At 71.5% G+C, this 115,343-nt stretch carries 83 protein-coding genes and 2 pseudogenes (2 of these 85 cut by a window edge); 48 read left to right on the forward strand and 37 right to left on the reverse strand.

Annotated elements, in window-relative coordinates:
• Both CLV67_RS22355 and CLV67_RS22360 read left to right on the forward strand, forming a co-directional pair.
• Window positions 1–656, forward strand: the 3' portion of a protein-coding gene (locus CLV67_RS22355; RefSeq protein WP_106321465.1) for a WD40/YVTN/BNR-like repeat-containing protein. 460 nt of this gene lie to the left of the window's left edge; 656 of the gene's 1,116 nt are visible here — the last part of the coding sequence; its start codon lies off the left edge, out of view; the stop codon is at window positions 654–656.
• Window positions 653–949 (forward strand): MoaD/ThiS family protein, encoded by a 297-nt coding sequence (locus CLV67_RS22360; protein WP_106321467.1) that lies wholly within the window; start codon window positions 653–655, stop codon window positions 947–949. The genes CLV67_RS22355 and CLV67_RS22360 overlap by 4 nt, the downstream gene beginning before the upstream one ends.
• Window positions 950–1,002: 53 nt before the next feature.
• On the opposite strand, the gene CLV67_RS52005 is transcribed toward CLV67_RS22360, so the two are convergent.
• On the reverse strand, window positions 1,003–1,848 hold the full coding sequence (locus tag CLV67_RS52005; RefSeq protein WP_170153957.1) for a hypothetical protein: 846 nt from the start codon (window positions 1,846–1,848) through the stop codon (window positions 1,003–1,005).
• Between the two features lie 182 nt (window positions 1,849–2,030).
• Here CLV67_RS52005 and CLV67_RS22375 point away from each other — a divergent pair, with 182 nt between their 5' ends.
• The gene (locus CLV67_RS22375) at window positions 2,031–2,618 is read left to right on the forward strand and encodes a TetR/AcrR family transcriptional regulator (RefSeq protein ID WP_106321469.1); all 588 of its coding nucleotides are present in this window, start codon (window positions 2,031–2,033) and stop codon (window positions 2,616–2,618) included.
• On the opposite strand, the gene CLV67_RS22380 is transcribed toward CLV67_RS22375, so the two are convergent.
• Window positions 2,572–3,579, reverse strand: a complete 1,008-nt coding sequence (locus CLV67_RS22380; protein WP_106321471.1) for an SDR family NAD(P)-dependent oxidoreductase — start codon at window positions 3,577–3,579, stop codon at window positions 2,572–2,574. The two genes, CLV67_RS22375 and CLV67_RS22380, sit on opposite strands and share 47 nt — an antisense overlap.
• Before the next feature lie 135 nt (window positions 3,580–3,714).
• Here CLV67_RS22380 and CLV67_RS22385 point away from each other — a divergent pair, with 135 nt between their 5' ends.
• Both CLV67_RS22385 and CLV67_RS22390 read left to right on the forward strand, forming a co-directional pair.
• Window positions 3,715–4,917, forward strand: coding sequence for a DUF1444 domain-containing protein (locus CLV67_RS22385; RefSeq protein WP_106321473.1), 1,203 nt, complete (start codon window positions 3,715–3,717; stop codon window positions 4,915–4,917).
• A gap of 191 nt (window positions 4,918–5,108) precedes the next feature.
• The gene (locus tag CLV67_RS22390; protein ID WP_106321475.1) at window positions 5,109–7,364 is read left to right on the forward strand and encodes an FdhF/YdeP family oxidoreductase; all 2,256 of its coding nucleotides are present in this window, start codon (window positions 5,109–5,111) and stop codon (window positions 7,362–7,364) included.
• A gap of 62 nt (window positions 7,365–7,426) precedes the next feature.
• On the opposite strand, the gene CLV67_RS22395 is transcribed toward CLV67_RS22390, so the two are convergent.
• On the reverse strand, window positions 7,427–8,386 hold the full coding sequence (locus CLV67_RS22395) for a glycosyltransferase family 2 protein (protein ID WP_170153958.1): 960 nt from the start codon (window positions 8,384–8,386) through the stop codon (window positions 7,427–7,429).
• A gap of 212 nt (window positions 8,387–8,598) precedes the next feature.
• On the opposite strand from CLV67_RS22395, the gene CLV67_RS22400 reads away from it, so the two are divergent.
• The gene (locus CLV67_RS22400) at window positions 8,599–9,162 is read left to right on the forward strand and encodes a nucleoside/nucleotide kinase family protein (protein ID WP_239166435.1); all 564 of its coding nucleotides are present in this window, start codon (window positions 8,599–8,601) and stop codon (window positions 9,160–9,162) included.
• On the opposite strand, the gene CLV67_RS22405 is transcribed toward CLV67_RS22400, so the two are convergent.
• The 5 genes from CLV67_RS22405 to CLV67_RS22425 all read right to left on the reverse strand — a co-directional run bounded on the left by CLV67_RS22405 (window position 9,163) and on the right by CLV67_RS22425 (window position 16,243).
• Complete coding sequence (locus tag CLV67_RS22405) at window positions 9,163–10,506, reverse strand: glycosyltransferase family 39 protein (protein WP_106321479.1); 1,344 nt, start codon at window positions 10,504–10,506, stop codon at window positions 9,163–9,165.
• Window positions 10,507–10,764: 258 nt separating this feature from the next.
• Window positions 10,765–12,909, reverse strand: coding sequence for an ATP-binding protein (locus CLV67_RS22410; RefSeq protein ID WP_239166436.1), 2,145 nt, complete (start codon window positions 12,907–12,909; stop codon window positions 10,765–10,767).
• A 42-nt stretch (window positions 12,910–12,951) separates the two neighbouring features.
• Complete coding sequence (locus tag CLV67_RS22415; protein WP_239166437.1) at window positions 12,952–13,362, reverse strand: response regulator transcription factor; 411 nt, start codon at window positions 13,360–13,362, stop codon at window positions 12,952–12,954.
• Between the two features lie 219 nt (window positions 13,363–13,581).
• Window positions 13,582–14,937 (reverse strand): NAD(P)/FAD-dependent oxidoreductase, encoded by a 1,356-nt coding sequence (locus tag CLV67_RS22420; protein WP_106322002.1) that lies wholly within the window; start codon window positions 14,935–14,937, stop codon window positions 13,582–13,584.
• Between the two features lie 142 nt (window positions 14,938–15,079).
• Complete coding sequence (locus tag CLV67_RS22425) at window positions 15,080–16,243, reverse strand: S8 family peptidase (RefSeq protein WP_106321483.1); 1,164 nt, start codon at window positions 16,241–16,243, stop codon at window positions 15,080–15,082.
• Between the two features lie 189 nt (window positions 16,244–16,432).
• On the opposite strand from CLV67_RS22425, the gene CLV67_RS22430 reads away from it, so the two are divergent.
• A complete protein-coding gene (locus CLV67_RS22430) occupies window positions 16,433–18,466 on the forward strand; it encodes an ATP-binding protein (RefSeq protein ID WP_239166438.1) in 2,034 nt (677 codons plus the stop codon).
• Window positions 18,467–18,476: 10 nt separating this feature from the next.
• On the opposite strand, the gene CLV67_RS22435 is transcribed toward CLV67_RS22430, so the two are convergent.
• The 4 genes from CLV67_RS22435 to CLV67_RS22450 all read right to left on the reverse strand — a co-directional run bounded on the left by CLV67_RS22435 (window position 18,477) and on the right by CLV67_RS22450 (window position 23,316).
• The gene (locus tag CLV67_RS22435) at window positions 18,477–19,049 is read right to left on the reverse strand and encodes a hypothetical protein (protein ID WP_106321487.1); all 573 of its coding nucleotides are present in this window, start codon (window positions 19,047–19,049) and stop codon (window positions 18,477–18,479) included.
• A gap of 17 nt (window positions 19,050–19,066) precedes the next feature.
• Entirely contained in the window at window positions 19,067–20,269 is a 1,203-nt protein-coding gene (locus tag CLV67_RS22440) for a GAF domain-containing sensor histidine kinase (RefSeq protein WP_239166439.1), read from the reverse strand.
• 22 nt (window positions 20,270–20,291) lie between these two features.
• Window positions 20,292–21,971 (reverse strand): sensor histidine kinase, encoded by a 1,680-nt coding sequence (locus CLV67_RS22445; RefSeq protein ID WP_106321489.1) that lies wholly within the window; start codon window positions 21,969–21,971, stop codon window positions 20,292–20,294.
• A gap of 61 nt (window positions 21,972–22,032) precedes the next feature.
• Window positions 22,033–23,316, reverse strand: coding sequence for a pyridoxal phosphate-dependent aminotransferase (locus CLV67_RS22450; protein WP_106321491.1), 1,284 nt, complete (start codon window positions 23,314–23,316; stop codon window positions 22,033–22,035).
• 171 nt (window positions 23,317–23,487) lie between these two features.
• Here CLV67_RS22450 and CLV67_RS22455 point away from each other — a divergent pair, with 171 nt between their 5' ends.
• Both CLV67_RS22455 and CLV67_RS22460 read left to right on the forward strand, forming a co-directional pair.
• On the forward strand, window positions 23,488–23,910 hold the full coding sequence (locus CLV67_RS22455) for a cupin domain-containing protein (protein ID WP_106322005.1): 423 nt from the start codon (window positions 23,488–23,490) through the stop codon (window positions 23,908–23,910).
• A gap of 43 nt (window positions 23,911–23,953) precedes the next feature.
• Window positions 23,954–25,426 carry an alpha-amylase family glycosyl hydrolase gene (locus CLV67_RS22460; RefSeq protein ID WP_106321493.1) on the forward strand — a complete coding sequence of 491 codons (1,473 nt, stop codon included), beginning with the start codon at window positions 23,954–23,956 and terminating at the stop codon, window positions 25,424–25,426.
• A gap of 29 nt (window positions 25,427–25,455) precedes the next feature.
• Here the strand turns inward: CLV67_RS22460 and CLV67_RS22465 are convergent, their stop codons facing one another.
• The gene (locus CLV67_RS22465; RefSeq protein WP_106321495.1) at window positions 25,456–26,109 is read right to left on the reverse strand and encodes a hypothetical protein; all 654 of its coding nucleotides are present in this window, start codon (window positions 26,107–26,109) and stop codon (window positions 25,456–25,458) included.
• Window positions 26,110–26,252: 143 nt separating this feature from the next.
• On the opposite strand from CLV67_RS22465, the gene CLV67_RS22470 reads away from it, so the two are divergent.
• On the forward strand, window positions 26,253–27,158 hold the full coding sequence (locus tag CLV67_RS22470; RefSeq protein WP_106321497.1) for a TAXI family TRAP transporter solute-binding subunit: 906 nt from the start codon (window positions 26,253–26,255) through the stop codon (window positions 27,156–27,158).
• On the opposite strand, the gene CLV67_RS22475 is transcribed toward CLV67_RS22470, so the two are convergent.
• Both CLV67_RS22475 and CLV67_RS22480 read right to left on the reverse strand, forming a co-directional pair.
• Window positions 27,148–28,506, reverse strand: coding sequence for a sensor histidine kinase (locus CLV67_RS22475; protein WP_106321499.1), 1,359 nt, complete (start codon window positions 28,504–28,506; stop codon window positions 27,148–27,150). The genes CLV67_RS22470 and CLV67_RS22475 overlap by 11 nt on opposite strands.
• A gap of 14 nt (window positions 28,507–28,520) precedes the next feature.
• Window positions 28,521–29,180 (reverse strand): response regulator transcription factor, encoded by a 660-nt coding sequence (locus CLV67_RS22480; RefSeq protein WP_106321501.1) that lies wholly within the window; start codon window positions 29,178–29,180, stop codon window positions 28,521–28,523.
• A gap of 1,370 nt (window positions 29,181–30,550) precedes the next feature.
• Here CLV67_RS22480 and CLV67_RS22490 point away from each other — a divergent pair.
• The 3 genes from CLV67_RS22490 to CLV67_RS22500 are packed head-to-tail and all read left to right on the forward strand — an operon-like array spanning window position 30,551 to window position 34,808.
• Window positions 30,551–32,248 carry an ABC transporter transmembrane domain-containing protein gene (locus CLV67_RS22490; RefSeq protein WP_106321503.1) on the forward strand — a complete coding sequence of 566 codons (1,698 nt, stop codon included), beginning with the start codon at window positions 30,551–30,553 and terminating at the stop codon, window positions 32,246–32,248.
• Window positions 32,245–33,981: an ABC transporter ATP-binding protein gene (locus CLV67_RS22495; RefSeq protein ID WP_106321505.1), complete on the forward strand. Its 1,737-nt coding sequence runs from the start codon at window positions 32,245–32,247 to the stop codon at window positions 33,979–33,981. The genes CLV67_RS22490 and CLV67_RS22495 overlap by 4 nt, the downstream gene beginning before the upstream one ends.
• 17 nt (window positions 33,982–33,998) lie before the next feature.
• Window positions 33,999–34,808: a siderophore-interacting protein gene (locus tag CLV67_RS22500; protein ID WP_106321507.1), complete on the forward strand. Its 810-nt coding sequence runs from the start codon at window positions 33,999–34,001 to the stop codon at window positions 34,806–34,808.
• Here the strand turns inward: CLV67_RS22500 and CLV67_RS22505 are convergent.
• Both CLV67_RS22505 and CLV67_RS22510 read right to left on the reverse strand, forming a co-directional pair.
• A complete protein-coding gene (locus CLV67_RS22505) occupies window positions 34,801–35,052 on the reverse strand; it encodes a hypothetical protein (RefSeq protein ID WP_106321509.1) in 252 nt (83 codons plus the stop codon). The two genes, CLV67_RS22500 and CLV67_RS22505, sit on opposite strands and share 8 nt — an antisense overlap.
• A 109-nt stretch (window positions 35,053–35,161) precedes the next feature.
• On the reverse strand, window positions 35,162–37,564 hold the full coding sequence (locus tag CLV67_RS22510; RefSeq protein WP_106321511.1) for an ATP-binding protein: 2,403 nt from the start codon (window positions 37,562–37,564) through the stop codon (window positions 35,162–35,164).
• 145 nt (window positions 37,565–37,709) lie between these two features.
• Between CLV67_RS22510 and CLV67_RS22515 the strand changes: the two genes are divergently transcribed.
• The 3 genes from CLV67_RS22515 (at window position 37,710) to CLV67_RS22530 (ending at window position 41,320) form a co-directional block, all read left to right on the forward strand.
• A complete protein-coding gene (locus tag CLV67_RS22515; RefSeq protein WP_106321513.1) occupies window positions 37,710–38,660 on the forward strand; it encodes an NmrA/HSCARG family protein in 951 nt (316 codons plus the stop codon).
• Between the two features lie 34 nt (window positions 38,661–38,694).
• A complete protein-coding gene (locus CLV67_RS22520) occupies window positions 38,695–39,585 on the forward strand; it encodes an ion transporter (protein WP_106321515.1) in 891 nt (296 codons plus the stop codon).
• A 1,165-nt stretch (window positions 39,586–40,750) separates the two neighbouring features.
• Window positions 40,751–41,320 carry a GNAT family N-acetyltransferase gene (locus CLV67_RS22530; protein ID WP_106321517.1) on the forward strand — a complete coding sequence of 190 codons (570 nt, stop codon included), beginning with the start codon at window positions 40,751–40,753 and terminating at the stop codon, window positions 41,318–41,320.
• A 71-nt stretch (window positions 41,321–41,391) separates the two neighbouring features.
• Here the strand turns inward: CLV67_RS22530 and CLV67_RS22535 are convergent, their stop codons facing one another.
• Window positions 41,392–42,390 (reverse strand): hypothetical protein, encoded by a 999-nt coding sequence (locus CLV67_RS22535; RefSeq protein WP_106321519.1) that lies wholly within the window; start codon window positions 42,388–42,390, stop codon window positions 41,392–41,394.
• Window positions 42,391–42,695: 305 nt separating this feature from the next.
• Here CLV67_RS22535 and CLV67_RS22540 point away from each other — a divergent pair, with 305 nt between their 5' ends.
• The 3 genes from CLV67_RS22540 to CLV67_RS22550 are packed head-to-tail and all read left to right on the forward strand — an operon-like array spanning window position 42,696 to window position 45,647.
• Entirely contained in the window at window positions 42,696–43,469 is a 774-nt protein-coding gene (locus CLV67_RS22540) for a polyphosphate polymerase domain-containing protein (protein ID WP_106321521.1), read from the forward strand.
• A complete protein-coding gene (locus CLV67_RS22545; RefSeq protein WP_106321523.1) occupies window positions 43,459–44,136 on the forward strand; it encodes a DUF4956 domain-containing protein in 678 nt (225 codons plus the stop codon). Before CLV67_RS22540 ends, CLV67_RS22545 begins: the two co-directional genes overlap by 11 nt.
• Complete coding sequence (locus tag CLV67_RS22550) at window positions 44,136–45,647, forward strand: CotH kinase family protein (protein ID WP_106321525.1); 1,512 nt, start codon at window positions 44,136–44,138, stop codon at window positions 45,645–45,647. The genes CLV67_RS22545 and CLV67_RS22550 overlap by 1 nt, the downstream gene beginning before the upstream one ends.
• Before the next feature lie 84 nt (window positions 45,648–45,731).
• Here CLV67_RS22550 and CLV67_RS22555 read toward each other — a convergent pair whose 3' ends face one another.
• On the reverse strand, window positions 45,732–48,242 hold the full coding sequence (locus CLV67_RS22555) for an HAD-IC family P-type ATPase (RefSeq protein ID WP_106321527.1): 2,511 nt from the start codon (window positions 48,240–48,242) through the stop codon (window positions 45,732–45,734).
• Window positions 48,243–48,773: 531 nt separating this feature from the next.
• Between CLV67_RS22555 and CLV67_RS22565 the strand changes: the two genes are divergently transcribed.
• Window positions 48,774–49,751 carry a glycosyltransferase family 2 protein gene (locus CLV67_RS22565; protein ID WP_106321529.1) on the forward strand — a complete coding sequence of 326 codons (978 nt, stop codon included), beginning with the start codon at window positions 48,774–48,776 and terminating at the stop codon, window positions 49,749–49,751.
• Complete coding sequence (locus tag CLV67_RS22570; RefSeq protein ID WP_106321531.1) at window positions 49,741–50,895, forward strand: glycosyltransferase; 1,155 nt, start codon at window positions 49,741–49,743, stop codon at window positions 50,893–50,895. The genes CLV67_RS22565 and CLV67_RS22570 overlap by 11 nt, the downstream gene beginning before the upstream one ends.
• Window positions 50,896–50,913: 18 nt before the next feature.
• On the opposite strand, the gene CLV67_RS22575 is transcribed toward CLV67_RS22570, so the two are convergent.
• Genes CLV67_RS22575 through CLV67_RS22585 form a run of 3 tightly spaced genes read right to left on the reverse strand, consistent with a single transcriptional unit; the run spans window position 50,914 to window position 54,052 of the window.
• Window positions 50,914–52,368 carry a hypothetical protein gene (locus CLV67_RS22575; RefSeq protein ID WP_106321533.1) on the reverse strand — a complete coding sequence of 485 codons (1,455 nt, stop codon included), beginning with the start codon at window positions 52,366–52,368 and terminating at the stop codon, window positions 50,914–50,916.
• A complete protein-coding gene (locus tag CLV67_RS22580; RefSeq protein WP_106321535.1) occupies window positions 52,365–53,180 on the reverse strand; it encodes a hypothetical protein in 816 nt (271 codons plus the stop codon). Before CLV67_RS22580 ends, CLV67_RS22575 begins: the two co-directional genes overlap by 4 nt.
• A 47-nt stretch (window positions 53,181–53,227) precedes the next feature.
• On the reverse strand, window positions 53,228–54,052 hold the full coding sequence (locus CLV67_RS22585) for an SGNH/GDSL hydrolase family protein (RefSeq protein WP_106321537.1): 825 nt from the start codon (window positions 54,050–54,052) through the stop codon (window positions 53,228–53,230).
• Window positions 54,053–54,123: 71 nt separating this feature from the next.
• On the opposite strand from CLV67_RS22585, the gene CLV67_RS22590 reads away from it, so the two are divergent.
• The 8 genes and pseudogenes from CLV67_RS22590 (at window position 54,124) to CLV67_RS22625 (ending at window position 60,735) form a co-directional block, all read left to right on the forward strand.
• A complete protein-coding gene (locus CLV67_RS22590; RefSeq protein ID WP_106321539.1) occupies window positions 54,124–54,450 on the forward strand; it encodes an Rdx family protein in 327 nt (108 codons plus the stop codon).
• Entirely contained in the window at window positions 54,450–55,526 is a 1,077-nt protein-coding gene (locus CLV67_RS22595; RefSeq protein ID WP_106321541.1) for a calcium:cation antiporter, read from the forward strand. The genes CLV67_RS22590 and CLV67_RS22595 overlap by 1 nt, the downstream gene beginning before the upstream one ends.
• 64 nt (window positions 55,527–55,590) lie before the next feature.
• Window positions 55,591–56,562, forward strand: coding sequence for a permease (locus CLV67_RS22600; RefSeq protein WP_106321543.1), 972 nt, complete (start codon window positions 55,591–55,593; stop codon window positions 56,560–56,562).
• Window positions 56,559–57,269, forward strand: coding sequence for a TIGR03943 family putative permease subunit (locus CLV67_RS22605; RefSeq protein WP_106321545.1), 711 nt, complete (start codon window positions 56,559–56,561; stop codon window positions 57,267–57,269). The genes CLV67_RS22600 and CLV67_RS22605 overlap by 4 nt, the downstream gene beginning before the upstream one ends.
• A complete protein-coding gene (locus CLV67_RS22610) occupies window positions 57,266–58,315 on the forward strand; it encodes a hypothetical protein (protein WP_106321547.1) in 1,050 nt (349 codons plus the stop codon). The genes CLV67_RS22605 and CLV67_RS22610 overlap by 4 nt, the downstream gene beginning before the upstream one ends.
• 823 nt (window positions 58,316–59,138) lie before the next feature.
• Window positions 59,139–59,330 (forward strand): annotated as a pseudogene (locus CLV67_RS22615) (Dyp-type peroxidase); the annotation flags it as partial.
• A complete protein-coding gene (locus tag CLV67_RS22620; RefSeq protein WP_106321549.1) occupies window positions 59,294–59,920 on the forward strand; it encodes a copper resistance CopC family protein in 627 nt (208 codons plus the stop codon). The pseudogene CLV67_RS22615 and the gene CLV67_RS22620, both read left to right, overlap by 37 nt.
• A gap of 95 nt (window positions 59,921–60,015) precedes the next feature.
• Entirely contained in the window at window positions 60,016–60,735 is a 720-nt protein-coding gene (locus CLV67_RS22625; protein ID WP_106321551.1) for a YcnI family copper-binding membrane protein, read from the forward strand.
• 33 nt (window positions 60,736–60,768) lie between these two features.
• Here the strand turns inward: CLV67_RS22625 and CLV67_RS22630 are convergent, their stop codons facing one another.
• Window positions 60,769–61,308 carry a class I SAM-dependent methyltransferase gene (locus CLV67_RS22630; RefSeq protein ID WP_203737190.1) on the reverse strand — a complete coding sequence of 180 codons (540 nt, stop codon included), beginning with the start codon at window positions 61,306–61,308 and terminating at the stop codon, window positions 60,769–60,771.
• A 52-nt stretch (window positions 61,309–61,360) separates the two neighbouring features.
• Here CLV67_RS22630 and CLV67_RS22635 point away from each other — a divergent pair, with 52 nt between their 5' ends.
• Window positions 61,361–61,822, forward strand: coding sequence for a MerR family transcriptional regulator (locus tag CLV67_RS22635; RefSeq protein ID WP_203737191.1), 462 nt, complete (start codon window positions 61,361–61,363; stop codon window positions 61,820–61,822).
• On the opposite strand, the gene CLV67_RS22640 is transcribed toward CLV67_RS22635, so the two are convergent.
• Window positions 61,724–62,104 carry an MmcQ/YjbR family DNA-binding protein gene (locus CLV67_RS22640; RefSeq protein WP_203737192.1) on the reverse strand — a complete coding sequence of 127 codons (381 nt, stop codon included), beginning with the start codon at window positions 62,102–62,104 and terminating at the stop codon, window positions 61,724–61,726. The two genes, CLV67_RS22635 and CLV67_RS22640, sit on opposite strands and share 99 nt — an antisense overlap.
• A 125-nt stretch (window positions 62,105–62,229) precedes the next feature.
• On the opposite strand from CLV67_RS22640, the gene CLV67_RS22645 reads away from it, so the two are divergent.
• Together CLV67_RS22645 and CLV67_RS22650 are read left to right on the forward strand one after the other, a co-directional pair.
• A complete protein-coding gene (locus CLV67_RS22645) occupies window positions 62,230–63,186 on the forward strand; it encodes a sulfite exporter TauE/SafE family protein (RefSeq protein ID WP_106321557.1) in 957 nt (318 codons plus the stop codon).
• A 30-nt stretch (window positions 63,187–63,216) separates the two neighbouring features.
• Window positions 63,217–64,296 carry a hypothetical protein gene (locus tag CLV67_RS22650; RefSeq protein WP_106321559.1) on the forward strand — a complete coding sequence of 360 codons (1,080 nt, stop codon included), beginning with the start codon at window positions 63,217–63,219 and terminating at the stop codon, window positions 64,294–64,296.
• Here the strand turns inward: CLV67_RS22650 and CLV67_RS22655 are convergent.
• The gene (locus CLV67_RS22655; protein WP_106321561.1) at window positions 64,265–65,194 is read right to left on the reverse strand and encodes a diacylglycerol/lipid kinase family protein; all 930 of its coding nucleotides are present in this window, start codon (window positions 65,192–65,194) and stop codon (window positions 64,265–64,267) included. The two genes, CLV67_RS22650 and CLV67_RS22655, sit on opposite strands and share 32 nt — an antisense overlap.
• A gap of 23 nt (window positions 65,195–65,217) precedes the next feature.
• Window positions 65,218–66,387 carry a cytochrome P450 gene (locus CLV67_RS22660; RefSeq protein WP_106321563.1) on the reverse strand — a complete coding sequence of 390 codons (1,170 nt, stop codon included), beginning with the start codon at window positions 66,385–66,387 and terminating at the stop codon, window positions 65,218–65,220.
• A 135-nt stretch (window positions 66,388–66,522) separates the two neighbouring features.
• Between CLV67_RS22660 and CLV67_RS22665 the strand changes: the two genes are divergently transcribed.
• Both CLV67_RS22665 and CLV67_RS54570 read left to right on the forward strand, forming a co-directional pair.
• On the forward strand, window positions 66,523–69,297 hold the full coding sequence (locus CLV67_RS22665; RefSeq protein ID WP_106321565.1) for an AfsR/SARP family transcriptional regulator: 2,775 nt from the start codon (window positions 66,523–66,525) through the stop codon (window positions 69,295–69,297).
• A 110-nt stretch (window positions 69,298–69,407) separates the two neighbouring features.
• Window positions 69,408–70,202, forward strand: a pseudogene (locus CLV67_RS54570) (class I SAM-dependent methyltransferase); the annotation flags it as partial.
• Window positions 70,203–70,300: 98 nt separating this feature from the next.
• Here the strand turns inward: CLV67_RS54570 and CLV67_RS22675 are convergent.
• Both CLV67_RS22675 and CLV67_RS22680 read right to left on the reverse strand, forming a co-directional pair.
• Window positions 70,301–71,554: a glycosyltransferase family 4 protein gene (locus CLV67_RS22675; protein ID WP_106321569.1), complete on the reverse strand. Its 1,254-nt coding sequence runs from the start codon at window positions 71,552–71,554 to the stop codon at window positions 70,301–70,303.
• Between the two features lie 63 nt (window positions 71,555–71,617).
• Complete coding sequence (locus CLV67_RS22680) at window positions 71,618–72,754, reverse strand: MFS transporter (protein ID WP_373873164.1); 1,137 nt, start codon at window positions 72,752–72,754, stop codon at window positions 71,618–71,620.
• 148 nt (window positions 72,755–72,902) lie between these two features.
• Here CLV67_RS22680 and CLV67_RS22685 point away from each other — a divergent pair, with 148 nt between their 5' ends.
• A complete protein-coding gene (locus CLV67_RS22685; protein WP_170153959.1) occupies window positions 72,903–73,508 on the forward strand; it encodes an alpha/beta fold hydrolase in 606 nt (201 codons plus the stop codon).
• A gap of 447 nt (window positions 73,509–73,955) precedes the next feature.
• Window positions 73,956–74,933, forward strand: a complete 978-nt coding sequence (locus tag CLV67_RS22690) for a TerC/Alx family metal homeostasis membrane protein (RefSeq protein ID WP_239166443.1) — start codon at window positions 73,956–73,958, stop codon at window positions 74,931–74,933.
• Here the strand turns inward: CLV67_RS22690 and CLV67_RS22695 are convergent.
• Window positions 74,920–77,739: a PAS domain S-box protein gene (locus CLV67_RS22695; protein WP_170153960.1), complete on the reverse strand. Its 2,820-nt coding sequence runs from the start codon at window positions 77,737–77,739 to the stop codon at window positions 74,920–74,922. The two genes, CLV67_RS22690 and CLV67_RS22695, sit on opposite strands and share 14 nt — an antisense overlap.
• A gap of 116 nt (window positions 77,740–77,855) precedes the next feature.
• Between CLV67_RS22695 and CLV67_RS22700 the strand changes: the two genes are divergently transcribed.
• From CLV67_RS22700 to CLV67_RS22720, 5 genes are read left to right on the forward strand one after another with little or no spacing between them, the layout of a single operon-like run.
• Entirely contained in the window at window positions 77,856–79,880 is a 2,025-nt protein-coding gene (locus CLV67_RS22700) for an ATP-binding response regulator (RefSeq protein ID WP_239166444.1), read from the forward strand.
• Between the two features lie 45 nt (window positions 79,881–79,925).
• Entirely contained in the window at window positions 79,926–81,683 is a 1,758-nt protein-coding gene (locus tag CLV67_RS22705; protein ID WP_239166445.1) for a VanW family protein, read from the forward strand.
• Window positions 81,684–81,721: 38 nt separating this feature from the next.
• Entirely contained in the window at window positions 81,722–82,474 is a 753-nt protein-coding gene (locus tag CLV67_RS22710; protein ID WP_106321579.1) for an MBL fold metallo-hydrolase, read from the forward strand.
• A 51-nt stretch (window positions 82,475–82,525) separates the two neighbouring features.
• Entirely contained in the window at window positions 82,526–84,847 is a 2,322-nt protein-coding gene (locus CLV67_RS22715; RefSeq protein ID WP_106321581.1) for a putative bifunctional diguanylate cyclase/phosphodiesterase, read from the forward strand.
• A complete protein-coding gene (locus CLV67_RS22720; protein WP_106321583.1) occupies window positions 84,844–89,988 on the forward strand; it encodes a diguanylate cyclase in 5,145 nt (1,714 codons plus the stop codon). The genes CLV67_RS22715 and CLV67_RS22720 overlap by 4 nt, the downstream gene beginning before the upstream one ends.
• A gap of 44 nt (window positions 89,989–90,032) precedes the next feature.
• Here the strand turns inward: CLV67_RS22720 and CLV67_RS22725 are convergent, their stop codons facing one another.
• Entirely contained in the window at window positions 90,033–90,809 is a 777-nt protein-coding gene (locus CLV67_RS22725) for a M15 family metallopeptidase (RefSeq protein ID WP_106321585.1), read from the reverse strand.
• A gap of 139 nt (window positions 90,810–90,948) precedes the next feature.
• On the opposite strand from CLV67_RS22725, the gene CLV67_RS22730 reads away from it, so the two are divergent.
• Entirely contained in the window at window positions 90,949–91,329 is a 381-nt protein-coding gene (locus tag CLV67_RS22730; protein WP_106321587.1) for a hypothetical protein, read from the forward strand.
• Window positions 91,330–91,400: 71 nt separating this feature from the next.
• Here the strand turns inward: CLV67_RS22730 and CLV67_RS22735 are convergent, their stop codons facing one another.
• The 6 genes from CLV67_RS22735 to CLV67_RS22760 all read right to left on the reverse strand — a co-directional run bounded on the left by CLV67_RS22735 (window position 91,401) and on the right by CLV67_RS22760 (window position 98,463).
• On the reverse strand, window positions 91,401–92,576 hold the full coding sequence (locus tag CLV67_RS22735) for an AI-2E family transporter (protein ID WP_106321589.1): 1,176 nt from the start codon (window positions 92,574–92,576) through the stop codon (window positions 91,401–91,403).
• Between the two features lie 61 nt (window positions 92,577–92,637).
• On the reverse strand, window positions 92,638–94,158 hold the full coding sequence (locus tag CLV67_RS22740; RefSeq protein ID WP_106321592.1) for a peroxidase family protein: 1,521 nt from the start codon (window positions 94,156–94,158) through the stop codon (window positions 92,638–92,640).
• 75 nt (window positions 94,159–94,233) lie between these two features.
• Window positions 94,234–95,484 (reverse strand): MATE family efflux transporter, encoded by a 1,251-nt coding sequence (locus CLV67_RS22745; RefSeq protein ID WP_203737193.1) that lies wholly within the window; start codon window positions 95,482–95,484, stop codon window positions 94,234–94,236.
• Entirely contained in the window at window positions 95,448–96,473 is a 1,026-nt protein-coding gene (locus CLV67_RS22750) for an NAD-dependent epimerase/dehydratase family protein (RefSeq protein WP_106321594.1), read from the reverse strand. Before CLV67_RS22750 ends, CLV67_RS22745 begins: the two co-directional genes overlap by 37 nt.
• Window positions 96,470–97,258, reverse strand: a complete 789-nt coding sequence (locus tag CLV67_RS22755) for a glycosyltransferase family 2 protein (protein ID WP_106321596.1) — start codon at window positions 97,256–97,258, stop codon at window positions 96,470–96,472. The genes CLV67_RS22750 and CLV67_RS22755 overlap by 4 nt, the downstream gene beginning before the upstream one ends.
• A complete protein-coding gene (locus CLV67_RS22760) occupies window positions 97,258–98,463 on the reverse strand; it encodes a nucleotide sugar dehydrogenase (RefSeq protein ID WP_106321598.1) in 1,206 nt (401 codons plus the stop codon). Before CLV67_RS22760 ends, CLV67_RS22755 begins: the two co-directional genes overlap by 1 nt.
• Before the next feature lie 206 nt (window positions 98,464–98,669).
• Here CLV67_RS22760 and CLV67_RS22765 point away from each other — a divergent pair, with 206 nt between their 5' ends.
• Together CLV67_RS22765 and CLV67_RS22770 are read left to right on the forward strand one after the other, a co-directional pair.
• On the forward strand, window positions 98,670–100,541 hold the full coding sequence (locus CLV67_RS22765; RefSeq protein ID WP_146169259.1) for a hypothetical protein: 1,872 nt from the start codon (window positions 98,670–98,672) through the stop codon (window positions 100,539–100,541).
• Window positions 100,541–102,328 carry an MmpA family trehalose lipid delivery protein gene (locus CLV67_RS22770; protein ID WP_239166446.1) on the forward strand — a complete coding sequence of 596 codons (1,788 nt, stop codon included), beginning with the start codon at window positions 100,541–100,543 and terminating at the stop codon, window positions 102,326–102,328. Before CLV67_RS22765 ends, CLV67_RS22770 begins: the two co-directional genes overlap by 1 nt.
• Window positions 102,329–102,481: 153 nt before the next feature.
• Here CLV67_RS22770 and CLV67_RS22775 read toward each other — a convergent pair whose 3' ends face one another.
• Entirely contained in the window at window positions 102,482–103,663 is a 1,182-nt protein-coding gene (locus CLV67_RS22775) for a glycosyltransferase family 4 protein (protein ID WP_106321602.1), read from the reverse strand.
• A 104-nt stretch (window positions 103,664–103,767) separates the two neighbouring features.
• Here CLV67_RS22775 and CLV67_RS22780 point away from each other — a divergent pair, with 104 nt between their 5' ends.
• From CLV67_RS22780 to CLV67_RS22795, 4 genes are all read left to right on the forward strand, one after another.
• On the forward strand, window positions 103,768–105,510 hold the full coding sequence (locus tag CLV67_RS22780; RefSeq protein ID WP_106321604.1) for a substrate-binding domain-containing protein: 1,743 nt from the start codon (window positions 103,768–103,770) through the stop codon (window positions 105,508–105,510).
• The gene (locus CLV67_RS22785; RefSeq protein WP_106322013.1) at window positions 105,507–110,483 is read left to right on the forward strand and encodes an alpha-(1->3)-arabinofuranosyltransferase domain-containing protein; all 4,977 of its coding nucleotides are present in this window, start codon (window positions 105,507–105,509) and stop codon (window positions 110,481–110,483) included. Before CLV67_RS22780 ends, CLV67_RS22785 begins: the two co-directional genes overlap by 4 nt.
• Before the next feature lie 67 nt (window positions 110,484–110,550).
• Window positions 110,551–111,609, forward strand: a complete 1,059-nt coding sequence (gene pgfA / locus CLV67_RS22790; protein ID WP_106321606.1) for a cell envelope lipid trafficking protein PgfA — start codon at window positions 110,551–110,553, stop codon at window positions 111,607–111,609.
• 183 nt (window positions 111,610–111,792) lie between these two features.
• A protein-coding gene (locus CLV67_RS22795) for a bifunctional nitrate reductase/sulfite reductase flavoprotein subunit alpha (RefSeq protein WP_106321608.1) crosses the window boundary here: on the forward strand, window positions 111,793–115,343 show its 5' portion. Its footprint extends 598 nt past the window's final position; the window shows 3,551 of its 4,149 coding nt (coding positions 1–3,551); its start codon is at window positions 111,793–111,795; its stop codon lies off the right edge, out of view.

Consider the following 115,343-nt stretch of genomic DNA (forward strand, 5'->3'; position numbering starts at 1 on the left):
CCGGCGCCGGGGGCATGTGCCTGCACACGATCATCCTCGACCCGGTCGACCCGGATCGGATCTTCGTGGCCATCTCCGCGGCGGGAGCGTTCCGTACCGATGACGGCGGCGTCACCTGGCAGCCGATCAACCGTGGCCTGCAGAGCGAGGGCATCCCCGATCCGGACGCCGAGGTGGGCCACTGCGTGCACCGCATCGCCCAGCATCCGTCCCGTCCGGACACCCTGTTCATGCAGAAGCACTGGGACGTCATGCGCACCGACGACGCCGGCGACAACTGGCGGGAGATCAGCGGTGACCTGCCGACCGACTTCGGCTTCCCGATCGCGGTGCACGCCCACGAGCCGGAGACGATCTACGTCGTACCGATCACCAGCGACTCGCTGCACTACGTGATGGACGGTAAGTTGCGCGTCTACCGCAGCCGTACCGGCGGCGAGCAGTGGGAGCCGCTGACCGTGGGGCTGCCGCAGGAGCACTGCTACGTCAACGTGCTGCGCGACGCCATGGCGGTGGACACGCTCGACGAGTGCGGCATCTACTTCGGCACCAGCGCCGGTCAGGTGTACGGGTCGGCGGACAGCGGCGACACCTGGAAGGCACTGGTCAGCGACCTGCCGCCGATCTGTTCGGTGGAAGCGCTGGTGCTGCCGTGATCCGCGTAGTCCTCCCACCGCACCTGCGCACGCTCGCGCACGTCACCGGCGAGGTGCGGGTCGAGGTGGCCGGGGAGGTGACCCAGCGGCACGTGCTCGACGCGGTGGAGGAACGGTTCCCGATGCTGCGCGGCACCATGCGCGACCGGGCGACCGGCAAGCGGCGGGCCCTGGTCCGCTTCTTCGCCTGCGAGGAGGACCTCTCCAACGACTCACCGGACGAGCCGCTGCCCGACCGGGTGGTCAAGGGCGAGGAGCCGTTCCTGGTGGTGGGGGCGATGGCCGGGGGCTGAGTTACGTACGGCGGCCGGGCATCGCCCGGCCGCCGCGGATCCGTCTCGTTCGATCAGAACCAGGGGTGGTGCCAGGCGCCACCGAACGGGTGGTGGACGACCGGGACCACCGGGACGGTGGGAACCACCGGAACGACCGGGACGACCGGCGCGACCGCGACGACCGAGACGTCGGTGCAGGTGGCCACCACGTCGACGCACTGCTCGTCGGCGTAGGTCTCGTCGGACATGGCGTTGACCGTCACCTGGTCCTTGACCGTCGTATGCGCCATGCCGTGTTTGGCGGGCTTGGCGGGCTTGGCGGGCTTGGCGGGCTTGGCGGGCTTCACGGCCTTGACCGCCGGCGGCGAGTCGATCGACTTGATCGCCGGGTTCCCCTTGACCGCCGGAACGGACTTGATCGCCGGGACCGACTTGATCGCCGGCGTCGACTTGATCGCCTTGACGCTCGTGACGGTCTTGTCCTTGTCGGCCGGGATCATGGCCTGGGCGTTCCCGGGCGGCTCCTCCACGACCGGCTGCTCCGCGGCCGGCGGCGGAGTGGTGGTCGGAGGCTGCTTCACCGGCTGGTCGACCGGCTTCTGGTAGTCGTAGTCATCGTCGTCCTCGTGGTGGTCCGGCTGGGTGACGACGATCGGCTGCGGAATGAGAACCGGTCTCTGGATCACCAGGGCATAGGGCGTGGCAACCCTCTGTGGCCAGTAGTCACAGTCGTAGTCGTCATCCCAGAGCACCAGGGTCGACGCGTAGGACGTACAGTCGCCGAACGAGCCGTAGTAGCCGGCCACGTGTCCGGGCGGCCACCATCCGGGCCCGGCCATCGCCGGGGTCGCGCCGAAGGCGGCTCCGGCCACGAGACCGGCGCAGACCGTGATCAATCCTCGAGTAGACTTTCGCATGTCTGACCTTTCCGAAATGTCGGCTGTGTCCCGCATAGCTGAGCACGACGTCCGGAAAGGCGGGGTGGAGTTCGCAGGAACCCGATCGAACCGGGTCTTCTCTGGCCCCTAGGGGCCACTCGAACGTGGCTGGAGTCGCCGCGCGAGGCCTGTGGGCCGCCGGGCGGCCTACGATCGGGGGCATGGTGAGGCGCAGTGGCGAGGCGACCCGCCAGGAGATTCGTGCCGCGGCCGCACGTCTGTTCCGGGAGCGAGGTTTCGCGCGGACCTCGGTTCGTGACATCGCTGCTCAAGCGGTGACGAACCCGGCATTGGTGATCCGCCACTTCGGTACCAAGGAACTGCTCTTCCTGGACACCATGCAGTTCACCATCGACGACGAGCCGCTGCTGGACGTACCGCTCGAGCGCTTCGGGGAGCGTTTCGTCGAGGTGCTGCTCTCCGACGACGACATCCGCGGCGTCTATCTGGCGCTGGTGCGCGGCAGTAACGAGGCGCAGATCCGGGCCCGGCTGCAGGCCGTCCACGAGCGCACTTTCGTCGAGCCGGTGCGGGCCCGCCTCGAAGGGCCCGATGCCGATGTACGGGCACGGATCGCGGCCGCGCTGGTCGGCGGTCTGCTCTACGCGCTCTGGGTGGTCGAGGACGAGGGCCTGGTGAAGGCGGACCGCGGCGAGCTGATCGCCCACTACGGCGCGCTGCTCCAGCAGGCCCTCGCGGGTCCTACTGGACCGACCAGCCACCGTCCGACGGCAGCACCACCCCGTTGAGGTTCACGCCGTCGTCGCTCAGCAGGAAGGTGATCGACGCGGCCAGGTGCTCGGCGAGCGCCACCCCCGGGATGAGCTGCAGGAACGGCCCGGTCCGCCCGCGCCCGAACGCCGACTGGTTCGCCGGCGCCATCCCCGTGGCGACACCGCCGGGAGCCACCGCGTTGGTACGGATGCCCTGCTGCCCGTACATGAAGGCGATGTTCTTGGTGATGCCGATGACCGCGTGCTTGGACGCGGTGTAGGCGACGCCGGCCGCGTTGCCCCGCAGCCCGGCCTCGGAGGCGATGTTCACGATCGAGCCCCGGTTTGCCGCCAGCATGGCCGGGACGACCGCGCGGGTCAGGCGGAACAGCCCGTCGACGTTGACCGCGAAGACCTTCTCCCAGACCGCGTCCGAGGTCTCGTGGATCGGGCTGAAGTCGTCGACCACCCCGGCCACGTTGGCGAGCCCGTCGATGCGGTCCCCGGCGGCGGTCACGATCCGGGCCACGTCGCCGGTGTCGGTGATGTCGGCGGTGACCGCGACGAACGATCCGCCCAGCTCGGCCGCGGCCTCCTTGAGCTTGCCGGCGGTGATGTCGACGCCGATCACCCGGCCGCCCTCGCGGACGATGCGCGAGGCGGTGGCCCGGCCGATGCCCGAGGCGGCGCCGGTGACGATCACGGTCCGGCCGTCGAAACGCCCGGCGACGATCCGCTCCCGCCACCCGCCGGTGTCCGTCTCGGCAGGGGCGACCCCGCCGTTGACCCGCAGCACCAGCTCGTCGACCACGGCCTGCGGCACCTTGCCCTGGCTGAGCTCGACCATCTGCTGCAGCGGCAGGCTCCGGATCGGCGCCAGCATCGACGGGTCCGCGCCGCCGGCGGCGAGCAGCTCGCCCAGTGCCGGGCCACCCTCGGGGTGATCCAGCCACTCGCCGATGGAGCTGGCGGCGGTCAACGGCTTGGGGTTCGCCATCTGAGATTCCCTTCGTCGGGGAGGTTCGCCGGGAGTGCGGGGACCGGAAGTGAACTTAGTTTACTTCCGGCCGTGGCGTAACCCGCCGCCTTCACCGGAGGACGCCGGGGCACCGGGGTCCGTTAGGGTCCACTGATGGGATTGCTGGACAGGTTCGCCGGCTCGCCGCGCCGCCGGTTCGCCCAGCTCGCTCTCCGGGTGGCCCGGCGCACCCCGGGCGTCGAGCGCGCCGTCTACGAACCGGACGAGTTCGCCATCGCCATCCACCGGACCGGAGCCGACGGCCCGGCCCACCTCTATCTCGCCAACGTCTTCCGCGAGACCGCCGACGCCACCCCGGCGGAACGCCGGGAACGGCTCGAGAAACTGCTGCGGCTCATGGCGCCGATGCCGGAGGACGATTGGGAGACGGTACGCCCGAAGCTGCGCCCCGTCGTGCGTCCGGTGACGTTCGGCGCGGCCGGCCCGGCGGGGATGCGCCCGCCGCTGTCCCGTCCGGCCATGCCGTTCCTGCGCGAGCTGGTCGTCATCGACGCGCCCGACGCGATGGCCTATGTCCTGCCGGACCGGGCCGACGAGTGGGGCGTCGAGGTCGACGAGGTGTTCGCGGTCGCCCGGGAGAACCTGGCCGCCATCGCTCGTGCCAGCTTCGACCGGGAGTGGCGCGACGGCGCCGCGGTGAGCATGTTCGACGACGGCGACGGCTACTACACCTCGCTGCTGCTGTCGCCCGGCTGGCTGGCCGAGGTGAGCGAACGGATGGGGGGCCCGGCCATCGCCTTCGCCCCGGACAACAACACGCTGCTGGTCGCCCCGCTCCCGGAGGGCGGCCTCGAGCAGATCTACGCGATCGTCGAGCACAGCTTCGGCGAGGCGGTCCGTTACCTGTCGCCGGTCGGTTACGTCGCCGGTCCGCAGGGGCGGGCCGTGCCGTACACCCCGCCGTCCGGCCACCCGCACCACGTCCCGGCCCGCCGCGCCGCCGCGGTCCTGGCCCTCACCGAGTACTCGAACCAGACCGAGTGGCTGTCCGCCCAGTACGCGAAGGCCGGTGTCGAAGTCCACATCGGTAACCTGATCGCCGTCGAACCCGTCGAGGGTGCTCCGGCAGAGACCATCGCCACGTGGACCGACGGGATCGAGTCGCTGCTGCCGAGGGCCGACTCGATCGCCTTCGCCCGTGCGGACTCCGGCGTCGAGTTCCGGGTGCCCTGGCAGATCGCCGAGGAGCACACCGGTCTCGTCGCGGAGCCGCTGCTCGTGCCGGTCCGCTACCGGGTCGTCGGCTGGCCGGGCCCGGAGGTTCTCGCCCTGCTCCGTGAACATCACGTCGACTGAACTTCCTCAACGTGGCGTGGGCTTCGGGCCCGGCGGCGGTCGACGAACCCGGCGGGCTCGGCCCGATGTCAGGTGGGAACCCGATGTCAGGTTGGAAAAGGTTCACCGAGTTTGCCGATACCGCGCGGTGGGGCGCACGCTCGTCAGGAGAGACTGTCCAGCGACGTACGGCCGTGACCCGGGAGGTCGGAATGGCAGCCTTCGACGAGGAGGAGGCCCACCTGCGTGTGGGGCCGCCGGCCGACCATGCGGCCGGACTGGAAGCGGTGCGCCTGAGCCTGGCGAACGCCGTACGCAAGATGGGTGTCAAGAAGACCGCCCGCAACCTGGCCGTGCTGAACCAGCACGACGGCGTCGACTGCATGAGCTGTGCCTGGCCCGACCCGTCCGGCAAACGGCACACCGCCGAGTTCTGTGAGAACGGGGCCAAGGCCGTCGCCTGGGAGGGCCAGCGCGACACCGTCGGCCCGGAGTTCTTCGCCGCCCACCCGATCGCCGACCTGGCCGGGCAGACCGACCACTGGCTGGAGAAACAGGGCCGCCTCACCCACCCGATGGTCCGGCGCGACGGCGGCACCCACTACGAACCGATCTCCTGGGACGACGCGTTCGCGCTGGTCGGCTCGTTCCTGAAAGACCTCGACAGCCCGGACGAGGCGGCCTTCTACACCTCCGGGCGGGCCAGCAACGAGGCCGCGTTCGTCTACCAGCTGCTGGCCCGGGCGTTCGGCACCAACAACCTGCCGGACTGCTCCAACATGTGCCACGAGTCGACCGGCACGGCGCTGATGCGCACCATCGGCATCGGCAAGGGCTCGGTCACCCTGGAAGACCTGCACTCCGCCGATCTGATCGTGGTCTCCGGGCAGAACCCGGGCACCAACCACCCGCGCATGCTGACCGCCCTGGAGATCGCCAAGCGGGACGGCGCCAAGATCCTGGCGATCAACCCGCTGCCGGAGGCGGGGCTGATCCGCTTCGACAACCCGCAGAACGTCCGCGGCCTGGCCGGGCGCGGCACCCCGCTGGCCGACCGCCTGCTGCGCATCCGCTCCAACGGCGACCTGGCGCTGTGGCAGGCCCTCGGGCATCTGCTGCTGGCCCGCGGCGTGGCCGACAAGGAGTTCATCGCGTCGTCCACCGTCGGGTTCGACGAGTGGGCCGAGCACGTCGCCGGCATCGACCGCGACCAGGTACTCGCTGCCACCGGCCTGAGCTGGGAGGAGATCGAGGCCGCCGCCGACATGCTGGCCTCGTCGCAACGGATCGTGCACTGCTGGGCGATGGGTATCACCCAGCACCGCAACGCCGTCGCCACGATCAAGGAGTTCGTCAACGTCGCCTTGCTCCAGGGCATGATCGGCAAGCCGGGCGCGGGCCTGTGCCCGGTGCGCGGCCACTCCAACGTGCAGGGCGACCGGAGCATGGGCATCTGGGAGAGGCCGCCGGCCGCCTTCCTGGACCGGCTGCGCGACGAGTTCGGGTTCGAGCCGCCCCGCGAGCACGGCCACGACGCGGCCGACACGGTCCGGGCCTTCCGCGACGGGCGGGCCAGGGTGTTCGTGGCGCTCGGCGGCAACTTCGTCAGTGCCATGTCCGACACCGAGGTGACCGCCGCGGCGATGCGCAACGCGGCGCTGACCGTGCAGATCTCCACCAAACTCAACCGCAGTCACGTCGAGGCCGGGCGGACCGCGCTGATCCTGCCCACCCTGGGCCGCACCGAACAGGACCTGACCGGCGGCCGGGTCCAGCGGGTCACCGTCGAGGACTCGATGTCGGCGGTGCACGCCTCCCGCGGGCGCTCCGAACCGGTGGGCCCGCTGCTGCGGTCCGAGGTCGACATCGTCTGCGGGATCGCGGCCGCTGCCCTCGGCGACACCCACGGCATCCCGTGGGCCGGGTTCGCCGGCGACTACGAGGAGATCCGGGAACGGATCGGCCGGGTCGTGCCGGGCTGCGACGACTACGCCGCGAAGATCCGGGGCGGCGGGTTCACCATGCCGCATCCGCCGCGCGACTCCCGTACGTTCCCCACACGCGAGGGCCGGGCCGTGTTCACGGTCAGCCCGCTCGAGGTGATGACCGTGCCGGAGGGGCGGCTGATCCTGCAGACCGTGCGCAGCCACGACCAGTTCAACACCACGATCTACGGGCTCGACGACCGCTACCGCGGCATTCGCTCCGGCCGCCGGGTCGTGTTCATCAGCGCGGCCGACCTGGCGGAGCTCGGCTTCGCCGACGGCGACATGGTCGACCTGGTGTCGGAGTGGACAGACGGCGTCGAGCGCCGGGCGCCGCGGTTCCGCCTGGTCGAGTACGACACGCCGAAGGGCTGCGTGGCCGCGTACTACCCGGAGACGAATCCGCTGGTGCCGCTCGACTCGCAGGCCGAGGAGAGCGGCACCCCCACCTCCAAGTGGGTCCAGATCCGCCTGGAACGCTGATTTTTCCGGCTGTGCCTCACCGCTGTCTCAGCGCCGCTGAGACAGCGGTGAGGCACAGCCGGTCACAGGGTGCCGTCGTGGGCGGTGCTCTCGAAGACCGCGGCCAGCGTCTCGACGCCGCCGCCCCAGGCGGCGGCGAGCACGGCCGCGACCACGGTCGCGGCCCGCAGCGCGTGGTAACCGCCCCGCCCGGCGCCCGCGCGGACCAGGTTGCGGGCCACCGCCCGCGGCAGGGTGCGCCGCAGGTAGTCCTTCTCCGCGCCCAGTTCCTGCTCCTTCGGCAGCAGCCCGGCCATCTGGACCTTGCCCCGGCCCTCGGCATAGCAGCGGCGCATCAGGAACCCGAACGTCGACCGCTCGGCCGGCACCTCGTGGTCGATCGTGGCGTGCGGCACGTACATCCAGCGGCCGCCGGAGGCCGAGCTCATCCGCAGGCACAGCTCGGTGTCCTCGGGACGGTTCTGATCGCCGACCTTGCCGAACCCGGTACGGAACCCGCCGACGGCGAGGAACGCGTCCCGCCGCACGATCATGTTCGCCGACCAGACGTTGCGGATCGGGGCGGTCCGCGTGGGCATGCCGGTGTACGAGACTCCGACCGCCCACAGCAGCTCGTCCGGCATCCACGTCGGCCGGATCCCGGCCCAGGCCGGGACGATGCCGCCGCCGGTGCCGACCACCGCCGGGTCGGCGAACGGCGCCAGCTGCCGGGCGAGCCAGTCCGGGCTGGCCACGGTGTCGTCGTCGAGGAACGCGATGAACGGCGTACGGGTGTGGAACGCCCCGGTGTTGCGGTTCCCCGAGGCGCCGCGTGCGTAGGCGTTCTCCAGAACGGTCACGTCCGGGAAGTCACGGCGTACCCGCTCGGCCATCTCCGGGTTGTGGTCCACCACGACCACGATCTCCGTGGCGGGGTGTGTCTGCAGACGGGCGGAGCCGATCGTACGCGTGAGCGAGTACCACCTTCGCTCACTGTGGGTAGGGATGACGATGCTGACTTCGTTGCTGACGATGGGGTCCAACCGGGTGCTCCTGGTGGCGTCGGCGCATGATGCTGTGGGGGCGCGATGTGCGGGAACGGGTGGGGTCGGCAGTGCTGTCGAACGGCATTCCGGCACGTCACGGCCCGGAGAGCGAAGCTTGGCCGAGGTTCCTGTGATTGACCTGTGCATTTCGCGAACGGGGGATCGCAACAGTGTGAGACGCCTCGCCCCCGGAACGGACAATGGCAACCATGAACGCTGAGTGGCCGCAGGAGCAGACACGGAGCGTGCTCGCCTGGGCCGCCGGCCTGCGACCGTCCGCCTGCCCGCGCCGGGTCGTCGCCGTCGAGGGCCGCTCCGGATCCGGCAAGACCACGCTGGCCCGGGCCGTCGCCACCGGTCTCGGCGCCCCGCTGCTGCACATGGACGACCTCTACGCCGGCTGGGACGGCCTGCGCGACGGGGTGACCACCCTGCACGACCGGGTGCTCCTCCCGCTGGCCGAGGGGCGTCCGGCCGTCTGGCAGCGCTGGGACTGGACGACTGGCGCCTATGCCGAGGAGCACCGGGTGCCCGACAGCGACTGGCTGCTCGTCGAGGGGGTCGGCTCGGGTGCACGCGTGCTTCGTCCGTACCTCAGCGGGGTTGTCTGGATCGAAGCCCTCGACGCGGTCCGCAAGGAGCGCGCCCTCGCCCGGGACGGTCAGACCTACGCCCCGCACTGGGCACGATGGGCGCGTCAGGAGGAGGCCTACTACGCCGCCGACCAGGTCCGCGAGGCGGCCGGTCTGATCCTCGGCAACCCCGCACGGTGATCACCGAGGTCGTCGCGGCGGGCGGCGTTCCATCAGGGTGATGTTGAGCAGGCGGTGGTTCCAGCGTTCGACGGTCCGGTAACCGGTCAGGATGCGGTCGCGCTTGGCCTCGGACATGTTCTCGACCGGGTCGGTGGCTCGGTCGGTCCGGATGATCCAGATGCGTGGTGGCGTGCCGAGACAGGTGGCGTCCGGGCATTCCACGGCCAGGAAGACACCGTCGACCCGCTGGCCGGTGACCGCCAGGACGTCGGCGGGCCGCGGCTCCGGCAGGTAGTACTGGTAGAGGTCACGGGCCGCCCAGCCGATGCTGGACGGGCCCTCGGGGAAGACGGCCGCGTCGCCGGGCCGGTAACGGGGACCGATGATCTCGGCGATCCGGGCCGAGTCCTGGCCGTGGCCGTCCGGGCGGCGGATCTCCAGCTGGGCGGGGTTGCCGAGGAACACGGCCAGCGCGACGACCACGGCGGCGTGCGGCCGGCCGGCCCGGGCCGCGCCGAGAACGGCCAGCACGACCAGCGCCGGCACCGCGATCAGTACGTAACGCGGCACCCAGATCTCGGTGAAGGCACCGGCCGTGAGCAGCAGGGCGGGCGGCGCGAGACCGGCCGCGGCGAGCGCCCGTCCCGCCCGGTCACGGCGCACCCCGGCCACCGCGAGACCGAGGACCAGACCTCCGACGACCGCCGATATGAAGAGCTGCTCGGGCAGCAGGCGCACGGTGTGCGTACCGGCCCGGCTGATCCACGAGATCTGTCCGGCCTGATCGCTCGCGTCGTGCAGCAGCAGGGCCGCGGGCACGGCGCCGAGCAGGGCGGCGGGCGGCCAGGCGCGCCACGCCCGCCAGCCGGCGAGCGCGTGTCCGGCGACCATGATCAGCGCGCTGAGCGGATGGAAGACGCCGGTGACGGCCACGGCGGCCGCGTAGGCGGCGGCGCGGACCACGGTCGGGCGTTCCAGCAGCAGGATCAGCGCGAGCAGGGCGAGGGCCGCGAAGAGCATGGCGATCGCGTACGGCCGCGCCTCCTGCCCGTAGCGGGAGGTGACCGGCAGCACCGCGAAGAGCAGTCCGGCGAGCAGTCCGGTGACATGTCCACCGGCGCGGCGGCCGATCAGCGCGACCACCGCGGCGGTCCCGGTGACCGCGATCAGAGAGGGCAGGCGGAGGGCGTGCGCATCGGTCCCGGCATGACCGGAGAAGTACTTCAGAGCCATGTAGTACGGGGTGAGCACCGCGTCCACCGTGCCACTGAGCAGCCGTAACTGCTCCCCGTCGAGCCGGACCGCGCCCCAGGTCGCCAGTTCGTCGGCCCAGAGCGACGGCCCGGTCAGCCGCCAGTTCACGAGCAGGTACGTGACCAGCGGCGGAAGGAGCCACGTCAGCGGATGCAGCCACCGGACGGTGGTCCGGGCAGGGCTCGGTGCGGTGATCGTTCTTCTCCCGTACGCGGTCTTCTCCAGCCGCCCAGCCTAGGGACGGCGTGGGGCGCGGGAGGGAACGCGGGGTGAACGTTCCGGAGCCGTCGGCGGGCCGCAGCCTGACCCGTCCGGCCAGCTCCGCTATGGCCTCGTGCCGGCCGGTGCAGACCGTGCCGGCTGACGTCAGAACATGTGCACGTTCTCGCACAGTGCGGGATCGGTCGATGCCTCGGGCACCGTGAAGACGAAGATGGTGCCGCCGCCCGGGTTCGGCCGGGCCTCGATCCGGCCGCCGTGGCGCTCCACGATCCTGCGGCAGATCGCCAGGCCGAGGCCGGTTCCGGGCATGCCGGTGCCGTTGCTCGCCCGGTGGAAACTGTCGAACACCGCGGCGTGCTCCCCGTCCGGGATGCCGATGCCCCGGTCCGCCACCTGCACCCGGACCGTCCCCGGTCCGTCCACCTTCGCCGTCACGTCGATCCGCGGCGACTGACCCGGCGGTGTGTACTTGATCGCGTTGCCCACCAGGTTGTCCAGCACCTGACGCAGCAGCACCCGGTCACCCCGGATGCGCGGCAGCGCGCCGACGAACACGTCCGGGCGTCCGGTCTCCGAGCCGGGCGCGTCGGTCCTGGTCGTCACCACGTCGTCCACCAGCTCACGCAGGCTGAGGTCGTCGATCCGCATCGTCGCGTCGCGGGCCGCCGTATAGTCCAGCAACTCGGTGATCAGTGTCTGCATGCGGTCCGCGCCGCCGATCACCTTCCGGGCGCTGCGCAGCGCGTCGGCGACCGCGTCCGGCCCGGCGTCCGGGTCGTTCAGCTCCTCGATGATCAGCTCGGCGTATCCGTGTACGGCCGCGAGCGGTGCCTTCAGGTCGTGCGCCACCACCCCGGCGAACCCGCGCAGCTCGTTCTCCACGTGCTTGCGGTCGGTGATGTCGTGGAAGACCGCCACCGCGCCGCGCTGCCCGGCCGTTGTGTCCAACGGCCGTGCCGACACGCTGATCACCAGGCCATCCGGGTGCGCCCGGTTCCGGACCGTCATTTCCACCTGGTCGCTGTCCTCGCCGTTCATGGCCCGGGTCAGCGGCAGTTCCTCCACGGGATACGGGGTCACCCCGTCGAGCCGGAACAACCCGAAGTGCTCCGGCCAGCCGTCCGGCCCCACGGCCTCACCGTCCTTCCCGAGGATCCGCCGCGCCGCCGGATTGTGCAGCAGGAACCGTCCGTCCGGGCCGACCACTCCCACCCCGTCGCTGATCCCGTCGAGTACCGCGCCCAGCAGCCGGGCCTGCCGGCGGGACGCCTCCTCACCGGCCAGCAGCTCGGCGGTGGCCTGCCGGACCCTCGCCTCGGCCCGCTCCCGCCCGTTGACCAGCACCCACACCAGGATCGTGAGTAGCAGCGTCAGGCTCAGCCCACCGGCCGCCACCGCCGACGGCAGACCGCTGGCCGCCCCGGGCAGCCGATCACCAACGGCCGCCAGGTGCAGGGTCCAGGTGCCGTCGGCGACGGCGACCTTGACCGTACGACTCCGATCGCGCTCGCCCTCGACCGCCGCGCGCAACGAGGCGACGGTGACCTCCCGCCGCTCCGGATCGTCGGCGCGCAGCGCCAGATCCAGCAGGTTCTGCCCGGCCTGCGCCAGGGTTCCGCCCATGAAGTCCTGACCGCGGACACCGAGCACGACCCAGGCCAGGAATCGCCGCTCCGGACCCTGGTACACCGGCGCGCTCAGCACGAACGAGTTCTGCCGCCGCTCCGGGGGCAACGACTGGTCGACCAGCAGCTGGTAGGTGTCCGAGACGGCCACGTCACCGCTGCGGCGCGAGGCGGCCATCGCGGCGGACGCCGCCGCGGAGCGCATCAGGTCGATGCCGGGGGTGATCGCGGTGCCGTCGAGCGGGGTGAGGAAGACCGAAAAGGCATGATCACCGCGACCGTACGGCTGCAGCGTGAGCCCCGGCAGGCCGCGCTCCCGCCAGCGCTGCTGGACCTCGCCCACCCCGTCGTCCGCCGCCGGGACGACGAACCCGATCGTGCTCGCCCCCGCCAGGTCCATCGATTTGAGTGGTGCGGTGAGAGCCGTGTACTCGCTCATGGTGAGCACATCCTGCGCCCCGGCGGCCGCTGCCGTGGTGCGCAGGATGTCGACATAACGCTGCGTCTCACTGCGCACCGAGTCGGCCGCGGCGGCGGTACGGCGATCCATCTGGACCTCGGCGTTCATGTCCTCGTGCCGTTCCAGCACGATACCGACGGCCAGCGTCATCCCGCATCCCACCGCGGCCACCAGCGCGCTGATGACCGCCCGCTTCCTCCTCACGCCTGCCCTATCGGGCGCGGAGGTGGTGCGCTGAGGTTGCGGTCAGGGGCGGCGGGGCAACAGCCAGCTCACCCGTCGCACGAGTTCACCGGTGTTCACCGGCTTGGGCAGGTATTCCTCGGCGCCGGAGACGTACGCCAGCTCGATGTCGGTCTCGGAGGCCATCCCGCTCAGCATGATCACCGGGATCTCGGCGGTGGCCGGGTCGTCGTGCAGCCGGAAGCAGACGCTCAGCCCGTCCATGCCCGGCATCGCGATGTCCAGCACCACGAGATCCGGCCGGGCCTCGGCGGCCACGGTCAGCGCCGTACAGCCGTCGGCCGCCGTCAGAGTCCGGTACCCGGCCATCTCCAGCTTGAAGGTGACCAGGTCACGCACACCCTCGTCGTCGTCGGCCACGAGCACCACCGGGCCGGTGCCGGTGGTCGGGAGAACGGGAGCGATGTCCATCATGGCCGTCATGGTGTCTCCGGTCTTCGAGGGCGGCGGTGCAGCGCCGCCGAGTTGACCGCAGACATCGGCCCGCTCGCCGCCCTCGCCACTGAAACCTCGGTTGCGTGCCGGTTGCGATCCGCCCCGGCACCCCCGCGTGGCTCGCGGGTGGGCGTAGGTCACCACGTAGTGCTGGAGTGCTGTTCGTGTGGTGAGTTGTGGCTCGCGGGTGGGCGTAGGTCACCACGTAGTGCTGGAGTGCTGTTCGTGTGGTGAGTTGTGGCTCGCGGGTGGGCGTAGGTCACCACGCTGGGTGGAGGGGAGGCCGGCCTGGCGGGCGGTGACGGCGCGTTCCGGGCGGCCGCTGCCGAGGAAGGCGACCGCCCAGCGGACCAGGGAGCTCGCCCGGTTGCGGCCCTTCGGCAGGTAGGCCCAGTGGACGCCGAGCCAGAGCAGCCAGCCGGCCAGGCCGGACAGGCGCAGCCCGCGCAGGTCGGCGACCGCCGAGAACCGGGAGACCGTGGCGATGTTGCCCTTGTCGAAGTAGTGGAACGGCTTGCCGGCGGGCCTGCCGGTGAGGCGGCGCCGGATGGTGCGGCCGGCGTACGTACCGCCCTGGATGGAGACCTGCGCGACGCCGGGCAGGCCGTCCATGCTCGCCAGGTCGCCGACCACGAAGATCTCCGGGTGGCCGGGGACCGTGAGGTCCGGTTCGACCCGGATGCGGCCGGTGCGGTCCACCGGTGCACCGGTGGCCTCGGCGATGCGCGCGGCCAGCGGGGGAGCGGCCACGCCGGCGCTCCACACCCGGGTCATCGCGTCGATGCGCTCGCCGCCGGCCAGTTCGACACCGGCCGCGTCGACGTCGGTAACGCGGGCGCCGACCCTGACCTCGACGCCGATCCTGCGCAGCCGCTCGGTGGCCGCGGCTGACGAGCCCGGTGTGAAGGTGGGCAGGATCCGGTCGACGGCGTCGATCAGGACGATGCGCGCCTGCGCGGGGTCGATGCGGCGGTACTCGCCGGGCAGGGTCCGGTGGGCGATCTCGGCGATCTGGCCGGCCAGCTCGACGCCGGTCGGGCCGGCGCCGACGATCACGAAGGTGAGCCAGCGGGCCGCGGCGGCCGGGTCGGTCTCGAGTTCGGCCATCTCGAAGGCGGTGAGGATCCGCGAGCGCAGCTCGACGGCGTCGTCGACGCTCTTCAGGCTGATGGTGTGCTCGGCGAAGCGGTCGTTGCCGAAGTACGACTGGGTGGTGCCGGCCGCGACGATGAGGGTGTCGTAGGGCACCTGGTAGGGCAGGCCGCCGGGCGCGGTCGCGGTGACCGTGCGGTTGTCGACGTCCACATCGGTCACCCAGCCGAGCAGCGTCTCGGTGTTGGGCTGGCGGCGGAACAGCTCGCGGACCGGGGTGGCCACCTCACCGGGTGAGAGGACACCGGTGGCGACCTGGTAGATCAGCGGTTCGAACACGTGGTGGTTGGTCCCGTTGACGACGGTCACGTCGGCCGGCGCCTTCCGCAGCGCCCGGGTGGCGTACTTGCCGCCGAAGCCCGCTCCGATCACGACGACCCTGTGCCGTTGCTGTCCGATCATCTCGATCACGCTCCTCGCTACGTCCAGTAGAACCCTTTTCCGGGGGCTGGAAGTCCTGTCGGGGGCGCGATGATCCGCACAGCTCCGGGCTGTCACAAAAGGCCGGGGAACCTCGTCCCCGGCCTCTCGTGACTTGCCTGAGTTACTGCACGACGAACAGGAGGCGGTTCGGGGAGCCGCTGCCCGCGCTGGTCACCACGCCGGTGGTGGCGTTGGTGGTCAGGGCCGAGGAGACCTGGGCCGGGGTGTAGCTCGGGTTGCGCGACAGGACCAGGGCGGCCGCACCGGCGACGTGCGGGGACGCCATCGAGGTGCCGCTGATCGTGTTGGTGGCGGTGCTGCTGGTGTACCAGGCCGACGTGATCGACGAGCCGGGCGCGAAGATGTCCAGGGTGCTGCCGTAGTTGGAGAAGCTGGACCGGGCGTCGGTGTTGGTGGTCGATCCGACCGTGATGGCGGTGGCGACGCGGGCCGGCGAGTAGTTCGCGGCGTTGGCGTTGGAGTTGCCGGCCGCGACCGCGTAGGTCACGCCGGACGCGATCGAGTTGCGGACCGCCGTGTCGATGGAGGTGCTGGCGCCGCCGCCGAGGCTCATGTTGGCGACCGCCGGCTTGACGGCGTTGTTGGTCACCCAGTTGACGCCGGCGATGACACCGGCCGTGGTGCCGGAGCCGGAGCAGTTGAGCACCCGGACGCCGACCAGCTTGACGGCCTTCGCGACGCCGTACGTGGAGCCGCCGACCGTGCCGGCGACGTGGGTGCCGTGGCCGTTGCAGTCGACCCCGCCGCTGCCGACCGCGTCGTAGCCGGGGGTGGCCCGGCCGCCGAACTGGCTGTGGCTGTAGAGGATGCCGGTGTCGATGATGTAGGCGGTGACGTTCGAGGCGGTCACCGGGTAGGTGTACGTGGTGCTCAACGGGCGGGCCCGCTGGTCGATGCGGTCGATGCCCCAGGTCGCGTTGGTCTGCGTCGCGGCCAGCGTGATCACCCGGTTCTGCTCGACGTACTCGACCTTCGAGTTCGCGGCGAGCCGCTTGGCCTGGGCCTCGGTCAGGGTCGCCTCGTAACCGTTGAGGGCCTTGCCGAAACTGCGCTTGACCGCGCCGCCGTAGGTCTTGGTGAGGCCGGCCTCCTGCTTGCCGGACTTGAGGACGACGATGTAGCTCCCGGGGATCGCGTCCGCCGAGCCGGCGAGCCGGATCTGGCCGGTGGCCGGGGCCGCCGCGGCCGGGGTACCCGTCGCGACCACCGCCAGTGCGAACAGACCGGCGGCAAGGATGCGGCCACCATTGCGTCGAATCGCCATGATCTTCCTCTCTCGCGCCTGCCGGCGTCGAGCACAGGGATAGATGCTCATCGCTCGGACAGCTCCGCCGTGAGCGTATGCGCGGTAGTCGTCGGACAGTAGATATCGACTTGTATATATCTTCGACTCAGGGTTTGCCTCGAGGTGCCGACAGGGGGAGAAAGGGGACGCCAGCCGACACGAGGCGGGATGATGAGAAATTCGATGGGCGTGCCGCCCGCAGCCGGGTTCGCGGTGCTCCATCTGATCGCCGTGCTGGCCGGCGCCCGGACGACGCTCGGCGACCCCGGCCTGCCGATGATCTGGCCCGCCGCCGGTGTGGCCGTGCTGTGGCTCGTGAACCGCAGGGAGTCCCGGTGGCGCTGGGTGGACATGGTCGCCATCGGCGTCATCACCTTCGGCGGGCTCGCCGCGGCCGGCGCCGGGATCGAGGTCGCACTGCTGGAGATCGCCCCGGCGATGGTCGGCCCGATGGTCTTCATCGTCGCGGCCGGGCGCTGGCTGCCCGGCCTCTGGGCCGGCCCGGACGGCGGCCGGTCCCTGGCCCGGCTGGGCGAGTTGTGGCGCCTGCTCCTCTGCGCCGCGCTGGCCTCGGTCACCGGCACCCTGCTGCACGTGGTCGGCGAGCTGGCCGCCGGCGCGGACGGCGGCTTCTCAGGCCTCGGCACGGTCACCCGTCTCGTCCGCGACACCGTGGCCGTCGTGCTCTTCGGCGTCGCTCTCCGCCGGATCGGCCACCTGCACCGCAACCGCTGGGCAGAGCTGCGCGGCCTGGGGCGTGACCGCTGGCTGGAGTGCTCCGCGATCGTCGCGGTCTCCGGTGTCGCCTACTGGTACGTGTTCAGCAGCCACGAGGATCTGCCGGTCGGTTTCCTGCTGATCCCGCTGACCGTGTGGGCCGCGCTCCGGATGCCGACCTCGGTGGCTATCGTCCACGTCGTGGTCTTCGGGTTCGTCGCCCTGCTCTACACGATCGGGGGCCACGGGCCGTACGCCAGGGTCGCGGACATCGGCACGACCGCGCTGCTGATCCAGCTCTACGTCGGCATCGTCGGCGCCGTCGGCTTCGCTCTCGCCCTCGTCCGCGACGAACGTGACAGCCTCATCCAGCGCCTGAAGGTCTCCGAGCAGGAGGCCACCGACAGGGCCACGATGATGACCACGGTGGTCGACTCGATGACCGAGGGCCTCGCCATCCTGGACCACACCGGCCGTCTCGTGCTGCGCAACCCGGCCGCCGGACGCCTGCTCGGGAGCGCCAGCTCGGTCACCGGCACCGTGGCGCTCGGCAGCGACCACGGGTTCTTCCGGCCGGACGGCACCCCGCTGACCGACGCCGAACTGCCGCACGTGCGTGCCCTGGCCGGTGAGGACGCCGCGCCCATGGACGTGCTGGTACGTAACGCCGCGGTGCCCGAGGGACGGGTGGTCCGGTTCAACGTGGCCCGGCTGGCGCTCGTCACCGGGCCGTACCACGTGGTGGTGGTCTTCCACGACGTCACCGCCGACCGGCGCCACCGCGACGAGCTGATGTCGTTCGCCGGGCGGGTCGCGCACAACCTGCTCAACCCGCTCACCACGATCGAGGGCTGGTCCGAGGTCCTGGAGCAGGAACTGGCCGGATACCAGCCGGCAGAGCGGGTGGAGCGCATTCAGCGGGCCTCCGCCCGGATGCGCACGTTCCTCAATGGGCTGCTGTCGTACACGGCGGCCCGCGACGGCAAGCTGATGCCGACCACTGTCAACCTGGCCCTGCTGGTCGGCGACATCGTCAACAGCCGCCTCGACCATGCCGAGAGCACCGGCGCGGCGCCGCCGTACTTCGAGGTGGGCCGGCTCGACCCGGTCGACGCCGACCCCGTGCTGCTGCGCCAGCTGCTGGAGAACCTGATCGACAACTCACTGCGGATGATGGCCCCGGGCGTCGGGCCGTACCTGGCGATCTCCTGCCAGCCGGCGCCGAAGAGGATGGTGCGCATCGACATCCTCGACAACAGCGTCGGCATCCCGCCCGGCAAGCGGCACGAGATCTGGACGAACTTCCACCGCGACAAGGGATCCGACTCCAACGGGCTGGAGCTGGCGATCTGCAAGCGGATCGTGGAACGGCACGGCGGGACGATCGAGGCGGTCGCCAACCCGCACGGCACCGGCAACCGCATGTCGTTCACCCTGCCGGCCGGGCGTTCCGCCTATGCCCGGGCGCTGGCCCCGACCCGCTGACGGCGACCGCTCAGGGCACCGCGCCCAGCATGTCCAGGACGCCGCCGAACAGGGCGGTCGTACCCGCCTGATCGAGATGCCGGGCCTGCCACCCGCGGTCCTGGATGCCCTGCAGGACGCCGATCACGGTGGTCCGGACCGTCCGCAGGGTGGCCGGCGACAGCAGCACCGCCGAGGTGCCGTCGGCGTACGCGGCACGGGCCCCGGAACCGAGCGCCACCATCGCGGCCGCGGCCCCGTTGAGGATCTGCGCGACGCGCAGGCGGTCGCGGTCCAGGTTGAACGCGGCCACGTGCACGGCCAGGCCGAGCGCCGTCATGAGCCGGCCCGTCTCGTCGCCGCTGAGCACCGCCGGCATGGTGTCCGCGTCGTCCTCCGGCACGGCGGCCCCGCTGCAGAAACCGTTGATCAGCTCCTCGGCGACGTCGAGGGGGACCAGGCCGATCTCGGCGGAGCGGCGGCGCAGGGTGGCCTCGATCGCGTCACGCACGATGTACGCGGGAACGACCCGTTGCTGATCAGCGAGCCGCCGGATGATCACGGCCACGACGTCGTCGACAGGCATCGCGCCGGGCTGGTCCATACCTCTCAGCCTAGGGCCTAGGCAGCCACGGGCAGGGTGACGCGAGCCGTGACCCCGGCCTGTGAGACGTCCACGGTCACCGTCCCGGCGTGCGCCTCGACGATGTTGCGGGCGATCGTCAGACCCAGGCCCACACCGGGGACGGCCTGCTCACGGGCGTACCGGCCGCGGTAGAAACGGTCGAAGACGAACGGCAGCTCGCCGGCCGGGATCCCGACCCCGGCATCGGTGATCTCCACGAACGGGCGCGGCGCCGAACCCGTGATGATCGTGATCGGACGGTCGGCCGGGGTGAACAGCAGCGCGTTGCGCAGCAGCTGCCCGATGGCGTGCGCCAGCCGGGTCAGATCGGCGCGCACCCGCACCGGAGCGTCACACCGCACGCGTACGCTCTCCGCGCGCAACGCCATCAGCGGGCGGCAGCCGTTGACCGCCGCCGCCACGACGGTGTCCAGCTCCACCGGACCGACCGGGGCGGGCAGCGGCGCCTCGTCCGGCCGGGTGCCGGCGAGCAGGTGGTCGACCATGCTGACCAGACGCTCGCCGTTACGGTGGATCGGCTCGATCAGTCTCCGGTACGGGGCCAGGTCCTCCTGATCGCCGAGGATCTCCAGATAGCCCTGGATGGACGCGACGGGCGTACGCAGCTCATGGGTGATCGTGGCGACCAGGTCGTCCTCGCGCTGCGAGGCGCGGGCCAGCTCGTCGCCCAGGTCGGCCATCCGCAGCCGGTTGCGGATCGAGGTCAGGTGCACCGCCGCCTGCCCGGCGAAGGTGACCAGGTTGCGGATCTGGGCGTCGTCGACCCGGCGCGGCCGGTCGTCGATCACGCACATGGCGCCGAGGGTGTGCCCGTCCTCGTCGACGATCGGCGCTCCGGCGTAGAACCGCACGTTCGGCTTGCCGACGACGTTGGGCAGACCGGCGAACCGGCTGTCGCGGGTCGCGTCCGGGACGATCAGCGGCTGGCCGGCCGGGACGACGTACTTGCAGAACGACACGTCGAGCGGGGTCTGCTCGTCGGCCAGGCCGTGGCTTCCGGCGAACCACTGCCGGTCCCGGTCGACCAGCGACACCGCGGCCATCGGCGTGTCGAACATCGATGCCGCCAGCCGCGTCAGATCGTCGAGCGCGGCCGGCCGGGGCCGATCGAGCACGTCGTACGACTGCAGGGCCGCCAGCCTCGCCTTTTCGTCCGGGTCCCGGGGAACGCGCTCCACACGACTGCTCTTCGGCGGCGGCTCAGTGGAGCTGAGCGGAATCGGGGACGGGTTGCCGCGTCGGCGGAACGGCGGCCGGGACCGAGAACACGAACCGCGACCCGCCGCCCGGGTTGTCGGTGGCGGTGATCGTGCCGCCGTGCCGTTCCACGATCCGCCGGCAGATGCCCAGACCGAGCCCGGTCCCCGCGTATCCCAGGGTGGAGTGGGCCCGATGGAAGTTGCCGAAGATCTCGTCGTGCTGGCCGTCCGGGATGCCGATGCCGTTGTCGGCGACGCAGACCTGGACCATGTCGCCGATGCGGGACGCGGTCACCGTCAGCGCCGGGGTGACACCCGGCGCCGTGTACTTGATCGCGTTGCCGATCAGGTTGTCCAGCAGCTGCCGGATCAGAACCGGGTCGGCCTGCACCGCCGGCAGGTCGGCCACCGTGAATCGGGGCGCCGGCAGCCCGGCCCCGATCGCCGCGTCGAGCCGGGCCACCGTCACGTCCGCCACCACCTGCCCCAGATCCACCGGCTGGGAGGTGAACGCCCCGTCCCGGGCCGTGGCGTGATCGAGCAGCCCGTCGATCAGTGACCGCATCCGGACCGCGGCCCGCTCCACCCGGTCCAGGGCGTCCAGGGCCCGGGCCGTCTCCGGCGTCCTGGCCGCCAGCTCGACCGCGTCGGTGGCCGTCTCGGCCCAGCCCTGCACCGCGGTGACCGGGTTGAGCAGGTCGTGCGCCACCACTCCGGCGAAGGCCGCCAGCTCGGCCTTCTCGGCGGCCAGTTCGGTCAGCAGCTCGGCCCGCTCGTCGCGGCCGAGCGCCAGCACCAGTCCGACGACCGCCACGATGGCGACGAACAACTGCGCCACGAACGCACGGGTGGCCGGGTCCGGGATGTTCGCGAACGGACCCTGCCCGCTCAGCGTGAAGACCACCGCTATCACGCCCACCACCAGGTCGTGGAGCACGACGAACGGGGTGGACAGCCGGGTGCCGGCCCAGACCGTCACGGCGATCAGGGTGAACGCGATCGGCAGGCCCTGCGCGTAGGCGAACCCGGCCAGGTAGGCGGCGGTCGAGCAGAGGGCCAGCGCGGTGTACTCGGTGAGCCGCTGGCGCGGTGTCGCGGCCAGCGCCCGCCCGGCGCGCCGCCACCAGCCGGACAGGTCGCCGTACCGCTCCCGGTAGGCGGCCGCGGCCTGGCCGATCAGCAAGCCGGCCGCACCGATCAGCAGGATGCTCGCGGTGTTGCGGGCCAGCCAGACGAACGTGGCCGGCCACGAGTACCGGTCGGTGAGCAGCCACATCCCGGTGGGCCCGAAGGCGGCGCCGGCAGCGGTGGAGGTGAACGCCGCGGCGAGCAGGCCCCACAGATCACGGGTGGTGCGCAGGCGATCGCCGCCCCAGCGGTCGATCAGCCGCAGGAACACCCACAGCTGGACCAGGTTGGCGACCACGAAGATCCCGGCCATCGTCATCGACGCGCCGGTCGCCGAGTTCACCCCGAGGGTGATCACGGCGAGCGCGGCGACGTCCGCCCAGCGAGCGGGGGCCTTCCGCTGGACGAGGAACCAGATCACCCCGATCCCCGCGGCGGGCCACACCATGCTCAAGTTGGTGGAGTCCATCACAGTGAGGCGTCCGGCCCAGACCGCGACGAGATACACGACGGCGAACACGCCGGTGCGTACCAGCGAACTGCGGTAGGTCATTCGTCGCTCCCCGAGCCTCCCCCTCCGCTGCCTATCGGCGGGAAGCGCGGTTCGCTGAGCGTCAGCCCACGGCGGCGCGGCGCGCGGTGTACTCGCTCCCGGTGCGGTGGTTCGGGTACTGCAGCGGCGCCTCCGGCTGGTCGTCGTACGCCCCGGTGTCGGCCCAGCGGCGGCTGGTCTCCATCCGGACGTTCTCCAGCGGGTCGCTGTCGTAGACCGAGCGGCTGTGGAAGCGCTGCGCGTAGTCGAGCATGCCGTCGACCAGCCGGTCCACGTCGGCGGCCGGTCGCACCACGAGACGCATGAACTGGCTGGTCATACCCAGTTTGTTGCCGCACTCACGGGTCATGATGCCGTGATTGGCGACCAGGTAGTCGCGCAGCGCCACACCCGACCACTCGTTCGGCAGCTTCACCAGGAAGAAGTTGCCCTGCGACGGGAAGACGGTCAGCCCCTGGATGCGCTGCAGCTCCCGGCCCATCGACCGGCGGTCCCGGCTGAGCAGGCGCAGGCTCTCCTCGTACTCCATCTCATGTTCTTGAATCATGTGGACGACCTTCTCCGCCAGGGAGTTGAGGTTCCACTTGGGCAGCATCCTCGCGATCTTGCCGGAGATCGCGGGGTTGGCCAGCATGTATCCGAACCGGATGCCGTGCAGGCCGAAGTTCTTGCCGAGGCTCTTGAGGACCACCGCGTTCGGGCGGATCACCGCGTCCGGGCCGACCGAGGGGTAGCGCTCGGCGTCGGAGAAGTCGATGAACGACTCGTCGACGACCACCAGGTCCAGGTCGCTGAGCGTGTCCATGAAGCGGATCACGTCGCGCCGCGGGATGTAGTGGCCGTCCGGGTTGTTGACGTTGCAGACCACCGCGACCCGGGACTTGCGCTCCCGGATGAACTCGACGTACTCCTCCAGATCGAGGCGGAAGCCGTCGCGCTCCTGCAGCGGGAACATGTCGACCCGCTTACCGGTCTCCATCGGCTGGTCGGTCCACCGGCCGAACGTCGGGATCGGGATCGCCACGCTCTCCTTGATGAGCAGGTGGTCGATCCAGGTGATCAGCTCCGTGGATCCGTTCGCCATGGCCACCGTCTGCGGGTGCAGCCCGAGCACGCTGGCCAGCTTCTTGGTGATGGTCGCCGAGTCGCTGGGGTAGTACTTGAGGATGCTCTTGAGGTCGCGGGTGAGCTCGTCGAACATCTCCGGTGTGGGGAAGTAAGGGTTGCACGGGATGCAGAAGTCGACGATCTCCACGCCCTCGCCCGCGGCACGCGCCACGTCGAAGTACGACGCGCTGTGCGAACCCTTGTGCAGCATCGACGTGTCGATTCCGGTCCGTGCCACAGTTGTCCTCCCGAACCCCTCGGTGATCGTGCCGCCACGCAGTACGGGGGGAGAACACAAAACGTTCGAGGCTTAAGGGACAGGAAAGGAAGAACTTCGCGGCTCCTCCCGAGTCGAAATGATCAACTAAGTCGTTCTCTCCGTCAGGTGGCCGTCACGGAGGGATGCGGAATGCGCGGTTTGATCAGGACGTTTCTGGCAAGTCTGGTGGTCTCCGGGGCGGTGATGACGGCGAGCCCGGCCCACGCGACCCCCGGACACGGGGTGACCGCCCGGGTCGTCTGGCAGTGGACCGTCGACGACACCGATTATGTGCTGCGGGAGATCACCATCGTCCCGGGCGGCAGCACCGGCTGGCACCGGCACCCCGGACTGGTCTTCGCGAACGTGCGCGAGGGCACGCTCGTCCACCGGATGGCCGACTGCACCACGACCCGGCGGTACGGCGAGGGCGAGAGCCTGATGGAGCATCCCGGTGAGCCGCTGGCCCACCTGGGCGAGAACCGGGGCAGCCGTACGGTGATCCTCGACGTTGTCTACGCGACCCCCAAGGGTGTGCCGCTCTCCACAGACGCACCCGACCCCGGCTGCTGATCTCCCGCCTAGAGTTGGGAAGACGTACTGGAGGGGGTAGTCGATGACGGGGTGGCCGACGGCGCCGGTGATCTACGAGATCGGCACGTGGCCGTGGCTGGCCGGGTTGAGCCGGCGGTATTCGCGCCCGGTGACCCTCGCGGACGTGCCCGGTGAGGTGTGGGACGAGGTCGCCGCGCCGGGCGTGAACGCGGTCTGGCTGATGGGCGTCTGGGAACGCAGCCCCGCCGGGCTCGCCGTCGCCCGGGAGAACGCGTCGCTGCAGCGGGCCTTCCGCGCCGCCCTGCCCGACCTGGCCGACAGCGACGTCGTCGGCTCGCCGTACTGCGTGCGCCAGTACCGGGTCGACGACCGCCTGGGCGGGCCGGAGGGCCTGGCCACGGCACGCGCCGAGCTGAAGCGGCGCGGGCTCCGGCTGATCCTCGACTACGTGCCCAACCACGTGGCCCCCGACCATCCGGCGACCACCGACCACCCGAACTGGTTCATTCAGGGCAGCGCCGCCGACCTGGCCGCCGACCCCGGCGGCTGGTTCGAGGCGGCCGGCCGCATCCTGGCGTTCGGCCGCGACCCCTACTTCCCGCCCTGGCCGGACGTCGCCCAGCTCAACGCGTTCGACCCCGGCCTCCGAGAGGCCACCGTCGCCACCCTGGCCTGGATCGGCGAACAGTGCGACGGCGTCCGCGTCGACATGGCGATGCTGGTCACCAACGACATCTTCGCCGGCACCTGGGGCGCGTACGCCGGTGAGGTCCCGGCCGAGGAGTTCTGGCCGCCGATCATCGAGCGGGTCAAGGCGGCACACCCCGGTCTCGTGCTGATCGCCGAGGCGTACTGGGACACCGAGTGGACGCTGCAGCGGCAGGGCTTCGACTTCTGCTACGACAAGCGCCTCTACGACCGGCTCACCCACGAGGGCGCCGAGGCGCTGCGCAAGCACCTGGTCGCCGACCGCGGGTACCAGGACGGCCTGCTGCGCTTCACCGAGAACCACGACGAGCCGCGGGCCGCCGCGAGCATGCCCGGAGGCCGCGACCGGGCCGCCGCGGTCGCCATCGCCACCCTGCCCGGAGCCACCCTCTGGCACGACGGGCAGTTCGAGGGCCGGCGTACCCATCTCTCGGTCTTCCTCGGGCGATACCCCGACGAACCGGCCGACCCCGACCTGCGCTCGTTCCACCGCAGGCTGCTGACCGTCGCGGCCGGCCTCCGCCGCGGCGAGTGGCGGCTGCTCGACGTCCGGGGCTGGCCCGACAACCCGTCCCACCGTGACGTGGTGGCCTGGTCATGGCACGAGGGCGCCACCCGGCACCTGGTCGTCGTCAACTTCGGCGACGCACCGGCGCAGGCCCGCGTGCCATTGCCGTGGCCGGGCCTGGCCGGGCGTTCGTGGGAACTCACCGACCTGCTCGACGGCCGGGTCTTCGACCGCGACGGCGACGAGCTGGCCGCCGAAGGCCTCTATGTGGATCTCCCGCCGTGGGCCACCCACGTCCTCGCCGTCGAACCGGCCTAGGTTCTGTCGCGCGAGCCGCGCGTCAGGGCCTAGACCAGCGCTCCCGTTCCCGCACGCAGCCGCAGCCGGGGCGGGGTCGCCGGCAGAGCGGCGGCCTCCTCGGCGGCGACGGTCACCACGAGACAACCCGGCCGCCGGGCCACCTCGGCGGTCACCCCGAGCAACCGTGCCGCGCGGACCAGCACCGCGGCGATCTCCTGATCGCGCAGGGTCACCCACAGCAGGTGGCCGCGCCGGCGCTGCCCGGCCGCGAGCAGAGCGGCCCGCCAGGCGGCCTGCGCCAGGGTGAGCCGCTGCACGTGCCGAGGGGAGGACGCACCGAGCTGCTCGGTGCCGAGCAGCGCCTGACGGCCCTGCCGCCAGGCCGCCGCCAGCATCCGGCTGGTTGCGAGACGCTGCGCTTCCGGTACGAGTACACGCTGCACCTCGTAGCGGCGGCGCCCGCCCCCGATCCGTACCTCGCGCGCCGCCTCACAACCGAGACCGTCCAGCAGATAGACCAGCCGGTCCGCGGCGTCCTCCCGGTCGAACTCGGCGAGCGCCTCCCCGGACCGGGGAACCGGCGCGGGGAGTGGCTGCCGCTGGGGCCGGGAGTTGTCCACGCACTCGACCAGGCACGCCGACTCGAAAGCGCCGGGCAGTGCATCGGCCAGGACGACCGGACGAATCGAAGTCGGGTCCATCGGCATCTCCCTCCCGTTATCTACGTCACGGTGACCGATGGGCCGTTCGGCCGGTACTCCGCCGGAGCAGACTTGAGGGAAACTTGCGCGGACCGGGCCGTCCCGTGTGGGGATCAGTGGTGACCCTTTTCAGCAGCCGCCGCATGGCACTAGCCGGGCTGGCCCTGCTCCTGGTCGTCACTGGCTGTACCGACGGGACTGCGGAGAAGCGCCGCGTACGGATCGCCACCGGCAGTCCCACCGCGGTGTACTACGCCATCGGCACCGCCATGGGCGCCATCATCGAGCGCGAACTCCCCGACACCGACGCCACGGTGCTCCCCACCGCCGCCTCCGCGGAGAACATGGAGCTGGTGTCCCGCGGCGCCGCCGAGATCGGGTTCGCGCAGGCCGACGTCCTCGTCCCCGGCGGCGAACCGGCCGACTCGCTGGTCGCGCTCGCCCGCGTCTACGACGACCTGCTGCACCTGGTGGTCCGCTCGGACAGCACGATCGACGACCTGACCGACCTCAACGGCAGGCGGGTCTCGGTCGGGGCCCGCGGCTCCGGCACCACCATCACCGTCGGGCGGCTGCTCTCCGTGGCCGGCATGACCGACGCCGTCCAGCGGCGTGAACTCAGCCTCGACGACTCGATCCTCGCCATGGAACGCGGCGAGATCGACGCCTTCTTCTTCTCCGGCGGGCTCCCGGTCAACGGCATCAAACAGCTCCGCACCGAGGCGGGCATCCGGATCGTCGACCTGTCCGACTGGGCCGCCGAACTGCGCGACGACTACGGCGACGTCTACGTCGTCCGGGACGTGCCGACCTCGGCGTACTCACTGCCGCCGGTCGCCACGGTCGCCGTGCCCAACCTGCTCGTGGTGTCCGCCACGATGCCCGAGGACCTCGCCTACGACCTGACCCGGCTGCTGATGGAACGGCGTGGCGAACTCGCGGCCGCCCACCCGGCCGCCGAACGCCTGGAGCTGCGAGCCGCGATCTCCACCCTGCCGGTGCCGTTGCACCCGGGAGCGGCCCGCTATTACAAATCGGTCAAGCCCTGAAGCGGATCGTCGCGTTCAGGCCGCCGGTGTCCGCGGGCGCCAGCGTGAACCGGCCACCCGACGCCTCCACCAGCACCGCCACGATGGACAGACCCAGGCCGGCGCCGTCCACGTTCTGCGCGTCCGCCGCCCGCCAGAACCGTTCGGTGGCCTGCCGGCACTGCTCCTCGGTCATTCCGGGGCCCGTGTCGCGTACCGACACCTCGGCCCCGCCGTCCGCAGACCGCAGCCGAACCACCACCCGCCCACCGGCCGGAGTGAATTTCAGCGCGTTGTCGATCAGCGCGTCCAGCGCCTGATCGAGCGCCGTGGCCACCAGGCGGGCCGGCATCGGGCCGTCCGGCAGCTCGGCCACCAGCTCCACCTCACGCCGTTCGGCCAGCGGCTGCCACGCCTTCACCCGGTCCGCGGTCAGCGCCGTCGCGTCGGCGACCTCGATCTGATGCCGGCCCCGCTCGGCCCGGGCCAGCGCGAGCAGCCCGTCCAGCACGTCGGCCAGCCGATCGGTCTCCTCCAGGGCGAACTCGTGATCGGACCGCAGGTCGTCGTCGTCGAGCCGGCTGCCCAGGTCCTCGATCCGCAGCCGCAGCACGGTCAGCGGGTTGCGCAGCTGATGGCTGGCGTGCGCGACGAACGACCGCTGCCGCTCCATCGCCTCGGCCACCGCGTCGGCCATCTCGTTGAAACTCGCCGACAGCCGCCGCAGCTCCGGCGGGCCCAGGCCCGGCACCACCCGGGCCGCGCTGTCGCCCTCGGCGATCTCATGGGCGGCCGCGTCCAGCCGGGTCACCGGACGCAGCACCCAGCTCGCCAGCCGGTCCGCGGTGGTCAGGCAGGCCGCCACCGCCAGCGCCCCGACCAGCGTCAGCACGAGCCACACGGTCAGCACGTCGCGCCGGCTGCGGTCGGTCGGCGACACGGTCAGCACCACACCCAGCACCGCGCCGCCGTCACTGATCGGCACGGCCACCATCAGCGGCTCACGTACCCACGGCCAGAGCGTCCCCGGCGAACTCACCTGATGCCCCGCCAGCGCCCCGCGAACCGCGACCGCCGGAGCAGCCGGCCGGGTGCCGAACGCGCTCAGCACCACCTGATCCTGATCGAACAGCATCACGCCGATGCCGTAGAGCTCCTGGTAGCGGCGCAACTCGTCGTTCAGCGCGTCCATGTCGCCGCTGCGCACCGCCGGGGCGGCCAGCGACGCGAACCGGGTCGCGTCGGCCAGCCGGTCCGCGACGGCGCCGTCGGTCTCCCGGCTGGCCACGGTCACGGCGAGCGGAATCTCCAGCGCGAGCAGCACCATGCAGAGCAGCAGCAGGTAGGTGATCACCAGCCGCCTGCGCACGCCGTCTCCCGTTGCTAAGTGGTGCGCAAACGGTATCCGACGCCGCGGACGGTCTCCACCAGCCCGGGATCACCCAGCTTGCCCCGCAGCGAGGCTACGTGGACCTCCAGCGTGTGCTTGCCCGACCAGGTGGTCTGCCAGACGTCGAGCATGATCCGCTCGCGGGCCATCGCCACCCCCGGCTGCCGCGCCAGCGACACGAGGATGTCGAATTCCTTGCGGGTCAGCGTCTTGGGCTCGCCCCCGACGGAGACGGTCCGCGCCGCCGGATCGATCCGGACCGGCCCCACTTCGACGACCCCGCCGGCCGCCGGCGCCTGCCGCACCGTCCGCCGCAGCAGTGCCTCGATCCGCGCCTGCAGCTCGGCCATCGAGAACGGCTTCACCACGTAGTCGTCCGCGCCGACCCGCAGCCCGGTCACCCGGTCACGCTCCTCACCACGCGCGGTGACCGCGATGATCCCCAGATGCTCGTTGCGTGAGCGAAGTTCCCGGCAGACCTCCAGCCCGTCACCGTCCGGAAGATTCAGATCGAGCAGCACGAGATCACAGGGAGCGGCCTCGAGCGCGGCCGTGGCGGTGGCGGCGTGCTCCACCGCGTAACCGCGCCGCTGCAGCATCGACGACATGACGGCCCCGACCCTGCGGTCGTCCTCCACCAGCAGTATCCGCATGGGTTCATCCGCCAATCCTCGCCCCGACCCCGAACGTTAACCGCGGTTTGTTTCCGGCGGCACCCTCCCGGACCGGCTTGGCACGGCCTATCAACGATTTCGTACGGTCTACGCTGAGTAACGTGGGTGTCCGCGCGAGGGGGCTGCACCCTCCCGCGCCCAACGCGACCGCCGGGGCTGAGGCGGTCCCCCACGCCCACCCCGCCCGCCTCACCGCTCCGGTCTCATCGCTCCGGTCTCGCCGCCTGCCTCGCCGCGCCTGCCTAGCCGCTCCGGTCTCGCCGCGCCTGCCTAGCCGCTCCGGTCTCGCCGCGCCTGCCTAGCCGCTCCGGTCTCGCCGCGCCTGCCTAGCCGCTCCGGTCTCGCCGCACTCGCCTCACCGCACTCGCCTCACCGCTTCCGTGCTGGCCGATCTTGTGAGTTTGTGGTCGCTGGAGCGGCGTAGCCGCACAAGATCGCCCGCCGCTTCGCCGCTTCGCCTTCTTGGCGGCAGATCTAGTGAGGTTCGGGTCGAGATGGCGGCCGAACCCCACAAGATCTGCCGTACCGATGAGCGACGGCGCGGCGCGGCGGCGGGGCGGCGGGGGCGGCGGGGGCGGTGCGGCGGCGGGCGGCGGGCGGCACGGCGGGTCGGCGGGTCGGGGGTGGGCGGGGCACCCGGCCACTCCGCGCCGTAACCAATCGACAGCGATCCTCACAGATCTTGTGCGCTGACCGTCGTCCGCGCTGCCTTGTCCGCCGATCTTGTGACTTTTCGGTCAGACGTCCTGCCGCAAACTCACAAGATCGAGGGGTGGGTGCGCGGCGGCTTCCGTTTGACACCGATTGACGCCAGCCTTTGTGGATCTTGCGCCCTGGTCGCCGTTCGTGCTGCTTCGCGCCTCCCCTGCTCGCAAATCTTGAGCATCAAACGTCGCTCAGGGTGACCTTGAAGGACTGTCGCCGGCTAGGCACGCATTGACGTCCAAGAATGACCGGCCGTTGAAGAAGCCGGTCCTTCATGCGTTCAGGGGGATCGCTTTCGCCCAAGATCCGCGGGCGCGGTGGCAAGGGATCCCAAGGCGGGGTGGGTGCGGATGTGCGGGGTGCCGGGGTGCGAGGTGCCGGCGGGGTGCGGCGTAGGTGTGGACGCGCGGGGTGTGGGGCGGGGTGGATGCGGACGTGCGGGGTGCGGACGGGCGAGGAGCGGACGGGGGGGTGCGGCGAGGTGCGGACGCGCGGGGCGGGGGGAGGTGCACGCGCCGGGTGCGGCGTAGGTGTGGACGCGTAGGTGTGGACGCGCGGGTGTGGGACGGCGTGGGTGCGGCGGGGACGACGGAAGCGTGATCGCCGGAGGTTAGGGTGTCCTCACTTCGGGAGGAAGCGGGTCCATGAGCGTTCTTGGACGGGCGCTGCGGCGCCAGCGGGGGCGGATCGCCGCCGGGGTGGCGCTGCTCTGTCTGCATCAGACGTCCGAGGCCCTCGTCCCCGTGGCGATCGGGCTGGTCATCGACCGGGCGGTGGCCACGTCGGACACCGGCGCACTGCTGGTCTCGCTGGCGGGGCTCGCGGTGCTGTTCACGGTGCTGGCGTTCGCCTGGCGGATGGGGTCGCGGTTCGGCAACGCGGCCGGCGAGCACGAGGCCCACCTGATGCGGGTGGAGATCGCCGGGCGGGCGCTGGATCCGCGTGGTCAGCGGTCGGGCCTGCGTGACGGCGAGTTGCTCTCGGTGACGGCGTCGGACACCGAACAGGCTTCCGAGATCGTACGGGCCGGCGCGCTCATGGTGGCCGGCTGCGTCGCGCTCATCGTGGCCGCCGTGTCGTTGCTGCTCGTGGAGCCGCTGCTCGGCATCGGGGTGCTTCTGGGCGTACCCGTCGTGGTGCTCGGTCTTCAATCTCTCGCGCCGCTGCTGACCCGCCGTAGTGAGGCCCAGCAGGCGGCCCTCGCCGCGACCACCGCCCTCGCCGTGGACCTGGTGACCGGCCTGCGGGTGTTGCGCGGTCTCGGGGCGCAGCATCACGCGGCCGGTCGTTACGCGGCGGCCAGTGGTCGCGCGCTGACCGACACGCTGCGGGCCGCCGACACGAAGGGCCTGCATCTGGGGCTGACGACGACGGTGAACGGTCTGCTGCTCGCGGTGATCACCGGGTTCGCCGGCTGGTTCGCGCTGCAGGGCCGGATCACGGTCGGTGAGCTGGTGGCGGTGGTCGGGCTGGCGCAGTTCATCGCCGAGCCGGTGCAGCTGCTCGGCTTCTGCGTGCAGATGTGGGCGTCGGCGCGTGCCTCGGCGCGACGCGTCGCCCGGGTGCTGGAGGCGGAGCCGATGGTCACGCCGGGCACTGCTGACGTCCCGGCGGCGGGCGCGGCGGGTGTTCCGGCGACGGCTCCGCCGAGGGTCAGATTCGAGGGCATCGGGTACGGCGGACTCGGTGATCTGCGGCTGCGGCTGGACGCGGGGGAGATCGTGGCGGTCCTCGCCCACGAGCCGCGGGACGCCGACGAGCTGCTGGCCCTGCTGGCCGGTACCGTGCCGCGGGACGGCTACCGGGGCTCGGTGGAGATCGACGGCGTGCCGCTGGAGAAGCTGTCGCTGGACGCCGCGCGGGGTGTGGTGCTGGTGGAGCGGCACGACGTGACCCTGTTCGAGGGCAGTCTGCGCGCCAACATCGCGGTGTCCGGTGCCCTGCCGGACGCGACGATCCTGGCGGCGGCGAGCGTGGCGGCCGCCGAGGACGTCCTGACCGGTGGCCTCGATCACGAGCTGGTGGAACGCGGGGGGAACCTGTCCGGCGGGCAGCGCCAGCGTGTCGCCCTGGCCCGGGCGCTGGCCGCGGACCCGCCGGTGCTGGTCCTGCACGACCCGACGACGGCCGTCGACGCGGTGACCGAGGCGTTGATCGCGGACCGGCTGGCCACCGCCCGGTCCGGTTCGGTACGCGCCACGCTGATCGTCACGAGCAGTCCCGCGCTGCTGCGGTCGGCACACCGGGTCGCGGTGCTGGACGGCGGCCGGATCGTCGCCGAGGGGACACACGACGAGCTCGTCGACACCGACGAGCGCTATCGGGCGGCGGTGCTGCGATGAGTGGAATCCTTCCGGTCGCCGGATCGCGGGAGACGTGGCGGGTCTTCGGCGCCGAGTTCGCGCGGCTGCCCGGCCTGAGCGTGGCCGCGGTGGCGCTGCTGGTCGGTTCGGCGGCGAGTGGGCTGGTGGCGCCGTGGGTGTTGGGCCGCCTGGTCGACGACGTGATCGCGGGCGCCGGCACGGACCGGGTGCTGACGCATGCCGGGGTGATCGCGGGGGCCGCGGTCGTCGGCGGTGTGCTGACCGCGGCCGCGGCGGCGGTGTTCGCGCGACTCGGCGAGACGGTGGTGGCCCGGCTGCGGGAGCGGGTCGTGGATCGGGCGCTACATCTGCCGTCGGCCACTCTGGAGCGGACCGGCACCGGTGACCTGGTGGCCCGGGCCGGCGACGACGTGGCGCTGGTCGCGAACGCGCTGACCGGCGGTGGGCCGGTGCTGGCCGGTGCGGTGCTGTCGGTGGTGCTGACGGTGGCCGGGCTGTTCGTGCTGGACTGGCGGCTCGGGCTGGCCGGTCTGGCCGCGGTGCCGGGGTATGCCCTGGCGATGCGCTGGTACCTGCCGCGGTCGGCGCCGTTCTACGCGCGGGAGCGGATCGTGGCGGGGGAGCGGTCGCAGGCGATGGCGGGCGCGCTGCACGGGGCGGCAACAGTCCGGGCGTACCGCATCGAATCGGACCATGTGCATCGCATCGCGGATCGTTCCGCGGCTGCCCGGGATCTGTCTCTGGAGGTCTTCAAGCTCTACACCCGGTTCAGTTCGCGGATCAACCGGGCCGAGTACTTCGGGCTGGCGGCCGTGCTGGTCGCCGGGTTCCTGCTGGTCCGCCATGATCTCGCGACGGTCGGCGCGGCGACGGCGGCGGCGCTGTACTTCCACCGGCTGTTCAACCCGATCGGTCTGCTGCTCATGGAGGCGGACACGATCCTGCAGGTCAACGCGTCGCTGGCCCGGCTGGTCGGCGTGGCGTCCCTCCCCCGCGACTCGGATGTCTCGGACGCGCGCCCGGAGGGCCGTGGGCTGAGCGTCGTGGTCCGGGAGCACCGCTACGACGACGGTCCCGTCGTGCTGTCCGACGTGACCCTGCGTCTCGCTCCGGGGGAACGGGTGGCCCTGGTCGGCGCCAGCGGAGCGGGCAAGACCACCCTCGCGGCGATCGCGGCCGGCATCATCGACCCCGCCGACGGAGAGGTACGCCTGGGCGGCACACCGCTGTCCGAGCTGGGCGAGATCCGTACCCGCCGGGAGATCGCCCTGATCAGCCAGGAGGTGCACGTCTTCGCCGGTCCGCTGGCCGAGGACCTGCGCCTGGCCCGCCCGGACGCGACCGGCGCCGAGATGGAGGCCGCGCTGGACCGGGCCGGCGCGATGGGCTGGGTGCGTGCCCTGCCGGACGGTCTGGACACCGAGGTCGGCGAGGGCGGGCACCGGCTGACCGCGGCGCAGGCGCAGCAGCTGGCACTGGCCCGGCTGGTGCTGGCCGACCCGGCGGTGGCGGTGCTCGACGAGGCGACCGCGGAGGCGGGCAGCGCGGGCGCGCGGGACCTGGACCGGGCCGCGGCCGCTGTGACGGAGGGCCGTACGACCCTGATCGTCGCCCATCGGCTCTCCCAGGCCGCGGTCGCCGACCGGATCCTGGTGCTGGATCACGGGCGGGTGGTGGAGGAGGGCACGCACGACGAGTTGCGCCGGGCCGGGGGCGGTTACGCCCGCCTATGGACCGCGTGGGGTCATTAGGTTAGGTTCACCTAACTATGGCGAACTTCAAGATCCGCAAGCCGGTCGATCCCCACGTGTTGCTGCTCGAGGTCACCAAGAGCGAACGGATCTCGCCGAACGTGGTCCGGGTGACCTTCGGCGGTGAGGGGCTCGGCAAGTTCACCCCGCTCGGGTTCGACCAGTGGTTCCGGCTCTTCCTGCCCCGCCCCGGCCAGGACTCGCTGAAGCTGCCGACCCGCACCTCCGGCCTCTGGTACGCGCAGTACCTGGCCACCGCCAAGCCGAAGCGCCCCTACGTGCGCAACTACACGGTCCGGGCGTACCGGCCGGACGGTCTCGACGTCGACTTCGTGGTGCACGTGGACGCCGGCGGGCACAGCGGCCCGGCCAGTGCGTTCGCCCTCGCCGCGAACCCGGGCGACCAGGTCGGCCTGCTCGACCAGGGTGTCGGTTACCACCCCCGGTCCGAGCACGACTGGACGCTGCTGGTCGCCGACGAGACCGGCCTGCCCGCGGTGGCGGGTGTCTGCCAGTCCCTGCCCGACGACGCCAAGGGTGTGGCGATCGTCGAGCTGCCGTCGCTCGATGACCGGCAGGAGTTCCGGGTGCCGGCCGGTGTGGACCTGCGCTGGGTGGCCCGTGAGGACCCGGCCGGCGTGCCGGGCCGGCTGGCACTGGAGACGCTGCGGGCCGCCGAACTGCCGTCGGGCTCGGTCTACGCGTACCTGGTCGGTGAGTCCGCGCTGGTCACCGGTGGCCGCCGGCACCTGGTCGAGGACCGCGGGGTGGCCAAGCAGCAGATCGACTTCATCGGCTACTGGCGCCACGGGCACGCCGCTATGTGAGCCGGATCAGCCCCGGTTGAGCAGGCGCATCGCGAGTTGACCACGCGGGGCAGACCGACCGCTCGGCGGGCACCCCGCCGACCTCCATGATCCAGCAGCCGGGGATGCCGCGTGCGGCGGCGATCAGCACGGCGTCGCCGCGCACCAGGTTGAGCGCGCCGATCGCGGCCTGGAGCAGACTGGTGACCGTCTCGTCGCGGGTATCCACGAGAACGTCGAGCGAATCGGCCTCGAAACCGGTCATGAGGGTCCACGATCCTTTTCCGTACGGCCGGGGGTGGCCGGTCGGGGAATTGTGCCGCGGCACGGGTGCGCGCGGGGTCGTACCTCGGTTGCCTGATGGTTGCGGGCCGTCACCGGGGGAGAGTGACCGTGAACCGGGTGCCGCCACCCGGCCCCGGCTCGGCCGCGATCGTGCCGCCGTGCGCCTCGACGATCGCCTTGGTGACGGCCAGCCCCAGCCCGGTCCCCTTGATCTTGCGATCCACCGCGGTGCTGGCCCGGAAGAACCTGGTGAACAGCTGCGGGTACTGCTCGGCCGGTATGCCGATGCCGGTGTCGGTCACGTCGACGATCACGGCCTCCCCGGTGGTCCGCGCGCCGACCGTGACGGTGCCGCCCGCCGGGGTGTACTTGATCGCGTTGGAGAGCAGGTTGTCCAGCACCTGGCGCAGCCGGGCCTCCTCGCCGGACACCATCGGCAGCGGTCCGATGTCGGTCGCCAGAGCGACCTGGGCGGTGATCCGGTGCTCCTCGACGGCCTGGCGCAGCAGACGGTCCAGGCGCAGCGGCCGCGGGTCGAGCAGCGTCGGCCCGGCCTCGAACCGGGCCAGGTCGAGCAGATCCTCGACCAGGTGCAGCAGGTGGGCGCTGGTGCGCTCGATGGCGGCCAGCTCGGAGCGGCCGGCGAACTCCGGTTCCTCCAGCAGCGAGTCGGTGTACGCCGCGATGATCGCGATCGGGTTGCGCATCTCGTGGCTGACGACCGCGACCAGCTCGTCCTTCATCCGGTCCAGTTCACGCAGGCGGCGTACCTGCTCCTGTTCCCGTTCCAGCAGCGCCTCGCGCCGGTCGGCCAGTTCGCGCCGTTCCGTGACGTTCGTGGCGATCCCGTCGACGTACAGCGCATCGCCCTCGAGCCGCGGGAAACCGCGGCACCAGATCCAGCGGGTGACGCCGTCGAACCCGATGAACCGGCATTCGAACTCGGCCGGCCGTCCGGCGGCCACCTCGTCGTGATAATGCTGGAACTGCGGCAGATCGTCGGGGTGGATGTGCTCCGACATCACGTTGGCGAGGGTGTCGGCGGGCGGCAGCGCGCCACCGAAGACGCCGCTCTCGCCGGGGCTGACGTACAGCATCTGCCAGCGATCGGGCGTGTCGTACCGGACGCTCCAGACACAGTCGTTGACCAGCTCGATCACCCGGTCGAAGTCGCGCCGGGCGGAGGCCAGCGCCAGGGTCAGGTCCTCGGCGCGGCGGCGCTCCACGTACCGGCCTATCTGCGCCGCTATGTCGCGCAGCACCGACAGGATGTCGTCGTCGCGGGCGACGCCGGTGTCGGAGAAGAACGCCAGTGCCCCGGCCACCCGGCTGCCCGAGTGCACCGGCATGCCGATCGCGGCCCGCAGCCCCAGCCGGTGCCCCAGCGGCAGCCGTCCCGGGTCGGTCAGGTCGCCGAGCAGGTCGTTGCTCCAGATGTCGGCGCCCCGCTCCCAGACCGCGCCGGGCACGCCCTGGCCGATGCTGAACGAGAGCGGTTCGTCGCCGGTGAAACCGGCCAGGTCGACACCGGCCCGGCTCCACGATCCGGCCCGTACCATCTGATGCCGTTCCTCGTCGACCTCCCAGTACTCGGCGCACACCCAGCCGAGTTCGGCCGCGACGGCCATTGCCGAGGCCATCGCCGCGTCCCGTGCCGAGACCGCCTCGGACAGCGCCTGCGCGACCGCGTGCCGGCAGCGGCGCAGCATCTCGGCCCGGTACGCGTCGGTGATCTCGTGCATGGCGACGACCGCCCCGAGCCGCCGCCCGTCGGGGGTGTCGATCGGCCGCGCGTTGGTCAGGAACCGGCGTGGCGGCCGGTCCTGCGCGCACACCACCGTCTCCTCGTGCTGCACCGCCTCACCGGCGTAGGCACGGGCCAGCGGTGTCACCTCCAGTTCCGCCGTGGTGCGCCCGACCATCCCGTAGATGTCGCGCATCGCGGCGTTGAACAGGGCCAGCCGCCCGTCGCCGTCGCACGCCGCGACCCCGGTGTCCAGGCTGTTGAGCAGCGCCTGCAGGAACGCCCGCTCCTGTCGCAGCTCGGTACGGGCGGTGGTGCGCGCCGTGATGTCGTGCAGGAACGCGTGGAAGATCGGCTCGCCGCGCTCGTGCTGCAGCTGCAGTGTCATCTCCACCGGGAACTCCCGGCCGTTGCGATCAATCGCGGTCAGCTCCAGCCGGCGCCCGGCCAGCTCGGAGAACCCGGTCCGGCGTACTCGCGCCATCCCGGCGTCGTGTGCGTCACGCAGCGCCGACGGGATCATCAGCTCGGTGGCGCGCCGTCCGAGCGCCTCGTCGGCCGGCCATCCGAACAGCCGTTCGGCCGCCCGGTTCCAGGCCGTGATCCGGCCGTCGCCGTCCATCGACACGAACGCGTCGTGGGCGCAGTCCAGCACCGCACGCAGCCGGGCCGCGGTACGCAGCGCCTCGTCGCGCTCGTCCCGCAGCGTCGTGTCCGGAGCCGGGATCAGGTCGTTGTGTCGCGCCATCACCGAAACCGATCGGCAACCGAGCGCCGCCGCTGAGGCGTGACCGCGGTCTCATTACATCGGGAATTATCGATCCCTGCTTCCGGTTGAGCGGATCACGAGAGGCCGGCAGGGCAACTCGGCGGAGACAGAAAGAGTGATCAGAATGAGCCAGCAGAAGATCATCGCGGTTGTCGGCGCCACCGGTGCCCAGGGCGGCGGACTCGTCAAGGCGATCCTGGCCGACCCGTCCGGCGACTACGCGGTCCGGGCACTGACCCGCGATACCACCTCGCCCCGCGCCCAGGAACTGGTGAAACTCGGCGCCGAGGTGGTGCAGGCCGACAACTACGACGAGGAGAGCCTGGTCAAGGCGTTCACCGGGGCATACGGCGCCTTCCTGGTGACGAACTTCTGGGCGCACATGTCGGCCGAGAAGGAGCTCGAGGAGGCCGGCAAACTGGCGAACGCGGCGAAGCGTACCGGCGTCAAGCATGTGATCTGGTCGACGCTGGAGGACACTCGCGACCACATCCCGGTCGCTGACGACCGCATGCCGACCCTGCAGGAGAAGTACAAGGTGCCGCACTTCGACGCCAAGGCCGAGGCGGACGGCCTGTTCACCGCGGCGGGCGTGCCGACCACGTTCCTGCGCACCACCTTCTACTGGGAGAACCTGGCCAACGGCTGGGGCGCCACCCGTGACCCCGAGGGCGTGCTCACCCTGAGCCTGCCGATGGGGGAGAGCCGGCTGGCCGGCATCGCCGTCGATGACATCGGCAGGACAGCGTACGGCCTGTTCAAGGCGGGTCCGGCAGAGTACGCCGGGCGTACCGTCCACATCGCCGGTGAGCACCTGACCGGCGAACAGATCGCGGCCGGGCTGTCCCGCGCGGTCGGCGAGCCGGTCGTTTACCGCCCGTTGACCCACGACGCCTACCGTGACCTCGGCTTCCCCGGCGCCGACGAGGCGGGCAACATGCTCCAGTACTACACCGAGTTCGAGGACTACTTCACCGGCGTCCGCGACCTGACCGAGGTCCGCAAGCTCAACCCCGAGCTGCAGACGTTCGACCAGTGGCTCGACGCGAACGGGAGCACCATCCCCACCGCATGACATATCAGGAGTAACCACCGCATAGGATGCGGCCGTGCACATCCGGGATCTCACCGCACGTTGTCTGGCCGCCGTCGGCGCCCCCTGGTTCAGCATCGCCGGATTCACGGTCATCGCGGTCAACGCGGCGTGCCTCGGCCTGGAGACCTACTCCGGGGTCGAGGCCGCCGCCGGTCCGTACCTGCGCCTGATCGAACACCTCTGCGTCGCCGGTTTCGTGCTCGAACTGCTGATCCGCTTCGGCGCCTCCCTGGACCGCCCGTCCCGCTTCTTCCGCGACGGCTGGAACCTCTTCGACATCGCGATCCTGGTGGCCCCGCTGCTCCCCGGCGTCCGCGAGAACGTCACCCTGCTCCGCCTGCTGCGCCTGGCCCGGATGGTCCGCGCGTTCCGCCTGTTCCCCAGCCTCCGGGTGATCCTCGTCGGCATCCGCCGCAGCCTCCCCGGGCTCGGCAGCTTCCTGCTGATCACCGCCCTGGTCATCTACGGCTACGCGATGGTCGGCTGGATGCTCTTCGGAACAGCCCAGCCTTTGCGGTACGGGACGGTCGGCCAGGCGATGCTCAGCCTTTTCCTGCTGCTCTCCCTCGACGACATCACCAACATCCTCGCCGACGGCCGCCAGGTCACCGCGTGGGCCGTCCCCTACTACGTCTCCTACATGGTCGCCGCCTGCTACCTGCTCACGAACCTCCTGGTCGGCCTGGTCCTGACCGCCCTGCAGGAGGCCCACGAGGCCGAGCGGGCGGCGGCCCGGGGCAAGGAGAGCGGCCGGCCCATCCCGATCGACAGCACGGCCCATGTCCAGATCACCAGGCTCCGTGAGGCGTTGGACGCGCTCGAGGCCCAGCTTCAGACCCCCGCCGGCGTCACGCCTCCCCAGATCCCGTCGCCGGCCTCCCGCTCGGCGGCACCTCTCCCTTAAGACCTCCTTCGGGTACGCCCACAGCCCACCCACCACCTCACCCGCCGTCGCCGCCCATCGCCTCACCCACCGCCGTCGACCGCCCGCCGTCGTCGACCGCCCGCCGTCGTCGACCGCCCGCCGTCGTCGACCGCCCGCCTGCCCGCAGCCCGCAGCCCGCAGCCCGCAGCGGATCTTGTGGGGTTGTGGTTGCTCCGACGGCCGAAGGTCGCAAGATTGCCGGCGGGTCCTTCTGTCTGGCACCTCTTGCGGGCCGCTGTCCGCCCGCCTGCCCTCCTGCAGCAGATCTTGCGGGGTTGTGGTTGCTCCGCTGGCTGAAGGGCGCAAGATTGCCGGCCGTCCATCCACCCAGCCGCCACCTGCTCTCCGCCGCGACTTGCCGCCCCCGCCCCGCCTGGCTCGCCCGACCCGCCCGGCCCGCCTGCTCCGCCTGCCCCGCCTGTTCCGCCTGCCCGCGTGGATCTTGTGGGGTTGTGGTTGCTCCGCTGGCTGAAGGTCGCAAGATTGCCGGCGGGTCCTTCTGTCTGGCACCTCTTGTGGGCCGCTGTCCGCCCGCCTGCCCTGCCTGCAGCGGATCTTGTGGGGTTGTGGTTGCTCCGCTGGCTGAAGGTCGCAAGATTGCCGGCCGTCCAACCACCCAGCCGCCGCCACCCCCGCCCGGCTTCCACCCGGTCGTCTGTCGGCCCACCCGCCGGCCGGCCTTGCTCGCCTGCCTGCCTGCGGCCGATCTTGCGGGGTTGTGGTTGCTCCGCTGATTGAAGGTCGCAAGATTGCCGGCCGTCCGGCCGTCCACCCACTCACACAGCCGCCACCACTACCCGCCACCACTACCCGCCACCACTACCCGCCACCTGCTCTCCGCCGTGACTTGCCGCCCACCCGGCCCGCCCGCCCGCCCGGCCCGCCCGCCCGGCCCGCCCGCCCGGCCGGCCCGCCCGGCCGGCCCGCGCACCCGGCCCGCGCACCCGGCCCGCCCACGGCCTGCCTGCCGGCCTGCCGGCCTGCGTGGATCTTGTGGGGTTGTGGTGGCGCTGACGGCTGAAGGTCACGAGATCTGTATGGAGGGCTTTGCGGAGGTGGTGGCTTTGCTGGAGGCAGCCGCCGAATGCCGAAGGCGTAGGAGGCTAGCCTCCTAGGAAAGCTAGGGGCGGTACAGTGCCTGGGCGTGACTGATACTCCCTTGATCACGGTGGCTGGGCCGGGTGATCGGCAGCGCATCGTCGACTCGCTGGTGGCGGCTTTTCCGGGTGACCCGGTTCTGCGGTTTCTCTTTCCGGATGACTATCCGCGGCAGGCTGCGGCGTTCTTCGGGTACCTCTTCGACAAGCGGGTCGGCAAGGGCACCGTCTGGACCGTCGACGGTGTTGCGGCGGCGATCTGGGAGCCGCCGTCCGGTGGTGACGACCCGGCGGACGGGATCGATCTGCCGGCGGATGCCGGTGCGCGGATGAAGGAGTACGACGATGCCGTGCACGCCGCTCTGCCTGAGGATCCGTTCTGGTATCTGGGTGTGCTCGGTACCCGTCCGGAGGCTGCCGGCCGTGGCTGGGGCAAGGCGCTGATGGCCGCTGGGCTGCGTCGCGCCGCTGAGGATGGGCTGCCTGCGTACCTGGAGACCAGCAAGCCGGCGAACGTGGATTTCTACCGCCGGGCGGGCTGGGAGGTGGCGGCCGAGTTCGACGCGCCCCTGCACACGTGGGTCATGAGACAGCGACCCGCCGCGCCTGCATCCTGAAACAGCGACCCGGCGTGCCGGGTAGGGCGAGGCGCCGTGGTGCGAGGTTGGGCGGGGCGAGGGCTGCCGGGTCAGGTGGCGGGGACCTTTTCGGTTAGGGAGACCGTTCGGGTGGCGGTCCACCAGAGGCCGGTGATGAGGAGCAGTTCGCCGATGTTGCCGCACCAGAAGGCCAGGGCTCCGAGGGCCGCCGCCACGAACATGGCCACGGCGCCGGCCAGCAGCCAGGGCTGGCGAGCGCGGACCTGCAGGGTGATGCCGATGCCGATGAGGACCAGGATGGTGATGACGGCGGGGATCGGTGCGCCGTGCGAGGCGGCGTTGGTGTAGCGGAGCGTGTCGGCGTAGTGGGTCGGCTGCAGGTCGAGGCCGATGATGTCGAGGTAGATGCCGGCGATGATCAGCGCGACGGTCAGGAGGCCGAACGCGGCCGGTGCGGTGCGGCCGGCCAGGGCCCGGACTCCGTGGCGCCGGCCGAGGCCTACGGCGACCATGATGAGCAGGGGTACGAGCAGGGCGTGTGTCACGTACCGCGGGATGGAAAGGGTTTTCAGGGTTTCGCCCTCGCCGATCGTGGAGCCGATCGCGACTGCGGTGTTGTCCCAGATCAGCGCGAGGATCACCAGGATGAGCAGGGTGAACGCCCAGTCCGGCTGCCGTCGGCGCATCGTGATCACGAGGGTGAGCAGGACGGCTTCCGTGACGGCGATCAGTCCGAACAACGTGCTGAGCATCCCGGCCCCCTGTTCCATTGAGGGAAACGACGTTCCGTAAACGTAGGTGGCGCGTCCCCGGGAGGCAAGGTTCCGGCGCAATCTACAAGAGACCGGCGACCGGCACGGAGCCGGCCGCCGGACCACATGAAGCCGCGACGCGAGAAGCCGCGACGCGAGAAGCCGCGAGTAGAGGAGAGGCGAGTAGAGGAAGAACAGCGCGGTCCGCCCACGGGTGACGCTGTACTGCGCGACCAGCCCGGCGGTGACGACGATCTGGACCGTCCGCGGGAACCGCCGCCGCCCGGCGACCGCCCCGGCGGCGATGGCGGCCGAGATCCAGTCGGTCGTGCCCATCGGCCGGTCCTTCGGCGGGCCGCGGTGCGCGAGTAGATGAACAGGGCGAATGCGAGCAGGGCGGCGGCGATCGTGGTGTCGACGGCGGTCGGGTGGCGGGCGGCGCGGGCACGTAACCCGGCCCGGCGGTTCTGCGTGATGTCGCTGGCCATGGCCCGTTCCGCGGTAGTGCGGGGGCGTCCGCGCGGCGTCGTTCATCGGCGGTAGTGAGGCCTACCGCCGAAGGAGTAGTAACCCGGTGTTCTCATGCTATTCACAGGATTCATCGAGGTTGCTCTGTCCTTGATATCCCTAGATATTGGGGCATGAGGTCCCTTCGCTCGTTCAACCGGTACGAGATCAAGTACCTGGTGCCCAGCGATCAGATCCCCGCGCTGCGGGACGAGATCGCCGCCCGGATGGATGCCGACAGTCACGGCGCCGAGGGCGGGTACGGGGTGTGGAGCACCTACTACGACACCCGTGACCTGCGGTTCTACTGGGAGAAGATCGAGGGCCTCAAGTTCCGGCGCAAGTTGCGGGTGCGTCACTACGGCGACCGTACGAACGTCGGCGACGACACCGAGGTCCACGTCGAGATCAAGCAGCGGGTCAACCGGGTCACCCAGAAGCGGCGGGTGTCCATGCCGTACCGGATGGCGCGCGAGTTGTGTGACGGTCGCCGGATGGTGGAGCGCGACCCCTCGGAGCGCGCCTTCGTCGAGGAGGTGCTCGAACTGATCTCGCTGCTCGACCTGCGGCCGGTCGCGATGACCGGCTACCAGCGGGAGGCGTTCGTCGGCCGCGACGCCGACGTCGGACTGCGCGTCACGCTCGACCACCGGGTCCGTGGCCGGGACCGGGACTTCGACTTCGCCGCCGACGCCGAGAACCGGCTGATCGTCCCGGCGCGGCTGTCGGTGGTCGAGTTCAAGGCCAACGAGCGGGTCCCGTACTGGCTCACCGATCTGGCGGCCCGGATGAACATGTCGGTCGTCCGGGTCTCCAAGTACTGCCAGAGCGTCGAGGCCTTCGGCCGGGCGCCGCGCAGCATCTTCCACATCCCTGAGAACATCGCCGAGGAGCGCCATGCCCTTTGAAGTACAGGACCTGTCCGGCACGTTCAGTGTCGGTGACATCGCCATCGCGTTGTCGCTGTCGTTCCTGCTCAGCGCGATGATCGCCTGGGTCTACCGGTTCACCCACCGCAACGTGTCGTACTCGCAGTCGTACGTCCAGACGCTCGTGATCCTCGGCATGCTGATCGCGCTGATCATGCTGGTCGTCGGCTCGAACATCGCGAGGGCGTTCGCGCTGGTCGGCGCGTTGTCGGTGGTCCGGTTCCGCAACGCCATCAAGGAGACCCGGGACGTAGGTTTCATCTTCCTGGTGATGGGTGTCGGCATGGCCGCGGGCACCCGGTTCTACACGCTCGCCATCGTCGCCGCGGTCACGATCAGCCTGATCATCGTGGTGATGTACCGCTTCAACTGGTTCGCGTCCAATGTGCAGCGGCAGGTCGTCAAGGTGCAGGTGCCGCCGGACGGCAATTACCCGCAGCACGTGCAGGACGTGCTGATCACCCTGACCAGCGAGTTCGAGCTGATCAGCATCGAGTCGATCCGGGGCGGGGCGCTCACCGAGCTGATGTACACGGTCCGGTTGAAGAAGGGCACCGAGCCGAGTGAGCTGATCGCCAAGCTGGGCGAGCGCACCGGCGGGCAGCGGGTCACCGTCCTGACCGGGTACGACCAGACGGACCTGTAGTGAGGCGCCGGTTGGTCCACCGGATCCCGGTACGGATCCGTCACTACTGGAGACTGCTCGCCACCTGCGCGGCCACCCTGGTCGCGTTCGCGGTGGTGTTCAGCACGGTCCGGGTCGCGCCGCTGGTCACCAGCGGCGGACGGGAGGACGCCGACAGGGTGACGACCGACATCGCCGGCACCGTCGACCTGTTCGACGCGTCGAAGGCGCACACCATCGGGCTCACCTTCCACGACGACGACTACCAGCGGGTGCTCGACGCCTTCTGGGACGAGAACGAGAAGGAGTATCTGGAGGCCGACCTGGTCATCGACGGGACGACCGTGCCGAGTGTCGGCATCCGGCTCAAGGGCAACTCGACGCTGGGCGGCGTCACCCGCGACGGCCAGTCCCGCCAGGGAAGCCGCGGTGGCGGACCCCCGGGCGGCGGCGGGTTCCGGGCCGGCGGCGGCATGGGCGGGCCGATGGGCGGGCGCGCGTCGCTCAAGGCCGAGGAGCCCGAGACGCTGCCCTGGCTGATCCGCTTCGACGAGTTCGTCGAGGGCCGCCGCTATCAGGGCCACCGTGAGGTCGCGGTCCGGGTCGGCGGCATGGGCGGCGGGGCCGCGGTGCTCAACGAGGCGGTCTCGCTCGACGTCCTCGCGGCGGCCGGTGAGATCACCCAGCGGTACGCGTACACGAGTTTCGCCGTCAACGGCCGGCCGGCCACCGCCCGGCTGATCGTCGAGCACCCGGACGACGAGTTCGCCGACACCGTCGCCGAGGCCACCGGTCACTCCGGGGTGCTGTACAAGAGTCTCGCCAGCAGCCAGTTCACCGATCAGGGTGACGATCCGACGGAGTACGCCGACGACTTCAAGCAGATCAACGCCAAGGGCAGCCAGGACCTGCAGCCGGTCATCGACCTGATCCGGTGGGTGAATACCGCGAGTGACGCCGAGTTCGACGCCGGCCTGGACGAGCATGTCGACGTGGACGCGTTCGCCCGCTACGTCGCCACCCAGAACCTCCTGGTCAACTTCGACGACATGGCCGGGCCGGGCCGCAACTACTACCTCTGGTACGACCTGGACGCCAAGCGGTTCACCGTGGTCGGCTGGGACTACAACCTGACCCTGTCCGGTGACGCCACCCAGGATCCGGCGGAGTCGGTGAGCATGGGCGGCGGCATGCGCGGCGGCGGCTTCCCAGCACCGGAGGGCGGCGGCTTTCAGCCGCCCGAGGGCATGGAACGGCCTCCGGGCGGCGGCTTCCGCAGCGGGCACAAGCTCAAGGAGCGTTTCCTGGCCAGCGCGGCCTGGAAGGACACCTACCGGTGGGCGTACCGGGAGCTGTACAACAAGATCTACGGCAACGCCGCGGCCCTCAACAGGATCAAGGAAATAACCGCGGTCATCGGTACGGTCCAGGGCGCGAACGCCGAGGCCACGGCCACCGAGGCGTCGAACCTGAGCACGCTGATCCTCCAGCGGACGCAGTACCTCGCCACCCACGAGATCATCACCGGGTGACCGGAATCCGGCCGGCTGCTCATGGCCCCCCAAACAGCAGCCGGCCGGGTTCCGCGCCGACCGTCGGCAGGCTCCGCCCGTACCTTAGGAGATCTTGGGTTGATCCAGCCCGAGCAGGCGGTCGAAGAGCCCGAAGCGGAACACCACCGTGAGAGTCAGGTACCAGAGGATCAGCGCCGGCAGCACCACGAGGAACACCGGCTTGGAAGGACCCATCAAACCGAAATAACTCCATAACCCGGGTACGCAGAGAACCGCGCTGAACAGCACCGACAGTCCCAGCACCAGCAGGGCCGGCCGTCTGTCGCCGGTCGGTGCGGTCCACGCCGCGAAGACCCGCGAGCGCGGTGCCAGGAACAGGATCAGCAGGAACGACGCGAAGCAGAAGAACGTCGACAGGCCGGTCTGCGCCAGGATCGTGGCCGAGGCCGTGGTGAAGTCGGCGTCCACCCCGTACCGCAGCCCGGTGTTCTTCTCGAACTCGTGGATGATCCGCCCCGGCGTGCGGCCGGAGCCGAATCCGTGCGAGATCAGGGTGTAGAGCGCCGTGTAGATGGCCGTGCCGAACGTCGCCGTCACCACCGACGCGGGCACCACGAACCGGACCAGGTTGCGCGGCATGTGCGGGTCGGGCCGGTCGGGGGTCGCCCAGAACGTGAGGAACACCGTCGGGATGCCGACCGTGAACAGGGTCAGCCCGACCTGCGTGGGCGAGTACGGGAAGCCCAGCTGCAGCATCGTGACGGCGAGGATGACCAGGCCCTGGCTGGCGACCCGCGCCAGGAAGACGTACAGCGAGATCCCGATCCCGTTGATGATCCGCCGGCCCTCGTGCTGCGCCGGTGGCAGCGCCGCGAAGTCGTCGTCGACCAGCACGATGTCCGCGACGTCGCGGGTCACCGCGCTGCCGCTGCGCATCGCGACGCCGACGTGCGCCTGCTTGAGAGCACGCGCGTCGTTCACCCCGTCACCGATCATCGCGACGTAGCGGCCCTGCCGGCGCAGTGAACGGACGATGCGTTCCTTGTGCTCCGGCGCGACCCGGCCGAAGACCGCGGTGCGGGCGACCAGCCGGTCCAGCGCCGGATCGTCCAGGTCGTCCAAGTCGGCGCCGGGCACCGGGTCGGACGCGGCCACGCCGGCGCGGGCGGCGATCGCGGCCACGGTCCGCGGATCGTCGCCGGACAGCACCTTCACCTCCACGCCGTCGGCGCGGAACCGGGCCATCGTCGCCGCGACGTCCTCGCGCAGCTCGTCGGCGAGCACGGCCAGCGCGACCGGAGTGAGCATCGGCGGCTCCGGCCGGCCCGCGGCGTCGCGCAGCCCTGCGTCTGGATCCTCGGCCCGGGCCAGCAGCAGCACCCGCATCCCACGCCCGGCCCGGTCGGCGACCTCGGCTGCCGGCACCTGCTGCCGCAGCCGGCCGGCCAGCGCGTCCGGGGCGCCGAGCACCCACGTCCCCGACTCGGTGACCATGCCCGACCAGCGCAGCGACGACGAGAACGGCACCTCGTCGCGGACCTCCCAGACCGGCCCGCCCAGCGATCCGGCGATGGCCAGCGCCGTCAGGTTCGGGGTCACGGCGTTGTGCGCGAGCCCGCCGAGGGCCTCCGCCGACTCGGCGTACTCGTGTCCGCCCAGCGGCACGATCTCCTCGAGCGTCAGCTGCCCGGTCGTCAGGGTGCCGGTCTTGTCGGTGCAGACCACGTCCACGTTGCTGATCGACTCGACGGCGTTGACCTGCTGCACCAGCGCCCCGCTGCGTGCGATCCGGACCGCGCCGGCGGTGTAGGCCAGGGCGATGAGGAAGAACAATCCATACGGTACGAGCCCCGACAGCACCGCGGTGATCTGCACGACCCGCAGCACACTGAACCCCTCGAGGAACGCCTGCGCCAGGATGCAGCCACTCATCAGCACGGTCAGCGCCATCACCAGCCGCACGATGAACTCGATGCTGCGCTGCAGCGGCGTCCGGTCGGTGGTGGCCCGCCGCGCCTCGGCTGTCAACCGGCCCGCATAACTGTGCACCCCCACGTCGCGGGCCTGCTGATGACCGTCGCCGGCCACGCAGAGGCTGCCCGAGCGCAGCTCGTCACCGGGGTGCTTGACCACCGGGTCGGACTCGCCGGTCAGCAGTGACTCGTCGGCCTCCAGCCGTCCGCCGTCGAGCAGCGGCCCGTCGACCACGATCTGGTCGCCCGGCCGGACCCGGACCACGTCGCCGCGGACCACCCGGTCGGGCGCGATCTCCACCTCGCGGCCGTCGCGGACCACCAGCACCCCGGACCGGTCCAGCAGCTGCAGCCGGTCGAGCTTGCGTTTGGCCCGGATCTCCTGGGACGCGCTGATCACCGCGTTGATCAGGCCCAGGCCGACGCTGATCAGGGCGTCGCTGTACCGGCCGAGGCTCAGCAGGGCGGCGCCGATCACGAACAGGATCAGGTTGAAGAACGAGAAGACGTTGGTCCGCAGGATCTCGGCGTACGACCGGGACCCGCCCTGCACGGCGGTGTTCGCCTCACCCCGCCGGCGCCGCGCCTCGGCTTCCGCACCGGTGAGCCCTTCGGCCGGTGCGAGCATCACCTGTTCCATCAGATCGCAGCCCCCGACCTAAAGGTACATATCGGTCAAGGGGTGGCGATCTGAATCGCCGTCATTCGTAGTGACACCGGCAGGCGATGATGGTGATCTCACCGGGTTCGACGGCGTACACCATGCGGTGCGTCATCCATCCGCCGGGACCGGAGTCCGGCGAGATTGTCGCGCAGAACCTCGGGGTCTCGTCCGGGCGCTGTTCGGGGAGGCGGAACCCGAGGGCAACCTGCCGTTCGGCGTCCCGTCATCGACGGCCGCCGCCGAGGCGGGCCGACCCGGCGTCCCGTTCGGCACCGACCGCCCGACGTTCCGTTCCGGACACGGTCTGCGCTACTGAAACCCCAGGTCGTGAGTGGATTGGAGGTGCCAGCCGCACCCGGGATCCGCCCGCACGCATTTGCTCGTCTGCGCAGCGCCGGTACGCCTTCCGGCATTAACCTGCGCGCCGCCCGCCACTCCTAGCGTCGAGTCGATCACGCCCGGCCGCGCCTGCTTCCCCGAGCGGCGCCCCTGCGTAAGCGAGTCGACATGCCTGCACAACCGGATGTCAGCGTCGTCATCCCGACGTGTGGCCGTCCACATCTGGCCGTCCGGGCGGTCGGCAGCGCCCTCGCCCAGACCCACCGCGACCTCGAGGTCGTCGTGGTCGTGGACGGCCCCGACACGGACACCACCGACGCGCTCGCCGCCATCGGCGACGACCGGCTCCGGGTCGTCGTCCTGCCTGAACAGGGCAAGGCGCCGAACGCCCGCAACGTCGGCGCACGGGAGGCCCGCGGCCGGTTCGTGGCGCTGCTCGACGACGACGACGAATGGCTGCCCGGCAAGATCGAGGTGCAGCTCGCCCTGGCCGCCGGGTCCGACGCGAAGTTCCCGATCGTCGCGACCCGGCTGATCAACCGCACACCCCGCGCCGACTCGGTCATGCCACGCCGGCTGCCCGGTCCCGGCGAGCCGCTCAGCGAGTACTTCACCGTCCGGCGCGGCCTGTTCTACGGCGACGGCTTCATCCAGACCTCCACCATCATGGTCCCGGCCGAGCTGCTGCGCCGGGTGCCGTTCACCGTCGGCCTGCGCCGCCAGCAGGAACTCGACTGGGCGCTGCGGGCCGTCCGCGAGGACGGTGTGGAACTGCTCTACGCTCCGGAGCCGCTCGTGCTCTGGCACCAGGACGAGGATCGCGACCGGATCAGCCTGCAGAACCCGTACGACGAACAGCTCGCCTGGCTGCGCGACAGCCGCCACCTGTTCACGCCACGGGCGTACGCGGCCTTCACCCTCAGCGTGATCAGCTCGATGGCCGCACCCGGCCGCCAGGGCCGGCACTTCCGCGAACTGCTCACCGAGGCCCGCCGCCACGGCCGCCCCGGCACTCTCGACTACCTCACCCACCTGCAGATCTGGGCGCTCCCGCCGACAGTGCGGGCCCGGCTGCGCGACCTGGTCGTGGGCCGCCGCACCGGCCCGGTCACCACCGACGCGCCACAGCCGGTCGATGTCGCCTGACCCGGCTTCCGCTGCCGGCCGGCAGCGGGTCGCGATCTGGCGCAGCGCGATGCTGCTCGGCTCCGAGACGTTCATCCGTGGCCAGGGCGACGCGCTGACCCGCTGGACGCCCACCTACGTCGGCGCCACCCGCATCACCTCGGCACTGTCGCGCCCGGACGACGTGATCGCCTTCCCCGACGGCCCGGCCGGCCGTCGCGAGTTCCTCGGCCTGCGGCTCGGCGGCACCTCACCCCGGCTGCGCGCCGTCCTCGGCCGGATCCGGCCCGGCCTGGTGCACGCCCACTTCGGCGGCGACGGCTGGCTGGTCAGCCGCACCGCCCAGCAGCTCGGCGTGCCGCTGATCGTCACCGTCCACGGCCACGACGTCACCCGTCAGCCGCAGAGCCCCGGCCTGCACGGTCTGCGTTACCGCCGCAACCTGCGCGCCGTCTTCGACCGGGCCGCCCTCGTCATCGCCGTCTCCGACGTCATCCGCGACCGCGCCGAGGCGTGCGGCGCCGACCCCGCCAAGATCCGTGTGCACCACACCGGCGTACCGGTGCCGGCCACCCCGCCGATCCTGCCGAAACGCTGGGACGTCGCGTTCGTCGGCCGGTTCGTCACCAAGAAGGGCGTCGACGACCTGCTCACCGCCCTGTCCCGGATCACCGCACCGAAACCGCGGGCCCTGCTCATCGGCGACGGGCCGCTGCTGACCGACATGCGGGCCCTCGCCGAGCGGCTCGGCGTCGATGCGACCTTCGTCGGAAGCCAGCCACCCGAATCGGTGCAGCGGCACCTCGCCGAGTCACGAATGCTCGCCTGCCCGTCGAAGACCGCGCCCGACGGAGACACCGAGGGCCTGCCGACCACGATCCTGGAGGCGGCCGCCCTCGGCCTGCCCGTCGTGGCGACCCGCCACAGTGGCATCCCGGAGGCGGTGCTCGACGGGCGTACCGGCCTGCTCACCCCGGAGGCCGACCCGGCGGCGCTCGCGGCGTCGATGTCCCGCCTGATCGGCGACGCCGACCTGCGCCGCCGCCTCGGTGCACAAGGCCGCGAGCACGTGACCGCCCACTTCGACCTGAACACCCAGACCCGCGCCCTGGAGGGCCTCTACGACGAGGCCCTCACCCACCACACGGCCCCGGCCCGCCGCTGATCCCCGGACCGGGGCGGGTCAGCGGAGGCGTCGGAGGGCTGCGGAGGCCAGGCGTTTCCCCCGGCGGGCGCCGGCAAGCACGGCGGTGGCGGCGCGGCCGCCCGGCGTTGCCTTCAGCACGGTAATGATCCTGTGGGCCCGGTTGAGGCCGGCCTGCAGTGTCGCGGTCCTCTGCTCGTACCAGATGAGTTGGATCCTGGCCTCTTCCAGCCGCTGCGCGAGACGGTCGTGCGCCGCGGTGAGCTCGCGCAAGGTCTGCGGCGTGGCCCGGTGCGCCGGTGCCTCCTCGCGCCCGGCCATGGCCGCCAGCAGCCGCTCGGTGTCGTCGGCGGGCCACAGATGAGACAGCCCCTCGTCGTGCAGGGCGCTCGCGAGCAGCGACAACGCGGCCGGGTCGGTGGGTGCGGCAGGCGACGCGTGCAGGGCGCCGCCGGGAGATACCACGATCCCTTCTGCGGGTACGGCTGCGTGCGCCCCCGACTGCCAGGTCGTGAGCAACGCCCGGAACGACGGCCGGTCCCCGGACCGGGCCGCGGCCAGCAGCGCGTCGTGCAGACAGTCGCCCGCCGCCACCGCGACGCCGTCGGCAAGCCAGCCGCCGGACGTCCGCAGGAGACGACCGTCCGCGACGAGACCGTCCGGAAGGGGCGACGGATGATGACCGGGCCGGGCGGCCACGACGATCCACGCCGGGGCGAGCGGGACGGCCAGCCCGTGCCGCAGCAGTCCACCCGCCAGGGGCCGCGGGTCGGCGAGCAGCGGACCCGCCGGCAGCCCGGCACGGCGCAGCGCCGACGTGAGGAACCCGTGCAGACGGGAATCGGTCAACGCCTCCTCACTGAGCAGCACCGACGGTGACTGTGGACTCGGGTACGCCGCGTAGTCCCGCAGCGGTTCGAGCCCGGCCGAACGTAATTGCTCGCGCAACGCGTCCAGCCCGGCCGGCCGGGTCGGGTCGTCACCGGCCGGCGGCCCCCACGCGGAGTCCTCCGGCGGCGTGGCCCCGGCGTAGAGGGCGTGCAGCCCGACCGGGTTCGCCACCGACAGCAGCAGCCGTCCGCCCGGCCGCAGCACCGCGAGCAGCTGGGCGAGCCCGGCCGACCACGGCAGGTCGCCGGTCTCGGTGGAGCCGGTCCGGTCCAGCCCGTCCAGCGCGACGACCGTGTCGTACGCCGGAACCGCCGCCAGTTTCTCCAGGCTGCCGCAGCACACCTGCACACCGGGCCGGTCCGCCCAGCGCGCGGCCAGTTCCTCGGCGTCGGGCACGCCGCGCACCAGCACCGTCACCTGCCGGGCCGGGATCGCCTCGATCAGTTCGGCGTCGTGCGGCCCGACCACGAGCACGTGCCCGTGCGCCGAGGCGGCGAGCTCCCGCAGCGGCACGCCGCGGACCGGCGAGCGCAGCGGCACGCCGCGGGCCGGGGAGTAGTCGGACCAGTGCGGCATCTCGCCGCCGAGCAGAAGGGCGGTCATGCCGTCGTCCAATGGAACAGGTGCCGGAGTTCGGCAGCGGACAGGGTGCGGTCGGCGCCGAGCTCGTCGGCGGCGATGTCACGTGCGGTGGCCACGTCGATGGTGGGGCCGTGCAGGTCGGCCCACTGCCGGCGGATCCTCGACCGGCCGCCGAACAGGTCCTGCTCGCCCCGCAGCTGCATCGGGTCGCCGTAGACGGCCGGTTCGCACCCGGCCAGCACGCCGTAGAAGATCGCGCTGCACAGCCGGTTCGACGCCACCCGCACATGCCTGCGCTGCTCGGCGAGCTGCCGGGACAGGAAGTCCGGGTCGAGGTCCTTCCACCAGCCGCCCCGGTAGCCGTGGCAGATCACCCGGAACCCGGCCTGCTCGTAACGGCGGCGCACCCGGACCGTCCGGTACTCCTGCCAGTAGAGACAGACGGTGACCGGTCCCGGCTCGGTGTCACGGATCTCGGCGATCAGACGGTCGTGGTCGCCCTCCACGTGCTGGCCCTCCCAGCCGTGGAACGGGTACCAGATGGTGCCCTCCCGCTGCTGCTGCGGCGTGTCCGGTTCCATTCTCGTGAGGTACGCCCACGGGGCGCCCACCACGTGCACGTCACGCCGCCCCATCGAGAAGGCCCGGCGCCGGGTGCGTTCACTCCACACGAACGTGGGCACTCCGGGGACGAACTCGTGGTCGGGGGCGAGGCCGTCGCCGATGTTCCAGCCGTGCTGCAGATAGCCCTGGATGCGGGGCGGATCGGCGTCGAACCCGCAGTAGCGGGCCAGCACGTACGAATGGCCGTAGTAGTGGTTGGCGTGGTGCACGCCCCATCCCACCCCGGGAAGGCGTACACCACGCGAACAGCAGGAGATCAGCCGGTGACGGCGAACAGGGCTTCCGCGTACGCCTTGTGACCCTCGACGGTCGGGTGGTACGACTCGGCCAGGTTGTCACGCAGCCCGTGGATCCAGGGCTCCTTGGTGCACGCGCCGTGACCCTCGAACGCCTTGCGCACGTCCACGAAGGTGAAGCCCTGCTGAGCGGCCACCCGGCCCTGGATCAGCTCCACCAGCGAGTCGGCGCCGGAGTTGAGCGCCTTGCGCCGGGCGTCGGTCAGTGACTCGCAGGACACCCCGGACGGGCCCGGCTCGGCGACCAGGTGCGGGTATCCGAGCACGAACACCTTCGCGTTCGGCGCACGGTCACGGATCATCTTGTAGAGGGCGTCCAGCTCGGCCGGCAGGTTGGTCTTCGCGGCGGCGACCGCCGTGTCGACCGAGCTCTGGCAGGTCTTGTCGTCGGTGAGCAGGCACTTCTGCAGGGTGCCGGACCAGCCCGCGTCGTTGCCACCGACGGTCAGAGTCACCCAGCCGGTGGAGTCGCTCAGGGCGGTGAGCTGCTCGAACCGTACGTCATTGATCTTCGCACCGGCGCACGTCGCGTCGGTCACCTTGCCGAGCCCGGCGGCGGTGGCGAGCTTGGCCCACAGGTGCGGGTAGCCGCCGTCCTTGCTCTGCACACAGTCCTTGCTGTCGCCGTAGTTGCCGGCGCCGAGGCCGGCCGCGTACGAGTCACCGAGCGCCACGAAATCGCGGGCGTCCACGGCCTTCGTGGCGGCATCCTCCGCGCCGCCGCAGGCGGTGAGGGCGGCCAGCGCCACCGTGGTGGTCGCGACCGAGATCCAGCGTCGCTTCACAGCAACTCCTTACCGAAGAGTAGGTCCCGTGAATAATGCATGACGCCCGCGTTCCGGCATACTGCTGACCTGTGACGTCCCGTGAGCCCCGCCTGGAGATCGAGTACTGCACACAGTGCCGCTGGCTGATGCGCGCGGCCTGGACCGCGCAGGAGCTGCTCACCACGTTCACCACCGACCTGGGCGAGGTGGCGCTGGTGCCGGGCGTCGGTGGCGTCTTCGAGGTCCGGCTGGGCGCGGAGACCATCTGGTCGCGCAAGGCCGAGGGCGGCTTCCCCGAACCGGCTCAGCTCAAGCGCCTCATCCGTGACCGGATCGCCCCGGGTCGATCGCTGGGTCACAGTGATGGTCACAAGTCCGGCACGGTGAGCGGGAGTAGGGCAGAGTCGGACGGGTGATGTCCCGCTGGACTTTGTACGTCCCCCTGCTGGCACTGTTCGCTCTCGTTCTGACCTTCGGCCGCGACCTGTCGTCGGCCGTCGTCGTAGTGGTCTCGCTGCTGCTCGCCGGTGCGGTCCTGGCCGCCGTGCACCACGCCGAGGTGGTGGCACACCGGGTGGGGGAGCCGTACGGCTCGCTCATCCTGGCCGTCGCCGTGACCGTCATCGAGGTGGCGCTGATCGTCACCCTGATGGTCAGCGGTGGCGAGAAGGCCCAGTCTCTGGCCCGGGACACCGTCTTCGCCGCCGTGATGATCACCTGCAACGGGATCCTCGGTATATCGCTGCTGGTGGGAGCCCTGCGCCGGCGGATCGCCGTCTTCAACCCGGAGGGCACCGGCGCCGCGTTCGCCACGGTCACCGCGATCGCCACGCTCAGCCTCGTGCTGCCGACGTTCACCACGAGCCGGCCCGGACCGCAGTTCAGCCCCGCCCAGCTGGCGTTCGCGGCGGTCGTGTCGCTCGGCCTGTACCTGCTGTTCGTGGCCGTGCAGACCCGGCGGCACCGCGACGACTTCGTGCCGATCACCACGGCCGGTGAGGTGATCGACAGCGAGGAGCACCTGGATCGGCCGGCCGCGCGGGCCGCCTGGCAGAGCCTCGGCCTGCTGTTCGTCGCCCTGGTCGCGGTCGTCGGCCTGGCGAAGGGCGTCTCACCGACGATCGAGTCGGCGGTCGCCGGCGCCGGCCTGCCGCAGGCGGTCGTCGGTGTGGTGATCGCGCTGCTGGTCCTGCTGCCGGAAACCATCGCGGCGGTACGGGCCGCGGCCCGCGACCGGATCCAGACCAGCCTCAACCTGGCGCTCGGCTCCGCCATGGCCAGCATCGGCCTGACCATCCCGACGATCGCGGCGGCGATGATCTGGCTGGAGGGGCCGCTGCTGCTCGGTCTCGGCGGCACCCAGATGGTGCTGCTGGCCCTCACCGTCGTGGTGGGCACGCTGACCGTGGTGCCCGGCCGCGCCAACATCCTGCAGGGCGGCCTGCACCTGTCCCTCCTGGCGGTCTACCTGTTCCTGGCCGCGAGCCCGTAGCACGGCGTGCCCGCGGCGCGGCGCGGCGAGCTCGTGATCGTCGGGTGCCGGTAGATTGCACCCGATGACCGACACCCTGGAGCGTAAGCGCACCCGATCCGTCGAGGTTGAAGCGCTGGCCGTGATCCTGGTGTTGCTCGTGATCTTCCGGGAGTCGATATCCGGGTTCATCGACGGCGCCGCGTTGCAGACCTGGATCACCGTGTTCGTCTCGGTGCTCGTGCAGGCCGTCCCGTTCCTCGTCTTCGGCGTACTGCTGTCGGCCGTCATCGCGGTCTTCGTGCCGCGCTCCTTCTGGGCGCGGGCGCTGCCGAGACACCCCGCCCTGGCCGTCCCGGCCGCCAGTGTGGCCGGCGTGGTGCTGCCCGGCTGCGAGTGCGGGGCCGTGCCGATCGCGGGCTCGCTGATCCGGCGCGGCGTGACACCGGCCGCGGCACTGGCGTTCCTTCTGGCCGCGCCCGCGATCAACCCGATCGTGCTGACCGCCACCGCCGTCGCGTTCCCCGGCAACCCGGAGATGGTCCTCGCCCGCGGCCTGGCCAGTCTGGTCGTGGCCGTGCTGATGGGCTGGCTCTGGCTGCGGCTCGGTAAGACCGAGTGGATCCGGCTGCCGCACCGCCACGACGAGGGCGCCTCCAAGGGCCGGGCGTTCTGGTCGGCGTGCCGGCACGACGTGGTCCACGCGGGCGGTTTCCTCGTGGTCGGTGCCGCGGCCGCCGCCACGATCAACGTGGTGGTTCCGGAGGCGTGGCTGCAGACACTGGCGGCTGATCCGGTGCTCTCGGTGCTGGCGCTGGCCGTACTCGCCGTGTTGTTGTCGATCTGCAGTGAGGCTGACGCCTTCGTCGCCGCTTCGCTGTCGCAGTTCTCGCTGACCTCGCGTCTGGTGTTCCTGGTGGTGGGGCCGATGGTCGACCTGAAGCTGATCTCGATGCAGGCCGGGGTGTTCGGCCGTGGGTTCGCCGTGCGTTTCGCGCCGGCGACGTTCGTGGTCGCGGTGCTCGCGGCGGTCGGCGCCGGGGCGGTGCTGCTGTGAACCGGCAGGCGCAGGCGGTCGTGCTGTTCCTCTTCGGCGGCGCGATCCTCAAGGCCTCGCTCACCGATCTCTACCTGCGTTACGTCAAGGAGGGGCTGCGGCCCTTCCTCATCGCGGCGGGCGCGGCGCTGGTCCTTTCCGCGATCATGACGATCTGGTACGACCTGCGCGCCCAGCCGTCGGACGACGGCGATGATCACGGCCACGCTCATCACGAGCCCCGGGTGGGCTGGTTCCTGATCCTGCCGGTCCTCGCCCTGCTGCTGGTGGCCCCGCCCGCACTCGGCTCCTACACCGCCGGTCAGTCCGGAACCGTGCAGATCAACGCCGAGTCCGACTATCCGCCCCTGCCCGCCGGCGACCCGGCCGTGATCGGCCTGCTCGACTACGCGTCCCGGGCGATCTACGACGACGGGCGCAGCCTCGACGGTCGCCGCGTGCGGATGACGGGCTTCGTGTCCACGGGCGACGACGGCGTGCCCATGCTGGCCCGGATCGTGGTGAGCTGCTGCGCCGCCGACGGCCGCCCGATCAAGGTCGGGCTCACCGGCGGGCCGCTGGTCGACGTGCCGGCCGGGACGTGGTTGCAGGTCACCGGCCGGTACACCGCCCAGCGTGGCAAGGACCCCGTCAACCAGGCCGACATCGCCTACGTCGAGGTGGAACAGTGGCAGCCGGTCGACCCGCCGAAGCAGCAGTACGAATGAGCGTCCGCAGCCGGATCGCGCTGGCCGCCGCGCTGCTCGCGTCCACCGCGCTGATCGCCGGCAACCTTCCCGAGCAGCCGAAGCCCGCGGCCGTGTCCGCCGCCCGGCCCACCCTCGAACAGGAGTGGCCGGGCGCCGCCCGCGCCGACCTGCGCGACCTCACCGTCGAACCGCAGCTCTTCCTCGACGCCACCACCGCCGTCGGCACCGTCACCGACGGGAACTTCGTGCGGCTGGTCGTGGAGAAGGACGGCATCGGCCGCGAGCTGCGCCGCCTGCCCGCCGCCGACGAACCCCGCTTCGAGGCGATGACCGTCTCCGGCGACGAACTCATCTGGGCCGAGTCGTCCGGCAACCGCCCCGTCGAGATCTGGGCGGTGCGGCGTGACGGCGGTGACGCGCGGCTGCTGACCGCCGACAGCGGCAACACCCTCTTCTACGGCAATCAGTACGACCTGGTCGTTGCGAACGGCCGCGTGTACTGGGTGGCCGGCGAGGGCGACGAGACCACCCAGATCCGCTCGGTGGCGCTGACCGGCGGCGCCGTCGAGGTGCGCGAGGAGAAGGGCCGCTGGGCGCAGTCGGCGTGGCCGTGGCTCACCGACGACACCGGGGCACAGTCCGGGACGGTACGGATGCGCGACCAGACCACCGGCCGCGACGTGCGGGTGCCGTTCTCCGGCGCGGAGTGGGGCATGTGCGGGCCCACCTGGTGCCGGGTGATGGTGATGAACGGCGAGGGCCTGGCCCGGGTCGACCTGATGCGCCTCGACGGCTCGGACCGCCGCCGGATCGCCGGCCCGAACACGCAGGCCGCGGTGAGCGACGTGGCGGTGCTGGACCGCTTCGAGATCCTCTCCGAGCCGGGTCCCGAGTTCGACCTGACCGGTGTGGCCGGACTGATCGTCCACGACCTGAAGACCGGCCGGACGGTGACCCTCTCCGCCGCAGCCGACCTGGCAGCCACCAAGGACGGAGTCCTGTGGTGGTCGACCGGCACCCGTGACGCCGCCGTCTGGCACACCCTCGACCTCCGAACCATCTGAGACCCGCCCCGCGCCGCCGCACCCCGCGCTCCGCATCCCGCGCTCCGCTCCCGCGCCCCGCTCCCGCGCTGCGCGACCCGGCGCCCCCGCGCCCCGCCCCGCTCCCGCGCCCCGCTCCGCCCCGCTCCCGCGCCGCCGCACCCCGCGCTCCGCATCCCGCGCTCCGCGCCCCGCTCCCGCGCCCCGCTCCCGCGCTGCGCGACCCGGCGCTCCCGCGCCCCGCTCCGCCCGGTCCGCTCCGCCCGGTCCGCCCGGTCCGCGGATCTTGTGAGGTTTGGCCGTTTGGGCTACCGCAACGTCACAAGATCGCGGAATTTGTGGTGGGTGCTGTTCTCCCTGCCCTTTCGCCTCCCCGTGCCGCGCGGATCTTGTGAGGTTTGGCCGTTTGGGCTACCGCAACGTCACAAGATCGCGGGATTTGTGGTGGGTGCTGTTCTCCCTGCCCTTTCGCCTCCCCGCGCCGCGCGGATCTTGTGAGGTTTGGCCGTTCGGGCCACCGCAACGTCACAAGATCGCGGCGGGTGGCGGGTGGCGGGTGGCGGGTGGCGGGTGGCGGGTGGCGGCGGGGTGCCCGGGCCGCGGGCGGCGGTGGGGGTGCGTGGTTGCGGGTGGCGGCGGGGTGCGCGTGCGGCGGTGGGGGTGCGTGCGGCGGTGGGGTGCGCGGGCGGCGGTGGGGTGCGCGGGCGGCGGTGGGGTGCGGTTCGGGTGGGCGGCGAAGTTTTCAGTGAAGTCCCGGGAACTTCGATCGGCGATCGGCCGACTAACGGACATCGCCGAGCCTGAGGAAGAAGAATGCCCACTCCCGCCGGGACGACCGATCCCGATCAAGATCATGCGACGGCCGTACGACCATGACGAGGCGCCGGACGCACAGGGGTGACCCGGCAGCGGGCTCGTATTCGCGTCGTACCAAGCTGGCATGGCCCGGCAATTCCCGCCCAGCCAACGGCGTCTCGCCGAGAAGGACCTGTTGAACGAATGGACCACACCGATCGGATCCGCGGTCGTCGCCTGACCCGGCCGCTGCTCGCCCTGGCCGCGCTGCTGGCCGTCCTGCTCCCGGGCGTCCCGGCCTGGGCGCACAACGCGCTGGCCGAGGCGAACCCGGCCAAGAACGCCACGCTGAAGAAGTCGCCGTCCGAGGTGAAGCTGCGGTTCCTGCAGAAGCTGGACCCCGACTACACCACGATCACGGTCAGCAACGCGGGCAAGGAAAAGGTGGGCGCCTCGGCGCCGAAGGTCGACGGCGCCACCGGCTCGGTGACCATCGACGCGCCGCTGGCCAACGGCGTCTACACGGTCGCCTACCAGGTGGTCTCCACCGACGGGCACACCGTGAAGGGCTCCTACGAGTTCACCGTCGCCAACCCCGCCCCGGCCCTCGAGCCGGGGCCGGTGGTCGAGGACTCGGAGGCGCCCGTGGAGCCGGAGGAGAGCTCGGCCGCCCCGGCCGCCGAAGCCAAGGCCAGCGCGACCGCAGCGGCCGCCCCGCCTCTCGTGGCCGAGGAGTCGTCGAACGCGACGGTCATCGGGATCATCGCCGGCGTCGTGGTGCTCCTGGCCGCCGTCGCCGCATTCCTGTTCTTCCGTCGCCGCAAGGCGTGAAGCGTGAAGACGCCGTAAGGCATGAGTCGCCGCAAGGTGTGAAGCGTGAAGACGCCGTAAGGCATGAGTCGCCGCAAGGCGTGAAAGGTTCCCCCATGAAGCAGACAGCACTGCGGCGCGCCGCCACCGTCACCGCCGTCGCGGCCGCGTTCGTGCTCGGCCTGGCCGGGCCGGCGGCCGCGCACGTGACGGTCAACCCGAGCGGCACCGCGACCCAGGGCGGCTACACCAAGGTGGCGTTCCGGGTCCCGAACGAGAGCGACACCGAGTCGACCACCAAGCTCGAGATCAACCTGCCTGCCGACAGCCCGATCGGGTCGGTGTCGGTCCGCCCGGTGCCGGGCTGGACCGCGGTCGCCGAGAAGTCGAAGCTGGCCACTCCGGTCAAGGTGCACGACAGCGAGATCAGCGAGGCGGTCACCAAGATCACCTGGACCGCGGCCGCCGGTTCGGAGATCAAGCCGGGCACCTTCCAGGAGTTCGACGTCTCGCTCGGCCCGCTGCCGCAGACCGAGCAGATGGTCTTCAAGGCGCTGCAGACGTACTCCGACGGCACGGTCGTCCGCTGGATCGACGAGCCGACCACCGACGGCACCGAGCCGGAGAACCCGGCGCCGGTCCTCAAGCTGGCCGCCGCCGGAGCGGCAGCCCCGTCCGCCGCCGCCCCGGCGCCGACCGTCGAGGCCGCAGCCGAGGAGAGCGACAGCGGCAGCGGCGCGGCCTGGGGCATCGCCGGCCTGGTCGCCGGTCTGGCCGGCCTGATCCTGGGCCTGCTCGCCTACCGCAAGGCCGCGCAGCCCGGCTCCGCGGTCTGAAATCCGGAGCGCCGGCCCGGACAGCCGGACCTCTCAGGTCGTCCGTGCGGCTGTGAGCCGCGCGTAGATCGACAGCGGGTGCAGCGCCGACCGCCGTACCTGTTCCAGCCGGGACAGGGCGGCGGTCAGCGGCCCGAGCCGCGCGAACCGGAAGTCGTAGATCATCAGCCGTCCGCCGGGCCGCAGCACCCGCGCGAACTCCGCCGCGGCGGCCTCCGGGCCGGGCCACTCGTGGGCGCTCAACGTCGACACGATCACGTCCAGGCTTGCGTCCGCCCAGGGCAGGGCGGCGACGTCGGCGACCTCGAACCCGATATCCGGTCCGGCCCGGCGTGCGAGTTCCACCATGTCGGGGGAGAGGTCGGCGCCGTGCACGGACAGGTCCGGCCGGAGCCTCGCGAGAGCCCGCGGCAGCCGGCCGGGTCCGGTGCCGACGTCCAATACGGTGGCGCCCGGCCTGGCGGCGGCTGCGACCTCGGCCGCGACCCTCCGGTAGAAGCCGTTCAGCAGACGAGTCGCGCGTCGTTCGTACGACTCGCTCGCCTGCCTGTCGAATTTGATTTTGGTTTCCACGATTCCTCCGGTGCGGTTGACAACACCGGGAACCGTGCATCTTCATGTCGACATGAAGTCAAGCCCGGCCATGCCCATCGGGGACCTGGCCGCCATGTTCGGGCTCGCCCCGCACGTCCTGCGGCACTGGGAGCACCTCGGTCTGCTCACTCCGGAGCGGTCCGCCGGTGGCCGCCGGGTCTTCGGGCCGGGTGACGTGACCCGCGTCGGCATGATCCTTCTCGCCAAGGAGGCCGGTCTCAGCCTCGATCAGGTGCGCCGACTGCTCACTGACGGTAATCGTGACATGCGCGGAGAGCTCTACCGTGAGCACGGCGAACGGCTGCGCCAGCGGATCGCGGCGGCCGAGTCCGCGCTGGCGATGATCGAGCACGCGGCCGGGTGCGACGCCGATGAGCTGACCGCCTGCCCGCACCTACAGGCGAAGGTCGCCGGGCTGGTGGGCGGCCTCGACGTCCGCGGGGGCGCGCATCCGCCAGGCGTCGGTGATCAGCTCCGTCAGCCGTTCGAATGAGGTGAGCTCCAGTCGCAGCATGACCAGCGGCAGCCCGTCGTAGCCGGGTGTGGTGAAGAACAGGTCGGGCTCGCCGAGGAGCAGCGCCTGCTTCTCCGCCTCGTCGCCGACGAACAGCACGGCGACATCGGTACGGATCACGCGCGGTTTTCCGGGTACGCGTTCCGGATACGACCAGACGAAACCCTTGCCGCTCACCCGGAAGTCGAAACCGTCGCTGTCGATCTCCTCGACCTCGGGCAGGGCGAGGGCCAGTCGTCGAACGTCATCCGCGTCACTCACGGTGGCCATTCTGCAACATGTCTGTCATCCCACGTGGTAATCGATGCCTTGCCTACTGAGTAGCTAGGCTTCTATTCTCCGATCCAAGAAATAGGAAATCCCCTCCCGTCCCTGGTGGTCGACACATGCAGAAACTCCTTCTCCTAGCTCTTGTCGGGCTCGGCGCGCAGCTGGTCGACGGCAGCCTGGGCATGGCCTACGGCGTGACGTCGACCACCCTGCTCCTGGCGATCGGCACCAACCCGGCGGCCGCCTCGGCCACCGTGCACCTCGCCGAGATCGGCACCACCCTCGTCTCCGGCATCTCGCACTGGCGGTTCGGCAACGTCGACTGGAAGGTCGTCCTCAAGATCGGTGTGCCGGGCGCGGTCGGCGCCTTCCTCGGCGCGGTCGTCCTCTCCGGCATCTCCACCGAGGTCGCGGCGCCGCTCATGGCGATCATCCTGCTGACCCTCGGCCTGTACGTCTTCCTCCGGTTCACCTTCCAGGGCCTGCCGAAGGGGCAGCTCGGCAAGCCGCTGCGCAAGCGGTTCCTCACCCCGCTCGGCCTGGTCGGCGGCTTCGTCGACGCCACCGGTGGCGGTGGCTGGGGCCCGGTCGGCACGCCCGCCATCCTGGCCAGCGGACGTCTCGAGCCCCGCAAGACCATCGGCTCGATCGACACCAGCGAGTTCCTCGTCGCGGTCGCCGCCAGCGTCGGCTTCATCCTGGGCATCGGCAGCGAGAACATCGACTACGGCTGGGTCGCGGCCCTTCTGATCGGTGGCGTCATCGCCGCGCCGATCGCTGCCTGGCTGGTCCGGCACATCCCGCCGCGCGTCCTCGGCGCCGCGGTCGGCGGTGTGATCATCCTGACCAACACCCGCTCCCTGCTCCGCAGCGACTGGATCGACGCCCCGGACAACATCCGCTACGTCTTCTACGGCTTCATCTACGTCGCCTGGGCCGCCGCGATCGTCTACTCGGTGCTGCAGTACCGCAAGAACATCGCCGAGGACAAGCGGATCATCGCCGAGGCCGACGGCATCACCGCGGCCGGCGACGCCCCCGACGACAAGGACAAGACGCCCGCCAACGCCTGAACCGGTCGGATCAAGATCTACGATGCACCGATGTGGTGGAAGCGTAAGCGCGCGTTGCCGGACTTCTGCGGTGATCTGGCGAAGGCCGTCCTGGCCCTGGACGAGCGGGCGTCGGAGGCGGCCTTCCGCGCCATCGTCGGCTCGATCGAGAAGGCCGGCCCCGAGGAGCTGACCGAGGGGGCCCGGCGGCTGCGCCCGGCGCTGGAGCAGGTGTCGATCGGCAACGGCGGCCAGCTGGCACAGGTGGCCGCCGGGCTGATCGAGGCCGGTGCGGACCCGTTCGTGCTGCTGGACGTGCTCGTGGAGCGGGTCATCGACGGCCTGGAGCACGGTGTCAGGTTCCCCGGGCTGGCCGAGAAGGACGGCGGCGAGTTCGAGGCGCCGGCCAGCCAGGCGGATGCCGACGCGCTGATCGAGCGGGTCGCACGGGCCGCCGCGCAGGCCGGGATCAGCCGCGAGGAGGGCATCCGGATCACCGAGTCGTACTTCACGGTCGAGGACTGGATCCCCAGCCTGCTGCTGCCGGCGCAGCAGAAACGGGTCCGGCAGGCTTTCCCGGAGCGCGAGCGGCTCGCTGCGGCGGCCGACGCGATGTCCGAGCACGCCGACCCGGCGCCGTGGCTGTACGGGCTGCTCCAGGTGCTCGACGACGAACCGTTTCTGGTGCTGCACCGGCCCAGCGGGCGCGGCTACCGGCTGACCGTGAGCGGTGTGGGCGACAACTTCCAGCTCCACACGCTGCTGGCCGCGGCGCTGATCGGTGACCCGGCACATGGTCTCGTCGACGGTGTCCGGCCCAAGGCGTCCTGGATCGCCGCGGCCACCGACGGGCCCGAGATGATGCCGCCCGGCGGTGTACGCGGACAGTTCGAACTGTTCGACGCCGACGGCGACCGGATCTGGGGCGAGGGCCGTCCCGCCGACATCCCCGTCCTCGACGGTCACCGGGTCGTCGTGCTTGACAAGCCGTCCTACGAGCGGGCCTGGAACACCGGTCGCGTCTATCCGCTGATGCGCCCGGAGATCACCCTCGACCGGGTCCTGCCCGAGGCGGAGTCCGCCGGGTGGCTCGCGAAGGTCAGTGGTCGGGAGTCCCCGGAGGCGCCATGATCCGCAGCGCGTTGGGATCGACGGCCACTCGCAGCGGGGTCTGCCCGCACGGCTCGCCGTCGACCTCGACGTGCGCCGGGCGGTCGGTCTCCAGCCACAGCTCGCCGACGGCGATGAACGGCTGTTCCCGTAGCGTGCGCCGGTGGCCGGTCAGGGCGTTGCGGGCGGTCTCCCGGATCAGCTCCAGCTTCGACCGGCCGCCGACCGGATAGGCGACCAGCAGACGGTCGTCGGCGTGCGCGTCGGCGGTGATCGGGCGGCCGGCGTGGAAGCCGCCGTTCGCCACGTACACCTGGTGGGTGGTGAAGACGATCTCCCGGCCGTCGGCGCGGACCGTGACCCGCAGCGACCGGTGCCGGGTCAGCAGGCCCAGCGCGGTGATCGGGTAGGCGATCCGCCCGATCACGCGTTTGAGCCGGCTCGGCACGTTGATCATGATCTCGGCGGAGAGCCCGGCGCCGACGTGGTTGGTGAACGGCATGTCCCCGGCGACACCCAGGTCCACGTCGATCACCGTGCCGTCCACCAGCGTGGCGACGGCCTTGTCGAGGTCGGGGAGGATGCCGACCGTACGCGCGAAGTTGTTGGTGGTCCCGAGGGGGAGCAGGCCGAGAGCCACGTCGCGATGGGCGAGGAACCGCCCCGCCGTGCTGATCGTGCCGTCCCCGCCACCGGCGACCAACAGGTCCGGCTTGTGCGCGAGGGCCGAGCGCAGTGAGTTCTCCAGCTCGCCGGGACGATCCACGGCGTACGCCCCGAGCAGGTCGAAGCCCGCGGCGAGCAGCCGCGCGTGCGCGTCCGCGTAGAGCTGCCGCCCGCGCCGCGACCGCGCGTTGACCACCAGCGCCGCCCGCCGCTCGCGCCGGATGTCATCGGTCAACTCCTGCTTCGTCCGCACCGGCCGACCCTATCTGCTGACGATCACCGTCGGCTCAGCCGGACCGTCGCGTATCCGCGCAGCACGAACCCCGGGCTCCGGACCGGATCGGCGGCCAGGCTGAGCCGTGGCGCGTACTTGAGCAGCGCGGCCAGGGCGGCCCGCAGCTCGATGCGGGCCAGCGGCGCACCGAGGCAGAAGTGCAGCCCCGCGCCGAAACTCAGATGCGGATTGGGCACCCGGCCGGCGTCGAAGCGGTCGGGGTCGGCGAACACCGCGGGATCCCGGTTCGCCGCACCCAGCAGGGCCGCCACCTCGGCGCCCTCCGGAACGGTCACCCCGGCCACCTCCACATCGGCGGCCGCGGTGCGCACGAACAGCTGCGACGGTGAATCGAACCGCAGCATCTCCTCCACCGCGGCGGGCAGCAGAGCACGGTCCGCCCGCACCCGCATCAGCTCGCCCGGATGCCTCAGCAGGGCCACCACCCCGTTGCCCAGTCCGTTCACCGACGCCTCGTGCCCGGCGTTGAGCAGCAGGATCGCCGACGCCACCAACTCGTCTCCGCTGAGCCGGTCACTGTTCTCCCGGACCGCGACGAGGTGGCTGATCAGATCCTCACATGGCTCGGCGGTCCGGCGGGCGGCCAGCTCGCCCAGGTACTCGGCGAACTCCTTGCACGCCGCCAGCGCCTCCGCCTCGATCTGCGGGGTGCGGCTCATCTCGTACATCCGGACCATCGCGGCCGACCACGGGCGCAGCCGGTGCCGATCGGCCGCCGGGACACCCAGCAGCTCGGCGATCACCGTCACCGCCAGCGGCTCGGCCAGCTCGGCCAGCAGGTCGAACTCCCGCCCCGCCGCCGTCAGCAGCCGGCCCGCCTCGGCCGCGACCGCCGCGCGCAGCCGCTCCACGTGCCCGCGCGCGAACGCCTTCGCCACCAGTGACCGCAGCCGGGTGTGCACCGGCGGCTCGTTCTCCATCATCTGGTTGCGGTGCAGCAGATTGAACGGCTCGAACACCTCGGCCGGCTCCTCGTCGCGCCAGAACCGCCCCAGGTGCCGGTCCCGCAGCACCGCGCCGGCGGCGGCGTGGCTCGCGGCCAGCCAGCGGCCGGTCGGCGCGTGGAAGCTCAGGGGTGCGTTCTCCCGCAGCCGGGCCAGCCCGGGATAGGGATCCGCGGCGAAGGCCGGGTCCGAGAAGTCGATACCCACACCGGCACGTTATCCATTTTTGTACGGGACAGTCCGCCCCGCGCGCGGCGATCCCCGACATCGGACGGGGTCGCATGGCCGACAGACGATGGATAACCGGGTGATCCGGGGGCGGCGGCTGGCCAGAATGACGCCGTGAGGATCAGGGTGGGCGTGCTGGGGCCGGTGGAGCTGTGCCGCGACGGTGAGGTCGTGCCGCTCGCGGGTGTGCCGCAGCGGATCGTGCTGGCCCGGCTCGCGCTCGCCGGTGGACGGGCGGTTCCGGTCGGTGACCTGATCGCGGCGCTGTGGGACGGCGAGCCGCCGGAGAACGCCCTCGGCAACCTGCACACCTACGTCTCGCGGCTGCGGCGGCACACCGGCGGTGACGTGATCCGGCGCGAACCCGGCGGATACCGGCTCGACCTGCCCGCCGACGCGGTCGACGCCGGACGCGTCGAGCGGCTCGCCGTCCAGGCGCGCGGCCAGGAACCGGGCACGGCGGCCGCGACGCTCGCCGAGGCGCTCGAGCTGTGGCGCGGCGACCCGCTCGCGGACGTGGCCGACCGGCTGGTGTTCGCTCCCGATGTCGCGCGGCTTGCGGAGCTGCGGCGGCATCTGCGCGAGGAATGGCTCGACCTGCGGATCGCCTCCGGGACGGCGGCCGGGGCCCTGCCCGAGATCGAGGCGCTCGCGGCGGCCGAGCCGCTGCGGGAGCGGGCGCACCTGCTGCTCATGCGGGCCCTGCACATCACCGGCCGGACCCCGGAGGCGCTGGCGGTCGCGCGGGCCTACCGGGACCGGCTCGCCGACGGGCACGGCGTCGACCCCTCACCGGCCATGGCCGGTCTGCAGCGGCGGATCCTGGCGGACGAGCCGGCGCTGCGCCCGCCGGAGAACCCGCCGAAGCGGGGCACGGCGTTGCGGTGGCGGGCCGACCGGTTCTTCGGACGAGAGGAAGAGCTGGCCACGGTACGGGCAGCGATCGCGGCCGGGAGGGTGACGACGCTCGTCGGCCCCGGCGGAGTGGGCAAGACCCGGCTGATGAGCGAGGTGCTGACCGGCGACGAGCTGGTGGTCGAACTGGCGGAGCGGTCCGTGCCCGCCGACGTGGCGGCCGCCGTGGCCGGGGCGCTCGGGCTGCGTACCGCGCCGCACGGCGGTGCCGCCGCGCTGGCCGAGCGCCTAGGCGCGACACCGGCGACGCTGGTGCTGGACAACTGCGAGCACCTCCTGGAACCCGTGCGTGTGCTGGTCGGGGAACTGGTGGCCCGCTGCCCGCAGCTACGCGTGCTGGCCACCTCCCGGCAGCGCCTCGACGTGGCGGGCGAGCGGGTGCTGCGGCTCGGCCCGCTTCCGGCGGAGGATCAGGTCGCGCTCTTCTGCGACCGGGCGGCGCTGCTGAGGGCCGATTTTCCTGACGATTCGCGTACGCGTGAGCTGGCGGCCGAGATCTGCGGCCTGGTCGACGGCCTGCCGCTGGCTGTCGAGCTGGCCGCCCGGCGCGAGTCGGTGTTCGGGCTGGCGCATCTGCGGGACCGCCTGGGCGCCGGGCTCAACGTGCTGGACCCGGCCCGCGGCGGCGACCGGGCGACCGCCGTGTCGGCGACCGTCGAATGGTCGTATCGCCTGCTCGACCCGTCCGCCCAGCGCCTGCTGGACAACCTGGCCGTCTGCCGTGGCGGGTTCACCCTGGACGCCCTGCCGCACTTCGCCGGCGGTGACGCCGAGCCGCTGCTCGCCGAGCTGGTCGACGCCTCGCTGGTGGTCGCCGACCCGCCGCGTTATCGGCTGCTGGAGACCGTACGACATGTGGGTTTGGGGCATCTGGGTCCGGACGGCGAACGCCGGGCCAGGGACGCGCACGCGCGCTGGATGCTGACCCTCGCCACGCGGATGCTGGACCGCTGCCGCGAGCGGGACCCGTGGACCTATCCCGCGATGCGCCGCGAGCTGGCGAACCTGCAGGAGGCGCTGGCCTGGCTGAGCGGGGACGAGCGCGAGGGCGACGATGACCGGGAGGACGGCGCGCGCCTGGCCGCGATGCTGTCGGTGGTGGGCGCCGACTCGCCGGATCCGGGGCTGACCGAGCAGCTGGCCCGCTGGGCGCCCGAGCGGGTGGAGACCGAGGCCGAGGTGCTGCGGGCCGTCGCGGCCGGGACCGGCGAGTGGCTGCGCGGCCATCTCCCGGAGGCGGACCGCCTGCTCAGCGCAGCTCTCGACCGGATGCCCGATGATCACTGGCTGCGGTGGGGCGCGCTGCTGATCCGGATCTCGAACGGGATGTTCGCGGGTCGTCCGGACCAGGTGCGGGCGGATGCCGAGCGGATGGCGACCGATCCGGGCGCGCCCGCGTGGGCCCGTGCCACCGGGATCTGCTGCTCGGCGCTGATGGACGCCTACGGCGGTGATCCGGCGGCCGGCCGGCGGTGGCTGGAGAGGTACGAGCACCTCCTGGACACCGGGCATCTCGACGGTTTCGTCCCGTTCACCCGGGGCGAGCTGCTGGCCGGCAGCGATCCGGAACGGGCGCTGGCCTGGTACGACCGGTCGATCGCGGCCAGCGACCGGGTCAACCTGACCTACACCGGTCACCTGGCCCGGGTGGCCCGGGCGGCGGCGCTGATCCGGCTGGGCCGGCGTACCGAGGCGGTGGCGGCCTGCCGGTCGGCGCTGGCGGCGGTCCGGTCCGCCAACATGACCGCCCAGGTGTGGACGATGATCCGGCTGATCGCGGAGCTGCTGGCCGCCCTGGGCGACCGGGAGTCGGCGGCGGCCCTGGTGGCGGCCGCGGACGCCGACCCGATGGCCCCGGCCGTGATGGGCCCGGACCGTGAGCGGCTCGCCGCTCTGCGCGCCGCCACGCCATCGCCGGGCTGCGGCATTGCGGCCACCGTGGAGCTGGCCCTGCGCCGCCTGGCCGAGGCGTGACAGCGAGCGGCAAGGTCACGGCAAGGGCCGTCCCGCACGGTGGGGACATGACTGACACACAGCAGATCCCGACCGTCGACGAGGCACGCGCCGAGGCCTTCGTCGGACAGATGATCACCGACTTCGCCGGGGCGGCCAGCACCGCGATGATCGTCCTCGGCGACCGGCTCGGCCTGTTCCGGGCGTTGACCGGCGCCGGCCCGGTGACCGCGGCCGGGCTGGCCGCGAGCACCGGCCTCAACCCGCGGCTGGTCACCGAGTGGCTGCATCAGATGGCCGTCTCGGGCTACGTGACCGTGGACGGCGACCGGTTCGAGTTGCCGCTCGAGCACGCCCTGGCGCTGTCGGTGGTGGACTCGCCGGCCTACGTGGTGGCCGCCGCCGAGATCATCACCGGTTACTTCCTGTCGATGGAGCACCTGGAGAAGGCGTTCCACGGCGACGGCGGGCTGTCCGGGGACGAGGTGCCGGGGTGCAGCTACCACGGCATCGAGCGGTACTTCCGGACCGCGTACGTCAACCAGCTGGAGCAGGCCTGGTTCCCGGCGGTTCCGGGGCTGGTCGAGAAGCTCGAGGCGGGCGCCCGGGTCGCCGACGTCGGCTGCGGCCACGGATTCGCCGACCTGCTGATGGCGCGGACCTGGCCGCGGTCCTCGGTGACCGGTTTCGACATGCACGAGCCGTCGATCGCCACGGCCCGCGCCCGCGCCATCGAGGCGGGCAGCCCGGCGAACGTGTCGTTCCGCGTGGCCGACTCGGCGTCGATCGCCGGGCACGGGCCGTTCGACGTGGTCGTCTATTTCGACGCGCTGCACGACCTGGGCGACCCGGTGGCGGCACTGAAGGCGGCCTACGAGGCACTGGCGCCGGGCGGCATCGTGGTGGCGGTCGAGCCGTGGTCCTCGGACGACTGGACCAGCACGATCGGAATGCCGATCACCCGCATCGGGTACGCCTCGTCGACCGCTCTGTGCACGCCGGGTTCGCTGGCCCAGCCCGGCGCCTACGGGCTGGGCACCCTGGGCGGCCCATCGAAGCGGCTCGAGCTGCTGGCGCGGGCCGGGTTCACGAACCCGGTGCTGGCCGCGGACACCGGGTTCAATCTGGTCGTCGCCGCCACCAAGGCCTGACCGCGGCCGGACGACGCTCCGGCGAGCGTCCGCCGGTAGTGGCCGAGCAGCTCGTCACCGATCGCGGACCAGCTGCGGCCCCGCACGGCCGCACGACCGGCGGCGCCGAACGCGTGCCGCCGGTCGGCGTCGTGAGCGAGCCGGGCGACCGCGTCGGTGAACCCGTCGGCGCGGTGCGGGGGCACCAGATAGCCGGTACGGCCGTGTTCCACCAGGTCGAGCGGCCCACCGGCGGCCGGGGCGACGACCGGGAGCCCGCTGGCCATCGCCTCCTGCACGGCCTGACCGAACGTCTCGTACGGCCCGGTGTGGGTGAAGACGTCGAGGCTCGCGTAGATCCGGCCGAGCTGAGCGCCGTGCCGGGCGCCGAGGAAGACCGCGTCCGGCAGCGCCCGGCGCAGCGACGGCGCGGCCGGGCCGTCGCCGACCACCACGAGCCTAACCCCGGGCAGCCGGGAGACGCCGGCCAGCAGGTCGATCTCCTTCTCGGCGGCGAGCCGTCCGACGAACCCGGCCAGCACCTCGCCGTTCGGGGCGAGCGCCCGCCGGATGCCGGGGCTGCGCCATCCGGGGTGGAAGCGGATGTCGTCGACTCCGCGCCGCCACAGGTGCACCCGGCGCACGCCGTGCGTCTCGAGCGCGGTGACCGACTCGGTGGACGGGGCCAGAGTCCGGCCGGCCGCGTTGTGGACGGTCCGGATCCAGCGCCACGCCATCCGCTCGGTGAGCCGGACCCGGTACACGCGGGCGTACGAGGCCACGTCGGTCTGATAGACGGCGACCGACGGCAGCCCGAGCGTGCGGGCGCTGGCCTGCGCCCAGGCCCCGAGGACGAACGGGCTGGCCAGGTGCAAGACGTCGGGCGCGAACCGGCGGATCGCGGCGTGCAGGGCGGGCGCGGGCAGGCCGAGGCGCAGCTGCGGATAACCGGGCATCGGCAGCGACGGGACGCGTACCACCGGGTACGGCAGCCCGGTCACCGGCGCGCGGGAGCCGGGTGGTGGCAGCGGTGCCACGACCATCGGCTCGTGGCCGTTTCTGGTCAGGTGGTCGGCCATCCGGGCGACCGAGTTCGCGACGCCGTTGACATCGGGGAGGAACGATTCGGTGACGAGCGCGATGCGCATGTGAACAGGGGAACCGGGGCCACGATCCGGCAGGAGACCGGCCCGTGACGCCCGGCCGAACGATCAGCGCATTCTCAGGGTCACCGTGAGCAGGACGGCCGAGAGCAGCTGCGCGGCGGCGAAGACGACCGCGAGCAGGGTGAGCGACTGTTCGTAGAGGGCACCGGCGAGGACCCCGCCGACCAGCGCCGCCACGCCCTGCACCGCGGCGAAGACCCCGTAGGCGGTGGCCCGCCGGGGTGCCATGACCAGGTCGGCTACCAGCGCCTTGACGGTCGAGTCCTGCACGCCGATCGCGGCTCCCCAGAGCAGGCTGCCGGTGACGATCGCGGCGGTGCTCGTGGAGAGGGCGAGCGCCGGCGTGGCTGCGGCGAGGGCCGGCAGCGCGTAGAGGACGCGGGCGCCCCAGCGGTCGTAGAGATGGCCGCTGGCCAGGGCGGCGACCGCACCGGCGGCCATCGCCGCGGCGTACAGCACCGGCACCGCGGCGATCGGCACCCGTCCGGTCTCGCTCGCGTGGTACGAGATCAGGCCGAACGTGACCAGCCCGCCGGTGGCCAGCCCGGCCGACGCGGCGAACCAGTGGAACGTGCGGGGAAGAGACGTCGACACCGAGGTGTCCGACGGTTCGCGTGCCGGAGGTGCCGGGAACCGGTGCCGCAGCCAGACCAGCAGGATCATCGCGGCCACGCCGGGCAGCGCCAGCACGGCCAGCGCCGGCCAGATCACCCCGCCGGCCGCCACCAGCGCGGCCACCAGCAACGGGCCGGCGAACGCGCCGACCTGGTCGAGCGCCTTGTGCACGGCGAACCCGCGTCCCCTGCCGACCGCCCCGGCGGCCTCGGCGAGCAGCGCCGACTTGGCCGGGGAGCGGACCGCCTTGCCGATCCGCTCGGACACGATCAGGACGGCCGCGACCGCCAGGCCCGCCCCGCCGAGAAAGGGCGTGACGGCCAGCAGCGGCACGCAGACCGCGGTCAGGCCGTAGCCGAAGATGGTGAGCGCCCAGTACCGGGCGGTGCGGTCGGCCAGCGGCCCGGACACCAGCCGCAGCAGCAGCGCGGCCGCCTCGCCGGCGCCGGTGACCAGCCCGACCACGAGCGCCGAAGCGCCCAGACCGGCGAGCAGCGGGCCGGTGATCGAGCGGGCGCCCTCGTACACCATGTCGGCGGCGAGGCTGACCAGCCCGAATCCGAGGATCGCCCGCCACGGAGAGAGCAGACGACCGTTGGACACGTCGTAACGATACGGGCCGTGGACCGTAGTGGATCAATCTTCGGCAATGTTTGGTGAACCGGGACACACCGGCGCATGTTTGGTGTCCCCCCGAATCAGGAAGACCATCCCCGTGCATCCTCAGCCCCCGCGTCGCACCACCCACGCCTACGGAACACCGAAGAATCTGCTGGTCTACGACCGCTGGGGCCGGTACGGCCGTCCGGTGGTCCTGCTGCACGGCCTCTTCTACGACCGGACCACCTGGTGGCCGGTCGCTGCCGAGCTCGGTGACGCGTGCAGTGTCATCGCCGTCGACCTGCCCGGGCACGGGCAGTCCGCGGCGCGCGGAGAGAACGCCGTCGAACCCCTGGCCCGCGACCTGGCGGCGCTCGTGAACGGACTGGACCTGCACCGGGCGCCGGTGCTGGTCGGGCAGGGTGAGGGCGCGCTGCTCGCCGAGGCGTTCGCCGACACCTACGCGACCCGGGCGGTGCTGACCTTCGACGAGCCGCAGGCGCCGCCGGAGTGCCCGGAACGGCATCGGGCGACGGCCGACCTGGCAGACGTCCCGGTGCCGTACCGGCAGTTCGCGGTGTCGCGCTGGGACCGTGGACTGCTCCGGTCGTACCGGTGCTGGTTCGCGAACCGGAAGCAGCAGCTGGTCGCCAAGCGGCCGTGTTTCCCGCATCTGCGGGCCCCCGCCCGTTTCGCGGCGACCCTGCGGGACCTGATCTGAAGGGCGGCCCTGCGGGACCTGATCTGAAGGGCGGCCCTGCGGGACCTGATCTAGAGACTGTGCCGGTGCCGTCGGCGGCGGTGTATCGGTGGCGTGAGGGCGGCAGTGCTGATCACCAGGCAGACGATCAGCAGAGTGCCGACCAGGATGTCGACGAACATGGGCGGTACCCCCTCTTCAACCGCTGGTCGGCTGCGTTTCAGCCGGACTCTCCACGGTCCTCCGCGACCCCCGGCCCGTCAACCGGAATGCCGTAATGGCCCGATGCCCTGGTCCGCGGGTGCCGGTCACCCTAAGCTGACCCGCGAGGGGAGTACCTCCGCGAGAGCGTGGCGGTCACCACGGGCACCCATGTGCCCTCGTGCGTTCGCCCGTCGCCGCCGGCAAGGCGGCCGGTGGCGGGTGAGGGAGACCTCGGACGATGACTCGTGTCCGAGGGGGCTCTCCGTGTTCGATCTGCCATCCATCGCGTCCACCCAGCTGTGGGTGATCAGCATCGCCGTGCTGCTGGCGCTGCTCGCCGTCGACTTCGTGCTCACCCGCCGCCCGCATGACGTGGCGATGCGCGAGGCGGTCGGCTGGTCACTGTTCTATCTCGCGCTTCCCGGCGCGTTCGGGGTGCTGATCTGGCAGCTGTACGGCCGGGCGCCCGCCATGGAGTTCTACACCGGGTACGTCGTGGAGAAGTCGCTGTCGGTCGACAACCTGTTCGTCTTCATGCTGCTGCTCGCCGCGTTCGCGGTTCCGCCGGAGCTGGCACAGCGGGTGCTGCTCTACGGCATCGCCGGGGCGCTCGTGCTGCGTGCCGTCTTCATCGCGGCCGGCGCGGTCGTGCTGCAGAGCGGCACATGGGCGTTCCTGCTGTTCGGCGGGATCCTGCTGCTGACCGCGGTGAAGGTGTTCCGCGAGGCGATGCGCTCGGAGGAGTACCAGGTCCACATCGACGACATGCGCAGCGTACGGCTGATGCGCCGCCTCATGCCGGTGACCAACCACTACGAGGGCGGGCGGCTGACCGTGCTGCAGAACGGCCGGCGCGCGCTCACCCCGCTGGCCCTCGTGGTGGTGGCGGTGTTCATGACCGACATCGTCTTCGCGGTCGACTCGGTGCCGGCCGTCTACGGGGTCACCGAGGACCCCTACCTGGTCTTCGCGACGAACGCGTTCGCCCTGCTCGGGCTCCGGGCGCTGTACTTCGTGCTGCACAACGTGCTGGACCGGCTGCGGCACCTGAACTACGGCCTCGCCGTGATCCTGGCGTTCATCGGGGTGAAGCTGGTGCTGCACTGGGCGCACGGCATCTGGTCCGGGGTCCCGGACATCCCGACCGAGGCGTCGCTGGCCGTGATCGGCGCGACGCTGGCCATCGTGACCGCGACCAGCCTCTATGCCGACCGCAGGGAGCGCGTCGTCACCCGGAGTTGACCGCCACGACGGGATTGCGGCGGATCTGATCGGCGGCGTCCCGGGCCATCATGATCAGCGGGCGCGCGGCGGAGTACGACACCACCGCGCCGTCCAGGTCACCTGCCCGGGCGTCGGCCTCGATCCGGCCGCAGGCGGCCGTCGCCGCACCCGCGCCCAGATTCGCCAGCACGCCCATGAGCTGATGCGATTCGTTGCGCAGCAGGTCCGCGTCGTCGAAGGCGAGGGCCTGCTGCATCCGGTCCAGGTGCTCCGGGATCTTCGCCGAGAGCGACGCGAGCAGACCGGCCAGCGCGCCCGCGGTGGCGGCAGGATCGGGCCCGCGCAGCTGAGCCAGGCGCCGCTCGATCTCGGCGGTCACGCTCCGCAGGCTCGGCTCCGGCGGGGCCGGGCTGACCCACCGGTCCAGGACCCGGGCCACGTCGGCCGGGATGAGCGGCTTCGCGATGTGCTCGTCCATACCGGCGGCCAGGCAGCGGGCCCGGTCCTCGGCCAGGGCGCTCGCGGTCAGCGCGATGATCGGCACGTGCCGCCCCGCGGGCTCGCGCCGGCGGATCTCGGCGGTGGCGGCGTAGCCGTCCATCTCCGGCATCAGGCAGTCCATGAAGATCGCCTGGTAGTCACGGCCGGAGGCGCGTTCGACCGCCTCCCGGCCGTTGACCGCCACGTCGGCGCTGTAGCCCAGGTTGGCCAGGATGCCGAGCGCCACTGTGCGGTTGATGTCGTTGTCCTCGACCACCAGCAGGTGTCCCCGGCCCGCGGGCTTCCCCGCGGCGTGGCGGCGCGAGCGTTCGGTGGCCGGTTCGTCGAGCACGCCGACCAGCGCGTCGTAGAGCTGGGACTGCCGCAGCGGCTTGGCGAAGGCGGCCGACACCCACATCCGGTCCGGTTCGGCCGGCAGATGGTGCGGGTCCTCGGCGAGCAGGATGGTCTTGGGCATCGGGCAGTCCGGCGGAACCATCGCGAGGGTCTCGCCAGGTGCCGTGAACATGTCGAAGATGAGCAGGTCGATGGGGCGCCCGGTGGCCGCGGCGTCCCGCATCGCGGCGATCGCGGCGGGTGTGTCGGCCACCCCGACGGCATCCATCGACCAGGCGTTGAGCTGCTCGGTGAGCACGGCCCGATCCTCGTCGTCGCGGTCCACGACGAGCACCCGCAGGCCGTCCAGCGAGTGCCTGTCGGAGAGGTCCAGGTCGGCGCGGGCGGTACGCAGCGTGATCGTGAACCAGAAGGCGCTGCCCCGCCCAGGCTCGCTCACCAGCCCGATCCGGCCGCCCATCAGTTCGACCAGGTCCCGGCTGATGGCCAGGCCGAGCCCGGTGCCGCCGAAGCGCCGGGTGGTGCCCGCGTCGGCCTGGGTGAACGCCTCGAAGAGTTCCTCCTGCCGGAGCACGTCGATGCCGATGCCGGTGTCCCGGACCTCGAACCGGACCGGCACCGCGTCCGGCCCGCAGGGGTGTCCGGTGTCCGGCCGCGCGGAGATCGTGACCTGCCCGCGGGGGGTGAACTTGACCGCGTTGCCGGCCAGGTTGAGCAGCACCTGCCGCAGTTTGGCCGGATCGCCGCAGACGGTGCCGGGTAGCCGCTCGTCGCAGAGCCCGGTCACGGAGAGTCCGTGGTGGGTGTCCGGCGGGGCGACCAGCGCGACGACGTCGTCGAGCAGTTTGCAGATCTGGAAGTTCGCCTCCTCCAGGAGCACCTTGCCGGCTTCCAGCTTGGAGAAGTCGAGAACGTCGTTGATCACCGAGAGCAGCGCGGATCCTGCCACGCTGATCCCCTCGGCGTAGCGGCGCTGGCGCTCGTCGAGCGGTGTGCCGAGCAGCAGGCCGGTCAGGCCGATCACACCGTTCATCGGGGTCCGGATCTCGTGGCTCATCGAGGCGAGGAACTGCGATTTCAGCCGGGCCGCCTCGATCGCCTGGTCACGGGCCTCGGCGAGGGCCTGCTCGGTCTGCCGCCGGGCGGTGATGTCGCGGACGAAACCGTGGAAGTGCGCGTCGCCGCTGTGTTCGATCAGCCACATGGTGAGCTCGACCGGGATCTCGTGGCCGTCCCGGTGCGTGGCGGCCATCTCGGTGGGCCGGTCCAGCAGCCCCTTCAGCCGGCCGTCGAGCAGCCGCCGCAGCGCCGCACGATAGCGCTCGGGCAGGATCGTGCCGGTGACGTCACGTCCCAGGACCTCGGTGCGCTTCCAGCCGAAGACGTGCTCGGCCTGCCGGTTCCACTCCGAGATCACCCCCTCGCCGTCCATGCTGAAGAACGGGTCGCTGGCCGCGTGCATGATCATTTCGAGCTGTTCGCGTTCCACCCGGCGGCGCTGGTCGGCCCGGACCCGGGTGGTGATGTCGTGTGCCACGGTGGCGGTGCCGATCACGGCCTGGTCGGTGTCGCGCATCGGGGCCATGCTCAGCGAGACCTCGATGACGGTGCCGTCCTTGCGGCGGCGCCGCGTCTCGTAGCGGGTGAGGGCGTGACCGGCGCGGACCCTGGCGAGTAGTTCCCTCTCCTCGCCGAGACGGTCGGGTGGCAGCAGGCGGGTGACGTCGCCGCCGACCATCTCGTCGGCGCGGTACCCGTAGAGCCGCTCGGCGCCCGGATTCCAGGTCTTGACGGTGCCGTCCGGCGCCTTGCTGACTATCGCGTCCTGGGAGGCCTCGACGATCGCGGCGAGCCGGGCATTCTCCAGCGCCTCCGTGCGCCATCCGGCCTCCGCCCAGGCCACCGCCCGCCGGGACCGGCGCGCCAGCACCACCGCGGCGACCCCCGCGGTGACTCCGGCGAGCAGAGACAGGGCCCTACGCAGCACCACGACCACCCTTCCAAGATCCGAATCCGATTCAGCATCAACGTACATGCGACCTTTCTCTGCTTTAGCCTTATTGCGGACATAGCACCCACCGACTCGCCGTAAGGGAGCCGCCCGTGGCGACAGTGATGGTCGTCGACGACGTGGCCGCCAACCGGGACATCGTGCGCATGCTGCTCGGGTTCCGTGGACACGATGTCATCGAGGCGCACGACGGGGCGGACGCGCTCCGGCTGGCACACACCCACCACCCCGACGTGGTGGTCTCGGACGTCCTGATGCCCGGCATCGACGGCCTCGAGCTGGTCCACCGGCTACGCGCCGACCCGGATCGCGAGGCCGCCCAGGCTCCGGTGATCTTCTACACCGCCAACTACCTCGAACCGGAGACCCGCCCGATCGCCGAGGCGTGCGGGGTCAGCCAGGTGGTGCTGCGCTCGCAGGACCCGGACGCGCTGCTCGACGCCATCGACGTCGCCCTGGCCGGAGGACCGGTCAGCGTCGACCTGACCCCGGCCGAGGACTTCGCCCAGGCGCACCTGCACGCGGTCAACGCCAAGCTGATCGAGAAGGTGCGGGAGTTGCACGACACCGAGCGCCGGTTCGAGGCCATGGCCGTGGCCTCCCCGGTCGGTATCGGCATCATCGACCGGCACGGCAACGCCGAGTACGTCAACGAGCGCCTCACCGAGATTCTCCAGATGCCGATGGACGACATCGTCGGTCCCGGCTGGCTCTCCTGCCTCGACGACAACGCCCAGGACACCGCGCTCGCGCTGCTGCACGGCGCCGGCCAGGACACCGAGATGCGGTTCACCCACCGGCTCACCCGGCCCGACGGCAGCGCGCGGTCACTGCGTATCCACGTGCGCCAGACCCACGACGAGGACGACGCCCTGACCGGCGGCGTCCTGATGGTCGACGACGTCACCGACCTGGTCCTGGCCGAGAAGCGGCTGCGCGAGGAGACCCTGCGCCGCCAGGACGAGGCCCGGCACCGCGACGCCGAACGCCTGGACAGCCTGCGCCGGATGGCCGGCGGCACCGCGCACGACTTCAACAACATCCTCGGTGCGATCCTCGGGTACACCAACCTGGCCATCGAGACCATCAACGACGGCAAGGCCGACGGCACGCTGCCGGAGGAGACCGTGGAGGCGCTGCTCGGCGACCTCGCGCAGGTGATCAAGGGTGGAGAGCGGGCCAAGACACTGACCCAGCACATGCTCGCGTTCGGCCGCCGCGAGGTGAATCAGCCCGCCGTCGTCAACCTCAACACCCTGCTGGAGGACTGCGCCGAAGCGCTGGCCACGGCCGCCGGCACCGGCTGCCGGCTCCGGCTCGAACTGCACCCGGACCTGCCCGAGGTCAAGGCCGACCCGGTTCAGCTCGACCGTGCCCTGCACAACCTGGTCCGCAACAGCGCGGAGGCGATGCCCGACGGCGGCGTCGTCACGATCACCACCTCGGTCAACGGCGACGGCGTGGCCGTCGAGGTCCGCGACACCGGCACCGGCATGTCCCAGGACGTGCTCGACCGCGCCTGCGAACCGTTCTTCAGCACCAAGTCCACCACCGGCACCGTCGGGCTCGGCCTCTCCACCGTCCACGGCATCGTGAGCCAGGCCGGCGGCCGGCTCACCCTGGACTCCGAACCCGGCCGCGGCGCCGCCGTGACCCTCACGCTGCCGCCGGTCGCCGGGGCCGTCCCGCCACCACCGCCCCCACCGCGGCAGGCGGCCGCCGACGAACCGGGCGGCGGGGAGACCCTGCTGCTCGTCGACGACGAGGAGGCGGTGCTGCAGGTGACCGCCCGGATGCTCTCCGGCGCCGGGTACCGGGTGCTCACCGCGCCCGACGCGGCCGAGGCGCTGCGCCTGCTGGAACGGCACGGCGGGGAGATCGAGGCGCTGGTCACCGACGTGGTGATGCCCGGCATGGACGGCCGCCAGCTGGCCCGGATCGCGGCCGGCCGCCGGCCCGACCTCTGCATCGTGTTCGTCTCCGGGTTCGCCGAGTCGCTCTTCGACGAGCACGGCAACAACCTCGAACCGGGATCCACCATTTTGCCCAAACCGTTCGACCGGGACAGGCTGGTCAGCACTGTACGAACGGCTCTTCTGGCGACGCAGCGCCGCTGATCGACTAGCATCCTCGGTTCGCCGCCCCTACCCCGAGGAGGCCGGGTGACCACCGCCAGCGATCGTCAGCCGACTGTGAAGGTGCCGCAACAGGCCTCGCCGGCGCACGACACCCTCGACGTGCCGCCGGGGGAGACCCGGCGCGGGCGGCGCGCGCTGCTCGCCGGCGGCGCGGTGCTGGCCCTCGTGGCCGGTGGCGGTTTCGCGGCCCGCTACGCCTTCAAGGGTGACGTCCCGCGCGGTGTCACCGTGCTCGGCGTGAACCTCGGCGGCCTGACCCGCGCCGAAGCCGGCACCGTGCTGCGCGCCCACCTCGCCGCCGACCCGAGGACGTCCGCCGCGGTCCGGGTGCGGGTCGAGAAGAAGAGCGCCACCGTGAGCCCGGCCGCGATCGGCCTGGTCGTCGACGTGGACGCGACCGTGGACGCCGCGTCCGGGGGACGCCCGTCGTTGTCCGGCGGCCGGTCCGTGGCCCCGGTGATCGCCGTCGACGCCGATCTCCTCGACGCGGCCCTGCTCAAAGCCGTGGGCCCGGTCGGCACCCCGATGAGGGCTCCGGCCGTGACCTTCACGGGACTCACCCCGAAGGCCGTCCACCCGGCGCCCGGCCGCGGCCTGGACCCGGAGCGCTCCGCCGAGGCGGTCAAGGCCGGCTGGCTCTCCGGCGAGCCGGTCACCGTCCCGCTCGTCGAACTGCGACCCGCCACCACCGCCGAGGAGGTGGACCGGCTGGTCGAGGAGGTCGCCCGGCCGGCCGTCGCGGCCCCGCTCACGATCACCTCGGAGAAGGGCACGCTCACCGTCCCGCCGGCCGCGATCGCGAAGAGCCTCGTGCTGACCGCCGACCGGACCGGGCTCATCGAGCCGCGGTTCGACCCGAAGAAGCTGCGGGCCTCGGTGGCGTCGAGGCTCGCCCGGATCGAGGTGGCGGCGAAAGACGCGTCGTTCACGTTCGCCGGCGGAAAACCGAAGATCGTCGCCGGCGCCGACGGCCGGGGACTCGACCTCGCGGCCCTGGCGCCGGATCTGCTCACCGCGGCGCGCAGCAGCGACGCGCGTACCGTCAAGGCATCCCTGACCACCGCCGCACCCGCCACCTCCGTCGCGGACCTGGAGAGACTCGGGGTGAAGGAGAAGGTCTCGACCTTCACCACCAAGTTCACCGGTGGCCTGTCCTCACCGCGCAGCCAGAACATCGTGACCGCCGCCAAGCAGGTCCGCGGGGCGCTGGTGCTGCCCGGGAAGACGTTCTCGCTCAACCGGCACACCGGTGAGCGCGGTTACGCGCAGGGCTACAAGGACGCGCCGGTGATCGTCGGCGGAGACCTGCAACCGGGGGTCGGCGGCGGCGTCTCGCAGTTCACCACGACGCTGTTCAACGCCACCTACTACGCGGGGCTCGAGGACGTCGAGCACAAGCCGCACTCCTACTACTTCGATCGCTATCCCGCGGTCATCGAGTCCACGATCTTCTGGCCCGACCTCGACTTCCGGTTCAAAAACAACACGCCGTACGGCGTGCTGATCCACACCGCCCACACCAGCGACTCGATCACCGTGTCGGTCTGGAGCACCAGGGTGTGGGACAAGGTGACCACCGAGTGGAGCCCGCGCCGCAACATCACCTCGCCGCAGACGATCACCAAGCCGGACGGGCCGGACTGCATCGCCACCAGCGGGCTGATCGGCTTCACCCAGGACGCCTGGCGGCTCTTCCACAAAGGCGGCAAGGTCGTCCAGCGGGAGAAGTTCACCTGGAAGTACGACCCCGAACCGCGCTTCATCTGCGGGGCTCCCGCCTGAGGACACCGAAACCCGCGGTGATGCGCTAAGCAGAGGGCATGAGTGACCTCAGGCTCAACCGCAGACTGCTTCTCACCGCCGGGTCCGGTGTGCTCGGCGTGACCGTCCTCAATACTGTGACCGGCTGTTCCGACACCCCGAAGGGCCCGGCGAAGAGGCCCGCCAGTTCCGCGGTCCCGCCCGCACCGGCCGCGAGCGGGAACGTGACCGGGGACTGGCGCCGGGTCGACCTCGAATACGTCTCCGTCTACCTGCTGATCCGCGGCGGCGAAGTGGCCGTGGTGGACACCGGCAACCCCGGCTCCGGCGAGTCGGTCGAGCAGGGCCTCACCGCGGCCGGCCTCAAGTGGGACGCGGTCAAGCACGTCTTCCTCACCCACCAGCACCAGGACCACGCCGGTGGGCTCGCCGAGATCGTGCCGCGCGTCCCGGCCACCCTCTACGCCGGGGTGGACGACATCTCGTCGATCAACGCGGGCGGCAAGACCCTGAAGCCTGTGAAGGACGGCGACGAGGTCTTCGGGCTGCAGATCATCGGTACGCCCGGACACACCCTCGGCCACGTGTCGATCTTCGAACCGGGCACCGGCGTGCTGGTGGCCGGTGACGCGCTGCGCAACCTCAACGTGCTCGAGGGCGCCGCGCCGCTCTACACCGCCGACCAGACCCAGGCGGACGCATCGGTCAAGAAGCTCGCCGGTCTGGACGTGCGGGCCATCCTGCCCGGCCACGGCAAGCCGCTCACGGTCGGTGCACGGGAAGCGTTGCAGCAGCTCGCGGCGCGACTCTAAGACACCCCGTCCGGCAACCGGGTTGCTCTCCACGACGGCGATCGTGGTGGGGTGAGCTCCTCGGGGGAACGGATTCGCGGCCGGTGGCTGTTGCTCGCCGGTGTGCTCCTGGCGTTGGTGACACCGGTGCTCGGCGACACGGAACGGCAGGTCGCCTACGTGGTGGTCGCCGGAACCGCGCTCATCGCCGTCCGCAACGGGGTGCGCCGGAACCACCTGGCACGCCGGCAGGCCTGGTGGCCGGTGGCGGGCGCGATGCTCTGCAGCGTGCTGGCGAACGGGGTCTGGGGCGCCGGGATGGCCGCGGGACTGCCCGTGCCGGATGGGCTGACCCTCGTCGACCTCGTCTACGTGGGCATGTATCCGCTGCTCGCGGCCGGTCTGCTGGCCATGTCGGACAGCCGGGCCGGCTCGCGCTGGGCCGGGCTCACCGAGGCCGGCATCATGCTCTGCACCGGCGCCGTGCTCATGTGGGTGCTGCTCTACGACCCGTTCGTGATGGACCGCGGGTACTGGGCTGGATCGGCGTGCGCGCTCGCGTACCCCGCCCTCGATCTTCTCGTTCTCGCCGCCGCCACCCGCATGGTCGTCGCCAACGGCCGTCTGACCTGGCCGGACCGGCTCCTGCTGGCCGCCGTCGCGGTGCTGACCGTCGCCGACGTCTCGTACTTCCTCGCCTCCGCGGCCGGTGGCTCCTGGGCCGGGCCCGGCTGGACCGCGTCCGGCTGGGTGCTCGCCTTCCTGCTGATCGGCCTCGCCGCGCGGCATCCGCAGGCCGCCGGGCCCGTCCCGGAACGCCGCCCGCGCCGGCTCGCGCCGGTCGGCAACGTCGTGCTCGTCATGGTCGGCCCGGTCGGCACCGGATACCTGCTGATCAACAGGCACGACATGGTCGATCTGTCGGTGCCGCTGATCGCGACGGCGTTCACCGCACTGCTGCTGGTGCTGCGCCTCACCCACACCACCGGTCTGGCCGCCCGGCGCGCCGCAAGCCTCCGCGACGCCCTGCACGAGCAGGCCGAACTGCAGCTCACCCTGTCCCATCAGGCCCGCCACGACACGCTCACCGGTCTGCCCAACCGCACCGAGCTGGAGGAACGGCTCACCGTCCCGGACGGCGGCGCCCTGATCCTGGTCGACCTGGACGGCTTCAAGGACGTCAACGAGCGGTTCGGGCACCCGACCGGCGACGACCTGCTCGTGTCGGTCGCCGGCCGTCTCCGCGGCCTGATGACCGGCGACGGCGAGATCACCGCCCGGCTCGGTGGCGACGAGTTCGCGCTCCTGCTCCCCGGCGCCGGGCCGGTGGCGGCGACCGCCGTCTGCGAGGAGGTGCTGGCCGCGATGCGTACGCCGGTCCCGGCCGGCGGGCAGCCCCTGCACATCACGGCGAGCGCCGGGATCCGCGTCTTCGGCCCGGCGGCCGACCCGGTGCAGGTGCTCAGCGACGCCGACCTGGCTCTGTACGCGGCCAAAGCAGCCGGCAAGGACCAGGCCGCCGTCTTCGACGTGGCCATGCGCCAGGAACAGGCCGACCGGATCCGCCTGCTGGAACGCCTGCGCGGCGCCGTCGACGCGGCCGAGTTCGCCGTGCACTACCAGCCCATCGTCAACCTCGACGACGCCCGCCCGGTCGCCGTCGAGGCGCTGGTCCGCTGGATGCCGCCGGGCCGCTCGCCGATCGGCCCGGACCTGTTCATCCCGGCCGCGGAGGACAGTGGCCTGATCGTCGCGCTCGGCGAATGGGTGCTGCGCCGCGCCTGTGCCGACGCGGCCGTCTGGCACCGGCAGTGGGGCACCACGGTCACCGTCAACGTCTCCCCGCGGCAGCTCGCCGACCCGCACTTCACCGTCAAGGCCCTCGCGGCACTTCGCGCGAGCGGTCTGCCGGCCACCGCGCTCACGCTGGAGATCACCGAAGGCGTGCTGGTCCGGTCCGGCGCCCACGCGGCGCAGGCGCTGTTGCATCTCTCGGCACTTCGGGCGGAGGGTGTACGGGTGGCGATCGACGATTTCGGCACCGGCTACTCGTCCCTGTCCTACCTGCGTGACCTGCCCATCGACGTCCTGAAGATCGACCGCTCGTTCATGCCGGCCGACGACGCCGACATCCGGCAGGCCGTCCTGGTCCGGGCGATCGTCGACCTGGCCGCGGGGCTCGGCCTCACCACCGTGGCCGAAGGGGTGGAGACCCGTTACCACGCCGACCTGCTGCGCGACCTCGGCTGTCACCGGGCCCAGGGCTACCACTTCGCCCGCCCGATCCCGGCCGGCGATCTGACCGATCTGCTGTCCGAGGACGCAAAAGTTCAGGTGCGCCCGGTCACGGCCGATGAGCACAGTGACGCCGGACTCGGAGTGAGTGTCAAGTGACGGATACGGGGCTGACCGGCCTGGAAGTGGTCGACGAGCTCGGCCGTGGCGCGTTCACGATGGTCCACCGGGTCCGCCGCGGTGACCGCTGGTACGCCGTGAAGCGCCCGCTGGCCGACGCGAGCGCCTACCCCGAGATCCGGACCGAGTTCAGCCGCGAGGCCGCCCTGCTCGCCTGCATCGACAACCCCGGTGTGGTCCGGGTGCACGCGGTCGGCGACCTCGACGGGGTGCCCGCCCTCATCTTGGACCATCTGGCCGGTGGTTCGCTCACCGATCAGCTCGGCGGTGGTGTGCTCGCCGAGGAATGGGTGGTCGCGATGGCCGCCCGCCTGGCCCGTGGCCTGGCCGCCGCGCACCGTCTCGGCCTGGTGCACCGCGACATCAAACCGGGCAACATCATGGTCGGCCCGGACCAGCCGGCCACCCTGATCGACTTCGGGCTGGCACAGATCGGCGCCGAACGCGGTGACACCGACGAGGCCGTCGGCACCTTCCTGTACACCTCGCCGGAACAGTCCGGCATGCTCAAACGGCCGGTCGACGGCCGCTCCGACCTCTACTCGCTCGGCGTCGTCCTCTACGAGTGCCTGACCGGCCGGCTGCCGTTCGAGGCCGACGACGTCGGTGAGCTGCTCCGCCTGCACCTGGCCGCCCCGGTCCCGGACCTCGCCGAACTGCGCCCCGGCATCGACCCGGCCCTGCAGGCCGTGGTGAACAGGCTGCTCGCCAAGGATCCCGACGACCGCTATCCGGACGCCGCGGCACTGTTGGCAGACCTGCGCGGCTGCCCCGGCGGGGAGGCCGCCGGACAGGGCGCGGTCACCGGCTGGCCGCTGCGCGGGCGCTCCGAGGAGACCGGCCGGCTCAGCCGCCGCTGGGAACGGGCCCGCGCCGGACAGGGCGGGGTCGCCGTCATCCGCGGCGCCGCCGGATCCGGCCGCACCCGGCTCGCCGAGGAGGTCGCCGCCGAGGCGTCGGCCGCCGGGCTGCCGGTCTTCTGGGCCACCTGCCGTCCCGACGAGGCGACCCCGCTGGCAGCCGTCCGCGAGGCGGTCGCCGCCTGGCAGGCCGGGGCCCGCCGGTTGAGTCCCGAGCAGCGCGCCGCCGTCGATCAGATCATCGCCGAGGCCGCGGCCACGGCTGGACCGGGACTGCTCGCCCGGCTTTTCGGCGACCTGGTCCCGGCCGTCTCCGGCGAACCCGCGCCCGGCGGCGACGAACACGTGCTCGGCGCCGGAGCCGTGTTCCTCGGCGAGCTGGCCACCCGCTCCGGCGGGCTGCTGCTGGTCGTCGACGACGCTCAGCACCTCGACTCCGGCACCCGCCAGCTCATCGAGAAGCTCGCCGCCGAGCTGGCCGGACTACCCGCCCTGATCCTGTTCACCGTCCCGGACGGCGCCGGCGATCCGGCCGCCGGCATGGACACCGGCGGTGCTCTCGAGGTCACCTGCGCGCCGCTGCCGGCCTCGGCCGTGGCCGACGTGATCGCCTCCCGCCTGCCCGGCGCCGAGGTCCCCGTCGACCTCGTACGGCACGTGACCGCCCGTACCGACGGAACGCCCCTCGCGGTCGTCAGCTACCTGCTGCGGCTGCTCGACGCGGGTCTGATCAGCCCGTTCTGGGGCACCTGGCGGCTGGACCAGCGCGGCGCCGACGCACTGCCACCGGTCGCCGACGTGCGCGACCTGATCGCGGCCCGGCTCACCGGCCTGCCCGCCGAGACCCTGGACTGCCTGACCGTCGCCGCCGCGGCCGGCATCCGGTTCCGCCCGGAGACGCTGTTCGTGCTCGGCGAACCCGACCGTGTGCTCGGCGCCCTCGCCGCCGCGGCCGACCGGCACGTGCTGGAGTCCCGCCCCGGCGGCTGGTACGCGTTCGTCCACCCGCAACTGCGTGACGTCCTCCTCGACCGGGTCGACGCGGACGCCCTGCGCCGGATGCACGCCGACCTGGCCCGCGCGCTGGAAGGACTGCCCGAGGACCTGCGCGACGACGGGCACGCGTACGCCGTGGCCCGCCACCACCGGCAGGCCGGTGACGCCGCCTCGCCCGAGGACCGGCGCCGCAGCGCCGCCACCGCCGGCCGCCGCGCACTCGCCGACCAGGCCCCGGCCGAGGCGATCGGCTACCTCACCGATGCGGTCGCCGACGACCCGGCACCCGACAGCCGGCTACTGCACGCGCTGGCCCGGGCCTACCTGGCCGGCGGGCGGCTCGACGAGGCCGACGCGGTGCTCGACCGGGCCCTCGCCGCCGAGACCGACCGGCTGCGGCGGGCCCTGCTGCTCACCACCCGCATCGAGCTGCACCACACCGTCTGGGACGACAGCCGGGCGCTGGAGACGGCTCGGGCCGCCCTCGCCGAACTGCGCCGGCCGGTGCCCGGCGCGGGACTGATCGCCCTGATCCAGACTCTGTTCATCGCGATGGCCGGTGCGTTCGTCAGGCGTACCGGAATCGGTCGGGGAACCGCGAGCGGCCGGGACCGGGAGACGCAGGCCGCGCTCGCCGCCGTCCTCGACGCCGGCGGCTACGCCGCAGCGGTCGGCATGCGCCTGAAGGAGGCGGGCATCTTCGCGTTGCGCGCCATGTACGCGGTCAACCGGCTCGGCCCGTGCCCCGAGTACGTTCGCGTCTACAGCCTGATCGGCTACGTGACGGCGATGATCAAGCTGCGCGGCACCAGCGACCGCTGCCTGAAGCGGGCCGCCGAGGTGGCCGCCGGCCTGGGCGATCCCGGCCTGGGCGCCTATGTGGAGTGGATGCAGGGCTGTGCACTGCTCTTCAGCGGCGCCGACGACGGCAGCATCTGGGAGAAGACGATCACCCGGAACGCCCGCTGGTACGTACCGGCGCAGCTCGTTCCCGGCTACGCCACGCTCGGCCTGCGTTATCTGCTGCGCGGCTACGTCGAGGACGCCGCCCGCGAGTACGAGCGCGGCATGCAGCTCCTCGACGACCAGCAGGGTGCTCTCGGCACCTCGCTCGGCATGCTCACCATCATGGTCCCGGCTGGGCAGAGCCGGTTCGGCGATGCCGCGGCCGCGCTGAAACGGCTGCGTGAGGTGTTCCCGCCGGGAGTCGGCACCCGCGTGCAGCGGGCCAACATCCTCACCGCCGCCGCGTGCGTCCTGATCGAACAGGGCGAGGTCGGCGAGCAACTGCAGAGCGTGTTCGACGAGTTCCACGAGCTGGGGCTGAGCCGGAGCGAACTCATGCCGCAACACCGGTGGATCTACGTCTATCAGGCACACGCCCGGCTGATCCAGTTCCGCTATGCCTCCGACGCCGACCGCCCGGCCCGGCTCGAGGCGGCCGGCAAGGCGATCAAGGCCCTCGGAAAGGTCGGCGGCACCCCGCTGCTGCGCTGCGTCCACCTCACCACCAAGGCGTCACTGCACCTGGCCTCGGCCGATCCGCAGCGCTGCATCAAGGTCGCCGACGAGGCCGAACGGCGGCTGCGCAAGGTGGACGCGCCGTTCATCCAGTACGAGGTGTTCCGGATCCGGGCCCGTGCCATGCGCGCCATGGGGCTGGCCAACGAGGCCGATCGGCAGGCCCGGTTCGCTCTCGGGATGGCGCTGTTCCACGGCTGGGAGCAGCGGCGCAGGCAGACGCGTACCGAATTCGCGGTCGAGGAGGGTGCCGGCACGCATCGCCGGACCGTCGCCGAACGCCGCCCGGCCTCCGGCCGCAACCGCCATCTCGAAGCGTTGCAGCAGGTCGGGACTGCCGCCGCGACCATCCTGGACCCACAGCAGCTGGCCAGCGTCGCCCTCGACGAGATGCTGCGCATCCTCGGCGCCGAGCGGGCCATCTTCTTCCTGCTCGACGAGAGCGGCGAACCGGTCCGCTACGCCGGCCGCGACGTCTCCGGCGAGCTGGCCGAGACCGGCGACTTCGGCGTCAGCCTGGTCCGGCGGGTTGCCGAGACCGGCGAGCCGGTCGTCATCACCGGCACCGAACAGGGCGCCGCCCTCGGTTCACGCAGCGCCGTCGTGCACGGCCTGCGCAGCATCCTGATCGCGCCCGTCCAGTTCAAGGGCCGGCTGGTCGCCGTCGTCTACCTCGACAGCCGCCTCGCCCGCGGCATCTTCACCGACGACGACGTCGCCGTCCTCACCGCCGTCAGCAGCCACGTCGCGGTGTCCCTGGAGACCGCCCGCGCCGCCCAGCTGCACTCCGCCGTCCAGGCCGCCCGTCAGCAGCAGGCCCTCGCCGAGATGCTGCGCGCCAGCCTCGCCGAGCTCACCGCGATCCTCGAGCCCGACCGCCTGCTGCGTCACCTGTGCGGCACGCTGCGGGCCCAGCTCGGCGGAACCGCGGCGTGCCTGATCAGCCCCTCCGGCGACGTGCTCGAGGTGACCGGTCCGGCACCCGCCGAAGCGGTCGGCACGCAGGCGCCCTACTTCGACGTCGAGTCACCCGAGATCCTCGATCCGGAGACCACGGCGGGCGTACGGGAGAGGCTGCTCGGCGGAGCGCCGGCCGCCCTCGTCGTGCCCCTGACCGGACGCGACGGCCCGGTCGGCGTCGTCCTGATCGGTGGCGCCGGCCTCGACGACACCAGCCGGCAGGTCGCGGCGGCGCTGGCCACCCAGGGCATGGCCGCCTACGAGAACGCCCGCCTCTTCAGCCGCGTCCAGGAGCTCGCCACCACCGACGAACTGACCGGCCAGCACAACCGCCGGCACTTCTACGCCATCGCCGGAGCGTTGGTGCAGGCCGCGGCCCGCAACAGCCGTCAGCTCGCGGCGGTCATGCTGGACATCGACAAGTTCAAGGGCATCAACGACACGTACGGCCATGGCGTGGGCGACGAGGTCATCCGTACCGTGGCCGCCCGCATCCGCAGGTGTCTGCGTCACTCCGACGTACTCGGCCGCTACGGTGGCGAGGAGTTCGCCGCGGTCCTGCCCGACCACGAGGGCCACGCCGCCGAACTGGCCGAACGCATCCGCCTGGCCGTCTCCGCCGACCCGATACCCACCCAGGCGGGCCCGCTGCCGGTGACCATCAGTGTCGGCCTCACGAGCCTGACCGCCGACGACACCACCCTCGACGAGCTGCTGGCCCGCGCCGACCACGCCCTCTACCGGGCAAAGGAGTCAGGCCGGAACCGAGTGATGATCGATTGACAGCCCGCCGAGCCGCCGCGCCTACCGCCTCGATCTTGTGAGCTTCAGAGGTCTGTGGTGCTGAAGTGCATGTAGTCCTTGAGGCTCGTCCAGCGGCCGCCCCAGAAGAAGCCCCGCGTGGTGAAAGCGGGCACGACGCCGTTCTCGTGCATCATCCCCGGCCAGTGCTTGTGGCGGGCCAGCCACGTGCGGCTGTTCGGCGGGTCGAGGTAGTCGCCTCGGATCATCGGGTTCTGGCGCGGATTGATGTCGATGGCGCGGCCGTAGGAGTGCTGGGACCACTTGGTGGTTCCGGCGACGAAGCGGCACTCGTAGCCCAGGGTCAGCACGGTTTTGTCGGGGACCACGGCCGGTGGCATCGCCATGATCGGGAACCGCCAGCGGTAGAGGTCCGCGAACGCGCTCTGTGTCGCGGTGGCCAGGGTCTGGTGCATGATCACCCAGCCGTCGTGGGCGCTGCCGTCGAAGCCGAGGTATTTGACGTGGATGCGCCGCAGCTCGGTGGCGGGGACCGGGCATTTCTTGGCCGGGTCACCGTTCGCCTCGGCCGGGGTCACCGTCTCGATCCGGGACCGCCAGGCGGGCAGCGGTGCGTACGGTTCGGTAAGCCGCAGCATGCCGTCGATGCGCAGTGGTGTCCCGGCCCGCACACCGTTCCATTCGCGCAGGTCGGCGACGCGTACGTCGTACCGCCGGGAAATGGATGTCAGGGTGTCGCCGGGCCGGATGATGTACGCCGTGGCCGGAGGCGCCGCCGTGGCCGGTGCCGGGTTGGCGGCCACCAGGACCGCGCAGACGAATGCCGAGAGTGATCTTCCCACAGCGGTACAGCGTTACCCAGAAGTGCGCCCCGTACCGGTGAACCGCCCCAAAGATCATCCGTAGCGGGACGATCGGGATTCGATCCGTCCGTGCCGGGTACGAAGGGGCTGACCGTTTCGCCGGACAGAGGAGGAACAGATGACTGCCGTCGCCAACCCGGCCACCGTTGCCGAGTGCCTGCGTGTGGGGGCCGGCTTTTCGCAGGGCGACCGCAACTGGCTGGTCGAGTTGTTCGGCACCCTGGACGCCAGACTCGCCTCCTTCCACGCCGATGCCACCGAGCTGGAGATCTCCGTCAAGGACCGCGACGCTCGTGGCCAGAAGGTGACGCTGGAGTGCTGGCTCAGCGGGGGCGAGAAGATCGTGACGACGTCCTCGGAGGAGGAACTGCACGCGGCCGTGATGGACGCGCGTGACGACCTGCGCCGGCGGATCGACGACATCCGGACCCGGCGGGAGCCGCGGCACAACCGGCACCTGCGTGAGGTGCCGCAGCCCATGGACATCGACATTCAGTAGACGCCGTTCCGGAAACACGTCAGCCGTACCTCACTCGCAGTGAGGTACGGCTGACGTGTTTCCGGCGTCGGTCAGGCGGCGGGCGCGGGCGCCGGGCCGGCAGGCGGTGGCGGTGAGGCCGCGGCTGGTGGCGAGGACTCGGCCGCTGGCGAGGGTTCGGCGGGCGGGGCCGAGACGGGTGGCGGGGCGTCGGTGAGCTGTTCGCGTATGTAGTTCCAGAGAACGGCGATCATCGCGGCCACCGGCACGGCCAGCAGCGCGCCCACGATGCCGTAGAGGCTGCTGCCCAGGGTTACGGCCAGCAGGACGACTCCGGCGTGCAGGCCCAGCCCGCGGCTCTGCAGCATCGGCTGGAAGACGTTCCCCTCCAGTTGCTGCACCACGATGATGATGGCCAGCACGATCAGCGCGTCGGTCCACCCGTTGGTGACGAAGGTGATGATGACCGCGACGAAGCCGGCGAAGAGCGCGCCCACGATCGGGATGAACGCCGTGATGAAGGTCAGCACCGCGAGCGGCAGGGCGAGGTCGACGCCGAGGATCGCCAGACCGATGCCGATCAGCACGGCGTCGAGCAGGCCGACCAGGGCCTGGGACCGGACGAATGCGCCGAGCGTCTCCCAGCAGCGGCCGGCGACGGCGGGGATGTCGGTGGAGAGCCGGCCGGGCAGCTGACGGCCCAGCCACGGCAGGAACCGCGGCCCGTCCTTGAGGAAGAAGAACATCAGGAACAGCGCGAGCACCGTGTTGACCAGGCCGTTCACTACCGAGCTGACACCGCTGAGGGTGGCCGTGGCGATGCCGCCGACGCTGGACTGCAGCCTGTCGGTGGCGGTGTCGAGGTACCCGCTGACCTGTTCGTCAGTGATCTTCAGCGGCGGCCCGGCCGCCCACTGACGCAGCTCGTTGATACCGGCGACGACCTGGTCGGCCAGTTCGCCGGACTTGGCGCCGACCGGCACCGCGATGCCGACCAGGGTGCCGATCGCGACCAGCAGGAAGAGCAGTGTCACGAGGCTGGCGGCCAGGGCGGGATGCCACCCGTGCTTGCGCAGGAACCGGGCCGGTGGCCAGGTCAGGGTGGTGAGCAGCAGCGCGATCACCACCGGCCAGATCACCGACCAGGCGCTGCCGAGCATCCGCAGGGCCACCCAGGTGGCCAGCAGGACCAGCAGCAGCTGCAGGGAGATGCTCGCCGATTGGCGCAGCGCTCCCCGCGTTCTTCTCGTGTTAAGACCGGTGCCCATGCGATCACCCTAAGGACACCGGGCCCGGGCCGCGCGCCGGGACGCGCGGCCCGTACACGGATCAGAGGTTCAGGGCGAATTTCAGGAGGTCTCCGGTACGGAACTGCCCGGTGGCCGGGGCGATCGGCGCGACCGGACGGAACCCGGGGTTGACCTTGAGGTACCCGCTCTTGTCGGCCTCCAGGATGCCGAGGATGACCTCGGTGACGATCCGCCCGCCGACCGCGCCGAGGCGCTCGCCGGCGTGGGTGAGCTCTGCCTCCTTGAGGATGTAGAACCAGAGCGGCGCTTTGCCCTGCCAGCCCGGGTTCGCCGGGTCGGGGAGTCCGAGCTGTTCGTTGGTGAGCGGGGTGACGCCCATCCGGCTCGCGACGTCCTGTCCGGCGGGCAGTCCGAGCCGGACACCGCGGAGCAGGTTGCGTTCGGCGAGCGACGGGGTGCCGTCGTCGACGACGGTGGCGGGCATGTTGAACAGCGGCAGCGACAGTTTGCCGTCGATGCGGCGAGCGGCGTTGCGCGGGGCCGCGGGCTTGCCGGGTACGTCGAAGAAGTGCCACCAGTCGATCTCGAGCCGGGCCGGCAGCGGCCGGTTGCCACGCAGATCACCGCCCTCCTGACCGAAGATCGCGGCGGCCGAGGTCTGGCCGTTGCGCTGGTTGAGCAGGTACCCGGCCCGGACCATGCTGTGCCCGAAGCGGTACGCGGCGACCGAGTACTCGATCGGCATCATGGGGCGGTGCGGGTTCTTCGGCTTGTAGAACTCGCGTTTGACCTTGCCCTTGTTGTCGAGGTACCGCCCGACCACCTCGGGGCCGGCGATCTTCTCGAGGAAGTCGTGGATGATGATCCATTGGAAGTGCCAGCGGGTCAGCCGCTGGGCCTCGGCCAGGTTCTTCGCGAGCCCGGTCGCCAGGGTGCGGTTGTGGAACTTCGCGAACGCCAGGTGCAGCTGGGCGACGATCAGGTTCTCGTCGTTGCGGGCGTCGCCGATGATGGCGCTGCCGTCGGCGCGGCGGGGCAGGTCGTCGACGCCGTTGGCGTTGCGGACGATCTTCATCCGGGTGCGGTCGGCCTCGTACATGTCCGGGTCCTCGGCCGGGCCGCGGCCGTAGAGCGATCCGAGGTCGAACAGCGGCGTGTCGAAGTTGGTGAGCGCCAGCGGGTCGGCCTGCGCGTCGGCCAGCGGCGTCCGGTCCAGCGTCATGTCGTGGTCGATGAACTGACCGAGGAACGTGAAACCCGCGGGGATCCGTGGGTTGTCCAGGTCGGGGGTGTTCGGTCCGGTGGGCTCACCCATCTGCACGGCCAGCGACTTGAGCAGGTCCTCCGGCGGCGTGTACGCCTCCGTGTTCTTGAACATGATGCCGAATCGGCCCTCTTTGTCGCGGCCGCCCTTGACCGCGATCTCGCTGCCGCGGTTGCCGGCGACGGCGTGCTTCCAGTCGGCGGGTGCGCCGGCCGGGGCGCCGGGTGCGGCGTGCGCCGGGGTGGCCAGGGCGGCGGCGCCGGTGGTGCCCACGGTCGCCGCGACCGCGGCGGTTCCGGCGAGCAGCCTGCGCCGGTCGATGTTCGTGTCAGCCATGGCCAGGAAAGTAGCCAGGTATACGGAGCTTTGCGACATCGCGGGACACGTTCGGACTAATACCGGCTGGACGGCTTAATCCGACACGGCAGCCTTCGTTCCGGACGGGGGAGCGACCCGAATCCGGCGATGACGCGCCACGTTGGGAACGGCGGTGGCCACCAGAATCAGCGCGGCGGTGCCGAAGGCGCACCACATGACGGCCGTGAAGGTGTGCGGCACGACCCACACGGCGGTCACCACGAGCACCGCGGTGCCCGTCCACAGCGGAGCCGACGGCCACTTCGCCCCGGCCGCCACCTGGGCGTTGATCAGCACGAACACCAGGGCGTAGACGGCACCGGTGGCCGCGAAGACCGGCGCGTACCGTCCCAGGTCCACGTAGTCCTCACCGCCGGCGACCCGGAACGCCAGCCCACCGGCCACCGCGGACGCCGTGACGAGGACCGTGCCCGAGACGGCGACGAGGCCGAGCGCGAGCAGCAGTGCACGTTTGCTGCCCTGCGCGAGCCGGGGGAGGACCAGCACGGTGACGACCTGCGGCGCCCAGATCGCGCCCTTGGTGAGCACGGTGCCGACCGCGTACGCCCCGGACGCGTCACCCGGCAGCAGGTACCGGGCCAGCAGGAAGTCGGCGTAGGAGACGACCAGCATGGCCAGGGTCGCGGAGCAGGCCGTGAAGACCTGCCGGGCGGTGATCGTGAGGCCGGACCGGACCCCGCGGATCGACCGGGCCAGCACGGCCAGCACGGCCGGGATCAGCAGCGCGGTGGCGGTGCCGATCAGCATCGACCCGGTCACCCCGGCGCCGAGCAGCAGCCCGGCGCTGAGGCCGCCGTACCGCCCGGCGGCCAACACTGCCATGCCCGCGGCGAGACGCAGGAACCGTTCGTCGCCCTGCAGCTCGCCGAGCCAGCGCCCGGCCACCACGATCGCCCCGGTGTAGGCGGCCAGGAGCAGCATCACCGTGACCGGCACGTCCAGCAGCGGGCCTGCCACCGGGGAGAGCAGCGCGACCAGGGCGGCGCAGGCCGCGGCGGTCAGCCACCCGGCGCGGCGGGCGGTGGCACCGGGCCTCTTGGCCCGGTGCACGGCGACCGCGATCTGCAGGCCCATGCTCGGCACTGCGACGATGCCGGCGATGGCCAGCACCGAGTTCAGGGCGCCGAGGTCGGAGGGCGCGAGGGTACGCGCTCCGAGCACCGGCACCAGATAGCCGAGCGCACTGGTGATCGCGCTGGCGACGGCGACCGCCGCGACGCCGGCGCCGATCCGCGGCGCGGCGGTGGCTACAGCCGGCCCTCTTCCACCGCCTGCGTGATCCACGGGATCACCTCGTCCAGCATCGTGTCGAGGCTGGTCTCGGCGGTGAAGCCGAGCACCTCGCGGGCCTTGGCGACGTCCGGCACCCGCATCGCGACATCGTGGGCGAACGGCTCGTCACTGACGTACCGGAAAGGGGTCTCCGGGCCTTTGATCTTGCGCCAGATGACCTCGGCCAGCTGAAGCACCGTGGTCGACTCGGCGGTGGAGAGGTTGAAGTCGTCGTTGAGCGCGGCCTCGTGCTCGATCGCGGTCGCGATGCCGCGCGCCAGGTCACCGCCGTAGGTGTAGTGGCGCACCTGGTCGCCGGCGCCCAGCACGTGCAGCGGGTCCTGGCCCTTGAGCACCTTCTGCACCAGGTCCGGGACGACGTGCGACATGGCCAGCTTGACGTTGCCGGACATCACCTCGGCCGAGCCGAGCGCGCGGCCCTCGCCGATGCCGACGCAGTTGAACGGCCGGACGATCGTGTACGGCAGTTTGTACTGGTCCCAGGCGGCGCGGGCGTAGTACTCGACGGCGAGCTTCTGGAAGCCGTACGACGAGATCGGCGGCGGCACCTCGAGCTGGTCGCCCTCCTTGCTCGGCCACCGGTCGGTCGACTCGAAGACCATCGACGACGACACGTAGGTGACCTTCTTGAGCGTCCCGCCGTTGCGGTGCGCCGCGATCGCCGCGTCACACGACGACGCCATGATCCGCTCGTTGGTGGCGAGGAGGTCGTACGCGTACGCGTGGAAGTAGGAGATGCCACCGATCATCGCGGCGCCGGCCACGAAGTGGTCGCAGCCCTCCAGCAGCCGGGTCACCAGCTCGGTGTCCCGCGCGTCGCCCTCGGTGAAGTGGTAGTTCGGGTGGTCGTCGTAGCTGTGCGACACCGGGCCGTACTTGGAGAAGTTGTCGAGTCCGACGACCTCGTGCCCGCGGCCCAGCAGTTCCTCGACCAGATATCCGCCGATGAAACCGGCCGAGCCGGTGACCAGCACTCTCATGCGGGCGTGTCCTCCCTGTGTCGTCCACTCACCGGAGCCGGCGTGGGCCTCTTCTCCGCCCAGCGGGCGGCCATCTGCTCGTCCGACATGCGCCGGCCGAACGCGAAAAAGTACCAGCGCAGATAACTGGGCATGAACCGGCCCACGTCGAAGTGTGACTCGCCGAGTTGGCGGTCGAGCCAGATCGTCGGGATCTCGGCGACGGGCCGGCGCAGGCGGGTCGCCTTGGCGGTCAGCTCGATGCCGATCTCGAAGCCGGTGTTCGACTCGATGCCGACCTCACGGACGAAATCGGTGTCGTACGCCTTGAAGCTGTTGGTGGCGTCGCGGGTGCCGACCCGGGCGAACGTCTTGAGCGTCTTGCCGGCCCACCGGGACGCGATCCGCTTGAACCGGGGCCCGCCGACCTGCTGCCCGCCGGGCATGTAGCGCGACGCCGCCGCGACCACCACGCCGCGGTCGACGAGCCGGGCCAGGTCGTCGATCTGCTGCGGGTCGTCGCAGCCGTCGGCCATGGTCACGACCGCGACCGGCGCGCGGGCCGCGTCGATGCCGAACCGGATGGCGTTGGCCGGCCCGCGCCCGTACGTGTTGAGTACGGCCCGCACCCGCGGATCGGTGCGCGCCAGCTCGGTCACGTAGGGGACGGTCGTGTCCTCGGGCATGTCGTGCACGACCAGTATCTCGGCGGGCAGCAGCACCTCCCGCAAAATCCGTTCCAGGTGGCGGACCACCTCCGGCCCCTCGTTGTAGACCGGGATGACCACCGATACCCGTGGCGTCATCACACCAGCACCCCCTGACCCGTGAGTCCCCACATGTCGATGACCGGTTTCTCGGTGTCGAGCTGCTTGTAGTCCTGGTGCGGCGACGCGATCACCAGCAGGTCGGCGCGCTTGAGCACGTCGTCGAGCGGCAGGAAGCGGTCGTCACGCACGTAGGGATCGGTGCAGAGGGTCTCCCGCGCCTTCAAGGTCAAGATCTTGCGCAGTTTGTACGCGAGACTGTCGCGTGAGTCGTCGGAGCCGCCCTTGAACGCCATCCCGAGGATGCCGACGCTCAGCTCGCCCAGGTCGAACCGGTCCTCCAGCCGCGACACCAGGTACAGCGGCAGACCCTCGTTGATCAGCATCGCCGAGTGGCCGAGCACGAAGTTGTTCCGGTTGAACGCGGCCAGCTGCATCGTGTCCTTGAGCAGGCACGGCCCGGCGGCGAACCCAGGCATCGGCAGGTCGGCGGCGCGCGGGTAGTCGTAGGACACCGCGTGCCGGATTCGCGCGAAGTCGAGCCCGAAGTCGTTGGCCATCATCCAGAACTGGTTGGCCGCCGCGAACTTCAGATAACGCCAGGTGTTGGTGAACAGCTTCGCCAGCTCGGCCTCCTCGGGCTCGAGCGTGACGATCGAGTCGGTGAGGTGCCGGAACAGCTTCTCGGCACGATCGAGGGCCTGCGGCGTACGCGCGGCGACGATCTGCGGCAGCGTGAAGAGCTCCGTCATCGCCCTGCCCTCGGCGATGCGTTCCGGGCAGAACGCCACGTCGACGTCGAGCCCGCGGCTCTTGAGCAGCTTCTCGGTCAGTGCCGTGACACCCGGGTAGACGGTGCTGCGCAGCACGATGAGCTGGCCGTCGTGCAGGTACTCGACGCAGCGCTCGATCGCCCGCGGCACCGCGCCGAGGTCGGGGTTGAGGTGCTCGTCGACCGGCGTGCCGACGACCACGACCAGGGCCTCGGCGCGTCCGACGGTCTCGGGGGCGGTGCTGGCCCGCAGCCGGCCGGCGGCCAGCGCCTCGGCGAGCGGCCCGGCCGCACCCTCCTCGTCGAACGGCATGACACCCGAGTTGACCCGGTCCACGGCCGCCGCGTCGATGTCGTAGAGCAGCACGGAGAGGCCACGCGAGGCGAGCGCGATGCCCAGCGGCAGGCCAACCCGGCCACAGCCGCCGACCACGCAGACGTCCACGCCGGGAACGTCCAGGGAATCGGTCATTTCGCCTCGCAATCGCCTAGGTGCCGCCGATCTGTGTCGGCTCTGTATCGGCTTGGTGTCGGCTCGTGCAGGTTACTGGTGAGGAAACTTCAGGTCTAGTGCGAGCTTGGGCCGGGCATTTCGGTTACCGGGGCACGGAGTTGAGAGTTGCTCTTCAAAGGTGCCCCGACCTGTCAGAAGTGGCATGGCTGTGGCAACCTGCTGTCGTGTCCATGGCCCCGCAACCCGAGCGCAGCTCACCGCCACCCGCACCGGCCGGTGGAACACCGATCCAGAGCATCGGCCTCACCGTGACCGCTGTGGCAGCGCTGCTCATCGTGGTGAGCGTCGGCGCCCGGGCGGTGATCGCCCATCGCGGTTACCTCACCTACGACGACTTCCCGCTGATCTCGATGGCGGAGAAGAACGGGCTCGCGCCCGATTACCTGTTCGGCCTGTTCAACAACCACCTGATGCCGGGTGGTCAGCTGGTCACCTGGATCACCCACCACACCGGCGGGTTCACCTACACGCCGTACCTCGTGCTGCTCATGGCCGGGCAGCTGACGGTCAGCATCGCGCTCTACCGGCTGCTGCGCCTGATGCTCGAGCCCGGCTGGGCGGTCCTCGTGCCGCTGTCGATCTTCCTGTTCAGCCCGCTCACGCTGGAGGCCACCTCCTGGTGGGCGGTCGGGATCAACATGCTGCCGATGCAGCTGGCGATGATCCTGGCGGTGGGCGCCCAGGTGAAGTACATCCGGACCCGCCGGCCCAAGCACCTCGTGACCCTCGGCCTGTCGATCGTGCTCGGCCTGTTCTTCTTCGAGAAGGCGCTGCTCGCGGTCGCTCTGGTCTTCCTCACCACGCTCTGCCTGTACACCCGGGGCGGGCCGTTCCGGTCCTTGTGGACCACGATCCGCACCTGGTGGCAGTCGTGGGCGGTGCTGACCAACATCTCGGTGCTGTTCCTGCTCTTCTACCTGGCCCGGTCGACCTCCTCGCTGCGCCGCCCGTCCTCGGTCGACGAGGTGCTCACCTTCATCACCCAGATGTTCGGCAACACGCTGCTGCCCGGCCTGATCGGCGGGCCGTGGGAGTGGATGGCCGCCGGTGACGGAGCCCCGGTGACCGCGCCCGCCGAGGCCTATCGCTGGGCCGCACTGGCCGGGGTGGTGCTGCTGATGGCGTTCACGGTGTGGCTGCGCGGCACCGAGGCGGCCCGTGGCTGGCTGCTGATGTTCCTGTACACCGCGCTGGTCGCGGGCCTGCTCGGTGCGACCCGTCTGGGATCGATCTACAGCGGCGTGGCCGGCGCGGTGCCCCGGTACATCGCGGACGTGGTGGTGGTCGCGGCGATCGCGGTCGGCGCGGCCCTGTGCGGGGTGCGCCGCGACGGGATCGAGACGCTGACCGCGCCCGAGCGGCCGCGGGCCCGGCTGCTCACCGTTCCGAGGGCGCTCCCGGTCATGGCCGCGGTGCTGGTGGCTCTGATGGTCAGCGCCGGATTCACGACGCTGCGCTTCGGCGACGAGTGGGCGGTCAAGAAGGGCCGCGACTACCTGCTCACGGCCACCGCCGAGCTGGCGGCGGCCCCGGCCGGCACGGTCTTCATGGACCAGCCGGTTCCCGAGGACGTGGTGGGCCGCCTGTCGCAGCCGTACAACAAGCAGTCGGAGTTCTTCGCGCCGTTGGAGAAGGGCCCGATCTTCGTCACCCAGTCCAAGGTCCTGTCGGCGTTCGACGAGCAGGGCCACATCCGGCGGGCCTGGGTGAACGGCGTCGGCGCCCGGCCCGGTCCGCGGCAGGGCTGCGGGTACCGGCTGTCCGGATCGCCGATCAGCATCCCGCTGCGGGGCACTCTGCTCGACTATTGGCATGTGGTGCGGATCGCCTACCTCAGTGACAAGGACACCTCGGCGACGGCCCGGATCGGTACCGGCGAGGTCGTCCCGTTCGACGTGCACCGGGGGCTGAACGAGATCTTCCTGCTCGCGTACGGCGGCGGTGACTTCGTCGAGGTGGACCTCGCTGACCGCACGGCCGGCGTCTGCACCGACGAGATCACGGTGGGCCAGGTCGTACCGGCCCCGGCGGGGTAGTGCGCCGGGGACCGGTCCTCCACGCGATCGCGGGCACCGTCACCGCGATCGTGCTCGCGCCGCTCGTGCTGCCCGGCTACGTGCTGCGCTACGACATGGTGTTCGTGCCCCGGCAGCCGCTGAGCTGGGAGATGGTGGCGCCCGCCGACGAACTGCCGCGGGCCGTGCCGCTGGACGCGGTGGTGTCGGCGGCCAACCTGGTGATGCCGGGCTGGCTGCTGCAGCGGATCGCCCTGGTGGCGATCGTCTACCTGGCCGCGCTCGGCGCCGCCCGGCTGCTGCCGACCGTGCGCCTGCTGCCCAAGGTGGTGGCCGCCTTCGCCTACGCGTGGACCCCCTACCTGGCCGAGCGGCTCCTCCTCGGCCAGTGGGCGCTGCTCCTGGCGTACGCCTGCCTGCCCTGGCTGGTGGCCGCGGCGCGGGACGTGCGGGCCGGCCGTCGTGGCGCCCTGCCGCGCCTGGTGGTCGCCGCCGCGCCGGCCGCGCTGACGCCGACCGGCGGCCTGATCGCGCTGGTGACCGTCGCCGTGCTGCTCCCGCTCCGGCGGCGGGTCACGGGGCTCGCCCTGGCCGCGGTGGCCGCCCTGAACGCGCCCTGGCTGGTGGCCGCGCTGACCAGCCCGGCCGGTGGCGCCTCGGACCCGGAGGGGGTGGCCCAGTTCGCGGCCCGCGCCGAGAACTGGGCGGGCTCGTGGGTGGCGCTGGCCGGGACCGGCGGCATCTGGAACGCGCAGACCGTGCCGGCCAGCCGGGCGTCGGTGCTGGTTCCGCTGGTCACCCTGCTGCTGCTCGCGGTCGCCGTGCCGGGGCTGCGCGAGCTGCGCCGCCGCTGGCCCGGCGGTGCGGACCGGCTGTTCGTCCTGGCGGCCGGTGGGTTCCTGCTGGCGCTCGCCGGGGTGCTGCCGACGGCCGCGCTGCTGGAATGGGCCGTCGTGCACGTGCCGGGAGGCGGGCTGCTCCGCGACGGACAGAAGTTCCTCATCCCGTACGCCCTGGTCCTGGCCCTGGGTTTCGCCCTCGGTTCGGAACTGCTCGCCGCCCGGCTGGAGCGCCGCTGGGATCCGGCCTCCGGGCGTGCCCTGCTCGCCGCGGCTGCCCTGCTGCCGGTGATCCTGCTGCCGGATCTCGCGTTCGGGGCCATGGGTCAGCTCAAGCCGGTGCGCTATCCGGCCGATTGGGACGTGGTGGCGGCCCGGGTGGCCGAACGACCGGGGGAGGTGCTGTCGTTGCCGTTCGAGGGCTACCAGCGGTACGCCTGGACCGGCGGCGTGGTGGTGCGCGATCCGGCGCCCCGCTACCTGCACTCGCCCGTACTGATCAACGACGCCCTGCGGGTCGGTGCCGTGACCGTCGGCGGCGAGAACCCGCGGGCGTCCGCGGTCGGTGCCCTGCTGGCCGCCGGCCGTCCCGTGTCAGCTGCGGGAACGCCGTGGGTGCTGGTCCGCAAGGGTGCCCAGGAGCCGCCCAAGAGTGTCCTTTCAGGGCTGCGCCTGATCCATGACGGCACGTACCTTCAGTTGTGGGAGAACCCGACGGCGCCCGCGGTCCTCAGGGAGGCGGACACCGGTCGCCGGGCGGCGGCGCTGGCCGCCCATCTGCTGGCCGCGGCGGTCGTGCTCAGCGGGGTATTTGCAAGACTGCTACTGGGCAGTAGATCGTGGTACGGTCCGCGCACCCACGAATCCGGGGAGGAAAGATCATGGCCAAACTGGCCACGTTCATCGTCGCGACGTTCGCCGGGGGAATCCTCGGTGTCGTCGGAGTGTTCGCGGCGGTCAGCGCCGTGAACCCGTCCGCCGACCACGTCGCGAGCGTGAGCAATGTCGATCCGCAGCAGGGTGCGGCGGCGTACGGCTCCCGCTGAACGTAGTAACGGATTCGGCCGGTCGGCGTTCGCGCTGACCGGCCGATTCTCGTTCGTGCTCCGCTTCCTGGCGGGCCTACCGCACCGGCTGGTCGGCCTGGACGTGCTGGCCTCCGCCGAGCCGGCGGGCGACCACCTCGGAGAAACCGTCGCCGGCCTTCTCCCAGGTGAAGCGGCTGGCGTGGACCGCGGCCGCGAGTCCCATGGCGGTACGCCGCTGGGCGTCCAGCAGCAGCGCGCGCATCTGCAGGAAGAAGTCGTACTCGTTCTCGACGAGCACGCCGGTCTCGCCGTCGTGCATGGCGTCGGCGACCCCGCCCGCCGAGCGGAACGCGATCGACGGCGTGCCCCGGACGCCGGCCTCGACGATGGTCAGGCCCCAGCCCTCCTTGAGCGAGGGCACCAGCAGCAGCCACGACTCACAGAGCAGCTGGTGCTTGTGCTCCTCGGTGACGAAGCCGGTGAACCTGACCCGGTCCTCGATACCCAGGTCGGCGGTGAGTTGCCGCAGCGGTTCGTCCCACCAGCCCTGCCCGGCCACCACCAGTTCGATGGTGGGCAGTTCCAGGGCGAGCAGCGCGGTGGCCCGCAGCGCGAACTCGACCCGCTTGTGCGGCACGAGACGGCCCAGGACCATCAGGCTCGGGTTCGGGGTACGCGCGGTCGGCGGCCCGGTGACCTCGGGGGTGCCGTTGTGCACCACCGAGATCCGGTGCCGGTCGACGCCCAGGCCGACGAGCTCCTCGCGGGTCGACTCGGAGACCGTCACGTACTGGCAACGGCGGTAGACACGGATCGCCAGCACCGACTCGATCCACCAGCCGATCCGTGCCAGCCGGGGGCCGAACACCACCGGCCACTGCTCCCGGTGCACGTGGTGGACCAGGGCGATCACCGGCTTGCGGGCGTAGAGACGGCTGAGGAACGGCATGCCGTTGCCCACGTCTATGATCAGGTCCGGTCGGCCGAGGCGGCGTCGGGACAGTGGTCCGAAGCCGAGGAAGCCGAGCAGGTAGGTGACAGCGGCCATCAGGTAGACGGTGTGCCGTCCACCGCGGCGGACGATCCGCACCCCGGCCGGGGTGGTCTCCTCCGCCGGGGCGGTTCCGTATGCCTGGCACAGCAGGGTCACGCGGTAACCGTGGCGCACCAGTTCCGTGGCCACCCGGTCCAGGTAGAGCTCTGATCCCCCGCCCTCGGGGTGTTCGGTGTCCCGCCAGTTCAGGAACAGGACGTGACCGCCGCAGGCATCCGTCATGGTCTACTCTGCCATCCCTACTAGCGAGTACGATTCGCGGTCGCGTCACACTAGGTCAGCTCTGGGAACGTACGCAACGGGCGCGTCACATCGGGAGGAGCCGCGTGAGCGAAGGGAGCCTCCGCTCGCGACCGGAGTTCTGGCCGGTCACGATGCTGAGCATCGCGCTGATAGCGGTACTCGCGGGATGGTCTGGATTTACGTATATCGATCGAACTCGTAGCGACCCGCCGTGCCGTGAACGCACCGTCCTGCGGGTCGCGGCGGCGCCGAGCATCGCTCCGCCGGTCCGCGAGGTCGCCGCACGCCTCACGGCCCGCGACGCCTGCCTCGACCTGGTGGTCGAGGAGCGCGAGTCGTCGGAGGTGCTGCGCGCGGTCTCGCGTACCGCCCCGGATGCCAATGTCACTGCTTCCGGATCGGCTTCCGCGAGCCCGTCCGGAGCAAAATCGGCGAGTACGAGTGCCGGACCGGCCCTCGAACTCGCCGAGACGGCCTCCCCGAACCCCGACGTGTGGGTGCCCGAGTCGACCCTGTGGCTGCGCCGGGCCCGCTCGGCGGGTGCCTTCGGGGTGCCGGCCGAGGGCATCTCGGTGGCCACCACGCCCGTCGTGGTCGCCCTCGACCAGCGCACCGCCGACCGGGTCGGCAGGGGCGGGCTCGCCTGGGCCCGCCTGATCGGCGCGAACAAGCCGCTCGTCCCGGTCGCGCTGCCGGACCCGGCGACCAGCCCGCTCGGTTTCGGTGGTCTCGTCGGGATCCGCAACATCGCCAAGGGCAACGCGCCCGCCACCGCGGGGATCATGCGCCGGCTGTCGCCGTACACCGTCTCCACCGCTGGTGAGGCCGCACCCGACCCGGTCGGCCCCGGCAAGGGTGAGACCGGTGTGATCAGCACCGAGCAACAGGTGCTGTTCGCGGCCGACGGTGGCCGCAAGCAGATCGCGGTCTACCCGGCGGCGGCCGTGCCCGGTCCCGACTACCCGTTCGCCGTGATCACCGCCGAGGAGCAGCCCCGCGAGTACGCGGCCGAACTGCTGCGCGCCCTGCTCGCCGAGACCGGCGCCTCGGTGATCAACGGGCACGGGCTGCGCACCCCGTCCGGCGGCGCCCCGGCCGGCATCGCGCCCGCCACCAGGGTGCGCACGGCCGCGTACGCCCCGGCCGCGCTGCCGTCCGAGGCCGACGCCGAGACGCTGCTCAACGCGTGGGGTGGTGTCCACCTGAGCGCCCGCATGCTGGCCGTCTTCGACATCTCCGGCTCCATGGCCGCGGTCGTCCCGGGAGCCGACGAGTCCCGGCTGCAGGCCACCGTCAAGGCCGCGCAGGACGGCGTGAAACTGCTGCTGCCCACCACCGAGCTGGGCGTCTGGGAGTTCTCCACCGACCTCGACGGCAAGCGGGACTACCGCGAGGTGGTGCCGGTCGGACCGATCGGGCCGCGGCGCGACGAGATCCTGCGCAAGGTCAGCAGGATGGAGGTCGAACCGGACGGGACCACCGGCCTCTACGACACCGCGCTCGCCGCGTACCGCGACGCCACCCGCAACTGGACGCCCGGCCGGATCAACATGGTCTTGATCCTGACCGACGGCACGGACGACAACGCGAGCGGTATAAGCCGGGCTGAACTGCTTCGTGAGCTGGGCAAACTGGCCGATCGCAAGCGTCCGGTGCCGATCCTGTTCATCGGTGTCGGTCCCGAGATCGACGCCGCCGAACTGAACCAGATCGCCAAGGCCACCGGCGGCCAGGTCGCGCTGACCGAGAAGCCGTCCGGGATCCGCCAGATCTTCTACACTGCGCTGGCCGAGTTCAGCTGCCTGCCTCCGGAGTGCCGCCGATGACCGCCGCCCTCCGGGAGCGGACGCCTGCCGTGACCACCGCGCCCGCCGTGGACACCGTGCCGCCGAGCCCCAGCCGTCACCTGCTCGCCGCCGCCGGCGCCCTGGTCCTCGTCGTGCTGGCGTTCCTGCAGCGCCCGGGGCGGATCACGTTCGACACCAAGCTCGACATGGCGGAGAACCCGATCGCCTTCATGGAGCGGGCCCTGCACCTGTGGAACCCGTGGTCGGCCTCCGGCGAGCTGCAGCAGCAGGCCTACGGCTACCTGTTCCCGATGGGGCCGTTCTTCGCGGCCGGTGACCTGCTGGGCATCCCGCCGTGGATCACCCAGCGGATCTGGTGCGCGCTGCTGCTCTGCGCGGCGTACTACGGCACGCTGTTCCTGGCCCGCGCCATGCGGATCGGCAACGACACCGGCCGGATCGTGGGCGCGCTCGCGTACGCCCTCGCGCCCCGGATGCTCACCGAGATCGGCCCGCTCTCCTCGGAAATGCTGCCCGTGGTGTTCCTGCCCTGGGTGATGCTGCCGCTGGTCTCCTGGCGCAGGCTCGGTTCACCCCGCCGGGCCGCCGCGCTCTCCGCCCTGGCCGTGCTGTTCATGGGCGGCATCAACGCGGCCGCCGTGGTGATGGCCCTGGTGCTGCCCGGTCTGTGGCTGCTCACCCGGCGCTGGGACCGGCAGCTGTTCGCGCTGATCTTCTGGTGGGGCGTATGCGTCCTCGGCACGACCCTGTGGTGGATCGTGCCGCTGCTGCTGTTCGGCGAGTACAGCCTGCCGTTCCTGGACTTCATCGAGTCGTCCGGCACGACCACCGCGGTCACCTCGCTCTACCAGGCGTCGCGCGGCACCAACCAGTGGGTCGGCTACATCGTTCAGGGCGACCCCTGGTGGCCGGCCGGCTGGACGCTCGTCGACAACCCGGCCCTGATGGCCGCGACCGCCGTGGTCGCGGCGCTCGGACTGGCCGGACTCGCGATGCGCGGGCTTCCCGAGCGGCGCTTCCTGATCATCGGCGCGCTGACCGGCCTCACCCTGCTGACCGTCGGTTACGTCGGCACCCTGGACAGCCCGTTCGCCCCGCTGGTCCGCGAACTGCTCGACGGTCCGCTCGCCCCGCTGCGCAACGTGCACAAGTTCGAACCGGTGCTGCGGCTGCCGGTCGTGCTGGGCCTGGCCTACCTGGCGAGCAAGGCGTTCACCTGGCGGCGGTTGCGCCTGCGCGTGCCCGCGAGCCCGGTCGTCGCCCTGCTCCTGGTCGTCGCGGCGGCACCCGCCGGGATGACGCTGCTGCGCCCCGGTCCCGGCTGGACCGAGATGCCCGGCTACTGGCAGGAGGCCGCCGACTGGCTCACCGACTCCGACGCGCAGGCGCGGACCCTGGTCGTGCCCGGTTCCGGGTTCGCCCAGCACACCTGGGGCCGGACCGTCGACGAGCCGATGCAGCCGCTGGCCGGCGCACCCTGGTCGACGCGTAACCAGATCCCGCTCAGCTCCGAGGGCAACATCCGCGTGATGGACGCGGTCGAGGCCGTCCTCGAACAGGGTCGCGGCTCACCGGCGCTGGCCGAGTTCCTGGCCCGCTCCGGCTACAAATACCTCCTGGTCCGGCACGACCTGGACCGCGCGGCCTCCGGGGCGCCGCCGATCGCGGTGGTCCGCCAGGCGATCGCCGGCTCGCCCGGCCTCGCGCCCGCCGCGCAGTTCGGCCCGCTGGTCGGCGCCGGCGGCGCGGCGACCAGCCCGGTCGACGCGACGGTCTCCGTCCCGGCCATCGAGATCTTCAGAGTGACGAAGACGGTCCCGCAGGTCTCGGCCACCGCTCTCAAGGACGTGCCGCTGCTCAGCGGTGGCCCGGAGTCCCTGATCCCGGCCCTGGAACAGCGCCTGATCAACGGTGAGCAGCCGGCCGTGCTGGCCGGTGAACGCGGCGGTCTGCTGGGCCTCGACGGAGGCGAGTCGGCGGCCCGGCCCATCGTCACCGACGGACTGCGCCGCCGGGAACTCAACATCGGCCGCGTCCGCGACAACGTCAGCCAGACACTCACCAGGACCGAGAAGACCAGGCAGGGCCGGGTACGCACGGACCTGATCCCGTTCGACGCCCGAGGCCACCAGACCGTCGCCGAGTACCAGGGCATCCGCTCGGTGCAGGCCTCCAGCAGTGCCGGATTCGCCGACTCGATCAGCGCCACCGACCCGTCCGGCATGCCGTTCGCGGCCCTCGACGGCGACGCGGCCACGGCCTGGCGCTCCGACCCGTACCAGGGTGGTGTGGGGCAGTGGATCGACGTCGAGCTGGGCACCGCCAAGCGGGTCACCTCGGTCACCGTCGACTTCTCCGCCGACCTGCGGATCGCGGCACCGGTCGCGATGGTCCGGCTCACCACCGACCAGGGCATCGTCGACCGGCTCGTGCCGGAGACCCCGGGACCGCACACCCTCTCCACGCTGCCCGGCCTCACCACGGGCATCCGCGTCACCGTGCTCGCCCTGCAGAGCGGCTACGAGGGCGCCGTGGCACTGCGCGAGCTGGGCGTGCCCGGCCTCGAAGCGGAACGCGGCCTGCGGGTGCCCAACGACATCAAGAGCACACCGACGCCGTCGTACGCCTTCGCGCGCGACGCCCAGCAGCGCGGCGCCTGCTTCCCGGCCTCGACGGAGGCGGGCAGCACGATCCGCTGCGATCAGTTCCTTGCCCGGCAGGGCGAGGAGCCCCTCGGTGTGGACCGCTACTTCACCACCCCGGCCGACGGTGCCTACGACCTGCGGCTGACCGCCCAGGTCCGGCCCGGCGCCACGGTTCCGCTGAAGCTGCCGGTCACGGCCACGGCGACGACCGTGCTCGGCGGTGACGTGACGGCCGGTGCGCACGCCGCCGTCGACGGTGATCCGGCCACCGCCTGGCTGGCCGAGCCGACCGACGACGAGCCGGTGTTCACGCTCTCCTGGAAGGGCAACCGCCGGATCGACCGGGTCCGCCTCGTCGCTCCCGAGTCGCCGGTCGCGGCCCGGCCCACCAAGGTCGCCGTGCGGGCGGCAGGGAAGGACGTGGTCGCCGAGGTCGGCGCGGACGGCTGGGTGCGGTTCCCGGCGGTCACCACGAACCGCCTGCAGATCGTCCTGGGCGAGACCGAGCGCGTGATCGCCGACCCCCGCGGACAGGGCTGGCCCGCTCCGGCCGGGATCGCCGAGATCGAGGTGCCCGGCCTGAACGGGCTGCTCACCCCGGCCGCGGACACCACCGCGCTGGCCGCCGCCTGCGGCACCGGGCCGACCGTCGAGATCGGCGGCGTCGCCTACCCGACCTCGGTCGCTGGGACGCTCGGCGACGCGCGGTCCGGCCGCGCCCTGCCGGTGACGATCTGCGACGACTTCGCCATCGAGGCGGTGCAGCTGCCGAAGGGTGACCAGCATCTGCGTACCGTGCCGTCGGCGGCGTTCGTGATCGACACGGCCACGGTCGTCCCGGACGGCGCGAAGGACGAGGTGCCGGCCGTCACCCACCGGACCGTCACGGCCGGCGAGTGGCGGGCCACCGAGCGGACCGTCACGGTCGCCGCCGGTGAGGCCGCGCTGCTGGTGGTGCCGGAGAACCACAACGCCGGCTGGGCCGCCACGCTGAACGGCGCCGAGCTGCGCCCGGTCCGCGCCGACGGCTGGCAGCAGGCGTTCGTGCTCCCGGCCGGCGACGGCGGCACGGTGATCTTGCGCTTCACCCCGGACGAGCCGTACCGTACCGGTCTTGCGGCCGGAGCGGGATGCATCCTGCTGGTCGTGATCCTGGCGTTGCTGCCGGTCCGGCGGCGCGCCGTCCCGGTTCGCCGTCCGCTCGCGCGGGCGTTCACCGCGGCCCCCGGCGGGGACTGGTGGATGCTCGTGCCGCTGATGGTGCTCGCGGTCGTGATCGGCGGCCCGGCGGGTGCGGCGTTCCTGCTGGCGGCTCTCATAGTGCGGCAGGTCCGGCCGAACTATCTGCCTGGACTCGCTTTCGCGAGTGCGGCGGTGGGCATCGGGGTCGCGGTCGGCGGCCGCCTGATGGGACATGGGCAGGAGTGGGCGTACGGCGCCGCGGTTCAGCTGGCGATGCTGGCCGCCGTGTGTGCGGTGGCCGCGGCCGCGGCCCGGTCCTCGGGACGGCCGGAGAAGGAGATATCCGTGGACGACCAGGCGATCAGCGCGCACCGGGCCACCCTCGGCCGTTCGGTGCGGCTGTTCCGTACCTTCCTGGTCGAGCAGTCCGATCCCGACCGGTTCTACTCGATGCTCGCCGAGGACTCGGTGAACCAGCTGACGGCGTACGCCGATCTGACCGGCGCCCGGGTGCTGGACGTCGGCGGGGGTCCCGGATATTTCGCCTCCGAGTTCGAGAAGGCCGGCGCTTCGTACCACGGCCTCGACCCGGCTGTCGGAGATTTCGCCGACGCCGGCGCCAAGGTCGCCGGAATGGTCCGGGGCAGTGGCACCGCCCTGCCGATCCGGACCGCCGCTCTGGACGTCTGCTACTCCTCCAACGTCCTCGAGCACGTCTCCGAACCGGAGAAGATGCTCGACGAGATGGTCCGGGTGACCCGCCCGGGCGGCATCGTCTTCGTGTCTTTCACACCGTGGTGGTCACCGCATGGCGGACACGAGACCGGACCCTGGCACCTGCTCGGCGGAGAACGTGCCCGGCGCCGTTACCTGCGGAAATTCGGCCGTGAGCCGAAGAACCGTTACATGGAGACACTCTTCCCGGTCAGCGCCGCACGGATGATGCGCTGGACCCGGGCCGCCCGCCGTGCCGGCGATGTCACGGTGGTCGATGTGATTCCGCGCTATCACCCCTGGTGGGCCCAGTGGGTGGCCTCGGTGCCGGTGCTGCGGGAGTTCGCGACGTGGAATTTCACGGTCGTGCTCCGGCGCGAAGGTGAGTCCGTTTCAACAAGCGTTCAGGAAGATGTGGCCAGGGTCTCGCTTCCTGATGTGACTCAGTAGTAACCTCCTGCAAGCTCGGCATACACACACTCCTGCCCAAATTCTGTTTCCACCTCGTGGAGGACATATGAAGTCCCGCGTCATCGGCACCGTGCTGTTCGGTCTCGGCGTCTTGGCGCTGGTGTTCGCCGGCGGACTCGCGTTCGTCGTGGCACCGACGGCCGCGCAGCTCCCGTACGACATGGAGCTCACCCAGTCGGTGGCCGAGGCGCCGAACGCCCGTTTCATGCAGATCACCAACGGTCAGGTCGCGGTCAACACCGCCACGCTCCGCTCGACGGTCACCGTCCAGCCCGACTCCGGTTCGACCGCCAAGCTCAGCGGCGACCTCGACGGCACCGCGCTCGTCTGGGTGGCCGGTCAGCAGGTCCAGCGCGTCGACAACAGCGAACTGATCAGCGCCTACAGCACGTCCCTCGCCGTGGACCGCGAGACCGGTGCCGCGCAGAACTGGGACGGCCAGTGGCTGGACACCGGCAGCGACCGTCAGCCGGTCAAGTACGAGGGCCAGGTCTACAAGTTCCCGTTCGGCACTGAGCAGAAGACCTACAAGATCTACGACCGGGACATCCTCGCCGCTCGCGACGCGCAGTTCGTCAAGACCGAGGAGATCCAGGGTCTGGAGACCTACCAGTTCACCCAGGAGCTCGCCAACGAGACCCAGGAAGTCCCGAAGGACCGGCTCTCGGTCATCCTCGGCTCCCTGATCCCGGGCGCGACCGACGGCTCGGTGAAGTACAGCAACACCCGTACCGTGTGGGTCGAGCCGAAGACCGGCGCGTACATCCGGGTGCAGGAGCAGCAGAAGAAGCAGCTCGTCGCCACCGACGGCCGTTCGGTCGACATCCTCGACGCGACGTTCGCCTACACCGACGACACCGTCACCAAGTCGGCGAACACCGCCAAGGACAACCTCTTCATGCTGAACCTGGTCAGCCTCTGGGGTCCGATCGCCCTGGTCGTCCTCGGCCTGGTGCTCGCGATCATCGGTGGTCTCCTGATCGCCCGCAGCTCGCGGACCGCCCCGGTCGCGGTCCCGGCGCAGTGGGCCGGCTCGCCGCGGCACGCCGCCAAGGACTCCGAGGACGACACCACCCAGGTGACCGCCCCGGCCGACAAGGCGTAACAGCGCAACTCCACAACCGCGCCACCGGGCTCTACGCTCGGTGGCGCGGTTTTTTCGGGCCCTCACAACGCACCGGCCGATGACGTGACCTTCGGGTAATCGGCGACGCACTTTCAAGTGACCACGCGGAAACCGGGACTTCCTAGGTTGGTGTGGAAGCAAGTTAAACGTGAAGGGGTGCCAGTGGCTGCCGATGTCACCCGGGTGCGAACCGTCTGCGGGTACTGCGGCGTCGGCTGTGGGATGGTGCTCGACGTAGCGCGCCAGGACGACGGCCCGCTGAAGGTGATCAAAGCGAGCGGCGACCGGGAACACCCGGCCAATGCCGGTCGCCTCTGCACGAAGGGTGCGACCAGCGCCGAACTGCTCGCCGCGCCGGGCCGGCTGGACACCGCGCTGATCCGGGCCGGCCGGGGCGCCGCTCCGGCACCGCTGGGTGTGGACGCCGCGATCAGTGAGACCGCCCGGCGGCTGCGCTCGATCATCGACGAGCACGGACCGGACTCGTTCGCCATGTACGTCTCCGGCCAGATGACCCTGGAAGCCCAGTACCTGGCGAACAAGCTGGTCAAGGGCTTCATCGGGACGAACAACATCGAGTCCAACTCGCGGCTGTGCATGGCCAGCGCGGGCACCGGATACAAGCTGTCGCTCGGCTCGGACGGCCCGCCCGGCTCCTACGACGACCTGGATCACGCCGATCTGTTCCTGGTGATCGGCTCGAACATGGCCGACTGCCACCCCATTCTCTTCCTGCGCATGATGGAGCGGGTCAAGGCCGGCGCGAAGCTGATCGTCGTCGACCCCCGGCGCACCGCCACCGCCGAGAAGGCCGACCTCTTCCTGCAGATCCGCCCCGGCGCCGACCTCGCGCTGCTCAACGGCCTGCTGGGGTTGATCACGCCGGACCTGGACTTCATCGAGTCGTGGACCGAGGGCTGGGAGGCGATGCCGGAGTTCCTGGCCGACTATCCGCCGGACCGGGTCGCCGAGCTGACCGGACTGTCCGAGGACGACATCCGTACCGCCGCGCAGTGGATCGGCGAGGCCGGGAACTGGGTGAGCCTGTGGACCATGGGCCTCAACCAGAGCACCCACGGCACCTGGAACACCAACGCCCTGATCAACCTGCACCTGGCGACCGGTGCGATCTGCCGCACCGGCAGCGGGCCGTTCTCGCTCACCGGCCAGCCCAACGCGATGGGCGGCCGCGAGATGGGCTACATGGGACCCGGCCTGCCGGGCCAGCGGTCCGTGCTCGTCCCGGCCGACCGGGAGTTCACCGAGAAGGCCTGGGGCGTACCGGCCGGGACCCTGCGCACCGAGGTCGGCAAGGGCACCGTCGACATGTTCGAGCAGATGGCGGCCGGGAGGATCAGGGCCTGCTGGGTCATCTGCACCAACCCGGTCGCCTCGGTCGGCAACCGCCGGACGGTCATCGCGGGCCTGGAGGCCGCCGACCTGGTGATCACCCAGGACGCGTTCGCCGAGACCGAGACCAACGCCTACGCCGACATCGCGCTGCCCGCCGCCATGTGGTCCGAGGCCGAGGGCGTCATGATCAATTCGGAGCGCAACCTCACCCTCGTCCACCCGGTGGTCCCGGCCCCGGGCGAGGCGCTCGCCGACTGGCAGATCATCGCCCGCGTCGCGACCGAGATGGGTTACGGCGCGGCCTTCACCTACGGAACGGCAGCGGAGATCTTCGAAGAGATCAAGACCTTCGCCAACCCTCTGACCGGGTACGACCTGCGCGGCGTCACCTACGAGATGCTGTCCGGCGGTCCCGTCCAGTGGCCGGCCCCTCCCGGCAGCGGCCGCCGCAACCCGATCCGCTACCTCTCCTCTGCTCCCGCGTCAGCCGCACCGGGTTCAGTGGGGTCGGCCGCGCCCGTTTCGCTACGGTTCGCCACGCCCAGCGGCAAGGCGATCTTTCATCCCCGGCCGCACACCGACCCCGCCGAGATGCCGGACGACGACTACCCTTTCGTCCTCAACACCGGCCGCCTGCAGCACCAGTGGCACACCATGACCAAGACCGGCAAGATCGCCAAGCTGAACCGCCTCAACCCGGACCCGTTCATCGAGATCAACGCGATCGACGCCGAATGGTTCGAGATCACGGTCGGCGACCTGGTCGAGATCGCCTCCCGGCGCGGCCGGGCCGTACTGCCCGCCGTGGTCACCGACCGGGTCCTGCCCGGCAGCTGCTTCGCCCCGATCCACTGGAACGACCTGTTCGGCGAATACCTCAGCGTCAACGCGGTCACCAGCGACGCCGTCGACCCGCTGTCCTTCCAGCCGGAACTCAAGGTGTGCGCGGTCTCTCTCACCCGTGTCTCCGCCGCTCCCGCTCCTGCCTTGCCGGCAGCTTCTTCTTTTGCCGGGGTGGCCGCTTCGGGTTCTGGTGCGTCCGTTGTCGGGGCGGCGCTCGCCGGCGGTGCCGACCTGCTGGCGCGGCTCGGGCTCGACCCGGCGCCGCCCGCTCTCGACGAGGACCAGCGGCGCTACCTGGCCGGCTTCCTCGCCGGAGCCACCCTGCGGCCGGGACCGTCGGTGCTGCCGGAGGGCGCACCCTTCGACCACGGCACGGCCATGTGGGTCAACGGCCTGCTCGCCGGGGTGCTCACAGCCGTACCATCGCCGGGGTCTTCTCCCACCGCGAAGCCGCCGGCCGGACGCCTGCAGGTCCTGTGGGCCTCCCAGACCGGCAATGCCGAGGATTTCGCTCGCGTCGTGGCCGGGCGGCTGTCCGAGACCGGGCGGCAGGTGAGCGTGCTCGGCATGGACGGCCCGGCCGCCGACCTGCTCGATCCGGGAGCCGACCTGCTCGTCGTGACCAGCACGTTCGGCGACGGCGACGCGCCCGACAACGGGACGAGCTTCTGGGACTCGCTCACCGGCGACGGCGCGCCCCGCCTCGACGGCCAGCGGTACGCCGTGCTCGCTTTCGGAGACTCCAACTACGACGACTTCTGCGGACACGGCCGCCGCATCGACGAACGGCTCGCCGAGCTCGGCGCCGTCCGGCTGGCACCCCGGGCCGACTGCGAACCCGACTTCGAGCAGACCGCCGGCGGCTGGCTCTCCTCGGTTCTCGACGCCCTGACCGAGGCCGCTCCCGTCGCCGTCTCCACCGCGCAGGCCCTGTCCGCTGCGGCGGCCGCCTCCGCCGTACCCACCTCGGTCACCGCACTCTCCACCAGCGCCGCCACGCCGGTGAAGGCCGCTCCGCTCGCGGCGACCCTCGTCGGCAACCGGCTCCTGAGCCTGCCCGGCTCCGCCAAGGAGGTGCGACGGTTCACCTTCGACACCGGCGGGCTGCTCGACTACCAGGCCGGCGACGCCCTCGGCGTGTGGCCGGTCAACTGCCCCGAACTCGTCGACGAATGGCTGGCCATCACCAACCTGCCCGCCGACACGGTCGTCCACCTCGACCGTCTCGGTGCCTTATCCCTGGCGGAGGCGCTCACCCGGCATCTCGACATCACCCGGGTCACCACCGACCTGCTGCGCTTCGTGGCCGAACGCAGCGGCTCCGGCCAGATCAAGACCCTGCTGCGCGCCGACAACAAGGGCGAACTCGCCAAGTGGACCTGGGGCCGCCAGGCCGCCGACGTGATCGCCGAACACGCGGTCGACGCCACCGCCCAGGAATGGGCCGCAGCGCTGAAACGGCTCCAGCCCCGCCACTACTCGATCAGCTCCACACCGGTCGTCGACCCCGCGCTGGT

This window comes from Actinoplanes italicus (assembly GCF_003001815.1).
In the GTDB taxonomy this organism is placed as follows: Bacteria; Actinomycetota; Actinomycetes; order Mycobacteriales; family Micromonosporaceae; genus Actinoplanes; species Actinoplanes italicus.

Coding starts and splice junctions, on each gene's coding strand:
- CLV67_RS52005 (WP_170153957.1), bottom strand. CDS start 1,848: ATGCGAAAGTCTACTCGAGGATTGATCACGGTCTGCGCCGGTCTCGTG.
- CLV67_RS22375 (WP_106321469.1), top strand. CDS start 2,031: ATGGTGAGGCGCAGTGGCGAGGCGACCCGCCAGGAGATTCGTGCCGCG.
- CLV67_RS22380 (WP_106321471.1), bottom strand. CDS start 3,579: ATGGCGAACCCCAAGCCGTTGACCGCCGCCAGCTCCATCGGCGAGTGG.
- CLV67_RS22385 (WP_106321473.1), top strand. CDS start 3,715: ATGGGATTGCTGGACAGGTTCGCCGGCTCGCCGCGCCGCCGGTTCGCC.
- CLV67_RS22390 (WP_106321475.1), top strand. CDS start 5,109: ATGGCAGCCTTCGACGAGGAGGAGGCCCACCTGCGTGTGGGGCCGCCG.
- CLV67_RS22400 (WP_239166435.1), top strand. CDS start 8,599: ATGAACGCTGAGTGGCCGCAGGAGCAGACACGGAGCGTGCTCGCCTGG.
- CLV67_RS22415 (WP_239166437.1), bottom strand. CDS start 13,362: ATGATGGACATCGCTCCCGTTCTCCCGACCACCGGCACCGGCCCGGTG.
- CLV67_RS22420 (WP_106322002.1), bottom strand. CDS start 14,937: ATGATCGGACAGCAACGGCACAGGGTCGTCGTGATCGGAGCGGGCTTC.
- CLV67_RS22425 (WP_106321483.1), bottom strand. CDS start 16,243: ATGGCGATTCGACGCAATGGTGGCCGCATCCTTGCCGCCGGTCTGTTC.
- CLV67_RS22430 (WP_239166438.1), top strand. CDS start 16,433: ATGATGAGAAATTCGATGGGCGTGCCGCCCGCAGCCGGGTTCGCGGTG.
- CLV67_RS22435 (WP_106321487.1), bottom strand. CDS start 19,049: ATGGACCAGCCCGGCGCGATGCCTGTCGACGACGTCGTGGCCGTGATC.
- CLV67_RS22445 (WP_106321489.1), bottom strand. CDS start 21,971: ATGACCTACCGCAGTTCGCTGGTACGCACCGGCGTGTTCGCCGTCGTG.
- CLV67_RS22455 (WP_106322005.1), top strand. CDS start 23,488: ATGCGCGGTTTGATCAGGACGTTTCTGGCAAGTCTGGTGGTCTCCGGG.
- CLV67_RS22460 (WP_106321493.1), top strand. CDS start 23,954: ATGACGGGGTGGCCGACGGCGCCGGTGATCTACGAGATCGGCACGTGG.
- CLV67_RS22465 (WP_106321495.1), bottom strand. CDS start 26,109: ATGGACCCGACTTCGATTCGTCCGGTCGTCCTGGCCGATGCACTGCCC.
- CLV67_RS22470 (WP_106321497.1), top strand. CDS start 26,253: ATGGCACTAGCCGGGCTGGCCCTGCTCCTGGTCGTCACTGGCTGTACC.
- CLV67_RS22480 (WP_106321501.1), bottom strand. CDS start 29,180: ATGCGGATACTGCTGGTGGAGGACGACCGCAGGGTCGGGGCCGTCATG.
- CLV67_RS22490 (WP_106321503.1), top strand. CDS start 30,551: ATGAGCGTTCTTGGACGGGCGCTGCGGCGCCAGCGGGGGCGGATCGCC.
- CLV67_RS22495 (WP_106321505.1), top strand. CDS start 32,245: ATGAGTGGAATCCTTCCGGTCGCCGGATCGCGGGAGACGTGGCGGGTC.
- CLV67_RS22500 (WP_106321507.1), top strand. CDS start 33,999: ATGGCGAACTTCAAGATCCGCAAGCCGGTCGATCCCCACGTGTTGCTG.
- CLV67_RS22505 (WP_106321509.1), bottom strand. CDS start 35,052: ATGACCGGTTTCGAGGCCGATTCGCTCGACGTTCTCGTGGATACCCGC.
- CLV67_RS22510 (WP_106321511.1), bottom strand. CDS start 37,564: ATGGCGCGACACAACGACCTGATCCCGGCTCCGGACACGACGCTGCGG.
- CLV67_RS22515 (WP_106321513.1), top strand. CDS start 37,710: ATGAGCCAGCAGAAGATCATCGCGGTTGTCGGCGCCACCGGTGCCCAG.
- CLV67_RS22535 (WP_106321519.1), bottom strand. CDS start 42,390: ATGGGCACGACCGACTGGATCTCGGCCGCCATCGCCGCCGGGGCGGTC.
- CLV67_RS22540 (WP_106321521.1), top strand. CDS start 42,696: ATGAGGTCCCTTCGCTCGTTCAACCGGTACGAGATCAAGTACCTGGTG.
- CLV67_RS22545 (WP_106321523.1), top strand. CDS start 43,459: ATGCCCTTTGAAGTACAGGACCTGTCCGGCACGTTCAGTGTCGGTGAC.
- CLV67_RS22555 (WP_106321527.1), bottom strand. CDS start 48,242: ATGGAACAGGTGATGCTCGCACCGGCCGAAGGGCTCACCGGTGCGGAA.
- CLV67_RS22565 (WP_106321529.1), top strand. CDS start 48,774: ATGCCTGCACAACCGGATGTCAGCGTCGTCATCCCGACGTGTGGCCGT.
- CLV67_RS22570 (WP_106321531.1), top strand. CDS start 49,741: ATGTCGCCTGACCCGGCTTCCGCTGCCGGCCGGCAGCGGGTCGCGATC.
- CLV67_RS22575 (WP_106321533.1), bottom strand. CDS start 52,368: ATGACCGCCCTTCTGCTCGGCGGCGAGATGCCGCACTGGTCCGACTAC.
- CLV67_RS22595 (WP_106321541.1), top strand. CDS start 54,450: ATGTCCCGCTGGACTTTGTACGTCCCCCTGCTGGCACTGTTCGCTCTC.
- CLV67_RS22600 (WP_106321543.1), top strand. CDS start 55,591: ATGACCGACACCCTGGAGCGTAAGCGCACCCGATCCGTCGAGGTTGAA.
- CLV67_RS22610 (WP_106321547.1), top strand. CDS start 57,266: ATGAGCGTCCGCAGCCGGATCGCGCTGGCCGCCGCGCTGCTCGCGTCC.
- CLV67_RS22620 (WP_106321549.1), top strand. CDS start 59,294: ATGGACCACACCGATCGGATCCGCGGTCGTCGCCTGACCCGGCCGCTG.
- CLV67_RS22625 (WP_106321551.1), top strand. CDS start 60,016: ATGAAGCAGACAGCACTGCGGCGCGCCGCCACCGTCACCGCCGTCGCG.
- CLV67_RS22635 (WP_203737191.1), top strand. CDS start 61,361: ATGAAGTCAAGCCCGGCCATGCCCATCGGGGACCTGGCCGCCATGTTC.
- CLV67_RS22645 (WP_106321557.1), top strand. CDS start 62,230: ATGCAGAAACTCCTTCTCCTAGCTCTTGTCGGGCTCGGCGCGCAGCTG.
- CLV67_RS22650 (WP_106321559.1), top strand. CDS start 63,217: ATGTGGTGGAAGCGTAAGCGCGCGTTGCCGGACTTCTGCGGTGATCTG.
- CLV67_RS22675 (WP_106321569.1), bottom strand. CDS start 71,554: ATGCGCATCGCGCTCGTCACCGAATCGTTCCTCCCCGATGTCAACGGC.
- CLV67_RS22710 (WP_106321579.1), top strand. CDS start 81,722: ATGAGTGACCTCAGGCTCAACCGCAGACTGCTTCTCACCGCCGGGTCC.
- CLV67_RS22730 (WP_106321587.1), top strand. CDS start 90,949: ATGACTGCCGTCGCCAACCCGGCCACCGTTGCCGAGTGCCTGCGTGTG.
- CLV67_RS22735 (WP_106321589.1), bottom strand. CDS start 92,576: ATGGGCACCGGTCTTAACACGAGAAGAACGCGGGGAGCGCTGCGCCAA.
- CLV67_RS22740 (WP_106321592.1), bottom strand. CDS start 94,158: ATGGCTGACACGAACATCGACCGGCGCAGGCTGCTCGCCGGAACCGCC.
- CLV67_RS22750 (WP_106321594.1), bottom strand. CDS start 96,473: ATGAGAGTGCTGGTCACCGGCTCGGCCGGTTTCATCGGCGGATATCTG.
- CLV67_RS22755 (WP_106321596.1), bottom strand. CDS start 97,258: ATGACGCCACGGGTATCGGTGGTCATCCCGGTCTACAACGAGGGGCCG.
- CLV67_RS22760 (WP_106321598.1), bottom strand. CDS start 98,463: ATGACCGATTCCCTGGACGTTCCCGGCGTGGACGTCTGCGTGGTCGGC.
- CLV67_RS22775 (WP_106321602.1), bottom strand. CDS start 103,663: ATGACGGATGCCTGCGGCGGTCACGTCCTGTTCCTGAACTGGCGGGAC.
- CLV67_RS22785 (WP_106322013.1), top strand. CDS start 105,507: ATGACCGCCGCCCTCCGGGAGCGGACGCCTGCCGTGACCACCGCGCCC.
- pgfA (WP_106321606.1), top strand. CDS start 110,551: ATGAAGTCCCGCGTCATCGGCACCGTGCTGTTCGGTCTCGGCGTCTTG.